Annotated in this window: 106 protein-coding genes, 1 tRNA gene and 10 pseudogenes (2 of these 117 cut by a window edge); 74 read left to right on the top strand and 43 right to left on the bottom strand. The window is 65.7% G+C overall.

Annotated elements, in window-relative coordinates; genetic code table 11:
* The 3 genes in view from zwf to PXD02_RS06325 are tightly spaced (at most 60 nt apart) and all read right to left on the bottom strand, a layout consistent with a single transcriptional unit that may run on beyond the window.
* Nucleotides 1-157: the 5' end (the start) of a glucose-6-phosphate dehydrogenase gene (gene zwf, locus PXD02_RS06335; RefSeq protein WP_275105993.1), read on the bottom strand. It extends 1,295 nt beyond the left edge of the window; 157 of the gene's 1,452 nt are visible here — the first part of the coding sequence; the start codon lies at nt 155-157; its stop codon lies beyond the left edge, outside the window.
* A 60-nt stretch (nt 158-217) separates the two neighbouring features.
* Nucleotides 218-757, bottom strand: a complete 540-nt coding sequence (locus tag PXD02_RS06330; RefSeq protein ID WP_275105992.1) for an RSP_2648 family PIN domain-containing protein — start codon at nt 755-757, stop codon at nt 218-220.
* Entirely contained in the window at nt 757-1,950 is a 1,194-nt protein-coding gene (locus PXD02_RS06325; protein WP_275105991.1) for an RSP_2647 family RNA methyltransferase, read from the bottom strand. The genes PXD02_RS06330 and PXD02_RS06325 overlap by 1 nt, the downstream gene beginning before the upstream one ends.
* 140 nt (nt 1,951-2,090) lie before the next feature.
* Between PXD02_RS06325 and edd the strand changes: the two genes are divergently transcribed.
* Nucleotides 2,091-3,893, top strand: coding sequence for a phosphogluconate dehydratase (gene edd, locus PXD02_RS06320; protein WP_275105990.1), 1,803 nt, complete (start codon nt 2,091-2,093; stop codon nt 3,891-3,893).
* 45 nt (nt 3,894-3,938) lie between these two features.
* Nucleotides 3,939-4,028 (top strand) — tRNA-Ser (locus PXD02_RS06315).
* Nucleotides 4,029-4,325: 297 nt separating this feature from the next.
* On the opposite strand, the gene PXD02_RS06310 is transcribed toward PXD02_RS06315, so the two are convergent.
* The 9 genes from PXD02_RS06310 to PXD02_RS06270 all read right to left on the bottom strand — a co-directional run bounded on the left by PXD02_RS06310 (nt 4,326) and on the right by PXD02_RS06270 (nt 14,877).
* Entirely contained in the window at nt 4,326-5,288 is a 963-nt protein-coding gene (locus PXD02_RS06310) for a hypothetical protein (protein ID WP_275105989.1), read from the bottom strand.
* 2 nt (nt 5,289-5,290) lie between these two features.
* Nucleotides 5,291-8,254: a type I restriction endonuclease subunit R gene (locus tag PXD02_RS06305; protein WP_275105988.1), complete on the bottom strand. Its 2,964-nt coding sequence runs from the start codon at nt 8,252-8,254 to the stop codon at nt 5,291-5,293.
* Nucleotides 8,251-9,429 (bottom strand): restriction endonuclease subunit S, encoded by a 1,179-nt coding sequence (locus PXD02_RS06300; RefSeq protein ID WP_275105987.1) that lies wholly within the window; start codon nt 9,427-9,429, stop codon nt 8,251-8,253. The genes PXD02_RS06305 and PXD02_RS06300 overlap by 4 nt, the downstream gene beginning before the upstream one ends.
* Nucleotides 9,422-10,921 carry a type I restriction-modification system subunit M gene (locus PXD02_RS06295; RefSeq protein ID WP_275105986.1) on the bottom strand — a complete coding sequence of 500 codons (1,500 nt, stop codon included), beginning with the start codon at nt 10,919-10,921 and terminating at the stop codon, nt 9,422-9,424. The genes PXD02_RS06300 and PXD02_RS06295 overlap by 8 nt, the downstream gene beginning before the upstream one ends.
* Nucleotides 10,918-12,429, bottom strand: a complete 1,512-nt coding sequence (locus tag PXD02_RS06290) for a type I restriction-modification system subunit M (protein WP_275105985.1) — start codon at nt 12,427-12,429, stop codon at nt 10,918-10,920. The genes PXD02_RS06295 and PXD02_RS06290 overlap by 4 nt, the downstream gene beginning before the upstream one ends.
* Nucleotides 12,426-12,623 (bottom strand): type II toxin-antitoxin system Phd/YefM family antitoxin, encoded by a 198-nt coding sequence (locus PXD02_RS06285; RefSeq protein ID WP_275105984.1) that lies wholly within the window; start codon nt 12,621-12,623, stop codon nt 12,426-12,428. The genes PXD02_RS06290 and PXD02_RS06285 overlap by 4 nt, the downstream gene beginning before the upstream one ends.
* A 90-nt stretch (nt 12,624-12,713) precedes the next feature.
* On the bottom strand, nt 12,714-13,103 hold the full coding sequence (locus PXD02_RS06280) for a hypothetical protein (protein ID WP_275105983.1): 390 nt from the start codon (nt 13,101-13,103) through the stop codon (nt 12,714-12,716).
* Complete coding sequence (locus tag PXD02_RS06275; protein WP_275105982.1) at nt 13,100-14,425, bottom strand: recombinase family protein; 1,326 nt, start codon at nt 14,423-14,425, stop codon at nt 13,100-13,102. The genes PXD02_RS06280 and PXD02_RS06275 overlap by 4 nt, the downstream gene beginning before the upstream one ends.
* Nucleotides 14,422-14,877 (bottom strand): DUF2924 domain-containing protein, encoded by a 456-nt coding sequence (locus tag PXD02_RS06270; protein WP_275105981.1) that lies wholly within the window; start codon nt 14,875-14,877, stop codon nt 14,422-14,424. The genes PXD02_RS06275 and PXD02_RS06270 overlap by 4 nt, the downstream gene beginning before the upstream one ends.
* A 388-nt stretch (nt 14,878-15,265) precedes the next feature.
* Here PXD02_RS06270 and PXD02_RS06265 point away from each other — a divergent pair, with 388 nt between their 5' ends.
* The 8 genes from PXD02_RS06265 (at nt 15,266) to PXD02_RS06230 (ending at nt 23,392) form a co-directional block, all read left to right on the top strand.
* A complete protein-coding gene (locus PXD02_RS06265; RefSeq protein ID WP_275105980.1) occupies nt 15,266-15,979 on the top strand; it encodes a hypothetical protein in 714 nt (237 codons plus the stop codon).
* A 72-nt stretch (nt 15,980-16,051) separates the two neighbouring features.
* A complete protein-coding gene (locus PXD02_RS06260) occupies nt 16,052-16,309 on the top strand; it encodes a type II toxin-antitoxin system ParD family antitoxin (protein ID WP_145110068.1) in 258 nt (85 codons plus the stop codon).
* A complete protein-coding gene (locus PXD02_RS06255; protein ID WP_275105979.1) occupies nt 16,309-16,659 on the top strand; it encodes a type II toxin-antitoxin system RelE/ParE family toxin in 351 nt (116 codons plus the stop codon). The genes PXD02_RS06260 and PXD02_RS06255 overlap by 1 nt, the downstream gene beginning before the upstream one ends.
* Before the next feature lie 395 nt (nt 16,660-17,054).
* Nucleotides 17,055-20,546 (top strand): toprim domain-containing protein, encoded by a 3,492-nt coding sequence (locus PXD02_RS06250; RefSeq protein ID WP_275105978.1) that lies wholly within the window; start codon nt 17,055-17,057, stop codon nt 20,544-20,546.
* Entirely contained in the window at nt 20,543-21,070 is a 528-nt protein-coding gene (locus PXD02_RS06245; protein WP_145110059.1) for a hypothetical protein, read from the top strand. The genes PXD02_RS06250 and PXD02_RS06245 overlap by 4 nt, the downstream gene beginning before the upstream one ends.
* Nucleotides 21,067-21,276, top strand: a complete 210-nt coding sequence (locus PXD02_RS06240) for a hypothetical protein (protein WP_473092059.1) — start codon at nt 21,067-21,069, stop codon at nt 21,274-21,276. Before PXD02_RS06245 ends, PXD02_RS06240 begins: the two co-directional genes overlap by 4 nt.
* Entirely contained in the window at nt 21,269-21,649 is a 381-nt protein-coding gene (locus tag PXD02_RS06235; protein WP_271884838.1) for a DUF6362 family protein, read from the top strand. Before PXD02_RS06240 ends, PXD02_RS06235 begins: the two co-directional genes overlap by 8 nt.
* A gap of 429 nt (nt 21,650-22,078) precedes the next feature.
* Nucleotides 22,079-23,392: a terminase gpA endonuclease subunit gene (locus tag PXD02_RS06230; protein ID WP_244961060.1), complete on the top strand. Its 1,314-nt coding sequence runs from the start codon at nt 22,079-22,081 to the stop codon at nt 23,390-23,392.
* Nucleotides 23,393-23,646: 254 nt separating this feature from the next.
* Here PXD02_RS06230 and PXD02_RS06225 read toward each other — a convergent pair whose 3' ends face one another.
* Entirely contained in the window at nt 23,647-24,396 is a 750-nt protein-coding gene (locus tag PXD02_RS06225; RefSeq protein ID WP_275105977.1) for a TetR/AcrR family transcriptional regulator, read from the bottom strand.
* 136 nt (nt 24,397-24,532) lie between these two features.
* On the opposite strand from PXD02_RS06225, the gene PXD02_RS06220 reads away from it, so the two are divergent.
* The 9 genes from PXD02_RS06220 (at nt 24,533) to gltS (ending at nt 37,240) form a co-directional block, all read left to right on the top strand.
* Nucleotides 24,533-25,600 (top strand): HlyD family secretion protein, encoded by a 1,068-nt coding sequence (locus PXD02_RS06220; protein ID WP_097031790.1) that lies wholly within the window; start codon nt 24,533-24,535, stop codon nt 25,598-25,600.
* Nucleotides 25,597-28,335, top strand: a complete 2,739-nt coding sequence (gene rbbA, locus PXD02_RS06215; protein WP_036707940.1) for a ribosome-associated ATPase/putative transporter RbbA — start codon at nt 25,597-25,599, stop codon at nt 28,333-28,335. Before PXD02_RS06220 ends, rbbA begins: the two co-directional genes overlap by 4 nt.
* A gap of 7 nt (nt 28,336-28,342) precedes the next feature.
* Nucleotides 28,343-29,455: an ABC transporter permease gene (locus PXD02_RS06210; RefSeq protein WP_035745648.1), complete on the top strand. Its 1,113-nt coding sequence runs from the start codon at nt 28,343-28,345 to the stop codon at nt 29,453-29,455.
* Between the two features lie 5 nt (nt 29,456-29,460).
* Entirely contained in the window at nt 29,461-30,540 is a 1,080-nt protein-coding gene (locus PXD02_RS06205; protein ID WP_036707944.1) for an alpha/beta hydrolase, read from the top strand.
* 318 nt (nt 30,541-30,858) lie between these two features.
* A complete protein-coding gene (locus tag PXD02_RS06200) occupies nt 30,859-32,616 on the top strand; it encodes a PHA/PHB synthase family protein (protein WP_051693716.1) in 1,758 nt (585 codons plus the stop codon).
* A 4-nt stretch (nt 32,617-32,620) separates the two neighbouring features.
* Complete coding sequence (locus PXD02_RS06195; RefSeq protein ID WP_275105976.1) at nt 32,621-34,015, top strand: bifunctional enoyl-CoA hydratase/phosphate acetyltransferase; 1,395 nt, start codon at nt 32,621-32,623, stop codon at nt 34,013-34,015.
* Nucleotides 34,012-35,181 (top strand): acetate/propionate family kinase, encoded by a 1,170-nt coding sequence (locus PXD02_RS06190; RefSeq protein WP_275105975.1) that lies wholly within the window; start codon nt 34,012-34,014, stop codon nt 35,179-35,181. The genes PXD02_RS06195 and PXD02_RS06190 overlap by 4 nt, the downstream gene beginning before the upstream one ends.
* Nucleotides 35,178-35,942: an enoyl-ACP reductase FabI gene (gene fabI / locus PXD02_RS06185; RefSeq protein ID WP_035745640.1), complete on the top strand. Its 765-nt coding sequence runs from the start codon at nt 35,178-35,180 to the stop codon at nt 35,940-35,942. The genes PXD02_RS06190 and fabI overlap by 4 nt, the downstream gene beginning before the upstream one ends.
* Nucleotides 35,943-36,034: 92 nt before the next feature.
* A complete protein-coding gene (gene gltS, locus PXD02_RS06180; RefSeq protein ID WP_036707945.1) occupies nt 36,035-37,240 on the top strand; it encodes a sodium/glutamate symporter in 1,206 nt (401 codons plus the stop codon).
* A 13-nt stretch (nt 37,241-37,253) separates the two neighbouring features.
* Here gltS and PXD02_RS06175 read toward each other — a convergent pair whose 3' ends face one another.
* Complete coding sequence (locus tag PXD02_RS06175; RefSeq protein WP_131023395.1) at nt 37,254-37,739, bottom strand: IS5 family transposase; 486 nt, start codon at nt 37,737-37,739, stop codon at nt 37,254-37,256.
* Nucleotides 37,637-37,852: a transposase gene (locus tag PXD02_RS16855; RefSeq protein ID WP_165456312.1), complete on the bottom strand. Its 216-nt coding sequence runs from the start codon at nt 37,850-37,852 to the stop codon at nt 37,637-37,639. Before PXD02_RS16855 ends, PXD02_RS06175 begins: the two co-directional genes overlap by 103 nt.
* A gap of 8 nt (nt 37,853-37,860) precedes the next feature.
* Here PXD02_RS16855 and tnpB point away from each other — a divergent pair.
* The 8 genes and pseudogenes from tnpB to PXD02_RS06135 all read left to right on the top strand — a co-directional run.
* A pseudogene (gene tnpB, locus PXD02_RS16850) lies at nt 37,861-38,211 on the top strand (IS66 family insertion sequence element accessory protein TnpB); the annotation flags it as partial.
* Between the two features lie 45 nt (nt 38,212-38,256).
* A pseudogene (locus tag PXD02_RS06165) lies at nt 38,257-38,424 on the top strand (acyl-CoA transferase); the annotation flags it as partial.
* A 186-nt stretch (nt 38,425-38,610) separates the two neighbouring features.
* A pseudogene (locus PXD02_RS06160) lies at nt 38,611-39,463 on the top strand (IS3 family transposase); the annotation flags it as partial.
* Between the two features lie 285 nt (nt 39,464-39,748).
* The gene (locus tag PXD02_RS06155; protein WP_036707957.1) at nt 39,749-40,828 is read left to right on the top strand and encodes an IS110 family RNA-guided transposase; all 1,080 of its coding nucleotides are present in this window, start codon (nt 39,749-39,751) and stop codon (nt 40,826-40,828) included.
* Between the two features lie 16 nt (nt 40,829-40,844).
* A pseudogene (locus tag PXD02_RS06150) lies at nt 40,845-41,123 on the top strand (integrase core domain-containing protein); the annotation flags it as partial.
* Nucleotides 41,124-41,143: 20 nt separating this feature from the next.
* Nucleotides 41,144-41,851 (top strand): annotated as a pseudogene (locus PXD02_RS06145) (DUF2163 domain-containing protein); the annotation flags it as partial.
* Complete coding sequence (locus PXD02_RS06140) at nt 41,848-42,282, top strand: NlpC/P60 family protein (RefSeq protein ID WP_168783748.1); 435 nt, start codon at nt 41,848-41,850, stop codon at nt 42,280-42,282. The pseudogene PXD02_RS06145 and the gene PXD02_RS06140, both read left to right, overlap by 4 nt.
* Nucleotides 42,283-42,291: 9 nt before the next feature.
* Nucleotides 42,292-44,475 (top strand): annotated as a pseudogene (locus tag PXD02_RS06135) (baseplate multidomain protein megatron); the annotation flags it as partial.
* 178 nt (nt 44,476-44,653) lie between these two features.
* On the opposite strand, the pseudogene PXD02_RS06130 reads toward PXD02_RS06135, so the two are convergent.
* Nucleotides 44,654-44,962, bottom strand: a pseudogene (locus PXD02_RS06130) (integrase core domain-containing protein); the annotation flags it as partial.
* A gap of 16 nt (nt 44,963-44,978) precedes the next feature.
* A pseudogene (locus PXD02_RS06125) lies at nt 44,979-45,698 on the bottom strand (transposase); the annotation flags it as partial.
* Here PXD02_RS06125 and PXD02_RS06120 point away from each other — a divergent pair.
* From PXD02_RS06120 to PXD02_RS06110, 3 genes and pseudogenes are all read left to right on the top strand, one after another.
* A pseudogene (locus PXD02_RS06120) lies at nt 45,696-46,379 on the top strand (GTA baseplate fiber-binding domain-containing protein); the annotation flags it as partial. The pseudogenes PXD02_RS06125 and PXD02_RS06120 sit on opposite strands and share 3 nt — an antisense overlap.
* Before the next feature lie 10 nt (nt 46,380-46,389).
* Nucleotides 46,390-47,466 (top strand): DUF2793 domain-containing protein, encoded by a 1,077-nt coding sequence (locus PXD02_RS06115; protein WP_255330494.1) that lies wholly within the window; start codon nt 46,390-46,392, stop codon nt 47,464-47,466.
* A gap of 157 nt (nt 47,467-47,623) precedes the next feature.
* Complete coding sequence (locus tag PXD02_RS06110; RefSeq protein ID WP_090735029.1) at nt 47,624-48,304, top strand: L,D-transpeptidase; 681 nt, start codon at nt 47,624-47,626, stop codon at nt 48,302-48,304.
* A gap of 36 nt (nt 48,305-48,340) precedes the next feature.
* Here PXD02_RS06110 and PXD02_RS06105 read toward each other — a convergent pair whose 3' ends face one another.
* Entirely contained in the window at nt 48,341-48,625 is a 285-nt protein-coding gene (locus PXD02_RS06105) for a hypothetical protein (protein ID WP_040610620.1), read from the bottom strand.
* A gap of 181 nt (nt 48,626-48,806) precedes the next feature.
* Here PXD02_RS06105 and PXD02_RS06100 point away from each other — a divergent pair, with 181 nt between their 5' ends.
* Nucleotides 48,807-51,161, top strand: coding sequence for a heavy metal translocating P-type ATPase (locus tag PXD02_RS06100; RefSeq protein WP_119001071.1), 2,355 nt, complete (start codon nt 48,807-48,809; stop codon nt 51,159-51,161).
* Between the two features lie 62 nt (nt 51,162-51,223).
* Nucleotides 51,224-51,736 (top strand): L,D-transpeptidase family protein, encoded by a 513-nt coding sequence (locus PXD02_RS06095; protein ID WP_040611036.1) that lies wholly within the window; start codon nt 51,224-51,226, stop codon nt 51,734-51,736.
* On the opposite strand, the gene lnt is transcribed toward PXD02_RS06095, so the two are convergent.
* The 10 genes from lnt to PXD02_RS06045 are packed head-to-tail and all read right to left on the bottom strand — an operon-like array spanning nt 51,717 to nt 59,160.
* The gene (gene lnt / locus PXD02_RS06090; protein WP_119001072.1) at nt 51,717-53,324 is read right to left on the bottom strand and encodes an apolipoprotein N-acyltransferase; all 1,608 of its coding nucleotides are present in this window, start codon (nt 53,322-53,324) and stop codon (nt 51,717-51,719) included. The genes PXD02_RS06095 and lnt overlap by 20 nt on opposite strands.
* The gene (gene lspA, locus PXD02_RS06085) at nt 53,291-53,749 is read right to left on the bottom strand and encodes a signal peptidase II (RefSeq protein WP_090735086.1); all 459 of its coding nucleotides are present in this window, start codon (nt 53,747-53,749) and stop codon (nt 53,291-53,293) included. Before lspA ends, lnt begins: the two co-directional genes overlap by 34 nt.
* A gap of 19 nt (nt 53,750-53,768) precedes the next feature.
* Nucleotides 53,769-54,551, bottom strand: a complete 783-nt coding sequence (locus PXD02_RS06080; protein ID WP_101498978.1) for a ZIP family metal transporter — start codon at nt 54,549-54,551, stop codon at nt 53,769-53,771.
* Between the two features lie 12 nt (nt 54,552-54,563).
* The gene (locus PXD02_RS06075; RefSeq protein WP_119001073.1) at nt 54,564-55,019 is read right to left on the bottom strand and encodes a DUF411 domain-containing protein; all 456 of its coding nucleotides are present in this window, start codon (nt 55,017-55,019) and stop codon (nt 54,564-54,566) included.
* Between the two features lie 3 nt (nt 55,020-55,022).
* Entirely contained in the window at nt 55,023-56,396 is a 1,374-nt protein-coding gene (locus PXD02_RS06070; protein WP_119001074.1) for a M23 family metallopeptidase, read from the bottom strand.
* Nucleotides 56,393-57,019 (bottom strand): SCO family protein, encoded by a 627-nt coding sequence (locus PXD02_RS06065; protein WP_119001075.1) that lies wholly within the window; start codon nt 57,017-57,019, stop codon nt 56,393-56,395. Before PXD02_RS06065 ends, PXD02_RS06070 begins: the two co-directional genes overlap by 4 nt.
* Nucleotides 57,019-57,486, bottom strand: coding sequence for a copper chaperone PCu(A)C (locus PXD02_RS06060; protein WP_119001076.1), 468 nt, complete (start codon nt 57,484-57,486; stop codon nt 57,019-57,021). The genes PXD02_RS06065 and PXD02_RS06060 overlap by 1 nt, the downstream gene beginning before the upstream one ends.
* Nucleotides 57,487-57,509: 23 nt before the next feature.
* Complete coding sequence (locus PXD02_RS06055; RefSeq protein ID WP_119001077.1) at nt 57,510-58,169, bottom strand: DsbA family protein; 660 nt, start codon at nt 58,167-58,169, stop codon at nt 57,510-57,512.
* The gene (locus PXD02_RS06050; protein ID WP_119001078.1) at nt 58,166-58,588 is read right to left on the bottom strand and encodes a disulfide bond formation protein B; all 423 of its coding nucleotides are present in this window, start codon (nt 58,586-58,588) and stop codon (nt 58,166-58,168) included. The genes PXD02_RS06055 and PXD02_RS06050 overlap by 4 nt, the downstream gene beginning before the upstream one ends.
* Nucleotides 58,589-58,593: 5 nt before the next feature.
* Nucleotides 58,594-59,160, bottom strand: a complete 567-nt coding sequence (locus tag PXD02_RS06045) for an SCO family protein (protein ID WP_040610613.1) — start codon at nt 59,158-59,160, stop codon at nt 58,594-58,596.
* A gap of 209 nt (nt 59,161-59,369) precedes the next feature.
* On the opposite strand from PXD02_RS06045, the gene PXD02_RS06040 reads away from it, so the two are divergent.
* The 5 genes from PXD02_RS06040 to PXD02_RS06020 all read left to right on the top strand — a co-directional run bounded on the left by PXD02_RS06040 (nt 59,370) and on the right by PXD02_RS06020 (nt 63,462).
* Nucleotides 59,370-59,798: a MerR family transcriptional regulator gene (locus tag PXD02_RS06040; RefSeq protein WP_007426244.1), complete on the top strand. Its 429-nt coding sequence runs from the start codon at nt 59,370-59,372 to the stop codon at nt 59,796-59,798.
* Between the two features lie 82 nt (nt 59,799-59,880).
* On the top strand, nt 59,881-60,483 hold the full coding sequence (locus PXD02_RS06035) for a cation efflux transmembrane domain-containing protein (protein ID WP_090735048.1): 603 nt from the start codon (nt 59,881-59,883) through the stop codon (nt 60,481-60,483).
* 88 nt (nt 60,484-60,571) lie between these two features.
* Nucleotides 60,572-61,342, top strand: a complete 771-nt coding sequence (locus tag PXD02_RS06030) for a transglutaminase-like domain-containing protein (RefSeq protein ID WP_119001079.1) — start codon at nt 60,572-60,574, stop codon at nt 61,340-61,342.
* On the top strand, nt 61,332-62,261 hold the full coding sequence (locus PXD02_RS06025) for a cation diffusion facilitator family transporter (RefSeq protein WP_090735052.1): 930 nt from the start codon (nt 61,332-61,334) through the stop codon (nt 62,259-62,261). The genes PXD02_RS06030 and PXD02_RS06025 overlap by 11 nt, the downstream gene beginning before the upstream one ends.
* Nucleotides 62,262-62,433: 172 nt before the next feature.
* Nucleotides 62,434-63,462: an IS110 family RNA-guided transposase gene (locus PXD02_RS06020; RefSeq protein WP_028720250.1), complete on the top strand. Its 1,029-nt coding sequence runs from the start codon at nt 62,434-62,436 to the stop codon at nt 63,460-63,462.
* Nucleotides 63,463-64,026: 564 nt separating this feature from the next.
* On the opposite strand, the gene PXD02_RS06015 is transcribed toward PXD02_RS06020, so the two are convergent.
* The 9 genes from PXD02_RS06015 to PXD02_RS05975 all read right to left on the bottom strand — a co-directional run bounded on the left by PXD02_RS06015 (nt 64,027) and on the right by PXD02_RS05975 (nt 74,427).
* Complete coding sequence (locus tag PXD02_RS06015) at nt 64,027-64,743, bottom strand: M48 family metallopeptidase (protein ID WP_275105974.1); 717 nt, start codon at nt 64,741-64,743, stop codon at nt 64,027-64,029.
* The gene (locus PXD02_RS06010; RefSeq protein ID WP_275105973.1) at nt 64,740-67,955 is read right to left on the bottom strand and encodes a type I restriction endonuclease subunit R; all 3,216 of its coding nucleotides are present in this window, start codon (nt 67,953-67,955) and stop codon (nt 64,740-64,742) included. The genes PXD02_RS06015 and PXD02_RS06010 overlap by 4 nt, the downstream gene beginning before the upstream one ends.
* A 142-nt stretch (nt 67,956-68,097) precedes the next feature.
* A complete protein-coding gene (locus tag PXD02_RS06005) occupies nt 68,098-68,829 on the bottom strand; it encodes a DUF3800 domain-containing protein (RefSeq protein WP_275105972.1) in 732 nt (243 codons plus the stop codon).
* A complete protein-coding gene (locus tag PXD02_RS06000; protein WP_275106366.1) occupies nt 68,822-70,084 on the bottom strand; it encodes a restriction endonuclease subunit S in 1,263 nt (420 codons plus the stop codon). The genes PXD02_RS06005 and PXD02_RS06000 overlap by 8 nt, the downstream gene beginning before the upstream one ends.
* Nucleotides 70,077-71,594 (bottom strand): type I restriction-modification system subunit M, encoded by a 1,518-nt coding sequence (locus PXD02_RS05995; RefSeq protein ID WP_275105971.1) that lies wholly within the window; start codon nt 71,592-71,594, stop codon nt 70,077-70,079. The genes PXD02_RS06000 and PXD02_RS05995 overlap by 8 nt, the downstream gene beginning before the upstream one ends.
* Nucleotides 71,594-72,184: a restriction endonuclease subunit S domain-containing protein gene (locus PXD02_RS05990; protein ID WP_275105970.1), complete on the bottom strand. Its 591-nt coding sequence runs from the start codon at nt 72,182-72,184 to the stop codon at nt 71,594-71,596. Before PXD02_RS05990 ends, PXD02_RS05995 begins: the two co-directional genes overlap by 1 nt.
* Before the next feature lie 82 nt (nt 72,185-72,266).
* Nucleotides 72,267-72,653 (bottom strand): bacteriophage-like protein, encoded by a 387-nt coding sequence (locus tag PXD02_RS05985; RefSeq protein WP_041375641.1) that lies wholly within the window; start codon nt 72,651-72,653, stop codon nt 72,267-72,269.
* On the bottom strand, nt 72,650-73,975 hold the full coding sequence (locus PXD02_RS05980) for a recombinase family protein (protein ID WP_275105969.1): 1,326 nt from the start codon (nt 73,973-73,975) through the stop codon (nt 72,650-72,652). Before PXD02_RS05980 ends, PXD02_RS05985 begins: the two co-directional genes overlap by 4 nt.
* Nucleotides 73,972-74,427, bottom strand: a complete 456-nt coding sequence (locus PXD02_RS05975; protein ID WP_275105968.1) for a DUF2924 domain-containing protein — start codon at nt 74,425-74,427, stop codon at nt 73,972-73,974. The genes PXD02_RS05980 and PXD02_RS05975 overlap by 4 nt, the downstream gene beginning before the upstream one ends.
* 389 nt (nt 74,428-74,816) lie before the next feature.
* On the opposite strand from PXD02_RS05975, the gene PXD02_RS05970 reads away from it, so the two are divergent.
* The 18 genes and pseudogenes from PXD02_RS05970 (at nt 74,817) to PXD02_RS05885 (ending at nt 90,303) form a co-directional block, all read left to right on the top strand.
* Nucleotides 74,817-77,060: a hypothetical protein gene (locus tag PXD02_RS05970; RefSeq protein ID WP_275105967.1), complete on the top strand. Its 2,244-nt coding sequence runs from the start codon at nt 74,817-74,819 to the stop codon at nt 77,058-77,060.
* Between the two features lie 78 nt (nt 77,061-77,138).
* Nucleotides 77,139-77,387 carry a hypothetical protein gene (locus tag PXD02_RS05965; RefSeq protein WP_275105966.1) on the top strand — a complete coding sequence of 83 codons (249 nt, stop codon included), beginning with the start codon at nt 77,139-77,141 and terminating at the stop codon, nt 77,385-77,387.
* A gap of 99 nt (nt 77,388-77,486) precedes the next feature.
* Nucleotides 77,487-78,209, top strand: a complete 723-nt coding sequence (locus PXD02_RS05960; RefSeq protein WP_275105965.1) for an RNA polymerase sigma factor — start codon at nt 77,487-77,489, stop codon at nt 78,207-78,209.
* 84 nt (nt 78,210-78,293) lie between these two features.
* A complete protein-coding gene (locus PXD02_RS05955; RefSeq protein ID WP_275105964.1) occupies nt 78,294-78,488 on the top strand; it encodes a hypothetical protein in 195 nt (64 codons plus the stop codon).
* A gap of 38 nt (nt 78,489-78,526) precedes the next feature.
* Entirely contained in the window at nt 78,527-78,823 is a 297-nt protein-coding gene (locus PXD02_RS05950; protein WP_275105963.1) for a hypothetical protein, read from the top strand.
* Nucleotides 78,823-79,698 (top strand): ATP-binding protein, encoded by an 876-nt coding sequence (locus PXD02_RS05945; RefSeq protein ID WP_275105962.1) that lies wholly within the window; start codon nt 78,823-78,825, stop codon nt 79,696-79,698. The genes PXD02_RS05950 and PXD02_RS05945 overlap by 1 nt, the downstream gene beginning before the upstream one ends.
* 101 nt (nt 79,699-79,799) lie before the next feature.
* The gene (locus tag PXD02_RS05940) at nt 79,800-80,423 is read left to right on the top strand and encodes a hypothetical protein (protein WP_275105961.1); all 624 of its coding nucleotides are present in this window, start codon (nt 79,800-79,802) and stop codon (nt 80,421-80,423) included.
* Nucleotides 80,424-80,437: 14 nt separating this feature from the next.
* Entirely contained in the window at nt 80,438-82,126 is a 1,689-nt protein-coding gene (locus tag PXD02_RS05935; RefSeq protein ID WP_275105960.1) for a DEAD/DEAH box helicase, read from the top strand.
* Between the two features lie 3 nt (nt 82,127-82,129).
* A complete protein-coding gene (locus tag PXD02_RS05930; protein ID WP_275105959.1) occupies nt 82,130-82,540 on the top strand; it encodes a DUF6511 domain-containing protein in 411 nt (136 codons plus the stop codon).
* On the top strand, nt 82,540-83,307 hold the full coding sequence (locus tag PXD02_RS05925; RefSeq protein ID WP_275105958.1) for a PD-(D/E)XK nuclease family protein: 768 nt from the start codon (nt 82,540-82,542) through the stop codon (nt 83,305-83,307). The genes PXD02_RS05930 and PXD02_RS05925 overlap by 1 nt, the downstream gene beginning before the upstream one ends.
* Entirely contained in the window at nt 83,304-85,625 is a 2,322-nt protein-coding gene (locus PXD02_RS05920) for an AAA family ATPase (protein ID WP_275105957.1), read from the top strand. The genes PXD02_RS05925 and PXD02_RS05920 overlap by 4 nt, the downstream gene beginning before the upstream one ends.
* Nucleotides 85,626-85,965: 340 nt before the next feature.
* Entirely contained in the window at nt 85,966-86,505 is a 540-nt protein-coding gene (locus PXD02_RS05915; protein WP_275105956.1) for a crossover junction endodeoxyribonuclease RuvC, read from the top strand.
* Nucleotides 86,502-86,702, top strand: a complete 201-nt coding sequence (locus PXD02_RS05910; RefSeq protein ID WP_275105955.1) for a hypothetical protein — start codon at nt 86,502-86,504, stop codon at nt 86,700-86,702. Before PXD02_RS05915 ends, PXD02_RS05910 begins: the two co-directional genes overlap by 4 nt.
* Nucleotides 86,695-87,075 carry a DUF6362 family protein gene (locus PXD02_RS05905; RefSeq protein ID WP_018303644.1) on the top strand — a complete coding sequence of 127 codons (381 nt, stop codon included), beginning with the start codon at nt 86,695-86,697 and terminating at the stop codon, nt 87,073-87,075. The genes PXD02_RS05910 and PXD02_RS05905 overlap by 8 nt, the downstream gene beginning before the upstream one ends.
* Before the next feature lie 416 nt (nt 87,076-87,491).
* Nucleotides 87,492-88,886 carry a site-specific DNA-methyltransferase gene (locus tag PXD02_RS05900; protein WP_275105954.1) on the top strand — a complete coding sequence of 465 codons (1,395 nt, stop codon included), beginning with the start codon at nt 87,492-87,494 and terminating at the stop codon, nt 88,884-88,886.
* Nucleotides 88,810-89,397: pseudogene (locus tag PXD02_RS05895) on the top strand (DNA cytosine methyltransferase); the annotation flags it as partial. The gene PXD02_RS05900 and the pseudogene PXD02_RS05895, both read left to right, overlap by 77 nt.
* Nucleotides 89,398-89,599: 202 nt before the next feature.
* A complete protein-coding gene (locus PXD02_RS05890) occupies nt 89,600-90,082 on the top strand; it encodes a hypothetical protein (protein WP_177208252.1) in 483 nt (160 codons plus the stop codon).
* Complete coding sequence (locus PXD02_RS05885) at nt 90,079-90,303, top strand: DUF7220 family protein (protein ID WP_028720220.1); 225 nt, start codon at nt 90,079-90,081, stop codon at nt 90,301-90,303. The genes PXD02_RS05890 and PXD02_RS05885 overlap by 4 nt, the downstream gene beginning before the upstream one ends.
* Nucleotides 90,304-90,356: 53 nt before the next feature.
* Here PXD02_RS05885 and PXD02_RS05880 read toward each other — a convergent pair whose 3' ends face one another.
* Entirely contained in the window at nt 90,357-90,929 is a 573-nt protein-coding gene (locus tag PXD02_RS05880) for a DUF3489 domain-containing protein (protein ID WP_028720221.1), read from the bottom strand.
* 95 nt (nt 90,930-91,024) lie between these two features.
* Complete coding sequence (locus PXD02_RS05875; protein WP_028720222.1) at nt 91,025-91,297, bottom strand: hypothetical protein; 273 nt, start codon at nt 91,295-91,297, stop codon at nt 91,025-91,027.
* Nucleotides 91,298-91,408: 111 nt separating this feature from the next.
* Between PXD02_RS05875 and PXD02_RS05870 the strand changes: the two genes are divergently transcribed.
* The 8 genes from PXD02_RS05870 to PXD02_RS05835 all read left to right on the top strand — a co-directional run bounded on the left by PXD02_RS05870 (nt 91,409) and on the right by PXD02_RS05835 (nt 99,143).
* The gene (locus PXD02_RS05870; protein WP_028720223.1) at nt 91,409-92,005 is read left to right on the top strand and encodes a hypothetical protein; all 597 of its coding nucleotides are present in this window, start codon (nt 91,409-91,411) and stop codon (nt 92,003-92,005) included.
* Nucleotides 91,953-93,956: a phage terminase large subunit family protein gene (locus PXD02_RS05865; RefSeq protein ID WP_083548831.1), complete on the top strand. Its 2,004-nt coding sequence runs from the start codon at nt 91,953-91,955 to the stop codon at nt 93,954-93,956. Before PXD02_RS05870 ends, PXD02_RS05865 begins: the two co-directional genes overlap by 53 nt.
* The gene (locus PXD02_RS05860; protein WP_221288083.1) at nt 93,947-94,168 is read left to right on the top strand and encodes a phage head-tail joining protein; all 222 of its coding nucleotides are present in this window, start codon (nt 93,947-93,949) and stop codon (nt 94,166-94,168) included. Before PXD02_RS05865 ends, PXD02_RS05860 begins: the two co-directional genes overlap by 10 nt.
* Nucleotides 94,168-95,736: a phage portal protein gene (locus PXD02_RS05855; protein WP_123644170.1), complete on the top strand. Its 1,569-nt coding sequence runs from the start codon at nt 94,168-94,170 to the stop codon at nt 95,734-95,736. Before PXD02_RS05860 ends, PXD02_RS05855 begins: the two co-directional genes overlap by 1 nt.
* 5 nt (nt 95,737-95,741) lie before the next feature.
* Nucleotides 95,742-97,796, top strand: a complete 2,055-nt coding sequence (locus PXD02_RS05850) for a prohead protease/major capsid protein fusion protein (protein WP_062563542.1) — start codon at nt 95,742-95,744, stop codon at nt 97,794-97,796.
* Nucleotides 97,797-97,870: 74 nt separating this feature from the next.
* Nucleotides 97,871-98,206: a DUF2190 family protein gene (locus tag PXD02_RS05845; RefSeq protein ID WP_062563543.1), complete on the top strand. Its 336-nt coding sequence runs from the start codon at nt 97,871-97,873 to the stop codon at nt 98,204-98,206.
* Nucleotides 98,206-98,517 carry a head-tail joining protein gene (locus PXD02_RS05840; RefSeq protein WP_062563544.1) on the top strand — a complete coding sequence of 104 codons (312 nt, stop codon included), beginning with the start codon at nt 98,206-98,208 and terminating at the stop codon, nt 98,515-98,517. Before PXD02_RS05845 ends, PXD02_RS05840 begins: the two co-directional genes overlap by 1 nt.
* Entirely contained in the window at nt 98,514-99,143 is a 630-nt protein-coding gene (locus PXD02_RS05835; RefSeq protein WP_062563545.1) for a DUF6441 family protein, read from the top strand. Before PXD02_RS05840 ends, PXD02_RS05835 begins: the two co-directional genes overlap by 4 nt.
* 50 nt (nt 99,144-99,193) lie before the next feature.
* Here PXD02_RS05835 and merA read toward each other — a convergent pair whose 3' ends face one another.
* The 4 genes from merA to PXD02_RS05815 are packed head-to-tail and all read right to left on the bottom strand — an operon-like array spanning nt 99,194 to nt 101,574.
* The gene (gene merA / locus PXD02_RS05830) at nt 99,194-100,618 is read right to left on the bottom strand and encodes a mercury(II) reductase (protein WP_228189482.1); all 1,425 of its coding nucleotides are present in this window, start codon (nt 100,616-100,618) and stop codon (nt 99,194-99,196) included.
* A gap of 4 nt (nt 100,619-100,622) precedes the next feature.
* Nucleotides 100,623-100,856, bottom strand: coding sequence for a mercury resistance system transport protein MerF (merF, locus tag PXD02_RS05825; protein ID WP_123644184.1), 234 nt, complete (start codon nt 100,854-100,856; stop codon nt 100,623-100,625).
* 4 nt (nt 100,857-100,860) lie between these two features.
* On the bottom strand, nt 100,861-101,166 hold the full coding sequence (locus PXD02_RS05820) for a heavy-metal-associated domain-containing protein (RefSeq protein WP_062563548.1): 306 nt from the start codon (nt 101,164-101,166) through the stop codon (nt 100,861-100,863).
* 18 nt (nt 101,167-101,184) lie between these two features.
* Complete coding sequence (locus PXD02_RS05815) at nt 101,185-101,574, bottom strand: mercuric transporter MerT family protein (protein ID WP_062563549.1); 390 nt, start codon at nt 101,572-101,574, stop codon at nt 101,185-101,187.
* A gap of 76 nt (nt 101,575-101,650) precedes the next feature.
* Here PXD02_RS05815 and PXD02_RS05810 point away from each other — a divergent pair, with 76 nt between their 5' ends.
* The 11 genes from PXD02_RS05810 to PXD02_RS05760 all read left to right on the top strand — a co-directional run.
* Nucleotides 101,651-102,076 carry a MerR family transcriptional regulator gene (locus tag PXD02_RS05810; protein WP_062563550.1) on the top strand — a complete coding sequence of 142 codons (426 nt, stop codon included), beginning with the start codon at nt 101,651-101,653 and terminating at the stop codon, nt 102,074-102,076.
* Nucleotides 102,073-102,489 (top strand): acyl-CoA transferase, encoded by a 417-nt coding sequence (locus PXD02_RS05805; protein WP_275105953.1) that lies wholly within the window; start codon nt 102,073-102,075, stop codon nt 102,487-102,489. Before PXD02_RS05810 ends, PXD02_RS05805 begins: the two co-directional genes overlap by 4 nt.
* A 24-nt stretch (nt 102,490-102,513) precedes the next feature.
* Nucleotides 102,514-103,455, top strand: a complete 942-nt coding sequence (locus PXD02_RS05800; RefSeq protein ID WP_275105952.1) for a phage tail tube protein — start codon at nt 102,514-102,516, stop codon at nt 103,453-103,455.
* A gap of 2 nt (nt 103,456-103,457) precedes the next feature.
* Nucleotides 103,458-103,895, top strand: a complete 438-nt coding sequence (locus PXD02_RS05795; protein ID WP_275105951.1) for a hypothetical protein — start codon at nt 103,458-103,460, stop codon at nt 103,893-103,895.
* 68 nt (nt 103,896-103,963) lie between these two features.
* Nucleotides 103,964-104,122 (top strand): DUF7697 family protein, encoded by a 159-nt coding sequence (locus PXD02_RS05790; RefSeq protein WP_473092058.1) that lies wholly within the window; start codon nt 103,964-103,966, stop codon nt 104,120-104,122.
* Nucleotides 104,115-106,532: a phage tail tape measure C-terminal domain-containing protein gene (locus PXD02_RS05785; protein WP_275105950.1), complete on the top strand. Its 2,418-nt coding sequence runs from the start codon at nt 104,115-104,117 to the stop codon at nt 106,530-106,532. Before PXD02_RS05790 ends, PXD02_RS05785 begins: the two co-directional genes overlap by 8 nt.
* Nucleotides 106,532-107,158 carry a DUF2460 domain-containing protein gene (locus tag PXD02_RS05780; protein ID WP_275105949.1) on the top strand — a complete coding sequence of 209 codons (627 nt, stop codon included), beginning with the start codon at nt 106,532-106,534 and terminating at the stop codon, nt 107,156-107,158. Before PXD02_RS05785 ends, PXD02_RS05780 begins: the two co-directional genes overlap by 1 nt.
* Entirely contained in the window at nt 107,155-108,039 is an 885-nt protein-coding gene (locus tag PXD02_RS05775) for a DUF2163 domain-containing protein (RefSeq protein WP_275105948.1), read from the top strand. The genes PXD02_RS05780 and PXD02_RS05775 overlap by 4 nt, the downstream gene beginning before the upstream one ends.
* A complete protein-coding gene (locus tag PXD02_RS05770) occupies nt 108,036-108,482 on the top strand; it encodes a C40 family peptidase (protein ID WP_275105947.1) in 447 nt (148 codons plus the stop codon). The genes PXD02_RS05775 and PXD02_RS05770 overlap by 4 nt, the downstream gene beginning before the upstream one ends.
* Before the next feature lie 9 nt (nt 108,483-108,491).
* Nucleotides 108,492-112,457: a baseplate multidomain protein megatron gene (locus PXD02_RS05765; RefSeq protein ID WP_275105946.1), complete on the top strand. Its 3,966-nt coding sequence runs from the start codon at nt 108,492-108,494 to the stop codon at nt 112,455-112,457.
* Nucleotides 112,458-112,465: 8 nt separating this feature from the next.
* A protein-coding gene (locus PXD02_RS05760; protein ID WP_275105945.1) for a DUF2793 domain-containing protein crosses the window boundary here: on the top strand, nt 112,466-112,781 show its 5' portion. The gene runs 761 nt beyond the window's last position; only the first 316 of its 1,077 coding nucleotides appear in the window; its start codon is at nt 112,466-112,468; the stop codon falls past the right edge of the window.

Raw genomic sequence — 112,781 nt, 5'->3', positions numbered from 1 at the left:
CGGTCCGCGCCGCGCCGATGATCCGCGCGCTGTCGGGGATCTGCCCTGCGACGAAGCGGCGGAACAATCCCGGCAGGATCTTGCGCTGAGCCAGATCGCCGGTTGCACCAAAAATCACCAGATCGAAGTCATCGACCGGAATGACGCGAGAGACCATGCTGTCCTCCTTGCGGTTGGGGATCGCCATATCTGTTGTTAGCGTTAACAGCAACTCGGATCAACCTTTCAGCGCTTTGGCCAGCCGGGGCAGGCGGCTGCGTTTCAGCATCTGGGCCACGGTCATGTCGCCGCCCATCGCCGCCGCCTTGTCGCGCGCGGCCCCGACCGCCGAGGCGACGGCGCCCGGATCGGCGGCGTGCAGGTCCAGCAGGAAGGCGTCGGGATGGATCGCCCGCAGGCCCAGCCCGGCCATCAGCCCCTGGGGAAAATCGCGCAGGTTGGCGGTGACGATCAGCGACGCATCCCCGGCAAGGGCGGTTTCCGCCACATGACGGTCGGCGGGATCGGGGAAATCCAGGTCGATGGCGCGGCTGCCGTCGTCGGGCAGTTCGGCCTGGGGAAAGCGGTCGCGCAGCAGCGCGATCTCGGCCCCCGCGACGGCGTCCTGATCGCCGCCCAGCCGGGCCGCGGCGGCGCGCCATTCCGCCAGGATCCGGGGCGACCACAGCGGCGTGTAAAGCCCCGCCCCCGCCAGATCGGTCAGGATTTCCCGCAGGACGGTCGGGAACAGGACATTGGCGTCAAGGACCGCGCGCATCAGTCCAACCGGAAGAACAGCGCCTTGAGATAGCCGGTCTCGGCCAGTTGCGGCAGCGTCGGATGATCCGGCCCGGCCTGGCCGGTATGGATCAGCACGCCCCGCCGCCCGCCGCGCCCGATGCCCCGCGCGCTGACATTGCGGAAGGCGGTCAGATCGGCCGCGTGGCTGCAACTGCACAGGACCAGATAGCCGCCGGGCGCGACCAGCGGCGCGGCCAGTTTCGCCACGCGTTCATAGGCGCGCAAGCCCGCCTCCAACGCCGGTTTCGCGGGGGCGAAGGCGGGCGGGTCGCAGACCACCAGATCGAAGCGGCGGCCTTCCGTTTCCATCTGCTCCATCGCCTTGAAGGCGTCGGATTGGACGGTATCCAGGCGGTCGGCGGCATTCATCCGCCCTGCCCCGCCCTGGGCCAGATCCAAGGCCGCCGCGCTGCCGTCGACGCAGATGGCGCGGGACGCCCCCGCCGCCAGGGCCGCCAGCCCGAAACCGCCCACATGGCTGAACACGTCCAGCACAGTCGCGCCCTGGGCCAGCCGCTGAGCGAAGGCGTGGTTGGGCCGCTGGTCGAAGAACAGCCCGGTCTTCTGCCCGCCCATCAGGTCGGCCAGATAGATCGCCCCGTTCATCGGCACCGCCACCGGTTCAGACGGGGCAGCACCGCGCAGAACCTCCATCCGTTCCTCAAGCCCTTCCAGCCCGCGCGCCCGGCCCTGCCCGTTCAGGATCACGGTCGTCACGCCCGTCACCCGGATCAGCGCATCGGCCAGGTCATCCGCCATCCGGTCCGCCCAGGCCGCGTTGGGCTGGATCACCGCCGCATCGCCGAAACGGTCGATCACCAGGCCGGGCAAGCCGTCCGCCTCGGCATGGACCAGGCGATAGAAGGGCGCGTCATACAGCCGTTCGCGCAGCGACAGGGCCCGCGCCAGCTTTGCGGCCAGCCAGGCGCCGTCGATCCGCGCATCGGGTTCGGCATCCATCACCCGGCCGACGATCTTGGAATTGGGATTGACCGTCACCAACCCCAGGGGCTTGCGCTCCGCATCCTCCAGCACGGCGAAACTGCCCGGCGCGAGGGCGCGGCTGCGGCGGTCCAGCACCGCCTCGTCGGCAAAGACCCAGGGAAAGCCGTGGCGGATCGCCTGGGGCTTGGATTTCGGGCGCAGGCGCAGCACGGGCAGGTCGGTCATCGGGACATCCTTTCGCGCCCCGGATCTGGCATGGCGCCCCGCCCGGCACAAGGCCGTCGCGCGATCCCAGCCGCCGCAACAAGCACTGTTGAACCGTTAACGCTAACAGCGTATATACTCTTTGGAAGAAGGAGCCAGCCATGACCCTGCACGCCACCATCGACCGCGTTACCGACAGGATCCGCGCCCGGTCCCGGACCACGCGGGACGCCTATCTGACCAAGATCGCCCGCGCCGCCGAGGATGGGCCGCGCCGCGCCCATCTGTCCTGCGGCAACCAGGCCCATGCCTATGCCGCCATGCCCGACAAGGACGACCTCGCCCTGTCGCGCAAGCCGAATATCGGCGTGATCACGGCCTATAACGACATGCTGTCCGCCCACCAGCCCTATGAACGCTATCCCGACCTGATCCGCCGCGCGGGCCAGGCGGCGGGCGCCACCGTCCAGGTCGCGGGCGGCGTCCCCGCCATGTGCGACGGCGTGACTCAGGGCCGCGCGGGGATGGAACTGTCGCTGTTTTCCCGCGACGTGATCGCCCTGGCGGCGGGTGTGGCGCTGTCCCACGACTGTTTCGACGCGGCGCTGTATCTGGGCGTCTGCGACAAGATCGTGCCCGGCCTGGTGATGGCGGCGGCGACCTTCGGCCATATCCCGGCGGTGTTCTTGCCCGCCGGTCCGATGCCCTCGGGCCTGCCCAACGACGAAAAATCCCGCATCCGCCAGCAATTCGCCGCAGGCGAGATCGGCCGCGACGCGCTGATGGCGGCCGAGATGGCGTCCTATCACAGCCCTGGCACCTGCACCTTCTACGGCACCGCGAACAGCAACCAGATGCTGATGGAGTTCATGGGCCTGCACCTGCCCGGCAGCAGCTTCGTGAACCCCAACACCCCCCTGCGCGACGCGCTGACCGTCGCGGGCGTCGAACGCGCCGCGGCCATCACCCGCCTGGGCAACGACTTCCTGCCCGCCGGCGAGGTTCTGGACGAAAAGGCCTTCGTCAACGGCATCGTCGGCCTGATGGCGACGGGCGGATCCACCAACCTGGTGATGCACATCCCCGCCATGGCCAAGGCCGCGGGCATCCTGATCGACATCGAGGATTTCCACGACATTTCCGAATCCGTGCCGCTGATGGCCCGCGTCTATCCCAACGGGCTGGCGGACGTGAACCATTTCCACGCGGCGGGCGGCATCGGCTACATGATCGGGCAATTGCTGGACGCGGGCCTGCTGCATCCCGACGTGAAGACCATCAACGGCACCGGCCTGGGCGGCTATACCGCCGAGCCGAAGCTGGACGGAGACCGCATCCGATGGGAGGACGGATCCCGCCAGACCCTGAACGACAAGATCCTCCGCCCCGCCCACGATCCCTTCGCGCGCAGCGGCGGGCTGAAGCAGCTTCAAGGCAATCTGGGCCGGGGCGTCATCAAGATCAGCGCCGTCGCCCCCGAACGCCACCTCATCGAGGCGAAGGCCCGCGTGTTCTTTGACCAGGAACAGGTGAAGGCGGCCTTCAAGGCGGGCGAGTTCACCGAAGACACCATCGTCGTCGTCCGCTTCCAGGGGCCGCGCGCCAACGGGATGCCCGAACTGCATTCCCTGACCCCGATCCTGGCCGTCTTGCAGGATCGCGGGCTGAAGGTCGCGCTGCTGACCGACGGCCGCATGTCCGGCGCCTCCGGCAAGGTTCCCGCCGCCATTCACATCTCGCCCGAGGCGTCGGTGGGCGGCCCCCTGGCCCGCGTGCAGGACGGCGATGTCATCCGCCTGGACGCGGCTGGCGGGAGGATCGACTGCCTTGCCCCCGACTTCGAATCCCGCCCCGCCGCGGTCTTCGACCCCGCCCCCGGCAGCCAGGGCATGGGCCGCGAACTGTTCGCCGCCTTCCGCGCCGTCGCCGGCCCCGCGACCGAGGGCGCAGGCGTTGTGGTGTGATCTTGGACTTGGCAACCTCCCTGCCAGTGTTTACCCACGCCCCACGGAGCAGTGGCCGAGCGGTCTAAGGCAGCGGTCTTGAAAACCGCCGGGCCAGAGATGGTCCCGTGGGTTCGAATCCCACCTGCTCCGCCACTTGCCGTTGCGAAAGGGTTCTCCCGATCCGGCTCCGGCCGGATTTTTCCGTTGTTTTCGAGGGTTATGCGGGTGGAGCTGAGCCCTGGCCGCTGCGCCAAGGGGCTCGGAAGCGGTCTCTCAGGGCCGATATTCTCTGGACCTGTTGCCTTCGTCATTTCGGTGACGTTTTTGCAAGCACCTGATAAAACAAGGTTTTATCAGGTGTCCCGCAAAACACTTCGATTTCAGGGGCATTTGCCGCGTGGAACAGAAATCGAACTTTGCCGGGTGGCGACAGTGAAGAACCCAGATGAGCTACTCGCGCATGACCTTGTCCATTCGCCATGCGCAGTATGAACACATGCCCGCGTCATAGTTGAAGTCGTCTGGATTGAACTCCTCTCCGCACATTGAACATGTCAGATCAGCGCCCGGGCAGAGGACGCAACCTTCTCCGTTCACCCAGCTTTCACGATGGCATTCGGGACAGGTTGTAACTGGCGGTTCTCCGCCGTCCGTCATGGCGATGTATGCGTCGCTTGCCACAGACTCGCCGATTGCAGCCTCGAAAACATCCTCACGATCCAATGCCTCGCCGCACTCCGCGCAATCGATCTCCATTGCCTCGAAGCTCTGATTGTCGGAATCAATCTGCCGAACCAGAGAGGATCCACAATTCGAGCACCTGAGTTCTGTGACCGCTTCAACGAGGGTCTCAAACTCCCAGTTCATGTTCCGGAACGATTCAGTGCATCTCACCTGCTGCTGATCAAAAACATCCCTATTCTCAAGAAGTGACTTCCAGACACCATCTCTGAAGAGGTGTGCGGGCTCTTCCTGAAGGTGCCCCACCAACAGCTGCTCGATGACTGGCATGGCCGAAGCAAGAGCTTCTTTCGCAATCGCAGGTTTTACCGTCATGAACAGATGCTCGACATCATTTCTGATCCGAGCAAGCTCCTGGAGCTTTGACCAGTCGAGATTGAGCCCCAGCTCCTTGAAACGTTCCTCGATCTGTTGTCGGTCAACCGTGTTCCGGTGTGGCTTCTTAGGCACCATGAGAACGCGGCCATCTATCTTTCGCGGAACGAGATCCTTGTAGATCAGTGAGCCGTCTGTTCCTGGCGGCGACTCGTTCCAAAGCACCTGTTTGCATAGCAGCAGGACGCCGGCGTAAAGGTTCCGGATGGCGGACAGCACACGACGCTCGTCGCCTGTCTGGTAGTCCTCAACTCCGAGCTCGATCGAAAGCACCGCGTTGTCGAGCAACTCCTTCATGTTCAGTAATACTCGCGAATGTAGCCGTATGCCTTCTCGAACAGCTCGGCGTCCTGATGCAGCTTGAAGCGGAAGAGGGTCTGGCGAAGCGCCTTCTTGACTTCGCGTTCACCCGCGTGCGTGGCCTGCCAGCCATCGAAACGGACCGCGCGCACGATCTCGTCGATATCGTCCACAACCCGCTTGACCATCACCGGCGTGTCGCCGTTCCGGGCTTCCTCGAACAACTCGGTCAACGCCGCCTTGCCCCGGTCGATATCCTCTTCTTCCGGTGTCTCGCGTTCGGTCTTCACCACGTCTTTTGCCAGCGCCAGAAGCTCCTTCAGGAAGTCGATCGACAGCAGAAGACCCTGCTGATGCCGGTTTTTCAGGTCCTCCAGGCGCTCGCCTAGCGCCTTGAACTTCGGATTGCCCGCATGCTTCCGTAGGCGGCCCGCCAGCTTGACCGAGATTTCCTTGGCCTTCTTTTCGGGGTCCGGATTGCCGAGGACGGCCTCCAGCAGCTCGGCATCCAGAACCAGCGTGTCGAGATCATCCCGCACCGCATCGACGTGGACGTTTTCGTGGATCAGCTCGATGGTCTTGGCGCCCAGCCGATGCCAAAGCAGCCGCCCTGTGCCGCTGGAGGGTTTCAGCGACTCGTAGACCTGCGCCAGCCAGCGATAGTCGGTCTCGTACTGCGTCAGCACCGGATCAGGCGACAGCGCCTCCCAGATACGCGCCAGAACGCTGAAATCGGCCGCAAAGGCGTCGCGCAGGTCGTTGTTCGGGATACATTCCTGCGCGGCGATCAGGCCCTCGTAGCCGGTCAGGCTTCGGTCTACTCCCGCGAAATAGGCGAGGCACTTCTGCAGGGCGGTCGGCAGGGCGTTGATCAACTCGGCGATGTTCGATACCGCCTTTTGCACGCCTTCCTCGTCGAACTTCAGCGCCTGCGCTACGTCGTCGAAGATGCCGAGGTAGTCGACGATCAGGCCGTGCGTCTTCTGCTCGCCATAGGGGCGGTTCGTCCGACAGATCGCCTGCAGCAGCGTGTGGTCGCGCAGCGGCTTGTCCAGATACATCGTCTGCAGGATCGGCGCGTCGAAGCCGGTCAGCAGCTTCGACGTCACGATGATGATCTTCAGCGGGTCCTTGGGATCGCGGAAGCGGTCGAGCAGCTTCTCCTCGGCATCCCGGTCGCGCTTGAAGGCCGCATATTCCGGCTCGCCGCTGTTGACCGAGATCACCACGTCGGAAACCTCGGGCGGCAGGTGGCGGTCGAGTTCCTGCTTGTAGAGCAGACAACTCTCACGGTCGAAGGTCACCACCTGCGCGCCAAAGCCGTTCGGGGCGACCTTCTCCTGGAAGTGCTTGGCGATGTCGCCGCAAATCGCGCGGATGCGTTCAGGCGCCTTGACCAGGATCGACATCTTGGCCGCCGCCTTGCCCAGCCGATCCCGGTCCTCGTCGGTCAGACCCTGCGTCAGCTCGGCATAGGCCTCCTCGATGGCCTTCTGGTCGATGTGCAGGTCCACCAGGCGCGGCTCGAAATGCAGCTCCTTCGTCGCCCCGTCGCGGATGGAGTCGTTCAGGCCATAGCGGCTCATGTAGCCGCCTTCGTCGGTATCGGCACCGAAGGCGTAGAAGGTGTTCTTGTCGGCGCGGTTGATGGGCGTGCCGGTCAGGCCGAAAAGGAACGCGTTGGGCAGCGCTTCACGCATCTTGCGGCCCAGATCGCCTTCCTGCGTGCGGTGCGCCTCGTCCACCAGCACGATGATGTTGTCGCGGTCGTTCAGCACGCCGTCCGCCTCGGCGAACTTGTGGATCGTGGTAATCACCACCTTCCGCGCATCCTTGCCCAGCAGATCGGCCAGTTCCTTGCGGCTTTCCGTGCGCACCATGTTGGCCATGTCGGCCGCATAGAAGGTGCCCGAGATCTGACTGTCCAGATCGATCCGGTCCACCACGATCAGCACCGTGGGGTTCTTCAGCGCCGGATGAAGTCGCAGCTTGCGCGCAGCGAACAGCATCAGCAGCGATTTGCCCGACCCCTGGAAGTGCCAGATCAGCCCCTTGCGCGGCTGGCCCGCCACCACGCGCGCGACGATCTTGTTCACGCCGTCCACCTGCTGATAGCGGGCGATGATCTTGATGCGGTGCTTGCCCTTCTGCGTGGCGAACGCCGTGAAGCTGTCGAGCATGTCGAGCACCATCGCCGGGCGCAGCATCGAGGTGGCGGCCTTTTCCACCGCGCCCATCGTCTGTGGCCCGTCGCCGTCGCGCCAAGGGCCCCACATGTCGACCGGCATCCGGACCGAGCCGTAGCGGAACTCCTTGCCCTCGGTCGCGACTGAGAAGACGTTGGGCACGAACAGCTCCGGGACATTCTTTTCGTAGTCTTCATGGACCTGAATGGCGGCGTCGAGCCAGCTTTGGCTGGCCCGCACCGGCGTCTTGGCCTCGATCAGGACCAGCGGAATGCCGTTGACCAGCAGCACCAGATCGGCGCGCTTTTCGGTCTTGCCCGCCCGGATGATGAACTGCTGGGTGATGACGAAGCTGTTCTTCTCGATATCGTCGAAATCTATCAGGCGGATGGTGACGTGTTCGCCATTCGCGCCGAAGGGCATGGAGCGTTCGCCCAGCAGCCACGCGGCAAGTTCCTCGTTCGCCTTCACCAGGCCGTCCGACCGCGCGCCCATGATGATGGCGCGCAGGCGGTAGAGCACGTCATCGGCCCGGCCGGGGTTGGCGGCGATGTCGGGGTTCAGGCGGATCAGGGCGTCGCGCAGGTGGGGTTCGACCAGCACCTCTTGCGGCTGGCGGGGAAGGTCGGCGGGGGCGACGTAATGCCAGCCGAGGCCCGCGATCCGGCCGCCTGTGCGTGCGAGGCCGATGGAGAGCTGCGCTGGACGGGCCGAGGCCGCGCCCGCGAGCAGGTCGCGCAGATGGGCTTCGACGGTGTTGCCTTCGGTGAAGGTCAAGCGTTCTCCTCCACGATCTTGCTTAAAATCTGGCTTGATGCGCCCCGCGCGCCCGAAATCCGTCGCGCGATTGCTTCAAGCGATGCGTGAATTTGCGACAGTGACTGCGACGCTTCCATTTGTCGCTCTACGGACATCACCGGAATCGGGCTTTCCCGCAGATCAACCAAGTGAATATGCTTCAACGCAGAGCCTGATACACGGGAGCCAATATGGCGCTTGAAGAGACTGGACTCAAAGTAGAAGCGCAAGAACCATGGCTCAAGAAGTCCCCTAACAGGCTTCACCAAAGCGACCGAAACGAAGATGCTAAACGGCCGGCTGGTTTCCACGACTCGTGAAATACCAAGTGTGCCGTCCTTTGAGATCAACACGTCGCCTTTTTCAGGGTAGGCCCGCTTGATGAACTCGGCATGATCAGTCTCCGAGACGAAACGCGTCTCCGAAAAATCGATGCCTTGCCCGCGAGTGAGGTTCTCGACCGTCAGGAATGGGACGCCACTTTCGGTGTAGCTTGGCGTGTGGTGAACGCCATCAACGATCTTGCTTGCCAGTTTGCTTAGTGGCGCGACAGCGTGGTCGCCCCGCTGCGCGGACCGCGTAAAGATATCATCTACTGCCGCTTGAAAGACGACTTGACCTGTATCTAGCTGCCTCGTGAGAGCTTCCACAAACGCCTGCGAGGCCGACAACGCCTCCACCAACCGCGCCTGCTCCTGGATCGGCGGCAGCAGGAATTCCTCCGCCGCGAGAGCCTTCCAGTTGATCGTGGGTGACAGCGACCCGACAGAGATGCTCAAGGCCCGTTCCATGAATAGGTCGCTCTGCATAAAGAAGGGCAGAAACTCGGGCAGCACCGTGCCGGGCTTGGCGCGCAGCACCATGGCATGTGCCGAACAGATGCCCTCGAAATCCGCCACCGCCACCTTGCGCTGATAGACCCGGCGCTTGCCAAAGATGATGTCACCCGGCTGGAACCGCAGCTTGGTCGATTCCACATCCGTGGGTTCGCCCCAGCGCCGGATGCGCAGGCTGTCGGGATCAAGGTGTTCCAGCCCGACATAGCGGTCCACCCCGGCCTCGGCGGGGTTGTCGACCCGGTCGTTGATCTGCGTGGCGATTTGGTCGAACCGCACGCGCGTCCACCCCGCCTTGGAAATCGGCCGCTCAAGCATCGGCATCCTCCGCAGGCGTCAGGCCATCGAGCATGTCCACCAGCGCGTCCATGCCCGTCCAAAAGTCGCCCCCATCCTCATCAAACGCCGCCCATGTCGCCGCCAGCGTGGCACCGCCCGCCACCGCCGCTTTGGGCCGCTTCACATACCGCGCAATCGACAGGTTACCGTCGGCCGCCAGCACATCGGCCCCATCCGCCACCGCGGCAAAGCCGGGATCATCGGCAAAGGAGTGATATGCCGACAGGATGCGCGCCTGATGTTCGGGGCGCAGAAAGCTTTGCGCCCGTTCGCGCGCTATCTCGGCCACCGCGTCGATGAACAGGATGCGACCCTTGCGCGCCTCGGGCTTCTGCGACCGGCAGATCACAACGCAAGCCTCCATCGGCGAGTTGTAGAACAGCCCCGGCCCCAGCCCCAGCACGCATTCGACCCGGTCGGATTCGACCAGCCTGCGCCGCATCTCGGCCTCTTCGTTGCGAAACAGCACGCCATGCGGATACAGAATCGCACAGCGCCCGGTTTTCGGGTGCATCGACGACAGGATGTGCTGGAAGAAGGCATAGTCTGCCCGCCCCTGCGGAGGGGTGCCAAGGAAATTGCGCCCCCAGGCATCCTGCTCCCACGCGCCGCGGTTCCATTTCTTAATGGAATAGGGCGGGTTGGCGAGGACGACGTCGAAGGTGCGCAGCCGATCCCCCTGCACGAAGGCGGGCGTGGCCAGCGTGTTGCCGCTGGCGATATGGAAATCGTCCACGCCATGGATGACCAGGTTCATCCGCGCGATGGCGGCGGTGATGGTGATCAGCTCCTGCCCGTAAAGGCCGGTTGTGCGGATGTCGCCCCCGCGCCGCTTCACCTCGGCCAGGCAGGAAATGAGCATGCCGCCGGTGCCGCAGGTCGGGTCATAGATGCTCTCGCCCGGCAGGGGCTCCAGCATCTGCGCCATCAGGTGAACGAGGGTGCGATTGGTGTAGAACTCCTGCGCGGTATGGCCGCTGTCGTCGGCGAATTTCTTGATCAGGTATTCGTAGCCATTGCCAAGCTCGTCCTCGGGCACGGCGGCAAGGGTGAGGTCGTGCTTGGAGAAATGCTCGATCAGGTTTTTCAGTGTGCTGTCGGGCGTCTGTGCCTTGTCGGTCCAGTTGGCGTTGCCGAAGACGCCCTGAAGGCGCTCCGGGTTCGCGGCCTCGATGGCGAGGAAGGCCGACAGCAGCGCCCGGCCGACATCGCGTGGTGCCGCGCGAACGTCATTCCAATGTGCGCCTTCGGGAATGACGAAGCGGTCGTTGGCGGTGGCGGTCGCGTAGCCTTCGTCCCCGGTTTCCTCGAGTGCTTGCTGGTAATCCCCGTCCCAGACGTCGGACAGGCGTTTGAAGAACAACAGCGGGAAGATGTATTGCTTGTAATCGCTGGCATCAATGAGGCCGCGCAGCAAGGTGGCGGCGCCCCAGAGATAGCTTTCGAGTTCGCGCTGGGTCAGCCCGCTCATTGCAGCCACCCTCCTTCGACCAGCACCTTGCGCAGGTGGTCCTCGGCCGCCCGAGCGTCGGCCAGCGCAGTCTTGAACGCCTCGACGGCTTCGGGGAGCGGCGGGATGTCCTGGCCGATGGGCGGCAGGACGTAACGCGAGATGTTCAGCGTCCAGCCTTCCTTCTTGATCTCGTCCAGCGTCGCCACCTTGGCGCGATCCTCGACATCCTCGAATGCGCGGTACCAGGCCACGATCTGGTCGCTGTGATCCTGATCGAGGAAGTTCTGCGCCCGGCCTTTGCGGAACAGGCCAGAGGCGTCGACGATCAGGACCTTGTTCTTGCGGTCTTCGGGCTTCTTGCGGCGCAGGATGACGACACATCCGGCCAACTGCGTGCCGTAGAACAGGTTCGGCGCAAGGCCGATGACCGCCTCGACCATGTCCTTTTCCAGCAGGGCCTGCCGGATCGAGCCTTCGGCCGACTTCCGGAACAGCGCGCCCTGCGGCAGAACGACGGCCATGCGGCTGTTCCCGGTGGGCGCCATCGACGCGATCATGTGCTGGACGAAGGCGTAGTCGCCATAGCTTTCGGGCGGGATGCCGTACTGGGCCCGGCCCCAGGGGTCAGCCTCCCACAGGTCACGGCCCCATTCCTTTAGCGAGAACGGCGGGTTCGCGATGACACAGTCGAACGTGGCGAGGCCGCCCGTGCTGGAGTCCGTGAAAGCCGGGTTCCGCAACGTGTCCTCACGGGCTACTTGGAAGTCCTCGATCCCGTGCAGGACGAGGTTCATCCGGGCGATTGCGGCGGTGGTCAGGTTTTTCTCCTGACCGTAGATCTTCCCGTAGAAGGTGCGCGGGTCGCCGCCCTTGCGCATCACATGCTCAATAGCCCCGAGCAGCATCCCGCCCGTGCCGCAGGCGGGGTCGTAGATGCTTTCACTTTCCTTCGGGTCGAGGATTTCGACCATCATGCGCACGACGCTGCGTGGCGTGTAGAACTCGCCTGCCTTGTTGCGGCGGGTGACATCGGCGAACTTGCCCACTAGATATTCATAGGCGTCGCCGAGCACGTCGGTGCTGACTGTGGTGTTGCCGAGCCCGATCTCCGAGAAACCCTCGATCAGATCCTTCAGCAACTCGTCGGAGAACTTCTCCTTGTTGCCCCAGTCCGCCGACCCGAAGACGCGGAACAGCGTATCCGGATTGGCCCGCTCGATCTCCTGCATGGCCCTCTGGAGGGCCGCGCCGACGTTGGCCGGGACTTCCCTGATGTCGTTCCAGTGACAGCCCTCAGGCAGCACGAAGCGATGCACTTCCGGAAACAGGGAGGGGTCCGCTTCGCCGAAGATCTCACGAGCCTCTGCCGTTTCTTCGTCCCAGACGTCGGAGATGCGCTTGAAGAAAAGCAGGGGAAGAATGTAGCCCTTCCAATCGGTGCGATCGACAGCGGAGCCGCGGAGAGTATTCGCAGCGTCCCACATCGCAGACTTTAATTGCAGACCATTGTTTAACGAATTGTTCATTCTTCACTCTGAGCGCCACCGGGGGCTTTGGGGGCTGCGTCGGCCTCGACCGCCTTCAGCCGTTCATATTCCTCGACGGCCAACACGACGACGACAGTCCGCCCGTGCTTGGCCACCGCCACCGGCTCGGCTCGGGCGAGATCGATCAACCGTCCGAAGCCGTACTTCGCGTCTTTCGCGCTCAGGGTCTGCATTCGACTCCCCGCCTATGCCTTCACCACTTTTGGCCAATTTGGCCCAATGAAGCAATAGCAGCAGTGGCGTGAGATTGTGCAGCGAGGTGATCAGGTGTCGGAGAAGATGTTCTTCTGCTCGATCCAGCTGATCGGGAACGGGTCCATAAGTCGCGCAAGCTTAACGGCATCGCCCTGTCGTCCGTCGAGAACCGCCTCAATGATGCCAGGCTCAAGCTGCGTCAGGCGCAGGATGCGCGTCATATAGGACGTCGCGATCCCCTCGCGCTCGGCCAGTTCGGCGATGGTGGCGAACTCTCCCGACTCGAGCATCCGCTTCCAGCGGAAGGCGCGGGCCAGCGCCTTGACCAGCGTGTTGTCCGCCTTGCGGTCTGGCCGGAAACCATCGGGCAGTTGCAGTTCCTTCCGCCCGCCGCGCTTCACGACGCGGAACGGCACGTGGAGCGTCACCGTCTCGGGGATCGGCGACGCGCGGGTCACGCCGCTTCTCCGACGCCCCTGGCCAGCATCTCGCGAGCGAGGCTGCTGAGTCCGTCGATGCGGAGCCCGACGTTGAGCCCGTCCGTGCCTACGTCGACACGCTCGACTAACAGCGCCACAATGCGTGCCTGTTCGGCGGGGAAGAGTTCGTCCCAAAGCGGGTCGAGCTGCTGCAGGGCCGCACGGGCGTCGGCCTCGGAGATGTCGTCGGCGTGGGCACGTGCCGCCTTCCACGTTCCCGCAACGATCTCGGGCTGGCGGAGCACGGCGCGGAGTTGGTCTATGACGGCGCGCTCGATCTCGCCAGCGGGCACGCGGCCGACCGGACACGCACCAGCACCATGCTTCAGCACGGTCTGGCTGACGTAGTAACGGTACAGCCGCCCGCCCTTGCGGGTGTGCGTTGGCGAGAAGGCGGCGCCATCGGGACCGAACAGCAGCCCCTTCAGTAGCGCGGGCGTGTCGGCGCGGGTGCGCGCGGCGCGCTTGCGCGGGCTCTCCTGCAGGATGGCGTGGACGCGGTCCCACATCTCACGGTCGATGGTGGCATCGTGCTCGCCGGGGTAGCTCTCGCCCTTGTGGACCGCCTCGCCGATGTAGGCGCGGTTGCTGAGCATCCGGTAGATGTATTTCTTGTCGATCCGGTTGCCGCGCGGCGTCCGGAGGCCCCGCGTGCCGACCTCCCGCGCCAGTTCCGTGCAGGACCCGATCTCGAGGAAGCGGGCGAAGATCCAGCGCACATGCGCGGCGCTCTCGTCGTCGATCACCAGCTTCCGGTTCTCGACCCGGTAACCGAAGGGCGGCACCCCGCCCATCCACATCCCCTTCTTCCGGCTGGCGGCGACCTTGTCGCGGATGCGCTCGGCCGTCACCTCGCGCTCGAACTGGGCGAAGCTGAGCAGGATGTTCAGCGTCAGCCGCCCCATGGAGGTGGTGGTGTTGAACGACTGCGTGACCGAGACGAACGTCACGCCGTTCCGATCGAACACCTCGACCAGCTTGGCGAAATCCGCCAACGACCGGCTCAGGCGGTCGATCTTATAGACCACCACCACGTCGACCAGCCCGTCCTCGATATCCTCCAGCAGCCGCTTCAATCCGGGGCGTTCCAGCGTGCCGCCGGAGATGCCGCCGTCGTCATACTGATCGCGAACCAGCACCCAGCCCTCGGAGCGCTGGCTGGCGATGTACGCCTCGCAGGCCTCCCGCTGGGCGTGGAGGCTGTTGAACTCCTGCTCAAGCCCTTCCTCGGAGGATTTCCGGGTGTAGACCGCGCACCGCAGCTTGCGGACGACCTTGGATTTTTCAGGCGGCTTCGTCACGTCCGCCCCCTGTGGTTCTTGAGCCCGAAGAACACCCAGCCGTTCCACCGCGTGCCGGTGATGGCGCGGGCGATGGCGGACAGCGACTTGTAGGGTCGCCCCTGCCATTCGAAGCCATCGGCAGTGACGGTGACGATCTGCTCGACGCCCTGCCATTCTCGCAGCAGCCGCGTGCCGGTGATCGGGCGGTCGCGATCAGCGCGGATGCTGCGCTTCGCCCGGTCGCCGCCGTCAAGTTCCTCGCCCAGCCGTTCCAGCCGCCGGATCGTCTCCGGCTTCAACCCGCCATAGGCGAGTTCCTGGATGCGGTAGGCGATGCGGCTTTCGAGATAGCGGCGGTTGAACGGCGGCGGCTCGCTGTCGAACAGGTCGCGCCACTGTTGCTTCAGGTCGGGCGTCGGCGTGGTCTTGAGCGCGGCCAGGCGGGCGGGGATGGGATCGGGCTTGTTCATGCAGTTCTCCGATGAGTTGGAGTTGCATGACGGCATTGGCCGGGCGGATAGTGTAGGCAACGTTCTCCAGTATCGTCAAATACTTCGCCCGTCTCCCGCATACGCAACCGAACCAGCCCAAGCGCCAGCAGGCCGCAAAGCTCAGCGCGGCGTTCTGCGGGCGTCATCGCCGAAGGGGCGAGTGGGTTGGGGCGACGAATGGGACCGGGATCGAACATCATGATCCATCGGTGTCGGATTGCGCCGCCGGCCGCGACCTCGGAACGGGTCAGCCCGCGACCGACAGGAAAGGGTGAACCCCTCCGATGTTGCAACACCGCGATGGGTTGAGGGATCAGGGCGTTCCCACTATGTTCGAACTGTCCCCAATCGATTCACGAGGCCGCCCATGTCGCTGCAATCGCTCGACCGTACCCAATGGAGTTTTGCAGAGGCGCTGGCCCATGTGCAGAATGTGACGGTCGCGCGGCGCGCGGTGGAAGCGGCAAAGCTGCCGCCCAAACCGGTGCCGGCATACCAGACCTGGAACCCGCCGCAGGATCCCAAAGTGGCCTGGAAGGCGGAGGCGGAGACCGAGTTGCTCGTCGCTCTGCGAGACGGAGATCTTCTGGCGCAGGGGCGCTTCACCGAGGAGCGGACGCATGGTTGGGGCAACGGCGGCAGTAGTAGCGGCTTTGGTCTGCATTCGGGCTACCACACCAGCATACGTCCCGAGCAGTGGCGCGAGGGCAAGTATTCATTCGGGCGACTGACCGCGCGGGATTGGGAATTCATCGACATCCGCGTGGCGCGTTTCCTCGTGAAGGCGATCTGGCCGGATTACATCCCGGAGCCGGTGCGACCCGCGCAAGGCGCAGCAGATGCAATATACACCACGCCCTATCTCGACCTGATGCAGGCCGCGATTGCACATTTCGGAATTTCATCGGGGAACCAGGGCAAGAAGGAATGCCTCATGGACTGGTTTCTCGAGCAGCAGATCGAGGGCGAGCCGGTGTCGAACAAGCTCGCCGACGCCATGGCCACGCTGATCCGACTGCCTTCTGCACAGCGCGGTGGTGCGAAGCGGGTGCTTGGACCCGATCTGCGACAGACCGGCTGACACGCGGGATTGTCGCTGGTCGACATCGGGCGGCCACTGGCATATATTGCCAATGCGCCGAGGGAGATGCCGATGCCGACTCGCAATGTCGTCCTGACCGACAGCCAGACCGACCTGATCGACCGGCTGATTGCCGATGGCCGCTACCAGAATGCTTCGGAGGCGCTGCGCGCCGGGCTTCGCCTGCTGGAGCGCGAGGAGGCCGAGATGACCGCCTTGCGCGACCGGCTCGCCGCGGGGCTCGAGGAGGCACGCTCGGGTGTGCTCTCCGAGGGCTCCGGTGAGGACGCGATCCGCAGGGCCTTTGCCGCCGCGCGCACCGCGTCCTGATGCCGAAGCCCTGGCGGCTCACGCGACACGCGGAACGCGCGCTCGTCGAGATCGCACGCTGGACGCTGGAGACCTTTGGGCCGCGCCAGGCCGAGGCTTACGAGACGGACCTCGTCGCCCGCTGCGCCGCTATTGCCGCCGGTGAGGCGTACTCGCAGGACTGCCGCCGCATGATCGACCCCGACCTGCCGGAGGATTTGCGCTTCACGCGGGCGGGACAGCATTTCATCGTGTTCTTCGAGATGCCGGACCAGGTGATCGTCGTCGACGTGCTTCACGGCCGCTCTGACCTGCCGCGCCGACTAGCGGCCCTGGGGCCTCCGAAGGATCCGGAACACCCCTGGCAGTAGCCAACACCGAGGGGTGAGCCCGCGGCGTCGGCATCCTGATCGAGGGGTGAACCGCTCACCCCATTCGCGCAGCAGAGTGGTCACCCCTCTGATCGGGCACGGCTGCCAAGGGCGCTCCGGATTAGTCATTTGACCCGTTGGGGTCCACCCATGATCTGACGTAATTTCATGATCTTGCTGGAAGGGGTCACCCCTTTCCGGCGCGATGGTTTGCGGCCGGGAGGACCGGTTCCGACGTCGCGAGGGCGCTCTGATGCGCGGCAGAACCGAGGGCAACGACGCCCTTCAACCGGTTCCGCAGCCCCCGTGTCCCCCCGTCTCCGCCAACCCCTCCGCACTGCCGCTGCGGCCCTCCGGCCAACTGGCGTGCGTGCTCCCGTTTCGCGGGGCCGGCGATGAGCGGGCGGGACTGGCGGGCCTTCGATGCCGAGCTGCGCGCCCGCGTGCCGGAGCTGGCGGTGGAGCTTCTGGGCAAGCCGACCTTCCGCGCGGGGCAGGAATGGCGCTGGGGCCGCAAGGGCAGCCTCTCGGTCGTCGTCGGGGGCGCGCGGGCGGGGATGTGGTTCGACCACGAGGAAGGTCGGGGCGGCTGGTTCTCGGATCTCGTCGGCCGCGATCTCGGCATGGCGCGCGACGATGCGACCGACTGGATCGCCGACCGGATCGGTATGGCGGCGCTGCCACGGCCGACTCGTCAGCGATCGACACCAGGCGCAATGCGCGCAAACAATCCGGGCGAGCCGCCAACGGCACCGGCCACGGCGCCGCCCGAGAGCAACCCCGATGACGATGCCGCGCCCGCGCCGAACCGCGCGGACGAGGCCGCCGAGCGCGCGGCCCGGATTTGGACCAGCGCCGGTCCCGCCCCGGCCGACCACCCCTATCTCGTCGCCAAGCAGGCAGAGCCGCTCGCCCTGCGCATGGACGTGGGCCGCCGCCTCATCGTTCCGCTGCAGGACATCGACGGCCGGATCCACAGTCTCGAGACCATCGCGCCGGACGGGGCCAAGCGTTTCCTGGCCGGCGGCGCGAAGAAGGGGCATTTCGCGGTGGTGGGTGCGGACCCCCGGCCGCTTAAGGAGCCCACAAGCCCCGTCCTGATCTGCGAGGGCTGGGCCACGGGTGCGAGCCTGCACATCGCCACGGGCCACATTGTCATTGCCGCCATGGATGCCGGCAACCTGATGCCCGTCGCCGAGGCGCTGCGGGCGCGCTTTCCGGCGGCCGACCTCGTCCTCGTCGCCGACAACGACGCGAAGCCCGACCGCGACAGCAATCCCGGTGTCGAGGCGGCCCGCAAGGTCGCGCTCGCGGTCGACGGCCGTCTTGCCGTGCCCGACAGCCCTGGCGACGCCAACGACCTTTTTTGCGCAGAGGGGCCGGACGCCGTTGCGGCGCTCGTCGCCGGTGCGGCCCGGATCCCGCCGCCACCGCCGACCTATCCGGCGCCGGTCCGGACGCCCGACGAGGCCCGCGCCAGCCTTGCCGAGGCCATCGCCGGCTTCATGGCCGCGATCCCGGACTACTGGGCCGCCGTCGAGGCGGCGCAGGAGGAGGCGACGAATCCCGACGCCGACCGCGACCCGCTGGATTTCAACATCGTGGCGCGGGCGGCGCTGCCGCCGCTCCTCGGCCTGCCGGTCGATGTGGGCCTCGGCAAGACCTCGAGCGCGCGCGCCGCCATCGCCGAGCTGATCGCCGCAGGCGGGCTTGGGCAACGCAAGGTCGTCTATGCCGTCCCACGCCACGATCTCGGCGCCGATCAGGTCACGGAGCTCAAAGCGCTCGGCCTCAGCGCCATGCTCTGGAAGGGCCGTACCGCACCCGATCCGACCGACGACAATCCCGACCGGCTGATGTGCCTCGACACGGAGGCCACCTTCGACGCGCTCGAGATCGAGCACCCGGTCGAACAGAGCTGCTGCAAGGTCAAGAACGGGGCGGAACTGCTGCTCTGCCCCTGGTTCCACGAGTGCGGCTACCAGCGCCAGAAGCCGCTGGCGCAGGCGGCGCAGGTGATCGTCTGCGCCCATGACAGCCTTTTCCACATGAAGCCGCAGGCCATCGGCGAAGTCGGGCTCCTCGTCATCGACGAGGGCTTCTGGCAGTCGGGTCTGCGCGGTCTCGACGGCAAGGCGACGCTCACGCAGGACGGGCTGGAGCCCGGCCGCACCTCGGTCACCTGCTACACCGGCAAGGGAAAGATGGATGTCGGCGCCACCGCCGACCTGGTCGCCGCGCGCGAGCGCCTCTGCAAGGCGCTGCGTGTCACCGAGCCCGGTCCGCTGCGTCTGGGCCTGCTGGAAGCCGTCGGTCTCACGCCGGACGACTGCCGCCACGCCGCGACGCTGGAACGCCGCCGGATGCGCGACGCGGGCCTCCGTCCGGGCATGTCGCCGGTCGAGCGGCGCAAGCGCATCGAGGCGGTCCTGCTGCCCGCGGGCGAGCCGTGGGCCCCGCCCGGGCGCTGCGCCACGCTCTGGCTGATCCTCGCCGAGGCACTGGACAACGGCCATGACGCGGCCGGCGCGGAGCTCGTGCACGAGATGACCGACGCCGGTTCCGTCCGCGCCCTGCGCCTGCGCTGGCGCAGCCGCATGCGGACCGGCTGGGCGGCCGCAGCGCCGATCCTGCATCTCGACGCGACGCTGCGCCCGGAACTCGTCCAAACCTACCTGCCGCGGTTGCGTCTAGGCACGCCCGTCGCCGCGCGCCAGCCCCATGTCCGCGTCCTCCAGGTCACCGGCAGCCCGACCTCGGCTCGCGCCCTGACGCCCTCGGCCGATGCGCCCGAGCGGGACCGCAAGGCCGCCGCGAGCCGTCTGCGCGATCTCCGCGCCTGGATCGAGCTCCGGGCCCGCCAGTGCCATCGCCCCGGACAGGCCATCGATCTGCTGATCGTTGGGCAGAAGGCAGCCATCGATGCGCTCAGGTCGGCCGGGCTGCCGCCGCGTGTGGAAGCGGTGCATTTCAACGCGCTGAGCGGGCTCGACCGCTGGGGCGGGATCGGCGGCATGGTGATCCTCGGCCGCACTTTGCCTGCGCCTCACACGGTCGAACTGATCGCCATGGCGCTGACCGGCCGGATGCCCGCACCGAACCCGGAGGACGCGGGCTGGTGGTATCCCATGGTCGAACGCCGCGTGCGGCTCGCTGGCGACCGGACCGCGCCGCTCGCGATGGAGGAACATGCCGATCCCATCGCCGAGGCGGTGCGCTGGAGCATCTGCGAGGGCGAGCTGATCCAGGCGATGGGCCGTGGGCGCGGTGTCAACCGCACCGCCGCCACTCCGCTCGAGATCGACCTGCTCACGGACGTGGTCCTGCCGATCACGGTGGATGCGCTGGTGCCGTGGTCCGAGCTCCGGCCGACCCGGCGCGACCTGATGGCGCTGACCGGCATCGTGCTCGAGAACGCCGCCGACATGGCGGCTTGCTTTCCGGAGCTCTGGCCAACCCGCGAGGCCGCGAAGAAGGACGGCCAGAGGAAGGGGACAAATGACTATTATAGAGACCTCTATAATAGCAGATTGTCCCCTTCCTCTGCGGAAGTGACCTACCGCCCGACAGGTGCTGGCCATCGCACCCGGACCGCTCGCGCCGATCTCACCCGCATCCCTGATCCGGAAGCCTGGCTCACCAACCGCCTCGGGCCACTCGCCAGCTTCGAGCTGACGGTGTGCAACAGCGATGCATCAGAGGCCAATGGTCCGTCAAGCGCCGTGCGTCTCGACGCCCTCGCATCCCGTCTGACCGCCAGCATGCAGGCCGTCCTCGTCGCGCGCCGCGCCGCCCTCGATGTGCTCTCGGCACGGCTGGAGGCGGCGAAGCCCGTCGCCCCGACGCGATCCGTTCACCCCAAACCCACAGAGGAGATAGACGCATGATGTTCGACCGGATGCGCCTTTACGACGCCGGCCGCTTCCATGACACGGAACTGCCCGACTGGTATCGCGAGGCCCAACGCCTCAGCCAGGCGGAACGCATCGATTGGCATTGCGCCCTCGAGCGTGTGCTCGATTGCGAATACACGCTGCTGACGGAGGACTGCACGGCCAGCGCCGGCCTCGAAATCCGCTTCTGGCCGAGCGAGATGAACGGCATCCTTGTCCTGATCGAGGACCCCCTCGGGCTCGTCGAGCAGGTCGTCATCCTGAACCCGACCGACTGGCTGCCGTTCCTCTCGAAATACCTCGCACCCCTGATCGCAACCTCGACGCAGAGCGCCGTGCTGCAGATGCAGAGCAAGATCGCCAATACCCTGATCGCTTGGGCGCGCCACGGCGAAGGCAGCCATGTCGATCGCGAGACGGGATTGAGCCGGATTGATCTCGACAACGACCGGAACCGGCGCCGGGCCGAACAGGTCCGTCAGGCCATGGCAAAAGGCGGCAAGGGGTCCGCCGCATGACCGGGATGCGGCTCATGCCGAACGGCTACGGCGGTCGGCGCCGCGATCCCGAGCAGGTCAAGCGCGAGGGCTGGCGGGAACAGGGCGTCCTCGCGGTCTCTGCCGATGACGACCGCCTCACCTGGCCCGAGCGTGAAGTGGTCCGCCAACTGGGCGAAAAGCTCTACGGCCCGCGCCCTTCCGACAGGGAGGCGCGTCATGGCTGATCGCGAATGGACCGCCGACTGCGTCGCCGATCATTTCGAAGAGGCGTTCAGCACGCTGCGCAAGCTGCCGCCGGTGAAGGCGCAGGGCTACTTCAACACTTGGCCCGACATCGTGCGGACGAGCCGCGAGATCGCGGCGATGGAGCCGCAGCCGATGCGGGTCTGGCCCTCGGCCGCCGCGATCACCCGGCTCGAGCAGACCTTCGACTGGGTGCTCTGGATCGAGGAGGCAGAGCGCAAGCTGGTCTGGTCGCGCGCGGCCCGGGTGCCGTGGAAGCAGATCAGCGGGGAACTTGGCTGCGACCGCACCACCGCCTGGCGGCGCTGGCAGCTGGCGCTGACCAAGATTGCTGCGCGGCTGAATGCGCAGTGACTCCAAGGTGTTGCAACACTTTTTCCTTCGACATCTGCAACATGATCGTGCTATTCCGAAGGCAAGATGGGGAGAGTGCGCTGGAAAGCCCGCTCTCCCCTTTGCGTTGACGGGGGCCCTCTGGACCCCGGCTTCCAGCGAGGGTCCGGCCGGGGTCCACCCCACGGCAGTTTCCGGTTCCTTCCTGGCGATATTCGTATGCTGGCGGGCGAAGCTCGGCATTTCGCCAGCGACAGGGCCAGATTTTTGGGAAGCCACCGGAGTCCAGCGTCCAGCCGCGACGCCAAGAAACCCTCGTGAATTCAAGCATCTGACCGGCCGCGCGGGGTGGATACCCCGCGGATGCCGGAGTCCAGCCGGAAGCCGGCGGACCCCATCGCGCCGGAGTCCAGCCCAGCGGATGCCGACCTATCATCGACAGGAACCTGCATGAACCTCGCCTTCGCCCCCGAGCGGATCGAGATGTGGCCGCTTGCGCGCCTCCAACCCTACGCGAAGAACGCGAAGGTGCACGGGCCCGACCAGGTCGCAAAAATCGCCGCCAGCATGGCCGAGTTCGGCTGGACCGTGCCCTGCCTCGTCGGCGATGACGGCGAACTGATAGCGGGCCATGGCCGGGTGCTGGCCGCGACGCAGCTCGGGCTGACCGAAGCGCCGGTGATCGTGCTCGGGCACCGGACGGTGCGCACGCCCTACATGCGCGAGATCATGGACCGGCTGTCGGCCGGCGACACGATGCAGCGGATCGTGTTCATGAAGGCCGCGCAGGTCGGGGCGACCGAGGCGGGCAACAACTGGATCGGCTTTGCGATCCACCAGGCACCGGGCCCGATGCTTGCGGTCCAGCCGACGGTGGAACTTGCCAAGCGCAACTCACGCCAGCGGATCGACCCGCTGATCGACGAGAGCCCCGAGCTGCGGGAGCGGGTCAAACCGGCCCGGTCGCGAGATGCGGGCAATACGATGCTGTCGAAGGAGTTCGCGGGTGGCATCCTGATCATGACCGGGGCCAATTCGGCGGTCGGGCTGCGGTCCACCCCGGCGCGGTACATCTTCCTCGACGAGGTCGATGCCTATCCCGCCTCGGCCGACGAGGAAGGCGATCCGGTCACGTTGGCCGAGGCACGGTCGCTGACCTTCGCCCATCGGCGCAAGGTGCTGCTGGTGTCGACGCCCACCATCCGGGGGCTGAGCCGGATCGAACGGGAATACGAGGTGAGCGACCAGCGCCGGTACTTCGTGCCGTGCCCGCATTGCGGCGCGATGCAATGGCTGAAGTTCGACCGGCTGCGCTGGCAGAAGGGTAAGCCGGAAACGGCGGAATATCACTGCGAGGGCTGCGACGCGGCAATCACGGAACACCACAAGACGGCGATGCTGGAAGGCGGCGAGTGGCGGGCGACCGCCACGGCCGCCGATCCGACCACGGTCGGGTATCACCTCTCGGCGCTCTATTCGCCGATCGGCTGGCTGAGCTGGGAGCGGATCGTTCGGGCATGGGACGCAGCTCAGGGGTCGGACGAGGCGATCAAGGCGTTCCGCAACACCATCCTAGGCGAGACATGGGTCGAGACCGGGAAAGCGCCCGACTGGCGGCAGCAGGAGACCAACAGCGCGCCATCCCCGCGAACAGGCACGGAAGCTGTTTCCGAGTCGGGATTTCCATTGATCGGGAAAATGGAAGCACTCGCCCATCCGCAGGGCCTTCGATGGGGGCCTCTGCAAATGTTGACCAGGTGTTGACAAGAATTTCAAAAGCAAAAACCCGACGGTTTAAGTCGGGCTCCAACATTTTGATATCGTTGATTTGTTTGGTGCGGGGGCGCGCTACCTACGAGACCGACACTCGATCCAAGCGGCCATCTGACCGACCGTATATAGCCGCCTGAAAGCACCTGAGGCGTCCGATCAATCGTGTTGAAATCTCCGCACGAAACGCGGAAATCCCAACATGACTTATACAGGATCGCAGTTGGCAAGCTGACTTGGATAGTGGTCTAGATGGGACGCCAGCCGAATACCCCATCTGAACAACCAGGCAGCATTGCGTTCATCAGGGCGGTTTGCAGCATCTGTCGCTGATCCGCCTCGGGGATAGCCAGCAAATCCGCAGGCCCGAAAATCGCACGATGGGTCACGAAACCGCTGAGAAGGCTAAGCGCGAAATGCGCCCGTCCCGGATCCGCATGGCCAAACGCCCTGCTTAGAGGCAGGGCTAGTGACGTGCCAAAGAATTGCGCAATGATCGCCCGCGCCTCGCTGCAGAGGCTGGACTGTGTCAGTAAATGAAGCGGCCTGACATCTTCTACCTTGCGCGGATCACGCAGGAAGGCCAGATCGCAGATCCGGTTGATCATGGTCGCGCCATCGAGGTCCCCTGCGGCGATGTCATCGAGGGGCGCAAGCGCCAGCAAGGCCTGACGGAATATCTCGGCCTTCGACCCGAAGGCGCGATGGACATAGGCCACATCGACCCCAGCCGCGGCGGCGATGTCGCGCAGGCTGGTGTCGGAATAGGGCATCCGCGCGAAAAGCAGCATCGCCGATGCAAGAATGCGTTCTTTCCCGGTTGCCTGCCCCGGCATGCGGTCGGTCGAGTTGGCTGAGTTGAGCGTCCTTGGCATGGGTGGCTTGTGTTCGTCCGGTGGCTTCGACGCGAAGAAACTGAAAATGCTGCCCCGGAGCAGAGGTGCGGCAAGGTGCAGCCCACACCGGGTCGTGTTGTTTAGCTGGTTTTTCAACAGCAAACAACCAGCAGCCGCTTTTGCGCGACAATACAGGTTTTTACCCTGTCATCGAGCGTTGACAACAGGGGAGCGTAGGGCGAAAACCGCATCGGGACATGCGCGAAGCATCCATCAGCACAGCAATCAGAGGCAGATCATGGCAAAGCCCGGCAGAAACACCATTATTCTGGGCGGCCTGGCCGTTGTCGCCGTGCTTGGCTGGCTGGCCTGGGACCGGCTGCAACCCGCCGGTCTGCCGGCGGGTTTTGCCAGCGCCAATGGCCGGATCGAGGCGACCGAGGTGGATATCGCGGCGCTCACCGGCGGCCGAATCGCCGAAATCACCGCTGCCGAAGGTGACATGGTCAGCGCAGGCGATGTGCTGGTGCAGATGGACGTGGTGCAGCTGAACGCACAAAAACGTCAGGCCGAAGCGCAGCTTGCCCGCGCCGAAATCGGCGTCGAGACAGCAAGGGCGCTGGTCGCTCAGGCCGAGGCACAAGAGCGCGCGGCCCGGGCCGCGGTTGATCAGGCAGGCTCGGTTGCCGATGCCGCGTCGCGCAGGCTTGAACGCTCTGAGCAGCTTGCAAAGACCAGTGCGATCTCGCAGCAGGTGCTGGATGATGACCGCGCCCGGGACGCCCAGGCCCGCGCCGGTGTGGCCTCGGCCGAAGCCAGCCATGCGGCAGCGCTGGCGGGGGTCAGCAGCGCGCAGGCGCAGGTGGTCGATGCAAGTGCGGCCGTCGAGGCGGCAAAGGCGTCGATTGATGCGATCCAGGCCTCTCTGGACGACGCCACGCTGAAAGCGCCGCGCACGGGCCGGATCCAGTATCGCATCGCACAAGAGGGCGAGATTGTCGGCTCTGGCGGGCGGATCCTCAGCCTTGTCGATCTGGGCGATGTCTATATGACGGTTTTTCTGCCGACATCGCAGGTCGGCCGGGTGCAGGTCGGATCAGAGGTGCGCCTTGTCATGGATGCGGCGCGGGAATTCGTGATCCCGGCCACGGTTTCCTATGTTGCCGATGTGGCGCAGTTCACGCCAAAGACGGTCGAGACCGCCGATGAGCGCGAAAAGCTGATGTTCCGCGTCCGTGCCCGCATCGACCCCGAGCTGCTGTCGCGGCATATCGAATATGTCAAAACCGGCCTGCCGGGCATGGCCTATCTGCGGCTTGATCCGGATGCCGCCTGGCCTGACTTTCTTTCCAATGTCGCGAAATGACCGGCTCAGTTGCCGGGGTCTCCGGCCTGACGCTGCGCTATGGCAAGGTCACGGCGCTTGACAATGTGACGCTGGAGATCCCTGAGGGGCGCATGGTCGGGCTGATCGGGCCAGACGGGGTCGGAAAGTCCAGCCTTCTGTCGCTGCTGGCCGGGGCACGTGTGATCCAGCAGGGCAAGGTCGAGGTTCTGGGCGGCGATATGCGCGATGTGGCGCATCGCAACCGCGTCTGCCCCCGCACCGCCTATATGCCGCAGGGTCTGGGCAAGAACCTCTACCCGACGCTTTCGGTCGAAGAGAACCTTGATTTCTTCGGCTCGCTTTTCGGTCATGACAAGGCCGAACGCGAGCGGCGGATTACCGATCTGCTGGCTGCGACCGGCATGACGCCGTTCCGGTCGCGCCCGGCGTCAAAGCTGTCGGGCGGCATGAAGCAAAAGCTGGGTCTGTGCTGCGCGCTGATCCATGATCCCGATTTCCTGATTCTTGACGAGCCGACCACCGGCGTCGATCCGCTGTCGCGCCGCCAGTTCTGGGATCTGATCGACCGCATCCGCGCGACACGGCCGGGGATGAGCGTGATCACCGCCACCGCCTATATGGAAGAGGCCGCGCGCTTCGACTGGCTGGTTGCGATGAATGCGGGCCGGGTGCTGGCCACCGGCACCACCAACGATCTGCTGTCGCGGACCGGGGCCGACACGCTTGATGCAGCCTTCATCGCGCTTTTGCCCGAAGAAGACCGGGGCGAAGACAGTGCCGTGGTGATCCCGCCGCGGACCACCGATGACAGCGATATCGCCATCGAGGCCGAGGGGCTGACGCAGCGCTTTGGCGATTTCGTGGCGGTCGATAATGTTTCCTTCCGCATCCCTAGGGGTGAGATTTTCGGCTTTCTGGGTTCGAACGGCTGCGGCAAGACGACGACGATGAAGATGCTCACCGGGCTTCTGGAGCCGAGTGAGGGCCGGGCAAAGCTTTTCGGCCATGAGGTCGATGCAAGCGATCTGTCGGTGCGCCGCCGGGTCGGGTTCATGTCGCAGGCCTTCTCGCTCTATTCCGAGCTGACGGTGCGTCAGAACCTTGATCTGCACGCGCGGCTTTTCGATATGGCGGCCGAGAAGATCCCCGCCAGGGTTGACGAGATGATCGCCCGGTTCGATCTGGGCGACGTGACCGACAGCCTGCCCGAGGCGTTGCCGCTGGGTATCCGCCAGCGGCTTTCGCTGGCGGTGGCGATGATCCATGCGCCCGAGATCCTGATCCTTGACGAGCCGACCTCGGGGGTGGACCCGGTGGCGCGCAACGGCTTCTGGCGCATTCTGGCGGAACTATCGCGCAAGGATGGCGTGACGATCTTTGTCTCGACCCATTTCATGAACGAGGCGGAATGGTGCGACCGCATCAGCCTGATGCATGCGGGCAAGGTGCTGGTCTCGGACACCGCCGAGGGGATCACGAAAGCCAAAGGTTGCGCCACGCTGGAAGACGCGTTCATCGCCTATCTTGAAGAGGCGATTGGCGAGACGGCACCCGCCCCCGCCGCTGCGCCCGAGGCCGCGCCCGAGGCCCCCGCAGCCGGGGTGACCCATCACGCGCAGCAATCCGGCTTCAGCCTGCGGCGACTGCTTAGCTATTCGCAGCTGGAAAGCCTGCAATTGCAGCGCGATCCGATCCGGCTGACCATGGCGTTGGTCGGCAGCCTTCTTCTGATGATCGTGGTGGGGCTGGGCATCAACATGGATGTCGAGGATCTGACCTTCGCCGCCCTTGACCGCGACCAGACCACCACCAGCCGCAATTATATCGCCGATATTGCGGGATCGCGCTATTTCATCGAACAGCCGGCCCTGACAAGTTACGACGAGATCGACGCAAGAATGCGCTCGGGCGAGCTGGCGCTGGCGATCGAGATCCCGCCCGGCTTTGCCGCCGATATCGCGGCAGGCAGGGATGTGCAGGTCGGGGCCTGGTTCGACGGCGCCAACCCCAGCCGCGCCAATACGGTGCAGGGCTATGTGCAGGGCATGCATGCCGACTGGATCACACGTCAGGCGCGTCAGCTTTACGGTGACAAGGCGAGCGGCGGCAGTTTCGAACTGGTGACCCGATACCGCTACAACCCCGACGTGCGCAGCCTGAATGCGATGGTCCCGGCGATCATCCCGCTGCTTTTGCTGATGATCCCGGCGATCCTGACCACGCTTTCGGTCGCGCGTGAACGCGAACTGGGCTCGATCATCAATTTCTACGTCACGCCGGTGACGCGGCTGGAATTTCTGCTTGGCAAACAGCTGCCCTATATCGCGCTGGCCATGCTGAATTTCTTCCTGATGATGGCCATGGCGGTCACATTCTTCGCAGTGCCCTTCAACGGCAGTTTTCTGGGCTTTACCCTTTCGGCGCTGATCTATGTCACCGCGACCACGGCGCTTGGTTTTCTGGTGTCGGTCTTCATCGCAAGTCAGGTCGCGGCGCTGTTCGCGACCGCCATGCTGACGATGATCCCGGCGGTCAGCTATTCGGGTTTGATCTACCCGGTCTCTTCGCTGTCGGGTTTTGGCCGGGTTCTGGGCGAGATCTACCCCTCGACCTGGTTTATCACCGCCGCGCGGGGGGCTTTCTCCAAGGCCTTCGGAATGGCGGAACTGGCCGGGCCGATGCTGGCCATGGGCATCGCCATTCCGGTGATTATCGGGCTGGCGGCGGCCTTCCTGGAAAAACAGGCGAAGTGAGGGGCGGATGAACCTGCGCAACACCTTCAATCTGGGCGTCAAGGAATTGCGCGGGCTCTGGCGCGATCCGGTGATGCTGGTGCTGATCGTCTATTCCTTTTCGCTCTCGATCTGGACCTCTGCGAACGTCTCGCCCGAGGCGCTGACGAATGCCGCGATCTCGATCGTGGATGAGGATCAGTCGCATCTCTCCGCCCGCATCACCTCGGCCTTTTATCCGCCCTATTTTGTCGAGCCGCAGATGACCACGACGGCCGAGATGGATCGGCGGATGGATCAGGGGCTGGATACTTTTGCGCTGAACATCCCACCGGATTTCGCGCGCGATGTGCTGGCCGGAAAAAACCCGGCGATCCAGCTGAATATCGACGCGACAAGGATGAGCCAGGCCTTCACCGGCGGCGGCTATATCCAGCAGATCGTGTCCTCCGAGGTTTCGGAATATGTGGCGGGCTACCGGGCCGAGACCGCGCTGCCGGTCGATCTGGCGCTCCGCGCGCGGTATAATCCCTCGCTGGATCCGAAGTGGTTCGGCGCGATTTCCGCCGTGATCCGGTCGATCACCATGCTGTCGCTGGTGCTGACCGGCGCGGCGCTGATCCGCGAAAAGGAACATGGCACGGTCGAGCACCTGCTGGTCATGCCCGTCACCACGACCGAGATCATGTTTTCCAAGATCTGGTCGATGGGGCTGGTGGTGCTGCTGGGGTCGATCTTTTCGCTAAGTGTTGTGGTGCAGGCGCTGATGGCGGTTCCGGTGCAGGGCTCGGTCGTGCTGTTTCTTGCGGGCGCGGTGCTGATGGTTTTCGCCATGACGGGGCTTGGAATTTTCCTTGCCACCATCGCCGGGTCGATGCCGCAATTCGCGCTTTTGCTGATGATGGCGCTTTTGCCGCTGCAGGTGCTGTCAGGCGCGATGACGCCGCGGGAATCCATGCCAGAGATCATCCAGACCATCATGCTTGCAGCCCCCAACACGCATTTCATCATCCTCTCGCAGGGCATCTTGTTCCGAGGTGCGGGGCTTGACGTGGTCTGGCCCCAGTTCGCGGCGCTGGCGGCGATCGGGGTGGCGCTGTTCTGGGTGGCACTGATACGATTCAAGAAATTCCTGCGGTAAGGCATATGTTGGGCCGCCTGCTTCTGATCCTGACGCTTGCGCTTGCAGGCTGCGCTGCGCGTCCGGGGCCGGAAGTTCTGGCCCCCGATGCCGGTGCCCTGCCCGAGGGCGCCCGCCTTGTCCGGGTGCTGACCATGACCACCCGCGCGCCCGAGGCAAATCTGCCGGGGGCCTTTGGCGACTCTCGCTCCATCCGGCCAAGCTGGCTGGAATACGAGGTCTCGGTGCCGCCTGGCCATCGGCCGGGAAAGATTGAATGGCCGGATCGCAATGGCAGCAGCGCCGACCGGAATTTCGTGATGCGCAGCCGGCAGACGCTTAGCCGTGACGCCTTTGCAAAGCGTCTCTCGCGCGAGGGGGTCGGGCTTTATGTCCACGGCTTCAACACCCGCTTTCATGAGGCCTTGTTCCGTACCGCGCAGCTTTCGGTCGATGCGCATATCGAGGAAAAGCCCGTCCTTTTTACATGGCCCTCGGCAGGCTATCCGGGCGCCTATCTGGCTGATCGTGACGCGTCTGACTTTTCCCGCGCGGCGCTTGCCGATCTGCTGCGGCTTTTGACAAAGGGTCGGTCCGCTTCCGACGCGGTGCCGGTGCTGGCTCACAGCATGGGCGCGCGGCTGACGATGGAGACGCTGGTGCAACTGCGTCTTGCCGGGCGGGACGATGTGCTGGACCGGATCGAGGTCATCCTTGCCGCCCCGGATATTGATATCGATCTTTTCCGCGCCCAGATGGTCAGCCTTGGGCCGATGAAGCATCCCATCACGGTGCTCGTCTCCTCGGACGATCTGGCGCTGAAACTGTCGTCGCGGCTTTCGGCACGTCGGATACGGCTTGGGCTTGTCGATGTGCGTGATCCGGCGGTCCAGCGCCTGGCGGTCGCGACCGGAATACGGATCGTGGATATTACCGATATTCCGACCGATGATCCCGCCCACAGCCGCTATGTCGGCCTGCTTTCCGGCGAGGCCGGGGCTGTGGTTGAAAACACCCTTTTCGGTGAGGTACGCTTGGCTGGGGCCTTTGTCTTCAATCAGGTCGGCGGTGTCTTCACTGGCATCGGTGATGTGCTGGCGGATTGAGGCCGCGGCCTTGGCCCGGCGTTGGTGCCAGCGGCATTGGCCGGGTCATGGCCTCGACGTCGCGCCGTTTTGCCGGTAATCGTCCATGATGATCAGGGCAGGGACAGGGGATTCCGTGTCCGCCGCCGGACGCCGATGCTTTGCCTGTTCAGTCCGGGGGCGGCTGTTTCGGCGGTTTGACGGCGCTTTACGACATGTCGTCGGCATCGGGCCTTGGGCGCAATGCCTATGTTCAAGAAAAATCTTGAACTCTTTGATTTCGATCAACACTCGTTGATAGTTCTGTGCTAACTTCCGCCGGTAAATTGGAGACGCGACATGGCCCTTACTCCCAAATCAGATGGCTCGGGTGCAACCGGCGATGAAAGCCTTGGCATCGAGGCTTTTCAGGCCGTTGACCGCATACGAGAGGCGCTCTCGGGACAGCTCAGCGGCGGGGTCTCGCCCGGCTCGCTGATGATGGCCTATGTCGACTGGGCCTTTCATCTGGCGCAGGCACCGGGCAAGCAGATGGAACTGGGCGTCAAGGCGGGCCGCAAATGGCAGCGTCTCATGGCGCATCTGATGGCCTCGGCGATGGATCCGCAGGCCGCGCCGGTCATCACGCCCTTGCCGGGCGACCGCCGTTTCGCCGGTGAAGCCTGGGCGAAACCGCCCTTCAGCTGGATGTCGCAGGCTTTCCTGCTGCAGCAGCAATGGCTGCATAACGTCACCCATGAGGTTCCGGGCGTGACGAAGCACCACGAGGATGTGGTGTCTTTTGCCGCGAAACAGATCCTTGATGTCTGTGCGCCTTCGAACAACCCTTTTACCAATCCCGAGGTTGTGGCACGGACCTGGGCTACCGGAGGCATGAACCTTGTGAAGGGCTGGCAGAACTGGCTGCAGGACGTCGTCCGCCAGATCCGGCAGGAGCCGCCAGAGGGTGTCGAGGCCTTTACACCGGGTCGCGATGTGGCGGTGACGCCGGGCAAGGTAATCTTCCGCAACCACCTGATCGAACTGATCCAGTATACGCCCACGACAGAAACCGTGCACCCCGAGCCGGTGCTGATCGTTCCGGCCTGGATCATGAAATACTATATCCTCGACCTCAGCCCGGAGAATTCACTGATCCGCTGGCTGGTGGCGCAGGGCCACACGGTTTTCGCCATTTCCTGGCGCAATCCGGGTGCAGAGGATCGTGATCTGACGCTGGAGGATTATCGCCGGCTGGGCGTGATGGCCGCGTTGGATGAGATCACCCGTCTAATGCCCGATCAGAAAATCCACGCCACCGGCTATTGTCTGGGTGGCACTTTGCTGTCGATCGCGGCGGCTGCCATGGCGGGGAAGGGGGACGCGCGTCTCGCCTCGCTGACGCTGCTTGCCGCGCAGGTCGATTTCGCCGAACCGGGCGAGCTTGCGTTGTTCATCGACCCAAGCCAGCTGCATCTTCTTGAAAGCATGATGTGGAACCGCGGCTATCTCTCTGCCGATCAGATGGCGGGGGCGTTTCAGCTTTTGCGCTCGAATGACCTCATCTGGTCCCGGATGGTGCGCGATTACATGATGGGCGAGCGGACGGCGATGAATGATCTCATGGCCTGGAATGCCGACAGCACCCGGATGCCCTATCGGATGCATGCCGAATATCTGCGCAGGCTTTATCTGAATAATGAGCTTTCTTCGGGACGCTTCACCGCCGGGGGCAAGACAGTTCTGTTGCAGAACATCCGGGTGCCGATCTTTGCCGTCGGGACCGAGCGCGATCATGTCGCACCCTGGAAGTCGGTCTACAAAATCCACCAGTTCACCGATTGCGAGGTGACTTTCGCGCTGACGTCGGGCGGGCATAATGCGGGGATCGTCTCTCCTCCCGGTCACCCGCGCCGCCGCTACCGGCTGGCGACCCGCGCCCATGACGACGCGCTTTTGCCGCCCGAGACCTGGGTCGAGGCCAATCCTGCAACCGAGGGTTCGTGGTGGACGCCCTGGCAGGCCTGGCTTGCCGCGCGTTCGGGTGCCCCCGCCGCGCCGCCCGCAATGGGCAACGCGCTGGCAGATGCGCCCGGCACATATGTTTTCCAGAGGTGACAAGATGACCGGCACTCTGACCAACTATCTGTTTCACCAGATGAAAATCGGCGACCGCGCCAGTCTTGTCCGCCACGTCGGTCCCAAGGATATTGAATTGTTCGCCGCTGTTTCCGGCGACGCCAACCCCGCGCATCTGGATGCCGGTTTCGCCGCCCATGGGCCGTTTGGCCATGTCGTGGTGCACGGCATGTGGACTGCGGCGCTGATTTCGGCGGTGCTGGGCACCCGCCTGCCGGGGCCGGGGACGATCTATCTCGACCAGCAGATCCGCTTTAACAAGCCGGTTTCGCCAGGCGATACCATCACCGCCGAAGTTGAAGTGGCCGAGCTGATCGAGGGCAAGAACCGTGTCCGCCTGACGACCACCGCCCGCAATCAGCGGGGCGAGGTGGTGCTTTCGGGCGAGGCGCTGGTGCTGGCCCCGGTCGAGCAGGTGACCTGGGTGCCGGGTGACCTTCCCGAGGCGGTGGTCTTGCCGAAGGGGCGCTGGCAGGGCTTTGTCGAAGAGGCCCGCGCATTGCCCCCGGTGCGGGCGGCGGTGGTGCATCCCTGTTCGAAATCCGCGATCCTTGGCGCGATCGAGGTGCGCGACGAAGGCCTGCTTGACCCGATCCTGATCGGTCCCGGCGGAAAGATTCGCGCGGCGGCCGCCGAGGCCGGGGTCTCGCTTGACGGCTTCCGGATCGAGGAGACAGAGCACAGCCATGCAGCGGCGGCGCGGGCGGTGGAACTGGCGGCCTGTGGCAACGTCCAGGTGCTGGTCAAGGGCAGCCTGCATTCCGATGAACTGCTTGCGGCGGTGGTTTCGAAAAGCGGCGGCCTGCGCACCGAACGCCGGATCAGCCATGTCTATGCGATGGATGTGCCCGCCTATCGCAAGCCGGTGATCGTCACCGATGCCGCGATCAATATCGCACCGACATTGGAGCATAAGCGCGACATCTGCCAGAATGCCGTCGATCTGATGCGGCTTCTGGGGCGCGATCAGCCGAAGGTCGCGGTGCTGGCGGCGGTCGAGACGGTGAACGCGACGATGCCCGCCACGCTGGATGCCGCCGCGCTGACGGTGATGGCGGCTCGAGGCCAGATCACGGGCGCGCTGGTTGACGGGCCGCTGGCCTTCGACAATGCGATCAGCCCCGAGGCGGTGGCGACGAAGGGCATCGTCTCGCAGGTGGCGGGCGAGGCCGATATTCTTCTGGTGCCGGATCTCGAGGCCGGGAACATGCTTGCCAAACAGCTGATCTATTTCGCGGGCGCCACGGCCGCGGGGCTGGTTCTGGGCGCACGGGTGCCAATCGTTCTGACAAGCCGGGCGGATCCTTTATCGGCCCGCATCGCCTCGGCTGCGCTGGCCAAGCTGGTCGCGGTCCGCAAAGCGGAGGGGAAGGCGTGACCCGCGATCTGATCCTGACATTCAACACCGGATCCTCGACTATCAAGCTGGGGTTTTACGCACTGGAGGCCGCCGCGCCGCGCCCGCTGGCGTCGGGCGTGATCGATTTCCGCGATGAGCCTTTCGAAGTGCGCCTGACGCGCGAGGGCAAGACCTTTTCAGGCCCGATCACAGCGGATCCCGGCGATCTGACAGCCGTGCTGAACCAGGCTTTTGCCTGGCTGGCCGGGCATTTCAATCTTTCGCGCCTTGCGGTGATCGGCCATCGGGTTGTGCATGGCGGCGATGTCTTCACAGGACCAGTCCGGATCACCGATCAGGTGATCGCGCAGATCGACGCGCTGGCGCGGCTTGCGCCGCTGCATCAGCCGCAAAGCCTTGCGCTGATCCGGGCGATGCGGGGGCTTTACCCCGATGTGCCACAGACAGCCTCTTTCGACACGGCGTTTCATGCCACCAACCCGCCCCTGATCCGCCGCTTTGCCCTGCCGCGCGCGCTTTATGATCAGGGGATCAAGCGCTATGGCTTTCATGGTCTCTCCTACCGCTATATCGCCGGGCAACTGGGCGATCTGGCCACCGATGCAAAGGTGGTCGCCGCACATCTGGGCAGCGGCGCAAGCCTTTGTGCGATCCGGGGCGGCAAGAGCATCGACAGCTCGATGGGGTTTTCGACGCTGGACGGCATCCCGATGGCGACGCGTTCGGGTGCGCTGGACCCCGGCGTGATCCTGCATCTGATGGGCGAAATGGGGCAAAGCCTGAAACAGGTCGAGACCATGCTCTATCGTGAAAGCGGCCTTCTGGGCGTGTCGGGTTTCGAGGCTGACAGCCGCGAGCTGATGGCCAGCACGCGCCCAGAGGCTGCCGAGGCGATCGACCTCTTTTGCCTGCGCATCGCGGGCGAGGTGGCACGGTTGGCGACCAGCATGGGCGGGATCGATGCGCTGGTCTTCACGGCAGGAATCGGCGAGCATCAGCCCGGTATCCGCGCCCGTGTCGCCGCGCGGCTGGCCTGGCTTGGGGCAGAGCTTGACCCCGATGCCAATGAAGCAGGGTCGCGCAGGATCAGCACCGCCGCCAGCCGGGTGCAGCTTCTTGTCATTCCGACCGATGAGGAAAGCATCATCGCCCAGGAGGCCGTCAGCGAAGAGGCAGCGACATGATTGATCTGAAAGGCAAACGCGGCCTCGTGGTTGGCGTGGCGAATGAGGCCAGCATCGCCGCCGGTTGCGCCAGGGCCTTTCGCGCGGCGGGGGCAGAGCTGGCGCTGACCTTTCTTAATGAAAAGGCCCGGCCATGGGTCGAACCCGTGGCGCAGGAAGTGGGTGCGCCGCTGTTCCTTCCTTGCGATGTGCGTGAACCCGGCCAGTTGGAAGCCGTGTTTGACCGCATTACCGCTGAATGGGGGCGGCTTGATTTTCTGCTTCATGCCATCGCCTTCGCCCCGCGCGAGGATCTGCACACCAGCGTTGTCAACGCTTCGGCCGAAGGTTTTGCGACGGCGATGGATATCTCTTGCCACTCCTTCCTGCGCATGGCGCGGCTGGCGCGGCCTTTGATGCAGGCGGGTGGTTCGCTGATCACGGTCAGCTTTTACGGCGCGGATCGGGTGGTCGAGAATTACAACCTCATGGGTCCGGTAAAGGCCGCGCTGGAGGCTTCGGTCCGCTATGCGGCGGCCGATCTGGCGGGCGAAGGGATTCGTGCCTTTTCGCTTTCAACCGGTCCGGTCAAGACCCGCGCCGCCTCGGGGATCGACCGGTTCGATGCGCTGATGGATAAGATTCGCGCCCGTACGCCTGCGGGAAAACTGGTAAGCATCGAAGAGATCGGTACGCTGGCGGCCTTTCTGGCAACCGAGGCCGCAAGTCCCATGAGCGGATCGGTGGTCTATGCCGATAACGGATTTCACACCACCGCCTGAGGCAGGCGCGGGGCCCCGCCCTTGACCGGAAGGCGGATCCGGGGCAAAGCGGAATCAACATCAGTTGACAGCATTCTGACAGGCGCCGCCGCGTGACCTTCTTTACGGTTCATCCCTTCCATTCCTTCAATCTTGCCGTGGTCTTGCTGATCGCGGGCAAGATCCTGACCCTGAACATTGATCTTCTGCGCCGCTATTCGATCCCCGAGCCGGTGGCGGGCGGCTTTCTCTGTATCGCGGTAACGGGGCTCCTCTGGGCGCTGTTCGATCTGAAGGTCTCATTCGAGGTGGGGATCCGTGATTTCCTGCTGCTGGTGTTCTTTGCCGGTATCGGGCTGAAATCCGATATCCGCACGCTGCTTGCGGGGGGCAGGCCGTTGGTGATCCTGTTGATCCTTGCGACCAGCTTCATCCTTTTGCAGAACTTCGCGGGGATGGGGCTGGCGAGGCTCTTTGGAATGGAGCCGAAGACCGGGCTGATGGTCGGCTCGGTTTCGCTGACCGGCGGCGTTGGCACCACGCTGGCCTGGGCACCGATATTCGCCGAAAAGCTGGGGATCACGAATGCGCTGGAACTGGGGGTCGCGGCCAATACTGTCGGGCTAATCGCGGCCTGTGTGATCGGCGGGCCGATTGCGGCGCTCCTGATCCGGCGGGGCGGGCTGAAGGCGGAAAACAAGCGCGATCTGGACATCGGCGTTCCGAATGAGGGGCGCGCGGTCCGGATGGATTACTTCTGCATCCTCTGGTCGATCCTGGCGCTGAATGTCACCGTGCTGATCGGGCTGGCGCTGCATGAGGCGATCACGGCGGCCGGCGTCACGCTTCCAGCCTTTGTCAGCTGCCTTGTCGCGGGGATCGTGCTGCGCAACCTTTTGCCGCTGGCCCCGAGGCGGTTAGTGCGGCGGATCTGGCCTGGGGTCGATGATGCGCTGGCGCTGATCTCGGATCTGTCACTCGGGCTTTTCCTGATCATGGCGCTGATGGGCCTGCAGGTCTGGGAGCTGAACGGCGTCCTTCTGTTCATTACCGCCGCCCTTGTGATGCAGATCCTGCTGACGGTCGGATTCACGATTTGGGTCGTGTTCCCCGCGATGGGGCGCGATTATGAGGCGGCGGTGATCTCGGCCGGGTTTGGCGGTATCACGCTCGGCTCAACCGCCACCGCCATCGCCAATATGACCGCCGTGGCGCAGCAACATGGCGCGGCGCACCGGGCCTTTGTGATCGTGCCGCTGGTCTGCGGCTTTTTCATCGATATCGTCAACGCGCTGATCATCTCGGCGCTGGTCGGCTAGGGTGTGTTGACGTTCACCGGAGTCGGATGACGGTTGCGGCGAGAGCAATGAAGGCGCTGAAACTTTCATCAGTCTTGCAGCAGCGCATGGCGATGCCTCTGTATTCCTTGAGCCTGCCGAAGAGGTTCTCGATCAGGTGCCGCCACTTGCAGGTTTCGCGGTCGAATTCGGCGGGGAAGCGGCGGTTGGACTTTGGCGGAATGACCGGCTCGATCCCTGCACCGGTTAGCGCCTCGCGCAGCCAATCGGCATCGAACGCCCGGTCGGCAAGAAGTTGGCCACACGTCAGGCCATCGATCAGCGCCCCTGTGCCGCGCAGATCATGGGCCTGTCCCGGCAGCAGCCGAAAGTCGGTCAGGTTGCCGACCGCATCGGCCAAAGCCATGATCTTGGTTGTTATCCCTCCGCGAGAGCGCCCGATGGCCTGGCTTTGCGTCCCCCTTTTGCGCCCTGTCCGTGGCGGTGAACCTTGACGATGCTGCCGTCGATCATGGCGTATCCAAAATCGGCATCTTCAGCCAGGGCTCGGAACATGCGGTAGAACGCATCGGCCTTTACCCATCGCCGGAACCGCTTGAACACTGAGTTCCACTTGCCGAAATCCGCCGGCAAGTCGCGCCATGGACAACCGGTCCGGACTATCCAGAGACCCGTTCTGCGGAGCCGCCTTTGTGTTCCGAGCGAAGCGGGCGGATCGGATCAAGCTCTTGATCTGGGATCAGACCGGGATAGTGCTGGTTCACAAGCGGCTCGAGGGCGGCAAGTTCGTCTGGCCACAGGTGCGCGACGGGGTCATGCGCCAGACGCTGATCAACGATGATCTCGACGCCTTCACCCGGATCCCGGCAATGTACGGCAATTCCATCGCGCAGCTGGAGTCGGACGTGGTCTGGGGCATCATTACCTCGAACCCGGCCATGGCCGACGGCAACGCGCTGTTCCACACCACGCACAAGAACCTCGCGGGCACCGGCGCGGCGCTGGCGGTCGATGCGGTGGGCGCGGCGCGGGCGGCGATGCCCGCCACCGCCCTGCGCGGTGAGGTGCTGCCCGAGCGCGTCCCGGCCGAAGGCCTGCTGATCCTGCGCGACGGCGAGCCAGGCGAGCCGGAGGTCACGCTCTCGCCACTACGCTACCACTACCAGCACCGCGCCGAGATCGAGGCTGTCGTTCAGTGCGCTGCGCCACGACGAGGTTCCTGCGATCCTGCAGCGGGGCGAGCGCGTGCTGTCGCGGCGCGAGGCGCAGAGCTACGGCGCAGGCGGAGGCGTCAACATAACCATCATGGCGCGTGACGCCGAGAGCTTTGGACCTGCCCCGGTTTCGTTCCGGTCTTCTGAGAGCGATGCTCTCACCAAAGGAGACAGGATATGGCAGCGACACACGGCGACGAGTTCAAGCGGGATGCGGTTCGCATCGCGCTCACCAGCGGCCTGACGAGACGTCAGGTTGCGTCTGATCTTGGGGTTGGGCTTTCGACGCTCGGCAAGTGGATACGGGCGATTTCCGATGAGGCGAAGGTGCCTGACCGGGACGCCGATCTTCTGCGCGAGAATGAACGGCTGCGGAAAGAGAACCGTATATTGCGCGAGGAGAGGGAAGTATTAAAAAAGGCGGCTCAGTTCTTCGCGGCTCAAAAGCCGTGAGGTTTCAGTTCATTGCCAGCTATCGGGGCAGCCTTTCGCGCAGCCATCTCTGTCGCATGATGGGCGTAACGGATCGCGGGTTGCGCGCGTGGCTGCGCAGGCCCCCGTCCATCCGTCAGCGGCGCGACATGGTGATCCTGGCGCATATCCGCGAACAGCATCGGCTGAGCCTGGGCAGCTACGGCAGGCCGCGGATGACCGAAGAGTTGAACGAGCTGGGCCTGCGGGTCGGACAGCGTCGGGTAGGCCGTCTGATGCGCCAGAACGGCATCCGCATCATCCGCAGCGAGCGGCGTTCAAGCGCACCACCGACAGCGATCACGCCTTCAACATCGCGCCGAACCTCTTGCAACAGGACTTTTCGGCGAGTGCCCCGAACCAGAAGTGGGCGGGCGACATCACCTACATCTGGACGCGTGAGGGCTGGGTTTATCTGGCCGTCATCATCGACCTGTTCTCGAGGCGCGTGATTGGCTGGGCTATCAGCAACAGGATGAAACAGGATCTGGCGATCAGGGCGCTGAACATGGCTGTTGCCCTGCGCCGCCCGCCACCAGGCTGTATTCATCACACGGATAGTCAGAAGATGGTTGCCAGTTCTTGGGCGGCCTGACTCTCACAGCGATAGACCGTCTGGTAAGCTGGCGCCGCAAGGCGTCCTGCGCGGTTTGACCCACACACTGATCGACCGCCGTGTCTTTCCCCGGACCTGTCGGCCGCCCAGGAACGCCTTGCGGAGAGGCTGCGCCTCGCCGCTGCTTGTGACCCGAGAAGGGCCTGACCGATCCGGTCACATGACTGTCCTGTCCATGCATCCGGTTGGGGTGGAGCTTGTGGAACTTGCAACTCAAAGGGCCCAGACATGCACGAGACAAGCAATACCGCGAACCGTATTGTCGGCGGCGTCGACACGCACAAGGACTTGCACGTGGCCGCCGTCGTTGACAACCATGACCGAATCCTCGGAACCAGCAGCTTTGCCGCGACGCGACAAGGCTATCGCCAGATGCTCGCTTGGATGCGCAGTTTGGGCCAGCTTCAGCGCGTGGGGATCGAATCCACTGGCAGCTACGGCGCGGGGCTCCTGCGCTTCCTGCAAGCCGCAGGGATCGAGGTTCTCGAGATCACCGCGCCTGATCGGCAAGACCGGCGCAGGCGCGGCAAGAACGATGATCTCGATGCCCAGAATGCCGCACATGCGGCCCTCGCTGGAGCGAGAACGGTCACCCCACGAACCCGCGACGGGATGGTTGAATCCCTGAGAGTTCTTAAGGCTTGCCGTAAGACCGCTGTCACTGCGCGGCGTGTGGCCTTGCAGATGATCCACAACACGATCGTCTGCGCGCCCGATATCCTGCGCGATCAGCTCCGCCATATGACACGGATGCAGTTGGTGCGGACACTGGCCGCCTGGCGTCCGGATCTGACAGCCTATCGTGAAGTCGAGGCCGCCTATCGCATCAGCCTCAAGTCGCTCGCCCGTCGCTATATCGAACTGCACGATGAGATTGCCGACCTCGACATGATGATCAAAGCGATTGTCGAGGACCTGGCCCCTGAACTCGTCGCCCGCAACTCCATCGGCCACAACGGCGCCGCTCAACTGCTGCTTACGGCGGGCGACAATCCGGAACGCCTCAAGTCCGAAGCCAGCTTTGCCGCTCTGTGCGGCGCCAGCCCGGTCCCTGCATCATCAGGGAAGACCGTCCGACATCGTCTGAACCGCGGGGGCGATCGCGCGGCCAACAGCGCGCTGCACATCATTGCGATCGGCCGGCTCAGGACCGATGAGAAAACCAAGACCTATGTGGCCCGGCGCATCGCCGAAGGGCATAGCAAGCTGGAAGCCATCCGCAGCTTGAAACGCTACATTGCACGCGAGGTCTTCGGTATCATCATGCGCCGACAGCAGGACATCAACCGCACTCGCATTGCCGCTTGACAAACAGAAGGGCGTCCGCGGCGCGCAATACTGCGCCCATGACTACCAGAAACTTCTCCGCAAAAACGGGTTCAAGGTATCAATGAGCCGCAAGGGCAACTGCTATGATAACTCGGCCGTCGAGAGCTTCTTCAAGTCCCTGAAGGCCGAACTGGTCTGGAGGCGCGAATGGCACACCCGACGCGACGTCGAGATCGCCCTCTTCGAATACATCAATGGCTTCTACAACCCGCGCCGCAAACACTCAGCCCTCGGCTGGAAATCACCCGTGGCCTTCGAGCAGAGGGCCGCTTAACATGAGCACCTGACCGGAACAGAAGCGGTGCAGGTCCACTTTCGGTCGATGCGCAGGACGCCGAGGGCGTGCTGACCTCTGACCGTATCACTGAGACCGACATCCTCGACGGCCGCTGGGACAATGCCGAGGTAGAGGCCTGGCGGGTAAACTGGGCCGACACCGGCCAGCGCGTATTGATGCGCCGCGGTGCCATCGGCCAGATCCGGCGTGGGCGTCTGGCCTTCGTCGCCGAGGTTCGCTCGCTTGCGCATGTGCTCGGGCAGACGGTCGGGCGGACGTTCCAGGCGACCTGCGATGCCGCGCTCGGCGATGCGCGCTGCGGCGTCGATTTGGAGGATCCAGCGTTCAAGGGCACAGGCGGCGTCCTTGATCTTCTGCGAGACCGGGCATTCACAGCTTCGGGGCTCGGCGGCTTCAATTCCGGCCGGTTCACCTTTGGCACCGTCGAATGGACTAGCGGGGCCAATACCGGGCGGCGAGCGGAGGTCATTGCACATGATGTCACGGAGGGCATCGCGGTGGTGACACTGCTGGAAGCGCCGGTGCGGTCCATCGCTGGTGATGATGCCTTCATTATTCGTGCAGGTTGCGACAAGCGTATTGAGACCTGCAGCGACAAGTTCGCCAATACCGCCAATTTCCGGGGCTTCCCGCACATCCCCGGCCAAGATGCGGTGCTGCGCTACGCCACCAAGGATGGCGGGCATGAGGGGTCCGTGCTGTGACCTCCGCCGATCCCGCCCGCGTCATCACCATTGCGCGGGCCTGGCTCGGCACGCCGTATCACGACCAAGCGAGCCTGCGCGGTGTCGGCTGCGATTGCCTCGGGCTGGCACGGGGCGTCTGGCGCGAAGTGGTGGGCCCCGAGCCGTTCCCGATCCCGCCCTACAGCCGGGACTGGGGTGAGACCGGGCCGCGCGAGGTTCTGGCCGAGGGCGCGCGGCGCATGATGGCTGAGATTGCCCCGTGCGACGCCGGACCTGGCGCGCTGGTCCTCTTCCGCATGAAGCCCCGCGCCATCGCCAAGCATGTCGGGATCCTCACCGGGCCCGCCACCTTCCTCCACGCTTATGAGCGGCTCGGCGTGATCGAGGAACCGCTTACCCCATCCTGGCGACGGCGCATTGCCTTCGCCTTCCTGTTCCCGCAACGCTGAGACCCCGACATGGCCACCCTCGTTCTCGGTGCCGCTGGCGCCGCCATTGGCGGTTCGATCGGCGGCGCAATCCTTGGCGTCAGCGCCGCGACCATCGGCGGCTTCATCGGCTCGACCATCGGCTCGGTCGTCGACAGCTGGATCATCTCGTCGCTGGCGCCCACGCAGCGCATCGAAGGCGCTCGGCTCGACACGCTGCGCATCACCTCGGCCACCGAGGGCGCGGTCATCCCGCGGCTCTACGGCCGGATGCGGATGGGCGGCAACATCATCTGGGCGACGGATTTCCGCGAGGAGACGAAGACCACCACGCAGGGCGGCGGCAAGGGCGGCGGGGGCGGCAAGGTCAAGACGACCGAGTATCTGTACTACGCGAGCTTCGCCGTCGCCTTGTGTGAAGGTCCCATCACCGGCATCGGCCGCATCTGGGCCGACGGCAAGCCGATGGACCTCTCCGGCGTCACCTGGCGCTGGTATCCGGGCGACGAGGCCCAGACCGCCGATCCCTTCATCGCGGCGAAGATGGGCGCGGCCGGCACGCCTGCCTATCGCGGCTCCGCCTATGTGGTCTTCGAGGAACTGGCGCTCTCCGCCTATGGCAACCGCCTGCCGCAGCTCTCCTTCGAGGTGTTCCGGCCGCTGGCCGATCCCGACACCGCCGAGGGGCTGACCCGCGCGGTCACCATGATCCCGGCCTCGGGCGAGTTCACCTATGCCACGCAGGCGATCCGGAAGACCGATGGCGGCGCAACGGTACCCGAGAACCTGAACGCGCTGGCCGACTCCACCGACATGGTGGAGGCGCTCGACCGGCTGCAGGCGATGGCGCCTGCGGTCGAGAGCGTCAGCCTCGTCGTGGCGTGGTTCGGCGACGATCTGCGGGCGGGATCCTGCAAGGTGCGGCCGGGCGTCGAGGTGTCCGCAAAGTCGACCACGCCCGCCAGCTGGTCGGTGAATGGCGTGAGCCGCGCCGGTGCCTTCCTCGTCAGCCGCGACGATCAGGATCGCCCGGTCTATGGCGGCACGCCGTCCGACTTCGCCGTGGTGCAGGCGATCCAGGAGATGAAGGCCCGCGGGCTGCGCGTGACATTCTATCCCTTCATCCTGATGGACGTGCCGCCCGGCAACAGTCTGCCGAACCCCTATTCGGACAACGCCGCCGAGACCGGCCAGCCCGCGTTTCCCTGGCGGGGGCGGATCACCTGTTCGCCTGCCGCTGGCTTCGCAGGGACCGTCGACAAGACCGGCACGGCCGACGCGCAGGTCGCGAGCTTCTTCGGAGCCGCGACGCCCGCGAGCTTTAGTGTCTCGGGCCAGTCGGTTTCGTGGACCGGCCCGTCCGGCGACTGGGGCCTGCGGCGCATGGTGCTGCACTACGCCCATCTCTGCGCGGCGGCGGGCGGTGTCGACGCCTTCCTGATCGGCACCGAGATGCCGGGGCTGACGACGATCCGCTCGGGGGCCAGCACCTATCCCGCCGTGCAGGCCTATCGGGATCTGCTCGCCGATGTGCGCTCGATCCTCGGGTCCGGCACCAAGATCGGCTACGCCGCCGACTGGTCGGAATACTTCGGGCACCAGCCGGGCGACGGCAGCGGCGACGTGTTCTTCCATCTCGATCCGCTCTGGGCCGACACGAACACCGACTTCATCGGCATCGACAACTACATGCCGCTCTCGGACTGGCGGGACGGGTTCACGCGCGGCCAGGAGACTGAACTGCCGCAGGCGCTTAAATGGCAGGTCGCCCGCGCCGACGAGGATTACGATGCGGCCCTCGTCGAGGCGCGACGGATCACCGTGGACACGACCCGGATCGCGTCCGAGTCCTTCCTGATGGCCGTGCCGCCCGAGGAAGCCGAACGCCGCTGCCGCCGCGCGCTGATGGAGGCGTGGGTGGGCCGCGAGACGGCGGCGTTCCGTCTGCCGCCCTCGCGGCTCGCGCTCGATCCGGCCGACGCGATCCGGCTGGAGCATGACGGGCGGCTGGTCGATCTGCGGCTCGTCTCGATCGCCGACGCCGAGGCGCGCGGCATCGAGGCGGTCCGCCAGGACCGCGCGACCTACGATCTGCCGCCCGGCGATCCCCGCGCGGCCTCGCTGACGCGGGCGGTCGTGTTCGGCACGCCGGAGGCGGTGCTGATGGACCTGCCGCAACTGACCGAGGACCAGCCCGCGCATCGGCCCCTCATTGCGGCGCACGCGGTTCCCTGGCCCGGCGAGATGGCGGTGTTCCGCAGCCCTTCCACGGATGGCTTCGAGTTGCTGACCACGTTCGGCAGTCGCGCCCGGATCGGGACACTGGTCTCGGACTTCTATGCTGGCCCCACTGAACCGCCCTGGGTTTACCGGAGAGTTTGTGGTTCAATGATTAGGCTGCTTTTTCGGCTGCGTTCAAGCTTGCGTAGAAGGCCTCCTCTGCTTCGTTCGGCGTGACGTAACCGATGGCGCTGTGCAGGCGCGTCTTGTTATACCAGTCGACCCATTTCAAGGTTTCCCATTCGACCTGACCGACGGACTTCCAGGGTCCGAGGAACTTGATGACCTCGGTCTTGAACAGACCAATGATGCTTTCCGCGAGGGCATTGTCATAGGAGTCCCCGACGCTGCCGACCGAGGTGTCGATGCCTGCCTCAGCCAGCCGTTCGGTATATCGGATCGACAGGTATTGGCTGCCTCGGACGCCCTTCTGTTTGTCAAGCGGCAATGCGAGTGCGGTTGATGTCCTGCTGTCGGCGCATGATGATACCGAAGACCTCGCGTGCAATGTAGCGTTTCAAGCTGCGGATGGCTTCCAGCTTGCTATGCCCTTCGGCGATGCGCCGGGCCACATAGGTCTTGGTTTTCTCATCGGTCCTGAGCCGGCCGATCGCAATGATGTGCAGCGCGCTGTTGGCCGCGCGATCGCCCCCGCGGTTCAGACGATGTCGGACGGTCTTCCCTGATGATGCAGGGACCGGGCTGGCGCCGCACAGAGCGGCAAAGCTGGCTTCGGACTTGAGGCGTTCCGGATTGTCGCCCGCCGTAAGCAGCAGTTGAGCGGCGCCGTTGTGGCCGATGGAGTTGCGGGCGACGAGTTCAGGGGCCAGGTCCTCGACAATCGCTTTGATCATCATGTCGAGGTCGGCAATCTCATCGTGCAGTTCGATATAGCGACGGGCGAGCGACTTGAGGCTGATGCGATAGGCGGCCTCGACTTCACGATAGGCTGTCAGATCCGGACGCCAGGCGGCCAGTGTCCGCACCAACTGCATCCGTGTCATATGGCGGAGCTGATCGCGCAGGATATCGGGCGCGCAGACGATCGTGTTGTGGATCATCTGCAAGGCCACACGCCGCGCAGTGACAGCGGTCTTACGGCAAGCCTTAAGAACTCTCAGGGATTCAACCATCCCGTCGCGGGTTCGTGGGGTGACCTGACCCTGTTCGGCGGGGCGAACGCGCTCGCGATCGAGAGTGCGCCCGGCACCTGGGAAATCGTGCAGGCGGGCGTGGCAGAGCTTCTGGCGCCGGGTCGATATCGTCTGACCGGGCTCCTGCGCGGCCAGCGCGGGACCGAGGGCGCCATGGGCAACCCGGCGCCTGCTGGCGCGCGGGTCGTGGTGCTCGACGACAGCCTCGCGTCGCTGCCGATCGCCGAGGCCGATCTTGGCATTCCGTGGAACTGGCGTATCGGCCCGGCAAGCCGGCCTGTGAGCGACGAGACCTATGTGGCGCAGACCTTTACCCCCGCGGGCGCGGGACTGCGGCCCTTCTCTGTCGCCCATGTCGAGCAGCCGTGGCGTCGCCCACGCACGCCCGGCGATCTGACCATCCGCTGGACGCGCCGGTCCCGCGCTCTTTCCGCCGACAGCTGGGGCGGGCTGGAGGTGCCGCTGGCGGAGGAACTGGAAACCTACGAGGTCGAGATCCTCGACGGCGCGGCCGTGAAGCGGGTGCTGAGCGCGGCCACCACCAGCGCCGTCTACACCGCCGCCCAGCAGAGCGCCGACTGGGGCGCGCCGCTCGCCCCCGGCGACACCGTCAACATCCGCATCTACCAGCTCTCCGCCCTCGTCGGGCGGGGCGCGCCGAAAACTGTCACGCTCACGTTCTGAAAGCCAACCCATGTCCGACGCCACCACCCATCTCCTGCTGCCCCATATCCTGGCGGCGCAGGCCCAGAAGCACGTCACCCACAACGAGGCGCTGCGGATCCTCGACGGGCTCGTTCAGCTCTCTGTTATCGATCGGGACCTGGCAGCACCCCCTGCGAGCCCCGCCGACGGCGACCGCTACATCGTCGGCTCGGGCGCGACAGGCGACTGGGCCAGCTGGGACCTAAACGTCGCACTCTGGACCGATGGCGCCTGGCTCCGCCTGCCCCCACGGACCGGCTGGCGGGCGTGGGTCGAGGACGAGGGGCTGCTGCTGGTCTATGACGGGTCAGGTTGGGTAGGAACCACGCCGGCCGCGCTGCAGAACCTTGCGCTGCTGGGACTCGGCACGACGGCCGATGCGTCGAATCCGTTCTCGGCCAAGCTGAACGCGGCGCTCTGGACCGCGAAGACCTTGGCCGAGGGCGGCACCGGCGATCTGTTCTACACCATGAACAAGGAGGCTGCGGGCGACGATCTCGGCCTGACGCTGCAGACCGGCTTCGTGACCAAGGCGCTGGTGGGGCTGTTCGGCTCGGACAGTTTCCGGCTCGCCGTCTCCGCCGACGGCAGCACCTTCTTCGACGGGCTGAGCGTCGACAACGCGAACGGCATCGTCGATCAGCCCCGGCTGCCGCGGTTCAAGGCGTACACCAACTACGACAACTATGTCGGCGTAGGAACCTGGACGAAGATCGGCCTGAACAACACCGACTATAACGATCAGGGGGCGTTCGACGCCGCGAACAACCATTTCGTGGCGCCTTCGGATGGCACCTACCTCTTCGGCGCGACGCTGCTTTACAAGATCAACGCCAGCGCCACGGCCCGCATGCGCGGGCGGCTCGTGCTGAACGGCACGACGGAAATCCGCGGCTCCCTCGGCGAAATCTCCGCCACCCATGTCTCGCTAGCCACCGCGATCTGGCTGCAGACCATGGTCCCGCTCACTGCGGGCGACACCGTCGAGTTGCAGGGGTATTTCCGGGTCGCGGACGGCTACTTCGCGGCTGACCACACCTCGTTCTGGGGCGCGAAGATCGGCTGAGCGGCAACAACGGGATTGCACACGCCCCTTTGACCTGTGCGGCGCTAGCGGAAAGAAATGCCTTGAAGCTCTAGTTGGTGGAGGTTGCATATCGAGACACGAAAGCGCTGCTCGTGCCTCGCGAGCCTGCGCAAATGCCCAGAACAAAGGCTGCCAAATGCTGACAAGACGACACTTCGTTCGATCAACCACAGCGCTGTTTTCAGCGTCGGTCTCCGGCCCACTCCTCGCCGATACCTGGCCCACCGAGGCGCAGAAGGCTGCCTGGGATGCACAGGTGACGCCTCCAAATTATGTCCCCGAAACCTCCAATCCTTGGGGTCTGCACCCGCGGTTCCTGCCGCAACGAGTCGTCGCGAAGGACGGTCTCGTACCGGGAGATATCCATGTCGATGCGGTCGCGCGATATCTCTACCATATCGAGGAGGGTGGAACCGCTATGCGTTATGGCGTGGCGATCGGGCGTGGCGACCTCTACGAACCGGGTATCTATACGATACAGCGCAAGGTCGAGTGGCCGCACTGGACCCCGACCCAGAACATGATCGAGCGGGAACCGGAGATTTATGCGCAGTTCGAGGGTGGTGTGGAACCCGGGCCCGAGAACGCGCTCGGATCGCGGGCCATGTACCTCTACGTCGGGGATCGCGACACATATTTGCGGATTCACGGTACCCCGTTTCCGCAAAGTATCGGCAGCCGAGCCAGCTCGGGTTGCGTCAGGATGGTGATGGCGCACATCAACAGTCTCTATCCACGTGTCGAGATCGGCTCGACGGCGTATCTCTATTCGGCGGAAGGCAGCCTTGCGGCACCAGAGGTTGGCGACCTGTGGTGATGCGCGCCGAGCGACGGATGCTGCCGTTCGCATTCGTCAGGCCTGCGCCTGCCGACAGATAGCCGCTCCGTTTCTTGCCCGAAGTGGCAGGAGCGTTGTCTCGACCTGACCGCGATGCTCGTACCAGTAACACCCGTCGTCAGGCAGCAGGCGGACGGTTGAGAGATCCTGACCGTCCGCCGCCAATTCGAGAACGATCTCGGGAACGCCGGACTCGGGTTCAGTGGCAGGCAACTGGCCGACCTCCTGCGAGCCGCAGCTTGCGGTCAGAAAGAGTGCGACGACAGCCATCTTCATCCGTGTCCGAGTAATACTCAGCATTGTTGTTCCTTCCGCTTATGCCACTCCTCGCGACGGTTTTCATGGGTAGTGCTAAAACCGCACGGATCACCGCACTTTCTAGCAAAAATACAAACTGAAATACCACCGTATTTTGCTCTTGAAGCTCTAGCTACTGTAGGGGCTATGTCATGGTGATGCACCCGAATCCAGAGGTCCATTCATGCCGTCCGACACCCATCACCACGATCACGATCATGCCGAAGACGACCAGGCAAACGGCGGCAACTGTTGCGGGAGCGCGGGAACGTGCGGCGACATCGAGCCGACGACGCCCGCGCCGACGGGCGGGCGCAGTTTTCAGGTGTCCGGCCTCGATTGCGCCGAGGAGGTCGCGATCCTGAACAAGGTGGTTGGCCCGAAGATCGGCGGGGCCGAGCATCTCGCGTTCGACGTGATCAATGGACGGATGACTATTCTCGACAGCGCCAAGAGTGTATCGGACGGCGAAATTGCAGAACTGGTCGCAAGCACCGGCATGACCGCCAAGCCCTGGGATGCCGAAAACGCGTCGGTCGACCAGGCGGCCCATCTTGCACGACAGCGGCTGTTTACGGCGCTCAGTGGCGGCTTCTGGGCCGCGGGATTTCTGTGGCACATCATCGAGACCGGCATGGGGGGGGCACTCGGCCTCTTCGCAGGGCACGGCGAAGCGCCGATGCCACTGGTCGAGGCAGGGCTATTCGCGGTTGCGATCCTGTTCGGTGTCTGGCTCGTGGCACCCAAGGCATGGTCGTCCGCACGGAGGCTGTCGCCCGACATGAACCTGCTGATGGTGGTCGCGGTGGCCGGTGCCATAGGGCTTGGCGAATTCTTCGAGGCGGCGACGGTTGCGTTCTTCTTCTCGCTCTCGCTCTACCTCGAAAGCTGGAGCGTCGGGCGTGCGAGGAATGCGGTCTCGGCGCTCTTGGATCTTGCACCACCGACGGCGCGCGTGATCCGCGAAGACGGAAGCGAGGCCGACGTTCCGGCGGCTCAAGTCGCCGTAGGCTCAAGCTTCATAGTACGCGGTGGCGACCGTATCCCCCTCGATGGTGAGGTGACGGACGGCGCGGGCGCGGTCGATCAGGCGCCAATCACCGGAGAGAGTGCGCTGGTCCCAAAGGAACGAGGCGACGAAGTCTATGCCGGCACGATCAACGGCGAAGGCACATTGACGGTGCGCGCCACGAAGGCCGCCTCGGACACCGTCTTGGCCAAGATCATCCGCATGGTCGGCGACGCCCATGCCCGCCGCGCGCCGGTGGAGCAATGGGTGGCGAAGTTCGCCCGCATCTACACGCCTATCGTCATGGCTCTCGCCATTGCAATTGCCCTGCTGCCGCCGCTCATTTTCGGTGGGGCCTGGGATTATTGGTTCTACAATGCACTCGTGCTGCTAGTGATCGCCTGCCCGTGTGCTCTGGTCATCTCGACACCGGTCTCCATCGTCGCCGCACTCACCGCTTCAGCGCGGGCCGGAGTGCTGATCAAGGGCGGTGCATATGTTGAGGCACCGGGCAAGACCACTGCACTGGCCATGGACAAGACCGGCACGATCACCATGGGCGAGCCCGAGGTGGCGGCGGTGCATCCGCTGGGTAGAGCATCGGCGCAGGATCTGATGACCCTCGCCGCGGGGCTCGAGGCACGTTCCTCGCATCCCTTGGCGCGCGCCATTCTCGCGCGGGCAGAAGCCGACGGCATCAAGGTGTCCGCCGCAGAAGATACCCGAACCGTTCCTGGTAGGGGACTTGAAGGACGCACTGACGGCCGGTCGATCTGGCTAGGGTCGGACCGGTTTGCCGAGGAGAAGGGTTTCGGTGACGCCATTCCGAAGGATTTGCGCGACCGCATCGAAGGGGCTGGCAGCACCCTTGTTGCCGTGGGCGACGACACCGGCGTGACCGGCATCCTGGAATTGCGCGACCGTATCCGCCCCGACGCCAAGGGCATCGTGGCACAGCTCCACGCGCAAGGCGTGAAGACCATCGTCATGCTGACGGGCGATAACGAGCGGACGGCGCGCGCCGTTGCAGCCGAGGTCGGCATCGACGAGGTCCGCGCCGAGCTTCTGCCCGAAGACAAAGTGACAGCCATCGAAGAACTGGTCGAAACGCATGACATGGTGGCCATGATCGGCGACGGGGTGAACGACGCCCCCGCCATGGCGCGGGCGCATTACGCCATCGCGATGGGTGCTGTTGGTTCGGACGCGGCAATCGAGACTGCGGATATTGCCCTGATGACCGACGACCTTGGCAAGGTGCCTTGGCTGATCGGTCATTCGCGCCGGACAATGTCGATTATCCATCAGAACATCGGTATTTCCTTGGCGACCAAGGGCGTTTTCGTTGTCGCTACCGCGTTTGGAGTGGCATCGATGTGGGGCGCTATTGCAGCCGACGTAGGAGTGTCATTGCTGGTGGTGGCCAACGCCCTGCGCCTGCTGAACAGCCAAGAGGCCAAGGCGCCTCCGTCCGGCGGTGAACAGGTTGGTCCACAGATGACAAAGGCCGCGCTTGCCCATGCACATTGATCACGCAGCATTTGCAAGGTACCGTAATATCCATATCCGACCTCACCAAAGAGGCATGAGCAGTGAAAACCATCCGATTTCCCCGCCGCGCCGTCCTGTTGGGCGGGTTCGCAGCGTTTTTGTCCGGCTGTGCCAGCAAGTTCCGCAGCTATGGCGGACCCGAGGTGACCCGTGTTCGGCTTTATAAGGGGCAGCGCTTGCTTGTTCTCGACGGAGCCGATCGCGTATTGCAAACCTATCCGGTCGGGCTGGGTTTCGCTCCTGAGGGTCACAAGCAATTCGAGGGAGACGGCCGGACCCCGGAGGGCACCTACATAGTCGATAAGCGCAACCCTGAAAGCACTTATCATCTTTCGGTTGGCATCTCTTATCCGAATGAGGCCGACATCGCTTTTGCCGAGGCGCAGGGCCGATCCCCCGGGGGCGACATCTTCATCCATGGTGGTCCACGACCCGGCATCGACCCAACGGACGTCCGCGACTGGACAGCTGGCTGCATCGCGGTCACAGATCGGCAGATCGAGGACATCTATGCAATGGTGAAGGACGGAACACCTATCCACATCTTTGCATGACGGTGTTTCTCATGCGGCGGTAGCGCGCCGTCGCATTGGTCGCCGTTGCCCAGCTCCACGAAGCCAAGATGAGCGCCAGCAGCATCCAGTCCCCGAAGCTCGCGTAGAGTGTCGGCGGTCGCGCGGAGGGCAGGCTAGCGTCGATGATGCCCGTTTCGCCGGTATCGAGCCGCGCAACGATCTCTCCGCTCGTGTCGATGACCGCAGAGATGCCCGTATTCGCGGCTCGAATGACAGGAAGGCCTTCCTCTACGGCGCGCATACGTGCGGAAGCCAGATGCTGCTCAGGTCCGATGCTGGTGCCAAACCAGGCGTCGTTGGTTGCGTTGAAGATCCAGTCTGGCTTGAACAGGTCGTCGACCACATGGCTTGGGAAGATGATCTCATAGCAGATCGCTAGGGCGACCAGCGGCACACCCGGAAGCGCAAGCGTTCGCGGGCCCGGTCCGGGCGTAAAATCGCCCAGACCCGCCGTGAGCCGCTCGATGGGCGACCAGCCGCGGAATGGCACATATTCGCCGAAGGGTACGAGATGATGTTTCGCGTATCCGGTCAGGATTCTGCCGGTCGCGCCAAAAGCCTGGACCGTGTTGAAATATCGGGTGCCATCTTCGCTCGGTACACGGTCCGGCACACCGGTGAGCAGCACCCTGCCGTCTGGTAGCGCAGCGGCAATGCGATCCCGTGCCTCCGTATCCTCATCGAGGAAACCCGGAAAGGCGGTTTCCGGCCAAAGAAGAACGTCGAAATCGCCGGGCTGGGTTGAAAGCTCAAGATAGCGCGCGAAGGTCGCCTCGCGGTTCTCGGGCGCCCATTTCTCCTCTTGTGGAATGTTGCCTTGGACGATGCGCAGGTCGACACCGGGTGGCTGTTGTGCATCCGACTGGAGGCGAAGCGTGCCGACAGCCCACATCGTCGCGATGCCCGCCAGCGCCATGAGCGAAACGGTCAATCGTTGCCGCCCGGACGCCATGACAGCCGCGCCGGGAAGTGCCGCGACGAACACGGTGAGAAAGCTTAGCCCATAGCTTCCGACCCAGGCGGCGGGTTGGCGAGGAGCGGCGTAATCGACCAAAGCGTAGCCGGCGAGGTTCCATGGAAAACCTGTCAGAACGTGACCGCGCAACCACTCGGCCACGGTCCAGGAGGTCGCGAACAGGAGGCAGGCCAAGAGACTGCCCATGGCTCCACGCCGCGCGATTTCGGCGAAAAGCGCGGCGGCAATGGCCGGGAAAATCGCGAGACCTGCGGACAATCCCGCGACGGCCGGGATCGCCATCGCCCCGAACCGCTCGGCCTCGACGTAGAAACTCTCTGCAATCCACGAAATCCCGAAACCGAACTGGCCGAGACCAAACGCCCAGCCGACGAGGAAAGCGCGCCCGAAGGAGAGATCGCGAAGCCCGACAAACAACGCGGAATAGGCAACGGGAACAAGCAGGAGAATCGAAAGAGGCGGGAAAGTCAGAACCGTCAGCGCCCCGGCGGCGAAACCAAGCGTCATCCGCGAAAGCAAACAGGGGCGCAGAGCGATGCGGTTCAGAATTTCCGTCTTCACGACTTGATCGGACGCCGCGCGCTGATCCATGGCGCGGCGAGCAAGAGCCCTACGCCACTGACGACAAATACATCGGCCATGTTGAAGGCAGGCCAATGTGTTGTGCCAATGTAGAAATCGAGAAAGTCTGTTACAGCCCGATAGCGCACACGATCGATGACATTGCCCAGCGCTCCGCCAATGATCGCGCCGTAGGCAAGTGTTTCGGCCGCATTTTCGACGCGAAACAGCATGACAGCAAGCCAAACACAGATGGCAAGAGCGAGAGCGGTGAGGCTCCACCACGGCGCGCCGCCCAGCATCCCGAAAGTCACGCCGTCATTACGAGAAAAGACGAGGTTGAATCCCGGAAACACGGAAATCCCGGCGCTAAAAGTGGCGGCATTCGCAACGACAATGGCTTTGGTGATCTGATCGATTGCGAACGCAGCAAGCGCGGCAAAGACGCCGATCACTTTGGGTAGTGACATTGCCTCACCCCAACCAGACATCGAGAAACAGCATCAGAACGAGCCCGACAGCCAGGCCGAGCGTCGCCCTGTTCTGATAGCCGCTGCGATGGGTTTCGGGGATAATCTCGTGGCTGATGACGTAGAGCATTGCGCCCGCGGCAAAGGCCAGTCCCCATGGAAGCAGCGGTTCCGACAGTGTGATGATGCCGGCCCCGAGCAGACCGCCAATCGGCTCGACCATGCCAGTCAGCGCCGCAATGCCCCAGGCGCGCAGCTTCGGATATCCCTCGCCCAGCAGCGACACCGCGACGGCCAATCCTTCGGGCGCGTTCTGCAAGCCGATGCCGATGGCGAGTGGGAGGCCACCTTCCATGCCACCGGAACCGAACCCGACCCCGACCGCGAGACCCTCGGGAAAGTTGTGGATCGTGATCGCGATGATGAACAGCCAGACCCGCCGCAATGACGCCGCTTCGGGCCCTTCGCGTCCCGTCTTGAAATGCTCGTGCGGCAGCTTTTCGTTCATCAGGGCGACAGCCCCCATGCCCAGAAGGATCGAGACGCATACGATGGCCGCAGGCATCGCGCCGTTCTCGAACATCGGCTCTGCGGCATCTAATGCCGGGATGATCAGCGAAAAGAACGAGGCTGACAGCATGACACCGGCAGCGAAGCCGAGCGACAGATCGCGCGTGGCCCGGGACGGGATGCGCCCGAACAGCACGGGAGCTGCTCCGACTGCCGTGAGCGAACCGGCGGCGAGACTTCCGAGAAAGCCGAGCATTATCGGGGACAGATTTTCCATGGGCGGGCCAGATTATCCTTCGGCGTAGCTTGAAAAGACTTCCGTCGACCCGTCCTCGCGGATGAGGAAGACATCATAGGCTTCGCGGTCATCTTCAGGCCCCATACCGGGCGAGCCATAGGGCATCCCCGGAACGGCGAGGCCTACGGTGTCCGGGCGCTCCTCGAGAAGGCGGCGGATGTCAGCGGCCGGGACATGGCCCTCGATCACGTAGCCATCAATGACCGCGGTGTGGCAGGAGACCATGCGCTGCGGCACGCCGTTGTCGAACTTGAAGCGAACCAGCGATCCACCGAACATGTCCTGGCCCGTCGGCGCAAAACCGTTTTCTTCGAGATGGTTCATCCACGAGAGGCAGCAGCCGCATCCGTTCGTCTTGCGGACGTCGATCGCCGTTGCCTCTGCGAGGGCCTGTGCCGCCGGGAAAAGGGCGAGCGTGATGGCCAGAGCTTGGGTCATGCGTTTCATGGATCAGAGCCTTTCGGTTATCGTTTCGGCAATCTCGCTGCCGAGGTTTTCATTCAGAAGCGCCCGCGCCTCGGCCAGACGCGAGAGCGCGGCGGTATCATCCGCTTCGCGCTCGGCTGCTTCGGCGAGCCGGTCGTCAGAGAGGGGGTCAGTCGGGCGCCCATCCACGAGCACCTCATAGTGCAGGTTCGGACCTGTCGCCGTGCCAGTCGCGCCGACGCGGCCGATCACGTCTCCCGCCGCAACGCGTTGGCCTTGTGCCAAGTCTTCCGGCACGGCGCTCAGATGCGCGTAGCGCGTCATGGTGTCGGAGCCGTGCAAGATTTCGACCACGCGACCATATCCGCCGCGCCAGCCGATGAAATTGACCCGCCCCGGTGCCGTCGCTTGAACCGGTGTCCCACGTGCCGCTGCGAAATCGACGCCGGTGTGCATCCGGACGTTGCCAAAGACCGGATGCGTGCGGCGTCCGAACACCGAGCTCAGGCGCGCACCCTCGACCGGCTGTGCGAAGACGCGCAGCACCTCGCCATCGACGTAGATCGTCGCCTGACCGCTGCCGTCGTCCGGCCATACGATCTCGTAAAGCGAACCGCCGATCTCCAGTGCGGCGAAGGCGAGTTCGGGCTGTCCGATCCTGTCCTCGCCGACCCGCGCCTCACGCCAGAGAAGCCTTAGTGCTTCGCCGCCGGCCATCTCGCGGCGGAAATCCACGGTCCCACCCAGCATCTGCGCAAGGTCCACGGAAAAACGGGCGGGTATGCCGGCTTCGTCGAGTGCCGCGAAGATCGAGCTGTCGATCACGGCTTTGCCGGCAAGGGTTACGATTTCCGGATCCGGAGTCACGACCTGTGTGGACAACTGCTCGCCGAAAATCACCTCGATCCGAACCCCGTCCTCGACGGCAAGTGAGACGGTGCGGGGGCTGCCGTCCATGGTCGAAGCGACAGTGACCGAGTGCCCCGGCCGCAGCCGTCGCAGATCGTATTCCGCGCCAAGCGCGAGGGCAACTTCGGCTCTGTCAGAAGCCGCAAGTCCAGCTTCGGACAGCAAGAAATCGAGCGTCTCGCCTGGTAAAATGTCGCGCGACCACGTCGACAGCGGTGGCTCGATCGCCCTTACCGGCCTGTCGGCAAACGCGACCTGCAGAAGGGGCAGCGGGCTGAGGTCGGATGCATCGTCTGCCCATGCCGCCGCGGGCAGCATCACGGGGATGTCAACGTTCTGGGGGGCTTCAGGACCTTGGGGCATCCAGCTACCTGCCTGGGCAAGTTCCGGCGGCACGGGTTCTTTCGACAAAAGATCGGAGATCGCGATAGCTGCCCCGGGAACTGTCCCCGCAATTGCGACACAAGCCGCCAAAGTTCTGAGCCTCATGTCGCCCCCTCCATTTCTTCTTCCAGCGCGCGGCGAATTTTCGGCACCGCGAATTCTCTGGGTTCGTGATAGTCGATCATGGTGACGAACCGCCCAGAGGCTGCGAACAGGAAGACGCTCGCGCTGTGGTTCATCGTGTAATCGCCGCTCTCCGTCGGCACCCTTTCGTAGGTGGCGTGGAAGCCGTCCGCGACGCGCGCTATCTGCTCCTCCGGCCCCGTCCAGCCGCGAATCGCCGGATGGAAGTAGCCGACATATTCGGCCATCGTTTCGACAGTGTCGCGCTCGGGATCGACCGTGATGAAAACCACGTTCATCTCGTCGGCCTCGTCTCCCAGATCGTCGAGCCATCCCGAAATGTCCGAGAGCGTGGTCGGGCAGACATCGGGACAGTAGGTGAAGCCGAAGAACGCCATCGTCGGTCGCCGGATCAGGGTTTCCGGCCCGACCGCGTTGCCCTCATGATCCGTCAGACGGAAATCCATCGCGGTCAGAGCCACAGGCCGCTGCCCGATAGGCTCAGGTCCACCGGGGCCATCGACCTGCCACCAACCGGCAAAGAGCATCAGGGCGACCACCCCGACACCAGCCGCGCCGTACCCCAGGATCGCCCGTCGCCGCATCAGTCCTCCGGCCCCCGCGCGGCGATGCCGAGGATCGTCACCTCGACCGTCACTTCGCCTCCGTCGTCGAAAAGCAGGGTCAGCGGAAAGGTTTCCCCTTCTGTCATCGGTTCTTGCAGCCGCATTAGCATTGCGTGCAGGCCCCCCGGTTCGAGCGCGACGCTCTCGCCCGGGGCGATCGCGATTTCCCCCGCCGGGCTCATGGAACTCACACCCTCGGCATTGGTCTTCGTCTCGTGAATTTCGGGCATCATCGCGAGCGGTGTTGTAAGGCCGATCAGCGTCACCGGCTCGTCGCCAGTGTTGCGGATCGTCATGTAAGCGGCCCCGGGACGGTTCACCCCGATGGAGGCGCGGGACCACGCGTTCTCGACGACAACATCCTCGGGTGCGGCCAGCGCGGGCACTGAGAGCCCTCCAAGGGTCAAAAGCGCCGCCAGTGTGCTGGTCAAAATATACTTTTTCATCGTTTTGATCCTGCCCTTTCCATTCAGCTTTGCGCGGCAGCGACTTCGGCAGCCACCAATCGCCGCAGTTCTGCCTCCCCGAATGGATCGAGCGGCTTGCCGTTCACGAAGAATGTGGGCGTCTGGCGAACTCCCACGGTCTCTACATCGGCACGATCCTGATTCAGGATCGCCACGACATCGGGTGCCAGCATTTGCGTGCGCGCGGCCTCGGCATCGAGTCCGGCCGTGGTGGCGATCTGAAGGATCAGGCCAGGCGCCGGGGCACCGTGTGACGCCCATCTCGGCTGTTCCCGCAGAACGGCCTCGAGCACCGGCACGTAAACGTCCTGCATGTGCGCCGCCTCGAGCACGCGGATGGCTTCCTCGGATGCCGCGCCGTGGAAGGGCGTGTAGCGGATCACGACGCGGACAGCATCCCCATGCTCGGCCATGATGTCCTTCACGATGGGATGAAAGGCGCGACAGGCCTCGCAGGCCGGATCGAAGAATTCGACGATCGTGACGGGCGCTTCCGCAGGCCCGAGGATGGGCGAGTAGGGGCGGATCATCGCGTCCGCGAGTTCCGGCGCAACAGGCTCCGCTTCGGCCACCGGGCCGGGGCGGGTTGCAAACCAGGTGGCTCCGCCGAAACCGGCGACGCCGAGGGCGAGAACGGACAGGATCAGGCCGCGTCGGTTCATGTTCGTGTGTCCTTCAATGAAAGGGCCGACAGCGCCCCGATCAGCGCGAAGGCGGCGAGCGCCATCAGCGGGATCGGGACGCCGAAGACCAGTTGGTTGTCATCGGTGCAAGAGGGGCCGGTGGCCGTGCAGGGCTGGATGCGTTCGGGAACAAGACCGACGTACAGCCCTATGTGCCAGAGGGCGATTGCGCCGCCGCCAAGCGCCAATGCGATGCCGTAGCGCCCCACGCGGCCGTCCCGCCACCAAAGGCCGAACCCGAGGACGATGGCCAAGGGGAACATGAAGGCGCGCTGGAACCAGCACAGCACACAGGGCGTCTGCCCCAGCACCTCGCCGATGAAAAGCACGGCAAGCGAGGCGACGAGCGCGATGATCCACGCCAGCCCGAGGGCTATTTCTCCGGATATGCGGTTCATTTCGGTCAGATCCTCTCTTCCAGATCGGCGAAGATCTCTTCGGCGGAGGTGCCGTAGGGCCACGAGTCGGCGAAGCCCGCGTCGGGATCGAAGAGGAACAAATGCGACGTGTGGCCCATCGTGTAACCATCCGGCGCCGCAGCCTCTTCGACGCGTTCAAAGAAGATCGGAAACGTCTCGGAGGTGGCGGCGATCTGTTCCGGCGTGCCGGTCAGACCGATGATGCCCGCATCGAACAGCGGGACGTATTCGGCGAGTGCGGCGGGCGTGTCCCGTTCGGGGTCGATGGTGATGAAAATCGGCTGGACCTTGGCGGCATCGTCGCCCAGACCGTCCATCACCGCCGCGACCTCAGATAGGGTCGTCGGGCAGACGTCGGGGCAGTTGGTAAAGCCGAAAAAAACAAGCATCCAGCGCCCCGCAAAGTCCTTCTCGGTTCGAACCATACCCTGGTGGTCCGTCAGTTCGAACTCAGCGAAGAAAGGCGGCTCGGCGTCAGTTCGGGCGCTGTCGGCACGATAGTCGGACCAGAGTAAAAGCCATACGAAGGCAAGCGCTGCCACGCCTGCCAAAACCCAAAGAAACTTCTGTGCCGATGTAAGAGACAATCCTGTTCGCCTGCCATTGATCCTTGTGTGTCTGCGCGTCTACATCCTCTAGCCACTGAAGGTTCAAGCATGAAGATGGCGCCTTGATGCGACATCACGCGCCTGTGAATCCCGCACTTGCCCGCTCACACCGCAAAACCTACAAGGACTGTATACTTTTTCTGGAGGTGAGAATGCTCACGATCGGCACTCTGTCAAAGAAGACCGGCACGAAGGTGCAGACCATCCGGTACTACGAGCAGATCGGGCTCATGCCCGAACCTGGCCGGACCGAGGGCGGACAGAGGCGCTACGACGGTTCACAACTCGATCGCCTGTCCTTCATCCGCCACTCGCGGCAACTCGGCTTCTCGCTCGATGCGATCCGCGAGCTGCTCGACCTCAGCGACCATCCCAATCGGCCCTGTGATGAAGCTGATGCCATCGCGCGTCGCCAGCTCAAACGGGTGGAGCAGCGCATGGCCCGCCTGAAGGCGCTGCGCACGGAACTGAAACGCATGGTCCACGAGTGCAGCGGCGGGCGGACAGCGGATTGCCGGGTGCTGGAGGTATTGCGGGACCATTCTGAATGTCTGACCGAGCACGACGAGATTGGGGCCTGATTGGACCATGCCAATGTCGCGGCAGGAACTTAGACCAGCCGCAGGAGTTCTTCGATCGTAAACCACGAGCCGAAAACGAGAAATGGCCGCAGAACAAGATTCAAAAGAGAGACGCACGCTCTGGATCGTTCTGGCGCTCAATATCGGTCTGGCCGTGGCTTTTTTTGCAACCGGTGCGTTCGGCGATTCCAGCGCCTTGATCGCCAACGGCCTCGACAACCTTTCCGACAGCTTCGTCTACGCTATCAGCCTGTTTGCGCTGTCCCGGTCCGGCAAATGGAAACGCGGAGCGGCGAACATCTCCGGTGGGCTGCTGATCCTGTTCGCTGCAGGCATCCTCTACGATGCATGGCGCCGCTACATCGGCGGGTCAGATCCGCTCGGGACGATCATGATCGCCATGGCCCTGATCGCCGCGGCGATCAACGCGGTCTGCGTCTGGTTGCTCGCCCGACTCCGCGAACCGGACGTCAACATCCGCGCGGCGAACACCTTCAGCTGGAACGACTTCGCCGCGAACCTCGGGATCGTCGTGGCTGGCGGTCTCGTCGCCTGGCTGGGAACGAACTGGCCGGACCTGGTCGTGGGTGTGGTCGTGGCCGGGATCGCGGCGTGGGGCGGTATCGACATCCTGCGCGATGCACACGGCGAACACCACAAAGCCGTTCATGCCGACGACCGGTAGCGATTGATCGCCTTCTGAGAAAAAGGACTTGAAGCTACAGTCGCTGGAGCATTTATGTAGATCCTCGCCAGACTCGAGGAGATGCATCTTGCCCGCCATTGACCCCTTGCTGACAGCCACGCGGCTGCTGGATTTCGAAGCCGCTCCTATTGCGGATCTGGTCGCGGGCCGCGGCTGGCAGGCTTTTGGCGAGCATGACCGGATCGGTGCCGCCTATGATTTCGTCCGAAACGAGATCGCTTTCGGCTACAATCGTGCCGACGACATCCCGCCCTCAGAAGTGCTGTCGGACGGCTACGGCCAGTGCAACACCAAGGGCACGCTGCTCATGGCGTTGCTACGTTGCCTTGGCATTCGGTGTCGCCTGCATGGCTTCACCATCCACAAGGCGCTCCAGCGCGGTGTCGTGCCCGAGTGGGTTTATCCGCTGGCCCCCGCGGAAATCCTCCACTCCTGGGTAGAGGTCGAGACCGAGAATGGATGGATCAATCTCGAAGGGTTCATCCTGGACACGCCCTTTCTGAAATCGCTGCAACGGGCGTTCATCGAGATGGAAAGCCTTTGCGGCTACGGGGCCAGCACCGACTGCTTGAGCGGCCCACCGGTCGAGTGGACCGGCGACGACACATATATCCAGAAGACCGGCATCGCCCGCGATCTCGCAACATACGCTATACCAGACGAGTTCTACCGGGGGCATCGCCAGGACTTCGGCGCCTTGCGCGACTGGCTCTATCGCCACGTCATCCGCCACTGGATGAACAGACGCGTGCGCGCAATTAGGCGGGGCAAGGTGCCGCAAATCCCCGGCCTCGCTCGCCCGAACCATCTTCATGAGGAGACGCACCGTGCCGCATGATCACGGCCATGCCCACATCGATCCCGCATCCGGTGACCGGCGCGTGTCCATCGCGATCTGGGCGAACGCCCTTCTGACCGTCGCACAGATCGCGGGCGGCGTCGTTTCGGGCAGTCTCGCGCTGATCGCGGATGCGCTGCACAACTTCTCGGACATGGCGTCGCTGGTGATCGCTTTCGCGGCGCGCAAGATCGCGCGGCGGCCCGCCGACGAACGCATGACCTTCGGATACGGCCGGATCGAGATTGTCGCTGCACTGATCAACTACACGACACTCATCCTCGTCGGCGTTTACCTGATCTACGAGGGCGGTATGCGCATGATCGATCCGCCCGAGGTTCAGGGTTGGACCGTCGTGATCCTCGGCGGCGTGGCGCTCGTGGTCGACGCTCTGACTGCGGCGCTCACCTGGTCCATGCAGAAGGGCAGCGTGAACATCCGCGCGCTCTTCCTGCACAACCTCTCGGATGCGCTCGCCTCGGTCGCCGTGATCGTCGGCGGCACGCTGATCATTCTCTACGACCTGCGCTGGGTCGATCCCGCAATCACCATCGGTATCGCGCTGTATATACTGTATCTCGCACTGACCGAGATCGGCGGCCCGATCCGGACACTGATGCTGGGCAGCCCGCCGGATATCGACAACTCGGCCGTGATTGCCGCGATGCGGGACGTGGACGGCGTTACGGATGTCCACCACGTGCATCTATGGCAGATGCAGGAACACGAGGCGGCGCTCGACTGCCACGTGGTCGTCGCCGAAGATGGATGGACAAGAATTGAGGCCATCAAGGGCGAGATCAAAGCACGACTGAGCGAGCGCTTCGGCATCGCTCATTCCAGCCTCGAATTCGAGAATGAAAGGAACGCCCACACCAACGCCAACCTCTACGGTCACGGTAGTAATGGCCATGAATGATCAGGAGCACGAATTGACGGAAGAACGATATTATCTCGCACCTTCATACACTTAAGCGCAGGGCGGGCAGTGTCAGCTTGGTGGAGATGGGGTGGATGCCGCTCTCACCCTGACGGCATCGCGATGTGCCATACTCGTGGTGTCGAAGCACAAGCTGAAGGAGAGGGCATCCATGGAAGAAGTTAGCATTATCGGGGTCGATCTGGCAAAGAACGTGTTCCAGCTGCACGGGGCGGCAGCGGATGGGGTGGTTGTTTTCCGCAAGAAGCTGTCGCGACTGCAGTTTGCGCGATTCATGACGGACCATCCCGCATGCGACGTGGCGATGGAGGCGTGTCCCAGCGCGCACCATTGGGCGCGGGAATTGTCCGCCTACGGGCACAGCGTCCGGCTCATTGCGCCGCATTACGTCAAACCGTTCATCAAGCGCCAGAAAAACGACGCCGCCGACGCGGAAGCAATCGTTGAGGCAGCGATGCGTCCGACCATGCGGTTCGTCGAACCCAAGACCGAAGCCCAACAGGCCCGGGCGGTGGCGTTTCGCGCCCGCGAGCAGATCGTGAAGCAGCGGACCGAAGCGATCAACGCCCTTCGCGCGCACCTCTATGAATTCGGGCATGTGGCGCCGGAAGGGGTCGGATATATCCCGCGGCTGGCGAAGGTGGTCGAGGATCCTGGTTCGGGCCTGCCTGACCTGGCGCGAGACATCTGCCGCATGGTTCTGGAGCAGATCGAACTGTTGACGTCCCGCCTTACCGCAGTCTCGGCAAAGCTCGCCGCCGCGTCCAGGGCGGCCGCCATGCCCCGGCAGTTACAGACCATGCCGGGTGTCGGACCGATCACTGCGCTCGCAGTCGAAACCTTCGCGCCGCCGATGGACCAGTTCCGGCGTGGCCGCGATTTTGCAGCTTGGCTCGGGTTGGTGCCGCGGCAACATTCTTCTGGCGGAAAACAGAGGCTGGGGAAAACATCGAAGATGGGGCAGCGGGACATCCGGCGACTGCTTGTCACCGGCGCGATGGCGGTGGTCCGCTGGGCGCTGCGCCGTGGCGCACCGCAAAATCCCTGGCTTGAGCGCATGCTGGAACGCAAGCCACCGATGGTCGCAGCCTTCGCGCTGGCCAACAAGATGGCGCGCGGCATTTGGGCGATGCTGACGCGCGGCGAGGACTATCGCGATCCGGTGATGGCCACCGCCTGATCGGGCGCGTCGGCAGGAACGGAACGCAGAGTTGTGAGGAAGGCATGATCCGAATGGGCAAATGATCGACATGATCCGGGTTGGGCAAACCAGGAACCTTCTCAGAGCTTCGAGCTCGCTGTTGGAGATTTGGCCCCGGTCCGCGCATCACCATCCCGGCCAGCGGCATCTATCGGGCCGCACTAACAGGCCTGACAAGAGTCCGCACTCGATCACATGTCTAATGTTCAGAAATTCCTTGCAAATGAGGGCGGCATCCACAAGAGAAGGTTGGATATCAGGCCCATCCCCTCCGCCACTTGCCCCCGCGAAAGCGTTCTCCCGATCCGGCCGCGGCCGGATTTTTCCGTTGTTTTCGAGGGTTATGCAGGAGGGGCTGAGCACCGGCCTCTGTGCCGGGAGGGCCGGAAGCGGTCTCTCCGGGCCGATATTCTCTGGACCTCATGACTGCGCGGATTTGGTGAATTTCTCGTAAGTTCTTGTAGAAGCGTAGGAAATTCAAGCCTCTGAAATTGCTTGGATTGGAGTCGCGTTTGCGTCTGCCGCGACCGGGTTCGGAAGTTCTCAGGCCATTGCCCGCTCCAGTCGTTGCTTCCGACGCTCCCAATCGGGCATCACCTTGTCGAGTAGCTCGAAGAATGCGGGGCCGTGATGAGGCTCCGCCACATGGCAGAGCTCGTGGGTGATCACATAGTCGATGGCGTCGACCGGCGCCTGCACGAGGCGGCGGTTCAGCAGCAGACGTCCGGCCGGTGACATGGACCCCCATCGCTGCCGGGTCTGGCGTACGATGAGACCTTTCGGCCTGAATGCCTCGGGATCCGGGAACAGACCGAGACAGAGTTCGATCCGTTCCGGAAACTTGATGTTGGCCCGGTCTCGATACCATGCCTCGACCAGTTCGCGTGTCACCTCCGGCCTAGTCGGCCGGTGAGTCTGCACGACGATGAAGCCGCGGATCAGCTTCACGCTTTCCTGGACATGCGGGACGACCTTCAGCCGGTACTGGCGCCCGAGGTAAAGATGCGTTTCTCCGGCGACGAACCTGCGCTCCGGCGTCCGCGGCAGGAATTGGGCAAAGTACCGTTGCTGCCTCGTCACCCATGCCGCGCGCTTCCGCAGCTTGGCTTCGATGGCGTCTAGTGTCGCGTCTTCCGGGGCCGCGATCACCACCGACGCATCCGGCTCGACGGCGATCTCCAGTGTCTTCCTCGGGCGGCGGACGATTTCGTATCGTATCTCCTGCTCACCGTACTGCAGGCAATGCAATTCCCGCGTCATGCTGCGAACCGGGCTCGGGCGAGGTCCATAATCTTCAGTTCGAGCTCGTCGAGGACCTCCACGGGCAGTTCGACGCCCTTTTCGTCGCGCAGGACGTCGAAGAAGTAGTCATCGATGGCGTTCCGCAGATTGTTCTGGGCCACCTCGTTCGACCAGATGTCCACGATCAGGTGGGACTTGATGATGTCGATGATCTGTTGAGCGATCGCTGCGGCATCGTCGCCGGCTACCAGCTCATCGCCTTCGGTCTTCAGCTGACCGTCCAGGATCCCGAAGAACGCCTGCGCATCCTCATCGCCCCGGATGCTTTCCGGAACATCGCGGCCGCGATCCTTGCGCGCGACCTTGCTCGCGAGGTCCACGACGCTGTTCAGGTATTCGCGCTCGGACAGCCGCTTCTCGCGGTAGGCGCGGATGGTCTCTTCGAGCAGCTCGGAGAACTGTTTGTAGAACGTCGGGTCCTCATCCATCTTCTCGGTGATCGCCCGCCGGGTTGCGCTGGCGATGCGGTCGGCCCTCGACGCCTCAGAGACCCCTGTCTCCTCGACGACGGCCTTCAGCGCGTCGGGATCGTTGATGTTGACCACCTCGATGATGGTTTCCGCCGGCATTGCCACGACGTGGTCATCAAGGAGCTTCTGGATCTTCGGCTCGAACTCGCGGACATCGACCGTCTCCTGGTAGCGGAGCTGGACCGAGCGCTTGAGTTCGGAGAACTGCTTCCAGTCGCGTTTCAGGGCATCGATCTTGGCCTCGTCGAAGACATCGAACAGCTTGTCGGACGAGAGCGAGATGTGCAGGCAGCGGCTGAATGCCTTGAGGCGCCCGTAGAACTCATGGCGCAGCGCCTCGTCAGCGAGGTGCTGCTCGAACTGCTCCATGTCCTTCTTGTTTCGAACCGGTTTGAACAGATCCCAGAGCTGATCGTGCAGCTGGGGCAGCTTGCGGATCTCCTCGCGGACGTCATGCACCGTTCCGGCGAGGTCAGCCGCCTCGTAGCCTTCGAAGGCGCTGTACGTCGTCAGCGCACTGTCCAGCTCGCCCAGCAGCCCCTCATAGTCGACGATGAAGCCGAACTGTTTCTCCGTTCCGCCGTCCTCGTAGAGCCGGTTCACCCGCGCAATCGCCTGCAGGAGATTGTGTTCCTTCAGGGACTTGCAGACATAAAGGACCGTGTTCCGGGGCGCGTCGAAGCCGGTGAGGAGCTTGGAGACGACGATCAGGATCTCCGGATCGCCGGAACCCTTGAAGGCATCGATGATCTGGCGATTGTACTCTTCCTCGGTCTTGTACCGCGCCATCATCTGCGACCAGAAGCGGCGGACGAGGTCCTTGGATTCCTGGTCGACCTCCTCGTTGCCCTCGTTCTCATCCGGCGGGGAGATGACGATCGCACTCGAGACATGGCCGATCTCGTCGAGAACCTCCTTGAAGCGGACGGCCGCGGCCTTCGAGGGGGCAACGAGCTGCGCCTTGAAGCCGGTCCCCTGCCAGTGCTGGCGATAGTGCTCGGAGATGTCGAACGCCTTGGCTCGGATGGCCTGGTCAGTCTTGGCCAACGCGTCCATCCGGGAGAACTTGCGCTTCAGATCACGCTTCTGGTCCTCGGTGAGCCCCTCGCTGATCTTCTCGAACCAGCGGTCAATCACGGTGCCAGAGACCTGCTGCTCCACAAGTCGTCCCTCGTAGAGCAGCGGCACGACGGCGCCGTCGGCGACCGCCTCGTCGATGGCGTAGCGGTGGATTAGCCGCCCGAAGGTCGAAAGCGTGTTCTTCTCCTTCTTCAGCAGGGGCGTGCCGGTGAAGCCGAGGTAGCAGGCCTTGGGCAGGAGGCGTCGCATCTTGGCGGCGAACTGGCTGTGGCCGCCGTAGCGCCCCGTCTGCGTCCTGTGGCTCTCGTCGACCAGCACGAAGATGTTCGGGTCGTCGTCCGCCAGCTTGCTGTTCCTCAGCGCCGTGTCGAACTTGTTGATGATCGTGGTGACCAGCGGAGCCTTGTTCTGGACGAGCTCCAGAAGGTGAGACCCGCTCGTCGCGCGGACCGGCTCCAAATCACACGACTTGAACGTGTCCTTGATCTGCTTGTCGAGATCGTCGCGGTCCGTGACGATGAGGATCCGCGGGTTTTCGATGCTTCGCTCGAGAGCGAGCGACCGCCCCAGCATCACCATGGTCAGTGACTTGCCCGAACCCTGGGTGTGCCAGATCACGCCGCCCTTGCGGGCGCCGCTAACGTCGTGCTGCTTGACCGTCTCGACTGCGCGGCGGATCCCGAAGAACTGCTGATGGCGTGCCACCTTGCGGACGCCGCCGTCGAACACGGTGAAGCGGCGGATGAGATCGAGCAGCCGCTCCGGCCGGCAAAGCGCGTACACCGTCCGGTCCTGAACCGTGACCGCGCGGTCGCCCTCGGCGGCCATCGCGTCGAAATAGGCGCGCGCGCCCGCGAAATCACCGGAGAAGATGGCGTCCTTCTCCACCGCGGTGAGCACGCGGTTGGCGAAGGGCGCGATGGCCTCGTCGGTATCCTCTTCGTCGCGCCAGGTCTGCCAGAACTTACGCGGCGTCCCGACCGTCGCGTAGCGCGCCTCGTTGCGGTTCATGGCCGTTAGCAGCTGGGCGAAATGGAAGAGCTGCGGGATGTTGTCCTCGTTCTGGTAGCCGATCAGCTGGCTGTCCGCCTTCTTCAGGCTCTCGGTCGGCCGCTTGTTCTCGATCACCAGGATCGGGATACCGTTGACGAACGCAACGATGTCGCAGCGCTTGGTCTGACTCGACGCGGTCCTCTCGACCGAGAACTCCGCAGTGACGTGGAAGACGTTGTTCTCGGGCTGCTCCCAATCGATGTAGCGGAACGAGTAGCTCTTCGAATCGCCGTCGATGGACTTCGTGATCGTCGTGCCGAGGACGAGCGTGTCGTAGATGTCCTGGTTCGTCCCGCGCAGCCCCTTCAGCCGATCTGGCGTGGGCTTTAGCCGCCGCATCGCCTCGTGCGCGTCCTCGAGGTCGAAGCCGTACTCGCGGCCCCGATGGGTAAAGCGGTTGATGCGCATCAGCTGCTCGGCGAGTACGTCGTCCAGCACGACGTTCCGCAGGCGCCCGCCGCGGAGGCGCAGCGCCTCCTCCTGCGAGAGCGGCTTAAACCCGAGGGCCACCAGCAGTTGCAGCGCTGGCACCTGGGACTGGTGTTTCTCGGCGGCGTTGAAGGTCATGGGGCGCGCTCCCGGGCCCGGATTAACTTGCGGTCAAGGGGCTCTGTGGCTATATACGGACCAAAGGATTGGGCATTTCCCGGTCGACAAAGGGGTCCTGGAGTTTCCGGGGCCCCTTTGTTTTTTCCTGTCTGACAAGCGCTTAGGGGAAGCATTTGAGCCCTCCCAGCTTGGGCTCGATGATCTCGAACGCGCGGTTCGGCTGGCCCGGGCGCAGCCGCGACAGCGCGATGGGCCGGGCCGTCAGGTCGGCCAGCTGCAAGCCCGAGGCATTCGCGGCCTTCGGGATGAAAACCGGCTGGAAGTCGAAGCGGCTGAAGTCGTGCCGGCGGTAGCCCCAATGGCTCTGGTTGCTGGCGATGCGGCGGAACTCCAGTTCAAGCTCGGCATCTTCCTTGGCGCCCCGGCTCTCGAACACGACGTGAACGGTCTTCCCGTGCTGCTCGAAGCGGTTCATCATGGCCTGCAGCCGCTCCATGCAGAAATGCAGGGCGATCTCGTAGGGGTTCCAGGGGTTCGCGTATTTCGCGCGGTGCTTTTCCTTGTCGATGACCGAAGCGAAGATCGTCATCGGCGCTGCGTCCATCAGCGCGTTGAGCTCGTCGAAGAAGCGGGTGCGCAGCGCCCGGTCGGTGCGAAGCAGGCCGAAGGGGCCGAGGCTCTTGCGGATTTCATGTTCGTGCAGGACGACCGAGTCGTGGCCCCAGATGCCGAACTTGAACCGCTGCATGGCGGGCACGATGGCGCTGACGTATTCGTCCTTGCGCATGACGCAGAAGGTCAGCGCGAAGACGGGATATTGCGGGTCGATGCTGACCATCCCGTGATCGCCGCTCTCGTCGGCATAAACGATGAAGTCGGAGAAGTCAGGCAACCGGCGCCTCCAGCTTGACCCGCCATTCGCCCGTCAGCAGCTTCTGCATGAGGCCGCGCTTCTGCAGAGCTACGGCTTCGATTTCGCGTTCGGTCAGTTCCAGGTCGGTGCGAAACACCGCAAGCTTCGCGGCGATCTCGCGTTGCGCCTCCCTTGAGGGCAGCTTGAACTCGATGCTTTCGAATTCATCGCGTTGCAGGAGACGGCGCTTTCCCTCCTTGTTCCCTTGGCTCGACCGCGCTTCCAGCAGGAACCGGACGTGATGTGTGCGAAGGAGCGCGACCATGAATTCAGGATCGACGTCGGGGCTCAGCTTGATGACCCTGTAGGCAGGACTCACGATCCCGTCGGCTGAGCCCGCGTACCGTCCGATAGCTCCGTAATATGCGGACATGGGATCGTAGACAAAATCGCCGGGCGAAATCGTCCAGTAGTTCGACAAATCCTTGCTGGCGACGCTCCGCGTGAAGTGTTCCGACTGCTTGCGGATGGCGTATTTTCCAACTGTGACGACATCGTCCGAACCCAGACCAGCGTTCTTGTCCTGCCGCTCCTCGAACACGTCGCCAAAGCTGCTTGGCGCCCAGTTCGACTGCGGCACACCCCGCCCGATTGCCCGGCTGGGGGCCAGAAGCTGCTGGGCGATGCCTTCAAGCCGCCGCGCCTTGGCGGCGCGAAGCGCGGCGAGCTTTTCGAGCGCCTCGTCCCAGGTCCGCAGGATCGCGGCGATCCTGCGCTGTTCGGGGAGGGGGGGGAAATCGATAGTCAGGCGCTTGAAGATCGGCAAACCAATGGTCTTGATCGTCGAGCCAACAGCCATGCGCTCAAAGAAGGGCTTCTGCGTCTGCATCCACGCATAAAGAAACCACGGATCGAGAACCCTCTTGGCGGAGCAGGACCAAGCGATAAAATGCTGACTGACAGCCATTTCGCTCTTCAGGACAGCAGACTTTCCGACCCCTGCATCCCGCGACAGAATCACCGTTTCCGGTGGCAGCAAGACGGCTGATGAGTGTCTGATGCCAAGGTGAGAAATCTGCTTGTCGGTTTCGGATATGTATCCTTGGTCGAGCTTGGCACTATCCGCCAATGAGACCCAAGCCACGCCGCCATTCCAATACTCCGGTCTTCCTTGATCCGGTGTGTGGCCGCTCGCGCGGTCGGCAACGTCATCCAGCCGGGCTCTTCGCCAACCCTTTGGCAAGGCACGTCCGAGATCGGGAAACGGCTTTAAGGTATCGCCGCCATCAAGCATCAACGCCGAGCTCCTTCAGGTATCCGGCCATCTTTGCCCGGACCTCGGCCAGCTCTGCCTCGATCCGCAGGATGTCCTTCTGCACAGCGGCCACGTCGATCTCTTCCTCGGGCTCGAACGTGTCGACGTAGCGGGGGATGTTGAGGTTGTAGCCGTTCTCGGCGATCTCCTCCGGGCTTGCCCGGTGCGAATACCGCTCGACTTCGGCGCGGGTGGCGTAGGTCTCCAGCACCTTCGCCACATGCGCGTCATCCATCACGTTCTGGGTCTTGCCCGGCGTGAACTCCTTGCTGGCGTCGATGAACAGCACGTCGCGCCGGTCCGCGTTCGCGCCGCCTTCCTCGCGCGAGCGGTCGAAGATCAGGATGGCGACCGGGATCCCCGTGGTGGTGAACAGGTTGGCGGGCAGGCCGACGACGGCGTCGAGCAGGTTCTCCTCGATCAGCTGCTGCCGGATGCGCCCCTCGGCCCCGCCCCGGAACAGCACGCCATGCGGCACGATCACCGCCACGCGACCGGACTGGCGCCTGGCGATCTCGATCATGTGGGTGATGAAGGCGTAGTCGCCCTTGGACCTGGGCGGCACGCCGCGCCAGAAGCGCCTGTAGGGGTCGCTTTCGGCGTTCTCGGCGCCCCATTTGTCGAGCGAGAACGGCGGATTGGCGAGCACCACGTCGAAGCGCATCAGGTGGTCGCCCTCGACCAGCGCGGGGCTGTTGAGCGTGTCGCACCACTCGATGCGGGCGGCGTCCTTGGCGTGCAGGAACATGTTCATGCGCGCCAGCGCCCAGGTCGCCCCGTTCACCTCCTGCCCGTAGAGGGCGAAGTTCTCGGATCCCACCTCCTGCGAGGCCTGGATCAGCAGCGAGCCCGACCCGCAGGCGGGATCGCAGATCGTGTTGCCGGGCTGCGGCGCCGCCAGTTTGGCGAGCAGGCGCGAGACGGCGGTGGGCGTGTAGAACTCGCCCGCCTTCTTTCCGGCGTCCGAGGCGAAGCGCGAGATCAGGTAGATGTAGCACTCGCCGATGATGTCCTCGGTCACCCGCGACGGGCGCAGGTCGAGCGCAGGCTTGGCGAAGTCCTCGAGAAGATTCTTCAGGCGGCGGTTGCGATCCTTAGGGCGGCCGAGATTGGCCTCGGAGTTGAAGTCGATGTTGCGGAAGACGCCCTCGAGCTTGGCCCGGTTCGCGTCCTCGATCTTCTCCAGCGCGATGTTGATCAGCTCGCCGATATTGGCCTCGTTCCGCTGGGCGTAGAGGTCGTAGAAGCTGGCGCCCTCTGGCAGGATGAAGCGCTCGCGCTCGAGGCGGCGGCGAATGCGGGCCACGTCGTCGCCATACTGCTTGCGGTAGGTTTCGAGATGGTCGTTCCAGAGGTCCGAAATGTACTTCAGGAACAACATGACGAGGATGTAGTCCTTGTACTGGCCGGCATCGACGGCGCCCCGGAAGGTGTCGCAGGCCGCCCAGGCGGTTTGATTGATCTGCTGTTGGGTAATCTGATCGGTCATCAGGCAATTTCCTTCTGGTCGGCGGCCTTCGCGGCCTCGCCGAGAATGGCGCTTACGAGTTCTTCGCGGCGAGCGGCGAGTTGCCGGAGCAGTTGTCCCTCCTGCCGGGCGAGGGCATCGAGTTCGACGATACGTTTCTGCGTGGGCAGGTCGGGCACGGCAATCTCGAGGTTCTCGAGGACCGCCATCGGGATCATCCTGAGGCTTGTGCCTTGTGCTTCTGCGCCGAGCCTGCGCTGCGCATCGGGCTGGTTGATGGCCCACGCCACGTATTCCGGGAGAACGCGGTCCCTGTCGGGGCGAACGATCACCAACGGGACAATGACCACGACGGGCTCCGGCAGCGAAGCGGGAATGGCCACCGCGGCGTTCGGCTCGCCACGCGATCGAAAGACGACCTCGCCGCCGCGGACGAAGTATCGGTCGGACAGCTTGTCCAGGTCGTACCTCTGGAAGTCCGGTCCTGGCGCTTCACCGTTCGTTCCGACGTCACGCAGTTGAAGCGCCGGCACGCCACCCTCCGACAGCGGATCGAGCCTGCCGCGCGCCGTGTAGCCGGAGTGAATGTCCGAGAGCTCCGCGAGCCGCATGAAAGAATCCTCTGTAAGGCGATTTACAGAGATCTATGCGAGCCCGTCCCTCGAGTCAATCCTTCAAAGCGCAGTTTTCTTCCTACAGAGAAAAATGCAGCGCCTGATGCTGCCATGTGAGCGGGAACGGCTCCAGCACCTGCGCGAGCGTCACCTCCGGCCCCTGCTTCCCGTCCAGGATCGCGTCGATGATGTCAGGCGCGAGCAGCGTGAGCCGTAGGACGCGGGTCATGTAGGAGGGCGCGATGCCCTCTCGTTCGGCCAGTTCGGCGATGGTGGCGTATTCGCCCGACTCGAGCATCCGCTTCCATCGGAACGCACGGGCCAGCGCCTTGACCAGCGTGCTGTCAGTACGCTGCGATTGCGTGGCGCCCTCGGGCAACTGCATCTCCTTCTTCCCGCCACGCTTCACGATCCGGAACGGGACGTGGAGCGTCACAGTCTCCGGGATCGGCGTGCTGCGGTTCATGCGGCCGCCTCGATGCCGCCGGCCAGCATCTCGCGCGCGAGGCTGCCGAGCCCGTCGACGCGCAGGCGGACATTCATTCCTTGCGTGCCGACTTCGACTCGCTCGACCAGCAGCGCGACGATGCGTGCCTGTTCGGCGGGGAAAAGTTCGTCCCAAAGCGGGTCGATCTGCTGCAAGGCCGCGCGGGCATCGGCCTCGGAGACGTCGTCGGCGTGGGCACGCGCCGCCTTCCACGTTCCCGCAACGATCTCGGGCTGGCGGAACACGGCGCGGATCTGATCGATGAGGGCGGCCTCGATCTCGCCCGCAGGCACACGGCCGACGGGACACGATCCGGCGCCGTGCTTTAACACCGTCTGACTGACATAGTAGCGGTAGAGCCTGTCGCCCTTGCGGGTATGCGTCGGCGAGAAGGCGGCGCCATCTGGGCCGAACAGCAGCCCCTTCAGCAGTGCGGGCGTGTCGGCGCGTGTGCGGGCGGCGCGCTTCCGGGGGCTCTCCTGCAGGATTGCATGGACACTGTCCCACGTCTCGCGGTCGATGATAGCTTCGTGCTCGCCGGGATAGCTCTCGCCCCTGTGGACCGCCTCACCGATGTAGGCGCGGTTGCTGAGCATCCGATAGATGTATTTCTTGTCGATCGGGTTGCCGCGCGGCGTGCGGATGCCGCGCGCGCCGACCTCCCGCGCCAGTTCCGTGCAGGACCCGATCTCGAGGAAGCGGGCGAAGATCCAGCGGACATGCGCGGCGGTTTCCTCGTCGACGACCAGCTTCCGGTTCTCGACGCGGTAGCCGTATGGCGGCACCCCGCCCATCCACATGCCCTTCTTCCGGCTGGCGGCGACCTTGTCGCGGATGCGCTCGGCCGTCACCTCGCGCTCGAACTGGGCGAACGAGAGCAGGATGTTCAGGGTCAGCCGCCCCATGGAGGTGGTGGTGTTGAACGACTGCGTGACCGAGACGAAGGTTACCCCGTTCCGGTCGAACACCTCGACCAGCTTGGCGAAGTCGGCGAGCGAGCGGCTGAGCCGGTCAATCTTGTAAACCACCACCACATCGACCAGACCATCCTCGATGTCCTCCAGCAGCCGCTTCAGGCCGGGCCGTTCCAGCGTGCCGCCGGAGATGCCCCCGTCGTCATACTGACCGCGGACCAGCACCCACCCTTCCGACCGCTGGCTGGCGATGTAGGCTTCGCATGCCTCGCGCTGGGCGTGGAGCGAGTTGAACTCCTGCTCCAGCCCTTCCTCGGAGGATTTCCGGGTGTAGACGGCACACCGCAGCTTGCGGACGACCTTCGATTTATCCGGCGGCTTCGTCATGTCCGCCCCCTGTGGTTCTTGAGCCCGAAGAACACCCAGCCGTTCCAGCGCGTGCCGGTGATCGCCCGCGCGATGGCGGACAGCGACTTGTAGGGCCGACCCTGCCACTCGAAGCCATCGGCGGTGACGGTGACGATCTGTTCGACACCTTGCCACTCTCGCAGCAGCCGCGTGCCGGTGATCGGGCGGTCGCGATCGGCGCGGATGCTACGCTTCTTGCTGTCGCCGCCGTCCAGTTCCTCGCCCAGCCGCTCAAGGCGCCGGATCGTCTCCGGCCTCAGCCCGCCATAGGCCAGTTCTTGGATGCGGTAGGCCAGACGGGACTCGAGGTAGCGACGGTTGAACGGTGGCGGCTCGCTGTCGAACAGGTCGCGCCACTGTTTCTTCAGGTCGGGCGTCGGCGTGGTCTTGAGCGCGGCCAGGCGCGCGGGGATGGGATCGGGCTTGTTCATGCAATTCTCCGGTGAGTTGGAGTTGCATGACGGCATTGGTCAGGCGGATAGTGTAGGCAACGTTCTCCAGTTTTGTCAGATACTTCGCCCCCATCCCGCATCCGCAACCGAACCAGCCCGAGCGCCAGCAGGCCGCACAGCTCGGCGCGGCGCTCTGCGGGCGTCATCTGGTCGGGCGGGAGCGGATTGGGGCGTTTCATGTCTCGGTAGCCGTGATCGGTGTTGCTTACCGATCAAAAGCCACCCAGCCGTCCGAGGTGGGACATCTCAGCGGAACCGGATGCGGAAATGCGAACGAGGCGAGAACATCAGGACTTGCCGATCACGGATTTGTCCATGATTATCGCAGGTTGAATCAATCAAGAGTAGTAGTTCATCGAGGTAAGTTCATGGCGCGCAAAGCATCTCCGATCGGTCCGCATGTTCACTGCCTGATCGAGGATGCCCGCGTTGATCTTGCGAGAGCGGTCCTCGCGGTAAGGGAGGGCGAGAACGAGCCCGATTTCGGCCTTCCTGCCGAGCTTCCCGACCCGGCAGATGAAGAGGCGGTGAATGAGTTTCGGCAAGGCCTGCTTCAGACCTTGTCGGAGTACGACCCGGACGAGTTGCGGCCCGCAGAGCAGCGATCCCGTCGCGTCCTTGCGTTGGCAGAAGGCAAGGGCATCGACTCCCTCACGGCCATCACGGAACAGCAACTCACCGACGAGCAATCGCTCGAATTCGATCGGCAACCCGATCCGCTCTGCAAGAGCATCTGGGCCTTCCTGAACGCCCGCCAGACATTCGAGGATGCCGAGAGTTTCCATTTCGCAAGGAAGTTCAGAGACTACGGCAAGTTGTACGATGCCTTCGAAGTGGAACTCGAAAAGGCGGTCAACCTCAACTCGGGGGTAATCGACGAGATCGCTCTCGCCGGGAAGATCACGAAGGTCCTTCAGCTCAAGACGGCCTGCACAGTCAAGGCGCTCGATCTGCCAGCCACACCCGCGCATCCCGCGTCGATCATGCTGATAGTTCGCCATGGCGGGCCGCTGTCGAGCGTCCATGACCACCGGAACGACGGGCGCCGCGGGACGATATATTATCGTCCGCCGAACGAGGCGACGCTCATCTACACACCCGCGATCCGACAGATCGAGGTCTGCGCGGATAGCTCGGTGGTTCGACAGGGCGTTGCCGGGTCGTTCGCCGAGGAAGCACTCGGCCACGACGTGTCACAGAAACCGCTGACGTGGAAGCGCTACAACCTTTCGCGCTTTCGCAGTTCTCTGCGGCTCGATCTGCCTCGTGTGTCCGGCTACGAGATCACCGCCGCCCGCGTCCTTGAGGCCGAAATCCGGCTTGGCTCCTGGAGCCGAAAGCTCCTTCTGAAGGTGGCGGCGGATGATGATATCGAGGAAGTCGCCGACCGCTACCTCAAGCCTAACAACATCTTCCGGCGCGCCGATGGCTTCAGCCGCGTGGGAATTGCCGTCACCTACAATCGCGTCGGTGACGACAAGGTGCGGACGCTCAACATCACCATTTCTGGTTCAAAGAGCTGCAATCTTCAAAGCAACAAGGATCCGGATGAGCGGAACCTCGGGTTCGCGCTGCTCGATGCTTGGGGCATTCTCAGTGCATTCAAGCAGATCGAGACCACCGACCTGCGTGGGATTTTCCCCCAGCTGGTCATGCTTCACGACCGAACTGAAGACGATGTCGGCGGAGAGCATCTGCGCGAACTCGGTCTCGATCCGGATCGCATGATTCAGGGCGGTCTTCTCGACCGGCGGGGGCGGCAGGACATCGTGCTGATCGACGATGACGACATGGGCGGCGAAGCTGCTGTCAAGCCATCCGGTATCGAGGGCATGTCGCGAATTGTCGGCGCCTTCGGCAAGGACGGAGGACTGAGGCCGACGTCGGATCTCGAGATGTACGAGATCAACCGCGAGTGGCTGCACGAAACGGTGGTCGGGCTTCTGAAACCGATGTTGAACAAATCGGCGGCGCAGGTGCTCGATCCTGACCTGTCGTTGCTGGGGTCCATGCGGATCGATGGCGCCGATGTACCGATCTACTTCGCGCGCCGCCTTCATGACCTCAAGACGATTTCTCGCCTTGATCAGCTTATGCGCGCGCGGAACGCGGCCGGCGTCGGCATCGTACTGTCTGCCAGCGCTGACGGACCCGCATATCTCGGTCCGAACCTCATCGTCCAAGTACTTTCCTGCCTGTCTCCCGGCGCTGACGATCTCCTCGTCTCCAGGGACGCGCTCGAACTCGCCTATCGGACCAACCGCTCGCTGGCGCGCGGCGGCGCGACGCCGCAGGTTCTCCGGTCGGGGACGCAATCGGCGACGTTGCATATCCCCGGCAAGGCTCCTCTGGCACTGACGGGCGCGGATCAGATCACGTTGTTCGATCGTCTGGTCGCCGCCGAGAAGACCGGCAGCCCCGATGTCCAGGTCAAGCATCTGATGGACGGGCTGGGATCGCGCAGCCCCCAGCAGGCATTCCGGAAGGAGACCTGGGACAGCATCCGCGACGTCTACATCGGCGCAGGTTCCAAACGAGGATACTGGCGCCTGCTGGTTGATGCGCCGCCGACGGAAGGCGTCGCCGAAGCCCGGGTCGAAGAGACCGTCTAACAACGGTCTAACATGCGACGGGGGACGGTCTAACAAACCGCTGATTACTGGAAGGGCTCCACATAGAGGAGCAATCCAGTGCCGACTCCCTTCCCCTCGCGCCAGGCAGCCCCGACGAACTGGTCCGGTGCCGCGACGACCAAGCCCACCACCGCCCACAAATCGGAATGGCGCTGCACGCGCTGTGAAAAGCTGCTCGGCGTCTGCCGGGACGGCCGAATGCACCTGCGCTTCGCGCGGGGGCACGAGTATCTGGTGGGCTTCCCGGTGCAGGCCACCTGCCGCGGCTGCGGCTCGCTGAACAACGCGACCGCACCCGCGCGCTGACGCGCGCATTCACCCAACCCCCTGAAATCGCAGAGACGCGCGACGTCCTGACCTGGCCACGAGAAGGCGCCGGACGCCTGGCCGCAAGGCAGGCGTCCGATGTCTATCGCGTGGCACGAGATCCGTGATCACCTCATGCATTCTTCTTCCAACCTTCACTTCCAGCGCAGTTTCGACGACGTCCGGCGTGCGCAGGCTGCCCTCACACCGTTCCGGGATCCGGCGGCCCTGCTGGACGGTCTGCATCGCAGGACCGGCGATCAGGGCCAGAAGAACCGGGCTCTCTCCGCGCTGGTCGAGGCGGCGCAGGGCGACGGGCCCGCGTCCGACTGCGCGCTGACGATGCTGTTGCTGGCGCTCTGGCCCGGGCTCGACGCCATCCGGCGCCGGTCGATCTGGCGCAGGCTCGGCACCGCCGACGAGGTCGCGTCCGATGTTCTGGCGCGCACCACTGAGGCGATCCGCGGCCTCGACCTCAGCCGCGTCAACTGGATCGCGGCCACGGTGCTGCGCAACGTCGAGCGCGACATGATCCGCGTGCGCCAGCGCGACCAGGCACGCGAACATCTCGCCAGCGGCGCCAACCCCGACGAGGTGGCGGACAGCGGCGACAGCGGGATCGGCGCGGCCGGGTACGCACGGCTGAACGGCGCCGTGCGGAAGCTGCTCGGCGATGACGCCCTGCTGGTGATCCGCGTGGCGATTGAGGGCTTCTCCCAGGCCGAGGTCGCGGTCGAACTGGGCCTGACCGAGGCCGCCGCCCGCAAGCGCTACCAGCGCGCCATGCGCCGGCTGCACGACGCTCTCGAGGAAATCCCCTGAGCCGATGTCTCGATCCGGTCCCGCCGGTGGCTTTTCCCATTCGAGCGCCCCGAGCGCCTTCCCTCCAACCGAAAGCAGACACGCATGAACCGCACTGCCGATCTGTCGCTCGAGGATTTCAGGCGTCTTCCGGGGCTCTATCGCCGCTGGGAGCTGACCGAGGTCTGCGAGCCCAACCGCAACTATCAGATCGAGGACGCCGGCGTCCACGCCGACGGGACGCCGCTCTTGGCGATCTACGTCGCCGAGCCCGCGCCCGACGTCCGCGAGGCCGCGTGATGCGCCTCCTCGATCACCTCATCTCACGGAGAAAAGCCATGCCGGACCAGCCGGACGACATCACCCGTCTTCGCAAGGCGAGCTACGCGCTCGAAGACCTCCCCGAAACCATCTCCCTCCCGCAGCGCGCCGGTGACGAGCCACGCGAGCCGCTGCCGGTCGTCGAGGCGAGCGTCGACGAGATCGCCTTCGCGATCGTGGAAGCGGAGCGTGAGAGCACGGCCGCCTACCGACGCGCCGATGCGCTGAAGCGGCTCTACAAGCTCGCTCGCGAAGCGGGTTGCGTCGGCGCAGATCGCGCCGCCACGGCGGTGCTGAAGAAGGAGGGCCAGTGATGGCTCTTCCCATCATCGGCGCCGACGAACGGCTCGCGCAGCGCAAGGGCATCAAGGGCGTCATCTTCGGCCGGTCCGGCATCGGCAAGACCAGCCTGCTCTGGACGCTGAACGCCTCCACCACGCTCTTCCTCGACCTCGAGGCCGGGGATCTGGCGGTCGAGGGGCTGGAGATCGACACGCTCCGGCCCCGCACCTGGAAGGAATGCCGCGACTTCGCGGTGTTCATCGGCGGGCCGAACCCGGCGCTGCGCGAGGACCAGCCCTACAGCCAGGCGCATTTCGACGAGGTCTGCGGGCGCTACGGCGATCCGGCGGTGATCGGGAAGTACGAGACCGTCTTCATCGACTCGATCACGGTGGCCGGGCGGCTCTGCTTCCAGTGGTGCCGTGGGCAGCCCGAAGCGTTCTCCGAGAAGACCGGCAAGCCCGACATCCGCGGCGCCTACGGTCTGCATGGCCGCGAGATGATCGGCTGGCTGACCCATCTGCAGCACACGCGCGGCAAGCATGTCTGGTTCGTGGGCATCCTCGACGAGCGGCTCGACGACTTCAACCGCAAGGTCTTCCAGCCGCAGATCGACGGCAGCAAGACCGGGCTCGAACTGCCGGGCATCGTGGATCAGGTCATCACCATGGCCGACATCCCGGACCCGGGCGGCCAGCCGCAGCGCGCCTTCGTCTGCCAGACGCTGAACCCCTGGGGCTATCCGGCCAAGGACCGTTCCGGCCGCCTCGACAGGGTCGAGGCCCCGCATCTCGGCCGGCTGATGGAGAAGATCCAGCGCCCCGCGGCGCCGGTCTCCGAACGTCTGACCTGGCCGCCGGTGACGCCCACCGATCCCGCCCCCGCGCAGGAGCCCAGCCATGGCTGAGCGCCTCTCGCCACGCCCGGTGTCCCGATCCGGTCGCCGGAGTGGCTTTTCCCCACTGACGCCGCTGCGCGTCCCATCCTCCAACTGAAAGGAGCCGCGCAATGTCCGGACCCTGGAACGACTTCAACTCCGCCCAATCCAACACCAACGTCATCCCCAAGGGCACGCTCGCCAAGGTGCGCCTGACGCTCCGCCCCGGCGGTTTCGACGACCCCTCGCAGGGCTGGACCGGAGGCTGGGCGCGCCGCGCCGCCACCGGCGCCGTCTACCTGGACGCCGAATACACGGTGCTCGAAGGGCCCTACGCCCGGCGCAAGGTCTGGTCGCTGATCGGCCTCTACAGCCCGAAGGGCCCGGACTGGGCGAACATGGGGCGCGGGTTGATCCGCGGCATCCTCAACTCGGCGCGCGGCGTGTCCGACAAGGACAACTCGCCCGAGGCGCAGGCGCGCCGCCGCATCAACGGCTTTGGCGATCTCGACGGCGTCGAGTTCGTCGCCCGCATCGACATCGGCACCGACACCAACGGCGAGGACAAGAACGAGATCCGCGCCGCGGTCACCCCCGACCATCGCGACTACGCCGCGCTGATGGGCACGGTCGCGTCGCAGTTCGCCGCCGCCCCGGCGCAGGGCCACGCCGTGCAGCAGCCCGCCACGGCCACCCAGCCCAGCCAGCCCGCGTCCGCCCCCGGCGCCGCCGGTCGGCCGAGCTGGGCGCAGTAAGGGGGAGACCGGCCATGCGCCTGCGCCCCCGCCAGAAGACCTTCGTCGAGCGCAGCGTGGCTGCGCTCGCTTCCCGCGGCAACACGCTGGGCGTGGCGCCCACCGGTGCGGGCAAGACCATCATGCTCTCGGCGGTCACCGGCGAGATGATCGGCGACGGCGCGAAGGCCTGCGTGCTGGCCCATCGCGACGAGCTGACAGCCCAGAACCGCGCCAAGTTCCAGCGCGTGGTGCCGGGCGTCGCCACATCGGTCATCGACGCCACGGAGAAGTCCTGGGGCGGCCAGGTCGCCTTCGCCATGGTGCCTACGCTGGCGCGGGCTTCGAACCTCGCGGACATGCCGCGCCTCGACCTGCTGGTCGTCGACGAGGCGCACCATGCCGTCGCCGACAGCTACCGCCGCATCATCGACCGCGTACGCGCGGCCAATCCCGACGCCCGCATCTTCGGGGTCACGGCGACGCCGAACCGGGGCGACAGGAAGGGCCTGCGCGAGGTCTTCGACAATGTCGCCGACCAGGTGCGGCTGGGCGAACTGATTTCCTCGGGCCATCTCGTGCCGCCGCGCACCTTCGTCATCGATGTGGGCGTGCAGGACGAGTTGCGCTCGGTCCGCAAGACCATGTCGGATTTCGACATGGCGGAGGTGGCGGGCATCATGGACCGCGCCCCCGTCACGGACGAAGTGATCCGGCACTGGAAGGAGAAGGCGGGCGAACGGCAGACCGTGGTGTTCTGCTCCACCGTCGCCCACGCAGAGCATGTGACCGACGCCTTCAGGGCGGCGGGCGTTTCCGCCGCGCTGATCCACGGCGATCTGGCGGCCGAGACCCGCAAGGCGATCCTCGCCGACTACGCGGCGGGCGACATCCGCGTCATCGTCAACGTGGCGGTGCTGACCGAGGGCTGGGACCATCCGCCCACTTCCTGCGTCGTGCTGCTGCGGCCGAGTTCCTACAAGTCCACGATGATCCAGATGGTCGGACGCGGCTTGCGCACCGTCGATCCCGAGGAACATCCCGGCATCGTCAAGACCGACTGCGTCGTGCTGGATTTCGGCACCTCGAGCTTGATCCACGGCACGCTGGAACAGGATGTCGATCTCGACGGCAAGACCGAAACCGGCGAGGCGCCGACCAAGACCTGTCCGGCCTGCGAGGCGGAGATCCCGCTCGCCGCCACCGAATGCCCGCTCTGCGGTGAGGCGTTCCCGCGGGAGGATCTGGATGCAGGCGAAGGCGGCGCCGCCGCGCCGCTCTCGGGCTTCCTGATGACGGAGATCGACCTGCTGAAGCGATCCAGCTTCGCGTGGGTCGACCTCTACGGCACGGACGACGCGCTGATGGCCACGGGCTTCGCAGCCTGGGGCGGCATCTTCTGGCTGGACGGGGTCTGGTACGCCATCGGCGGGGCGAAGGGCGAACGCCCCCACCTGTTGGGTGTCGGCGAACGCACCGTCTGCCTCGCGCAGGCCGACGACTGGCTGAACACCCACGAGACCGACGAGAGCGCCTTCAAGACCCGCTCCTGGCTGCGCCAGCCGCCGACCGAGAAGCAGTTGCAATACCTGCCGCCCGAGTGCCGCCACGACTTCGGCCTGACGCGCTACCGCGCCTCGGCGCTGATGACCTTCGGCTTCAACAAGCGCGCCATCCGCCAGCTGATCGACACGGCCGCCCGGCCCGAACGGAGGGCGGCATGACCCATGGCCTCCGTCATCCCCATCACGGCCGAGGACCGGCGGCGGCTCTGGCATCCGCGTGGAACGCTCTGTGCTGTCTGCCGGCAACCCACCCGTGGTTTTGGCTGGTTCGATCCGCACCGGTCGAAGCGGCCCCGGCCCTCGGTCTGGTTCTGCTCGATGCCCTGCCAGTCCTTCTGGACGCGTTTGGCGCGGGAGCGTTTCGCCATGGTTGATCTGACCGAGGAAGAGCGCGCCGCGATCACCGCCACCATGAAGCGCGTGGCGCTGCTGATGGACGAGATCGGCTGGGCCACTCCGCTCGCCGACCTGACCGAGGCGCAGGTGCGCGCGCTGATCGAGGAAGCCGTCGAGGGCTTCCGCGAGGCCATGTCCGACATCGCCCGGGCGCAGACGCCGGAGGTGCCGTTTTGATGCTGGACTACAATCACCGCCCCAGCTTCGCCGACCGGGTCAACTCTGCCGTCGATCGGGCGCTGACCGCCGATCAGGCGACACGGACGCCCCGCGACTACCTCGGCGGCTCGCGCCTCGGCCATGCCTGCGAGCGCGCCTTGCAGTTCGAGTTCACGGCGACGCCGAAGGACGAGGGCCAGGACTTCAGCGGCCAGTCGCTGCGCATCTTCGCCATCGGCCATGCGCTCGAGGATCTGGCCGTCGCCTGGCTGCGCGGCGCCGGGTTCGATCTCTACACCCGCAAGGGCAACCGCCCCGATGGCGGCCAGTTCGGCTTCTCCGTCGCGGGCGGGCGCATCCGCGGTCATGTCGACGGCATCGTCGCCGCCGGGCCCGAGGGCTTCGATCTGGCCGTTCCCGCGCTCTGGGAATGCAAGACGATGAACGCGAAGAACTGGCGCGCTTGCGTCAAGGACGGCGTGACCAAGTCGAAGCCGGTCTATGCCGCCCAGATCGCGCTCTACCAGGCCTACATGGAGGCGACGGTCCCCGGTATCTCGGCCGCGCCCGCCGTGTTCACCGCGATCAACAAGGACACCGCCGAGATGCACCACGAACTAGTGCCTTTCGATGCCGATCTCGCGCAGCGCATGTCCGACCGGGGCGTGCGGATCCTGCAGGCGACCGATGCGGGCGAGCTTCTGCCGCGCGTCGCCACCACGCCCGACTTCTTCGAATGCCGCTTCTGCCCGTGGTCCGAGCGCTGCTGGGGGCTGCCGGCATGAGCGACGACGGCATCCTGCATTTCAACCCGTGGATGGACTTCAATGACGGGCCACCGTCCGAGAACCCGTTCGGCTGCGATCCCGACCCCGAGCAGATCGCCGTCTTCCTCGACACCGTGTTCAGCTGGTGCGAGGGGCTGATCCCGCTCCGCGGCTTCGTCGACAAGGGTCAGGGCCGGGACGGCAAGCCACACAATATCTGGATCGCGGCCGACGACAGCGCACCAGGGAAACTCGCGACCTTTGCCGCCTGGGCGAACCGCGAGGGCGCCGCCGTCTATGTCATCCCCGGCACGGTCGAGGAGCAGGGCCAGGCCCGCGCCGCCGACGTGCTGCAGATGCAGGCCGTCGTCGTCGATCTGGACGCGGGTGACATCCCGGCCAAGCTGGATCACGTCACGCGCCACCTCGGCGCGCCCACACTCATCATCGAAAGCGGAGGGCGCACGCCCGAGGGCGCCGCGAAGCTCCATGTCTGGTGGAAACTGACCGAACCCGCTGAGGGCGAGGATCTGGCCACCCTCTGCCGCCTGCGCGGCGAGATTGCCGTGAAGGTCGGCGGCGACACGCATTTCCGCTCGGCGCACCAGCCGATCCGGGTGCCCGGCACCGTCTATCACAAGCACGGCCATCAACGCCTCGTGCAGATCCGCGAACGTCGCGACGTCGAGGTGGATCTTGCGGACTTCGCCGAGAAGGTCGCCGAGATGCCGCCGCTGCCCGGCGTGGGCTTCGCCAGCGACCTCACCGCACCAGCCTCGAAGCCCGGCATCGACGCGGTGCTCACCACGCCGGTGCGCGAGGGCGCGGTGGACGACTGGTCTCGGTTCCAGGGGGCCAGCGCCGCCATCGGCCATTACGTGCGCCTGGTGCACGAAGGCCGCCTCGACCCCTTCGCGGGCTGGGAGGCGATCTGCGGCTACAACGCCGCCATGCTGCGCCCGTCCTGGCCGCTCGATCGGCTGATGGCCGAGTCCGAACGGCTCTGGGCGCTGCATTTGAAGCGCAACGGTCCGCCGCTACTGCGCGCAGCCCACGTCGATGCCCCGGCCAGCCCGCTGCCGACCTTCAGCCTCGGCGCTCTGCTCGACGACACGAGCCCCATGCCCGAGGACGTCATCGGGCCGCGCGTGCTGACGCCGGGCGGGCTCCTGGTGCTGGGCGGCGCGCCCAAGGTCGGCAAGAGCGACTTCCTGATCTCCTGGCTCGTCCACATGGCGGCGGGCGTGCCCTTCCTCGGCTTCGCGCCGCCCCGGGCACTGCGCGTGTTCTATCTCCAGGCGGAGATCCAGTATCACTACCTGCGCGAGCGCATGCAGCAGATCGCGCTGCCCGCCACCGTGATCGCCGCCGCGCGCGACACCTTCATCGCCACACCGAAGCTGAAGCTGCTGCTCGACGCGGAGGGCGTCGCCCGCGTGGCCGAGGCGATCCGGGCTGCATTCGCCGACGCGCCGCCCGACATCATCGTCATCGACCCGATCCGCAATCTCTTCGACGGCGGACCTGAGGGCGGCGGCGAGAACGACAACACCGCCATGATGTTCTTCCTGAAGGACCGGGTGGAGCTTCTCCGCGATGCCGTCAATCCGGACGCGGGCGTCATCCTCGCCCATCACACCCGCAAGGCCAGCAAGCACCAGGTCAAGGACGATCCCTTCCTCGCGCTCTCCGGCGCCAGCGCGCTGCGCGGCTTCTACACCTCGGGTCTGCTGATGCACCGGCCTGACGAGGACAGCAGCGTCCGTAGGCTGGAGATCGAGCTGCGCAATGGCCCCGCGCTGCCGGGCAAGCTGATCGACAAGGTGAAAGGCGAATGGGTCGAGCTGAACCCGCTGAACGAACGCCTGGTGCGCAAGGAGGTTGGCGCCAAGCTCGATGCCGAGCGGCTGCGCAAACACGATGTCATCCTCGGCATGCTGCTGGATGAGGCGGCGAGCGAGCGCCTCTACACCGCCATGCAGTTCGCCGAGACCTTCGAGAACCGGGGCGGTCTGGGCAGCAAGCACACGATCCGTGAGCGCCTCAGCGTGCTGGCGACCAAGGGCTTCGTGAAGTTCCTGCGCGACCCCTCGGGGTTCGGCTTCCCCGTCACCCGGTCGCGGTTCGGCTACCTCTGCGTCGAGGGCATGCAGTTCGGCGCGCCCGTCGAGGAGGTCGATCCGGACACCGGCGAGGTCACCACAACCGCCCGTCCGGTCCTGCCCAGCCACTTCAAATGCCCCCAGTCCGGGCTCTGCCTTCAGGTCGAAAACCCCGCCGTCTGGGTCTACCCGGAGGGGCTGGAGGACGACCTAACTCATATGAGTGAGGCCTGACTCATATGACAGCGCCAACTGTGCACTCAATGAAATCAACGGGTTACGGGCAAATAAGAGTTAGGTCCCTAACTCATGCCCGAAGACTTCATGAAGTCTTATTCCGCAATGATTTCAGCCACTTGAACACCTCGGAACAGTTAGGTGTCAAACCCCCATACTACGTATGGGAGGGCCACCCCACAGGGTTGGCCACTCCTCCCATACGTCCGAGCCAGCCGCGCGCGCCGCCGTGACTCTCCCTTGTGCTCTCCGATCCGACGACGGCGGCCCCGTACCGCCAAGCACCAGACCGCCGTCGTCTTCCACCACCACAGGCCACCGGCAAAGGAGACCCATCATGGCTCAGCCGACTCTGATCCCGAATTGCGACGGCGCAAGGTTTGAATCGCTGCCGCTCGACGCCCCCCGCAACCGCTGCATCCTTGCGCTCGACCTCGGCACCTCGACCGGCTGGGCGATCCGCGGCCATGACGGTCTGGTCACCAGCGGCACCGTCTCGCTGCGCCCCGGCCGCTTCGATGGCGGCGGCATGCGCTACCTGCGCTTCACCAACTGGCTGACCGAGATCGACCGGCTCTCCGGTCCCGTCGCCGCGATCTGGTTCGAGGAAGTCCGCCGCCACGCGGGCACCGACGCGAGCCATATCTACGGCGGGCTCATGGCCACGCTGACCGCATGGGCGGAACTGCGCGGCGTGCCCTATGAGGGCGTTCCGGTCGGCACGATCAAGCGTCACGCCGCTGGCAAGGGCAATGCCGACAAGGTCGCCATGGTCACCGCCGTCCGCGCCCGCGGCTTCAGCCCCGCCGACGACAACGAGGCCGACGCAATCGCCATCCTGCTCTGGGCGATCGAGACGAAGGGAGGTGTCGCATGAGATGTCACCCCCACGGCTACGGCGGCCGACGCCGGGATCCCGAGCAGGTCAAGCGCGAGGGCTGGCAGGAACAGGGCGTCCTCGCGGTCTCCGCCGATGACGACCGCCTCACCTGGCCCGAGCGTGAACTGGTCCGCCAGCTGGGCGAGAGGCTCTACGGCCCGCGTCCCTCTGACAGGGAGGCGCGCCATGGCTGATCGCGAATGGACCGCCGACTGCGTCGCCGATCATTTCGAGGAGGCGTTCCGCACCCTGCGCAAGCTGCCGCCGGTGAAGGCGCAGGGCTATTTCAACACTTGGCCCGACATCGTGCGGACCAGCCGCGAGATCGCGGCGATGGAGCCGCAGCCGATGCGGGTCTGGCCCTCGGCCGCCGCAATCACCCGGCTCGAGCAGACCTTCGACTGGGTGCTCTGGATCGAGGAGGCGGAGCGCAAGCTGGTCTGGTCTCGTGCCGCCCGCGTGCCGTGGAAGCAGATCAGCGGCGAGCTGGGGTGCGACCGCACGACCGCCTGGCGTCGCTGGCAGCTGGCGCTGACCAAGATCGCTGCGCGCCTGAATGCGCAGTGACTCCAATGTGTTGCAACACTTTTTCCTTCGACATCTGCAACATGATCGTGCTATTCCGAAGGCAAGATGGGGAGAGTGCGCTGGAAAGCTCGCTCTCCCCTTTGCGTTGACGGGGCTCTTCTGGACCCCGGTATCCAGCGAGGGTCCGGCGGGGGTCCATCCCACGGCAGTTTCCGGTTCCTTCCTGGCGACATTCGTATGCTGGCGGGCGAAGCGCGGAACATCGCCAGCGACAGGGCCGGATTTTTGGGAAGCCACCCGGAAGCCGGAGCCACCCGCGCCCTGCGCAAACACCAATGAACGCTGGCCTTCCGACCGGACACCGCTGGTGGCCGCTGGACCCCGCTTGGAGTCCAGCCCGGCATCCGGAGTCCGGAAGCCACCGGCATCCACCCCACCGAGGAACCTTGTCCACCATGACGCTGAGCTTCGCCCCGGATGCGATCGAGACTTGGCCGCTGGCAAAGCTCCAGCCCTACGCGAAGAACGCGAAGGCGCATGGCGCGGACCAGGTCGCGAAGATCGCCGCCAGCATGGCCGAGTTCGGCTGGACCGTGCCCTGCCTCGTCGCAGAGGACGGAGAGCTGATCGCCGGCCACGGCCGGGTGCTGGCCGCGACACAGCTGGGTCTGACCGAAGCGCCGGTGATCGTCCTCGGGCATCTGACCGAAGCGCAGCGCCGGGCCTACCGGATCGCGGACAACAAGCTCACCGAGCTCGGCACCTGGGACGAGGCGCTGCTGTCGGCGGAACTGAATGACCTCTTGGCCGAGGATTTCGATCTGTCGCTGGTCGGGTTCTCCGACGGCGAGTTGGACAAGCTGCTGGCCTACGTCGCGGAAGACGACGGTGAAGAGGGTGGCGCCGGGGGCTCCGTACCGCCGGTGACCATTCCAGAGCCGCCGCGCAACCCGGCGTCGCGGACGGGCGATCTGTGGATCCTCGGTGACCATCGCCTCCTCTGCGGCGACAGCACCAGCGCGGCCGATGTGCGCCGCCTGATGAATGGCGAGCGCGCGATCCTGTTCGCGACCGATCCGCCCTATCTCGTCGACTACGACGGCTCGAACCATCCGACCCGCAACAAGGACTGGTCCGCGTCCTATGGAACGACCTGGGACGACAGCTCGCAGGGCGCCGAGCTTTACGACGGGTTCATCTCGGCGGCCGTCGCCGAGGCGATCACCGAGGATGCCGCCTGGTACTGCTGGCACGCCTCGCGCCGCCAGGCGATGCTCGAGGCTTGCTGGGAGAAGGCGGGGGCCTTCGTGCATCAGCAGATCATCTGGGTGAAGGACCGCGGGGTTCTCACCCGCTCGCATTACCTCTGGAAACACGAGCCCTGTTTCATGGGCTGGCGCCGCCCGAACCGGCCGCCGAAGATGGCCGAGGAAACGCTGCCGTCGACATGGGCGCTGCCCAGCTTTGCCAAGGACGAGCGCCCCGACCACCCGACGCCGAAGCCGCTCGACGCTTTCGGGATCCCGATGCGCCAGCATGTGGCGCGGGGCGGGCTTTGCTACGAGCCGTTCTCGGGCTCCGGCTCGCAGATCATGGCGGGCGAGGCCAACGGCCGCCGTGTCTTCGCGATGGAGATCAGCCCGGCCTACATCGACGTCGCCGTCGAACGCTGGCAGGCCGAAACCGGCAAGGAGGCGATCCTCGACGGCGATGGCCGGGCTTTCGCGCAGGTGAGAACGGAGCGGCTCGGCCAAGACGCCGAAGCCCCCGCCGATGTTTCGGACAGGGACGCCGCTCCGGTCACGGACACCGCTCCCGAACCCGCGCGAAAGCGCAAGACCGCCGCGTGACATGCATGACCTGGCTCTACCTTCCTCCGGAGACACTTCCGGATCCGGAGACGCATGCCTCTTCGGCCTCTCGCTCTGCTCCGGCGCAGGCGGTCTCGACCTCGGGCTCGCCATCGCCATCCCCGGATATCGTGCTGTGGGCCACGTCGAACGGGAAACCTTCGCCGCAGCCACTCTCGTGGCGCGGATGGAAGATGCGTCCCTGGATCGGGCTGTTGTCTGGGACGACGTTGGAACCTTCGACGGCCGCCCGTGGCGCGGCGCGGTGGACATCGTCACTGCGGGCTATCCGTGCCAGCCGTTCTCCGTCGCGGGCAAGCGCCGGGGCGCGGAGGACCCGCGCCACCTCTGGCCGCATGTCGCCCGCATCATCGGCGAGGTCGAGCCGCCCTTCGTGTTTCTCGAGAATGTCGCCCATCATCTCCGCCTCGGCTTCCCCGAAGTCGCCGCAGGACTGGTCGGCATGGGCTACCGCCTTGCGGCAGGCCTCTTCACGGCGGCGGAAGTCGGCGCGCCCCACAAGCGCGAGCGGCTCTTCATCCTCGCCATCCGCGAAGGGGACGAGCTGGCCGACCCCGCGCGCCTGCTCTGGCACCCGGTCGAGTGGCGGGAACCGGACGGAACTGCTGCGGCTCTGGCCGACGCCAAGGGCCAGCGCCAACGAGAACAGGCAGACAATACCGACGCCGTCGCAGAAAGCGGGCCAGCACGGCATGAACCTGGCGACCACGGCTGCGATGTGGCCCACGCCGCAGACCGACAGTTTCCGCAGCCGGGGCGGCGAACGACGAGACGAGAAGGGTCTGGACCGCATGGCGCGGGACTGGCCGACGCCGATGGCGAACGACGGCTGCAAGCCGAGCGCGGGCAACCGCAAGACGGCCGATCTGACCCATGCGGTGGGATTGTGGATGACGCCGACGGCGCGGGATCACAAGGACGGGGCGACGACACTCGCGAACACGCCGGTGAACGGCCTGCTTGGCCGCCAGGTCCTGGTGACGCCGATGGCTGGGAGCGATACCTCCGAGCCGCGCCGGACCTTGAACCCGCTGTTCGTCGAGGCACTGATGGGTTGGCCCACCGGGTGGACCGGCTTCGCCTCTGTGGCAACGGCGTGGTCCCCTTGGTTGCGGCGCATGCGCTGCGAACTCTCGCGGCTGAACTGCTGGCCGATGGATGAGGCAGCGGCATGAAGCAGACCCGCCTCATGTCGCTGGTCGAGTCCGTCGCCAACGTGATCGTCGGCTACGGCGTCGCGGTCGTGACGCAGATCCTGATCTTCCCGATCTTCGGGCTGCACACGACGCTGGCGCAGAACCTGAAGATGGGCGCCATTTTCACCGTCGTCTCGATCGCCCGTTCCTTCGCCTTGCGGCGGGTGTTCGAGGCGATCCGGATGCGGAGCGCCAAATGATCGACCGCCGCCCCGTAGGGACGGCGGTCATCAGCTTGTCGGGGTCCGGCGCGTCAGGCGGCGGGGAGTTTGTACACGCGCCCCCGATCCTCGACCTTCTCCGAGGTCACCTCGAGCCCGAGCTTCTTCTTCAGCGCCCCCGCCATCGCGCCGCGCACCGTGTGCGACTGCCAGCCCGTCGCGGCCATGATCTCCTCGATGGTCGCGCCGTCCGGTGCGCGCAGCATGGCGATCAGCGTGGCCTGCTTGGTGCCCTCGCGCGGTGTGCGCGTCTTGGGCGCGGTTTCGGCTACGGTGGGGGTGTCCGGCGCGGCCTCCTCGGTAGGCGCGTCCGTCGCGCCCGCAGGCGCGGGGTTCGCGTCCTCGGTCTCGATCCCGATGGCGGCAAGGCCCGCGTCGGTGGCAACCAGCGTGACGCCGTGGCCGTCTCCGGTCTCGCGCCACATAAGCTCGCCCTTGCGCGTGTCGGCGTCGACCTCCTGCAGGAAGTTCTTCGCGAGCATCGCGCCGACCACCTTGGCAGCGGCGCCGCCGCGCAGGCTCTCGGGCAGCGGCAGTGCGATGCGGTCCTCGCGCTGTGCGGCGGCGCTGAGGATGATGGCTTGGGTGTCAGAAAGCTTGGTCATGGGATCGTCTCCGTATTCGGGCCCGCGTCATGCGGCGCCTCCTACGACCCCGAGCCGCGCAGGGCGCGCGGCGGGAGTTCCGGCAGTGCCGGAGATCAGCGGGCGTGCTCGCCCTCGCCGAAGGCGCTGTCGGTGATGCGCTTCAGGAGGCTGGCGTAGTGTTCGAGGGTGCCGACATGGCCCCAGTTGATCTCGTCGGGGTGGGCGTTGAAGTGGTCGTCGCTCAGCGTCTGCAGCCGGGCGAGCATCTCGTCGATCTCGGCCTTCTTGCCGATGAAGGCCGCGAGCGCGGCTTCCTTATTCCGGCGCGCCTTCTCGGCGCGGAGTTCGTGGCGCGGGGTGGTGATCGGGTTCAGGCGCGTGGTCATCGTGATGGCTCCTTGGTGAGTTGCATCGTCCTTCTGAACGGACGTTCGCTCCGGTCGCGCTGCTTATCAACTCGATAAGAACATGATTTCGATAGATAATCGGAGCCGTCGATGCAGGGCATGAGCGAGCGCCAGTACGCCGCGCATGTCGGGCTGTCGCGGGGCGCGATCCAGAAGGCCAAGGCCGCCGAGCGGCTGGTCCTCTATCCCGACGGCAGCATCAACGCGGCCGCCAGCGACGCCAGACGTGCCGAGACGACCGACCCGTCCAAGACCCGCAAGCCGCCCACGCCGAAGCTGAAGCCCGTCCCCGAGGCGGCCGTGGCCGCTGTTGGCGACACGCTGCGTGAACAGGGGCTGGCAGTCCCGGCCGTCGGCGGCGGCACGACCTTCCTGCAGGCGAAGACCGCGAACGAGGTGCTGAAAGCGCAGGAGCGGCGCATCCGGCTCCAGAAGCTGAAGGGGGAGTTGATCGAGCGGGCCCGCGCGCTGGCGCTGGTGTTCCGGCTGGCGCGGGAGGAACGGGACGCGTGGGTGAACTGGCCTGCACGCGCGGCGGCGCTGATGGCGGCCGAACTGTCAGCCTCGTGCGCCGACGTGACCGGCCAGCAGATCACCGTGGAGCCAGCCGCGATGCAGAAGGTCCTGGAGAAACATGTACGCGCCCACCTCGACGAACTCGCCGAGGTCCGGCCCGACTTCCGGTGACGATGATGGCCTGATCGACTTCGACGGCGCGGGCGAGATCCTCCGCGCCTGGGGCAACGGGTTGCGGCCCGACCCGGACCTGACCGTTTCGGAATGGGCGGACCGGCACCGGATGCTCTCGGGGCGGGCTTCAGCCGAGCCCGGGCGATACCGCACGGTGCGCACGCCCTACATGCGCGAGATCATGGACCGGCTGTCGCCGGGGGATCCCACGCAGCGGATCGTGTTCATGAAGGCGGCGCAGGTCGGCGCGACCGAGGCGGGCAACAACTGGATCGGGTTCGCGATCCACCAGGCGCCGGGTCCGATGCTGGCGGTCCAGCCGACCGTGGAACTGGCCAAGCGCAACTCGCGCCAGCGCATCGACCCGCTGATCGATGAAAGCCCAGAGCTGCGGGAGCGGGTGAAGCCCGCGCGATCCCGCGATGCGGGCAACACGATGCTCTCGAAGGAGTTCGCGGGCGGCATCCTGATCATGACGGGCGCGAACTCGGCGGTCGGGCTTCGGTCCACCCCGGCGCGCTACATCTTCCTCGACGAGGTCGACGCCTATCCCGCCTCGGCCGACGAGGAAGGCGATCCGGTCACGCTCGCCGAGGCGCGCTCCCTGACCTTCGCCCACCGGCGCAAGGTGCTGCTGGTCTCGACGCCCACGATCCGGGGGCTGTCGCGCATCGAGCGCGAGTACGAGGCCAGCGACCAGCGTCGGTTCTTCGTGCCGTGCCCACAATGCGGCCACGCACAATGGCTGAAGTTCGACCGGCTGCGCTGGCAAAAGGGCCGCCCGGAGACGGCCGAGTATCACTGCGAGGGCTGCGACGCGGCAATCGCGGAACACCACAAGACGGCGATGCTGGAGGGCGGCGAATGGCGGGCGACCGCCACGGCCGCCGATCCGACCACGGTCGGGTATCACCTTTCGGCGCTCTATTCGCCGATCGGCTGGCTGAGCTGGGAGCGGATCGTGCGGTCATGGGAAGCAGCCCAAGGGTCGGACGAGGCGATCAAGGCGTTCCGCAACACGATCCTCGGCGAGACATGGGTCGAGACCGGGGAAGCGCCCGACTGGCAGCGGCTCTACGACCGGCGCGAACGCTGGAAATCCGGCACGGTGCCAGCAGGCGGGTTGTTCCTGACAGCCGGAGCCGACGTGCAGAAGGACCGGATCGAGGTCGATGTCTGGGCCTGGGGTCGCGGCTTGGAAAGCTGGCTCGTCGATCACGTCGTCATCGAGGGCGGGCCCGACCGGCACGACGCCTGGTCGGAGCTGACCGCGCTGCTGGACAGGTCCTGGCCGCATGAACGCCGCGCGCATCTCAGGATCGCGCGGCTCGCCATCGACACCGGCTACGAGGCCCCGGCGGTCTATTCCTGGTCGCGGGCGCAAGGCTTCGCGCAGGTGTCGCCGGTCAAGGGCGTCGAGGGGTTCAACCGCTCGAGCCCGGTGTCGGGGCCGACCTTTGTCGACGCGACCGAGGGCGGCAAACGCCTGCGGCGCGGGGCGCGGCTCTGGACCGTGGCGGTCTCGACCTTCAAGGCCGAAACCTACCGCTTCCTGCGGCTGGCACGCCCGACCGAGGAGGAGATGGCCGACGGGGCGGCGTTCCCGCCCGGCTCGGTGCACCTGCCGCACTGGGTCGAGAACGAATGGCTGAAGCAGTTCGTGGCCGAGCAGCTGGTGACGGTGCGCACCAAGCGCGGCTTCGCCCGGCTGGAATGGCAGAAGCTGCGCGAGCGCAACGAGGCGCTGGATTGCCGGGTCTACGCCCGCGCAGCCGCCTGGATCGCGGGCGCGGACCGCTGGCCCGACGAGAAATGGCGCGACCTCGAGGATCAGCTCGGGGCCGCCCCCACCGACACCGATCCCGCCGGGCAGATCAACCGGCCGGGACAGGCCCCGCAGGGCAAGCGCCGCTCCGACTGGCTCGGGCGGCGGGAGGGATGGTTCTGAACATGATCGACTGGACGGAAACCGAGCTTTCGGCGCTGCGCCGGGCCTATGCCAGCGGCACGACGCGCGTCAGCTATGACGGCAAGTCGGTGGATTACGGCTCGGCCGAGGATCTGCTCGCCCGCATCCGGACCATCGAGCGCGCCATCGCGGGCTTCAGCCGCCCGCTGCCCGTGGCGGGGCTCGCTGGCTTCTCGCGCGGGGATCGCTGATGTCGGCGACCTGGTTCGACCACGCCATCGCCACGGTGGCGCCGCGCATGGCGGCTCGGCGCGTGATGGCGCGTCAGGCATTCGAGACGCTGACGCGTGGCTATGACGGCGCGGCGCGCGGGCGACGGACGGACGGCTGGCGCGCGCCGGGATCCTCGGCCGACACCGAAATCGGCGTCGCCGGGGCGCTGCTGCGCGACCGCATGCGCGATCTGGTGCGCAACAACCCGCATGCGGCCAAGGCCGTGGCGGTGCTGGTCAACAACATCATCGGCGCGGGCATCATGCCCCGCGCCGCTAGCGGCGACGACAAGCTGGACCGGAAGGTCGATGCGCTCTTCGAACGCTGGACGGCGGACTGCGACGCCGATGGCCAGCTTGACTTCTATGGCCTGCAGACGCTGATCTGCCGGGAGATGGTCGAGGCGGGCGAGGTTCTGGTGCGCCGCCGCCTGCGGCGCGCGAGCGACGGCCTGCCGGTGCCGCTGCAATTGCAGGTGCTGGAAGCCGACTTCCTCGACGCCACCAAGTCCGGAGCCCTCGGCGCAGGGCGCCTCGTGCAGGGGATCGAGTTCGACCCGGTCGGGAAGCGCCGGGCTTACTGGCTGCATGCCGAGCATCCGGGCGACGCCTACGGGGCCTTGCAGAACGGGTTGCAGAGCCGCCCGGTCCCCGCGACCGAGATCGCCCATGTCTACGAGAAGCAGCGCACGCAAGCGCGCGGCGTCCCCTGGGGCGCGCCGGTGATCCGGTCGTTGCGTGATCTCGACGACTATGAAGTGGCCGAACTGGTTCGCAAGAAGACCGAGGCCTGCGTCACCGCCATCGTCTTCGGCGACGACGAGGCGCAACAGGGCATCGCGCCCTCCGTGGTCGATGCCGACGGCAACCGGGTGGAACAGTTCGAGCCGGGGCTGATCGCCTATGCCCGCGGCGGCAAGGACATCCGCTTCAACCAGCCCTCGGCGACGGGCGGCTACGGCGAATACAAGCGCGCGAGCCTGCACACGATCTCGGCAGGCTTCCGCGTGCCCTACGAGCTGCTGACGGGGGACCTGTCCCAAGTGAACTACTCCTCGATCCGGGCGGGTCTCGTGGAGTTCCGCCGCCAGATCGACGCCGTCCAATGGCAGCTGTTCATCCCGATGTTCTGCGCCCCGGTGTGGCGGTGGTTCACGGAAGCCGCATGGGCGGCGGGGCAGATCCCGTCGCCGATCGTGCCTGTGGAATGGTCGCCGCCGAAGTTCGAGGCGGTCGATCCGCAGAAGGACGCGATGGCGAACCTGCTGTCCATCCGCTCGGGCACCATGACGCTGGCCGAGGTGATCGCCCGGCAGGGCCGCAACCCCGACGCCGTGCTGGCCGAGATCGCGGCGACCAACGCCAAGCTCGACGCGCTGGGGTTGGTCCTCGACAGCGACCCTCGCCGCGTCACCAAGACCGGCAGCGCACAATCCAAAGACGGGGCCAGCGATCCGGCGAACGATCCGGCCGCCGACGAACCAGACGCCGACGACCCGACCGCCGACGCGGATACAGACCCGGCGCAGGCCGACCAACAGGACTGACCTTCATGGACACGATGATCGAACTGCCGGCCATGCGCCGGTCGGCGGAGCTTGCGCCGAACACGGCCGATGCCGACAACCGCACCGTCGAGGTGGTCTGGTCGGCCGGGGCTCGCGTCCGCCGTGCCACCTTCTTCGGCGAGCCTTATGACGAGGAACTCAGCCTCGACCCGGCCCATGTCCGGCTCGACCGGCTGAACGCGGGCGCGCCGTTCCTGAAGGTGCACGAGCTCGACACGCTCGACGCGGTGATCGGCTCGGTCGTGCCGGGCTCGGCCCGGATCGAGAACGGTCGCGGCATCGCCTTGGTCCGGATCAGCGAGCGTGCCGATGTCGAGCCGATCTGGCGCGACATCCAGGCGGGGCACATCCGCGCCGTCTCCATCGGCTACCAGGTCCACCGGTTTGATATCTCGAAGCCTGATGGCGCCCGCGAGCTCTGGCGCGCGGTGGACTGGACGCCCTTCGAGGTCTCCGCCGTCGCGGTCGGAGCCGACCCAGCAGCGGGCTTCCGCGCCCAGCACCCCCTTCACGACTGCGTCCTCCACCGCCGGGACGCCCCTTCCACCACGAAAGGACCGATCCCGATGACGGACACGACCCAGACCCCGGCGAGCGACGCCGCAACCCCCGCCAACACCCAGCCGACCGCGCCGGTCGAAACCGAGGACACCCCCATGACCGAGCCGAAACCGGCTGCGCCCGACCCGAAGGTCGCGGCCAGCGAGACGCGCAGCCAGAAGACGCAGGTAACTCCCGCGCCCGATACCGAAGTGGTCGCCACCCGCGCCCGCGAGGCCGAGCGCGACCGCGTCTCCACCATTTACGATCTGGCCGGGCGGCTGAACCTCGAGCGCGGCTTCGCCGAGGATCTGGTCAAGCGCGGCGTCAGCATCGACGAGTCCCGCCGACTGATCCTCGACCAGGTCGCCGCGAAATCCGACGAGACCCGGAACTTCCCCCATGTCTCCGTCCCGCTCGGCGGCCGAGACGAGTGCATCACCCGCCGTGACGCGGTGGCGAACGCACTGCTGCACCGCTACAGCCCAACGCTGTTCCAGCTCGAGGACGCCGCGCGCCAGTATCGCGGCATGACGCTGCTGGAGCTCGCCCGCGAAAGCCTCGGCAATGCCGGGGTCAACACGCGCGGCCTGTCGCGTGACGAGGTGGCGACGCGCGCGCTGCACTCGACCTCGGACTTCCCCGAGATCCTGTCGGCCGTCACCAACAAGACGCTGCGGCAGGCCTACGAGGCCTATCCCCGCACCTTCATGCTGTTCTGTCGCCAGGTGCTGGCGACCGACTTCAAGGCGATGCATCGCGTCCAGCTCGGCGAAGCCCCGCAGCTGCTCGAGGTCGGCGAAAGCGGCGAGTTCAAGCGCGGCACGCTGGGCGAGAGCAAGGAGAGCTACAAGGTCAAGACCTATGGCCGGGTGGTCGCCATCACCCGTCAGACGCTGATCAACGACGATCTCGACGCCTTCACCCGCATCCCGGCGATGTACGGCAACTCCATCGCCCAGCTGGAGTCGGACGTGGTCTGGGGCATCATCACCGCCAACCCGGCGATGGCCGACGGCAATGCGCTCTTCCACACCACCCACAAGAACCTGGCAGGCACCGGCGCGGCGCTCGATGTCAGCAGCGTCGGAGCGGCGCGCGCGGCGATGGCCAAGCAGACCGGCCTCGACAAGAAGACGGTGCTGAACGTCCGGCCTGCCTTCCTGATCGTGCCGGCCTCACTGGAACTGAAAGCCGAACAGCTGGTGGCCCAGAACCTCGTGCCCGCCGCGACGTCCAGCGTGGTGCCGCAGTCGATCAGGACGCTGGCGCCGATCAGCGAGCCCCGGCTCGACGCCGCCAGCGAGACCGCCTGGTATCTGGCGGCCAGCCCGAACCAGATCGACACCATCGAGTACGCCTATCTCGAGGGCCAGCAGGGCGCCTATATCGAGACGCGCAACGGCTTCGACGTCGACGGGGTCGAGATCAAGTGCCGCCTCGACTTCGGAGCCAAGGCCATCGACTGGCGCGGCCTCTACAAGAACCCGGGCGCGTAAGGCGCGCTTCCTGAACCCTGACACACGGGCGGTCCTGACGGGCCGCCCTTCGTCTTTCCACGAGGATCCCCATCATGAAAACCTACGTCCAGCCCGGCAACACCATCACCCTGACCGCGCCCTATGCCGTCGCCTCCGGCGATGGCCTGCTCGTCGGCTCCATCTTCGGCATCGCCGCGGGTGCCGCCGCCATTGGCGAGCCCGTCGAGACCGCGCTCGTCGGCGTGTTCGACATCACCAAGGTCGGCTCCCAGGCGTGGACGGTTGGCGCCAAGGTCTATTGGGACGACACCAACAAGCGCACCACGACCGTCGCGACCGACAACACCCTCATCGGCGCGGCCGTCGAGGCGGTGGCGAGCGGCGCCGGCGACACCATCGGCCGGGTGCGCCTGAACGCGACGTTCTGATGTCGGCCTTCGCCGCCGCCATCGGCGCGCTCTTCGCCGATCCGAACATCGGCCGGGACGCGGTCTACATCGCCGACGGCGGTACACCCGTGCTGGTGCGTGCCGTCGCCCGTCGCGCCGACGCGGTCACCGACTTCGGCGACGCGCGGCTCTGGTCCGAAACCACCCGGATCGACCTGCGCGTGGCCGAGGTGGCGAACCCGCGTCCCGGCGACCGCATCGAGATCGACGGCGACGCCTTCCTCATACAGGGCGAGCCGGTCCGCGACCGCGAGCGGCTGGTCTGGACCGTCGACCTGAGGCCCGCGTGAAACTGAAGCTCGACATCGATCCCGACATCGTCGCGATGATGGCGGCCGAGGTCGCGGCGGGTGAACGGGCCGTCACCGCCGCCATTCGCGAGGCCGGGACTGGGCTGAAGACGGCGTGGCGGTTGCAGATCACCGGCGCGGGGCTTGGTACACGGCTCGCCAACTCGATCCGGAGCCAGAACTTCCCGAGGTCGGGCGAGAGCCTTGAGGCTGCGGCGCTGGTCTGGTCGAAGGCGCCGGTAATCGTCGGTGCGCATGACACCGGGCCGCTGATCCGATCGAAGAACGGGTTCTGGCTGGCGATCCCGCTGCCCGCGGCGGGCAAATCCCTGCGCGGCGGCCGGATCACCCCCGGTGAATGGGAGCGGCGACGCGGCCTCCGCCTGCGTTTCGTCTATCGCCGGACGGGCCCCAGCCTGCTGGTCGCCGAGGGGCGGCTGAACACGAAAGGCCAGGCGGTGGTGTCGCGGTCGAAGACCGGGCGCGGAAAGGTCACTGCGCCGATCTTCCTGCTGGTGCCGCAGGTCAAGCTGCCGAAGCGGCTGGATCTGGCGCGGGATGCAGACCGGGCGTTGGACAGCGTGCCGGGGCTGATCGTGGCGAACTGGGTGGGGGGTAGGTTGTGATCGCATCGATGCGCAATCTTGCTCGGCAGCCACGAAACCGACGGCTCGGGTTACCCCGCGCAGCACGACAGCTTCGCGACATCCTTGTCGAAGGTCTGCGCGGCGAGCTTCAGCCCCTCTACCGTGGTCAGATAGGGGAAGATCGTCTCGCCGAGCGCCTTTGTCGTCATGCCGAACTTGAGCGCCATGGCGAGCGTCTGGACACTGTCGGCTCCCTCCGGCGCCATGATCACGCCGCCCAGGAGGCGGTCGGTCGCCCGGTCCGCGACGAGCTTGATCAGGCCGCGCGTGTCGCGGGCGGCGAGCGCGCGGGGCACGTTGTCGAGCGTCAGCACACTGGTCTTGACGTCATGACCCGCGGCGCGCGCCTGCGCCTCGGTCAGCCCGACGCCGGCGACCTGCGGATCGGTGAACACCACCCACGGCATCGCGGCGTTGTCGTAGCGCTCCGCCCCGCCCAGAACGGCGTTGCGGGACGCGAGCTTGGCGCCATAGGCGGCCATGTAGACGAACTGGTCGCGGTCGGTCACATCGCCCGCCGCGAAGATGCCGGCCTTCGTGGTCTGCATGTCGTCGCCCACCCGGATCGCGCCACGCGCGTCGGTCTCGACGCCCATCTCCGCGAGGCCCAGCCCCTCGGTGTTGGCTGCGCGTCCCGTCGTCAGGACGAGGCGGTCGGCCGTCAGATCGCGGTCTGCGCCGTCCACCGTCACCGTCAGGACCGCACGGGCCCCGTCGCGCCGTGCGGCGTCGTAGGTCGCGCCATCGACAACCGCGACGCCCTCGGCGCGCAGCGTCTCCGTCAGCGCCCGGGACACCTCCGGCTCTGTGCGCGGCAGCAGGCGCGAGCGGCAGACAATGGTGACGCGGGTGCCCATCCGCGCCATCATCTGCGCCAGCTCCACGCCGATGTAGCCGCCGCCGAGGAAGATCAGGCTTTCGGGCAACCGGTCCAGCTCCAGCAGCGACGTGCTGTCGAGCGTTGGTGCGTCCTGGATCCCAGGGATGTCGGGCACGGCGGGTCGGCCACCGGTCGCGACGATCACCTTGGGAGCCGTGATCCTGCGCCCGCCGACCTCGACCCCGCCGAGGACGAGACGCGCCGGACCCTCGTCGAGATAGGTCACACCGCCGTAGCCCGGCAGCAGATCGGCGTACTTCTTCTGGCGCAGTGTCGCGACAAGATCGTCCTTGGCCGCAATCAGCGCCGACCAGTCGGCGACCTGCGCCTCGCTGTTCAGGCCCGGGAACCGATGTGCTGTCTGCGCACCGTGCAGGGCTTCCGCGGCCCGGATCATCGTCTTGGAGGGCACACAGCCCACGTTCACGCAGGTCCCGCCGATGGTGCCATGGCCGATCAGCGCGACGCGCTTGCCTCCCTCGGCGGCGGTGATCGCGGCCGAGAACCCGGCCGATCCGGCGCCGATCACGGCAAGGTCGAAATCGCCCTTGGGCGCGCAGCAATCGTCTTTCATCAAGTCATCCATCCGTTCGAGTGGTCTGGCGCCGCTGCCGTCTCCAGACCGCGTACACGGTCAGCGCGACGAAAAAGGCGAGCGCGGGCAGCAGAACGTAGTCGAGCCAACCCAGCCAGGCCGACAGGCCCACGGCACCCAGAAGCACCACCAGCACCGGAGTGAAGCAGCAGAGCGCCGCGATGACGGTGCCGACGATCCCTGTCGCGATCAGCTTGCGGTCGGACTGCTCGGTCATCTCGTCAGCCCGCGACACGCGCCGGGTAGCCTGCATTGGCCGACGCGGTCGCGATGGCGTCGGCGCTCGTCGCGGCGGTGTCGAAGATCACCGTGGCGGTGCGGGCATCGAAGTCGATCTCGACGGCGCGCACGCCCGCGACGCCCTCCATCGCACGCTTCACGGTGACTGGGCAGAGCGCGCAGGTCATGTTGTCCACCGCGAAGGTGACGGTCTGCTCGGCGGCGACGGTCTGCGCGGCAACAGGGATGGCGGTGATCGGCACAACGGCGGTCAGGCCGAACAAGGCGAGTGCAAGGATCTTCTTCATGTGGATGTCCTTTCGGGGTCAGTAGAGAAGCGGGGCCCACCAGTCGATGGTGAGGGCTGCGAGAACGAGGATCAGGGAGGCCCAGAGAGCCGACTTGGTGATGCGCGCCGATGCTGGCCTTGCGCAGTAGGAACCGGGTTCGCAGACGGTTGGCTTGCGGAAATAGACCTGCCAGAAACCCGCCGCGATGAAGCCGAGCGCGATCACGGCGAAGATCGGCTTGTAAGGCTCCAGAGCCGTCAGGTTGCCGATCCAGGCGCCCGAGATGCCGAGAGTCAGAAGCACCAGCGGCCCGATGCAGCAGGCCGAGGCGAGAAAGGCGCCCACCACACCGCCCGCCGCGAGCCAGCCCTTTCGGGCGGGGCGATCCGCGCCCGTGCTGTCCGTTCTGTCGTCTGTCAGCGCCATGTCGCGCACCTCTCGTCTGTGATTGACGATGGGTGTAGGGTCTGTAGCAACTACAGGCTCAAGAGGAAACTTGCCCATGACCGATCACGAGCGCGAGAGCGGCTTCACACGCGGCGACCTGGCCCGGGCGACCGGCTGCAACATCGAGACGATCCGCTATTACGAGAAGACCGGCCTGCTGCCCGACCCGCCCCGCACGGACGCCGGCTACCGGGTCTATTCCGCCGCACACGCCACACGCCTCCGCTTCATCCTGCGCGCCCGCGAACTCGGGTTCTCGATGGAGGACATCCGCGGGCTGATGGGGCTCGGCGACGGCGCCGCGCCGACCTGCGCCGAGGTCAAGGAACGGACGGAGCGGCACCTTGCCGATGTCCGCGCGAGGATCGCGGATCTTCGGCGTATCGAATCCGTCCTCGCTACAACTGCATCCAGGTGTTCGGGCGCCGAAGTCCCCGATTGTCCGGTGCTCGACGCGATTTCCAACTCGGCCGACCCATGACACCTCGCGAAACCATCCTCGCCGCGCTGCACGCGCGGCTCTCAGCGCTGCCCGCGACCGCCCTGCGCGGTGAGGTGCTGCCCGAGCGTGTCCCGGCCGAGGGCCTCCTGATCCTGCGCGACGGCGAACCAGGCGAGCCCGAGGTAACGCTGTCGCCGCTGCGCTACCACTACCAGCACCGGGCCGAGATCGAGGCGGTCGTGCAGGGCTCCGACCGCGACACCGCCTTCGACACCCTCTGCGCCAGCATCGGCACAGCGCTCGTCGCCGACCGGACACTGGGCGGGCTCTGCGACTGGGTCGAGGCGGAAGCGCCACGGCCCGTCGATCTGCCGGTCGAGGGCGCGGCTAGCCTGAAGGCCGCCGTGATCCCGGTGGTCCTGCACTATTCCACGGCCGACCCGCTGGCCTGACCCCGAAAACCCGAGGAGAACACCATGGCACGAGCCCAGGGGGCGCGGGCGCTGATGGCGCTTGCGTTCGAGACGACCTATGGAACGCCGCCCGTGGGCGGCTTCACCCGCATGCCCTTCGCCAGCACCTCGCTCGGCGCGGAGCAACCGCTGCTGAACTCGGAACTGCTGGGCTACGGTCGTGATCCGCTGGCGCCGATCAAGGATGCGGTGACGGCCGACGGCGATGTCGTCGTGCCGCTCGACGCGGAGGCCTTCGGCTTCTGGCTGAAGGCGGCCTTCGGCGCGCCGACGACCACGGGCGCGGAAGCGCCGTACAGCCACGAGTTCCAGTCGGGGTCGTGGACGCTGCCCAGCATGTCGATCGAAACCGGCATGCCGGAGGTTCCGCGCTATGCGATGTATTCCGGCTGCGTGCTCGACCAGATCACCTGGCAGATGCAGCGCTCGGGCCTGCTGACCGCGACGGCGCGGCTGGTGGCGCAGGGCGAGACGGTGGGCACGACGACCGGCGCCGGGACGCCTGCCGCGCTGGAGCTGAAGCGCTTCGGTCATTTCAACGGCGCGATCACGCGCAATGGCACCGCCCTCGGCAACGTGGTCTCGGCCGACATCACCTATGCCAACAACCTCGACCGGATCGAGACGATCCGCTCGGACGGGCGCATCGACGGCGCGGACCCGTCCATTGCGGCGCTCACGGGTCGGATCGAGGTGCGCTTTGCCGACCAGACGCTGGTGACGCAGGCGATCAACGGCGAGGCTTGCGAGATGGAATTCGCCTATGTCCTGCCGTCCGGCGAGAGCTTCACCTTCACCGTGCACGCCGTCTACCTGCCGCGCCCGCGGATCGAGATCTCCGGGCCGCAGGGGGTGCAGGCGACCTTCGACTGGCAGGCCGCTCGGGACAGCGTGGTCGGCCGGATGTGCACCGCAACCCTGATCAACGACATCGAGGTGTATTGACGATGCTCACGCTCGACCTGACGAATGAACCGCGCTGGCATGATCTTGCACCCGGCGTCCGCGTGGAGCTGCGCCCGCTGACCACGGCGCTGATGGTGGCGACCCGCAGCGATCCGGTCGTCGAGGCGGTGCCCGAGGAGGCTTCCGACGAGGAGCGCGCGGTCGCCTTCGCCAAGGCGCTGGCGCGGCGGGCGGTGCTCGCCTGGGAGGGCATCGGGGACGCGGACGGCAACCCCATCGATCCGAGCCCCGAGGCCATCGACGCGCTGCTCGACATCTGGCCGATCTTCGAGGCGTTCCAGCTGACCTACGTCTCCAAGGGTCTGCTGCTGGAGCAGGAAAAAAACGCCTCCGCGCCCTCGCCGAATGGTCCTTCGGCGGGGGCGAGCGCTACTGCCAAGCCTGCCCGCAAGCCTGCCCGGACTGCCCGGCGCGGCTGAACCGTCCGGAAACGCCGGAGGGTTGGCAGGTCTGGGACCTGGTCGGCCGCCTCGGCGGACAACTCCGCGTGTTGCCCGGCGCGGTGATCGGCTGGGACATGTCGGCGGCGCTGGGGCTCGGTGACGCGCTCGGCGTGCCCCCGCTGGCCATGGCCGAACTGCTGCCCGTCATCGAAGCGGTGATGGTCGCCAAACTCAACGAACAGATGGATCATTCCAATGGCTGAGAAGCGCGTTTCTGTCCGCCTCGCCGCCGTGGGCGGACGGCAGGTGCGCGCCGAACTGGAAGGTGTTGGCGAGGCCGGCGCGCGCGGCTTCGGCCGGCTGAGCCGGGAGATGGAGGCGGCGAACACCCGGCTCGCTGGCTTCGCGCGTCGGGTTCGCGTCGCCGCCGCTGCCGCCGTGGCGGCTGCCGCAGCCGCTGGCGTGGCGATGATCCGCTCCGGGCTGCAGACGGTCGATGCGCAGGCCAAGCTCGCCCAGTCGCTCGGCACCACGGTCGCCTCGATCCAGACGCTGGAGCGCGCGGGCGAGCTGGCGGGCGTTTCCATGTCCGGCATCGAGCAGGCCACCAAGGATCTGACGCGCCGTCTCAGCCAGGCGGCCGCCGGGACCGGCCCCGCCGCCGATGCGCTCGACCGGCTCGGGCTCTCGGCGAACGAGCTTATCGCCCTGCCGCTGGATCAGCGGGTCGGCGCGATCAACGCGGCCATCGAGAGCTTCGTGCCCGTCGCCGAACGTGCGGCCGTCGCGGGTCAGCTGTTCGGCGAGGAAGGCTCGATCGCCATGTCGCGGATCGACACGGCGACGCTGCGCCAGGCGACAGAGGACGTGCTCGCTTTTGGTGTGGTCGTCTCTGAACAGGATGCCGACCAGATCGAGCGGACGAACGACGCGATCTCCCGGCTCGGGCTGATCTGGCGCGGGTTGTCGAACCAGCTGGCCGTCGCCGCGGCCCCCGCGCTGGAAGCCGTCGCCAACGCCATGGCGGCGGTTGCCAGCCGCACCGGGCCGCTCGGCATCGCCATCCGTGGCCTCTTCGACAACATCGGCCGCCTGACCACCTATGCCGCGACCTTCGCCGCCTTCCTCGCGGGACGCTGGGTCGCCGGCATGGCCGCTGCGGCGCTCTCGGTCCGGGGCCTCGCTACGGCGCTGGTCGTTCTGCGTGGGGCGCTGATCCGTACCGGTATCGGCGCGCTGATCGTCGGTGCGGGCGAGCTCGTCTACCAGTTCACCCGTCTCGTCTCCGGCGCGGGCGGCTTTGGAGAGGCGATGTCGCTCCTGAAGGACGTCGCCGTCGAGGTCTGGGAGCGGATCAGGATGGGCGCGGCGGCGGCGGGTGCGGCCGCCACGGCGATGTTCTTCGATCTGAAGGCCGACGCCGCCTCGGGCATGCAGAGCGCCATCGAGAGCGTCGTCGGTTTCGGGAACACCGCCGCGAACACGTTCGAGGGGGCCTACGAGACCATCAAGGCGATCTGGGGCCTGCTGCCCGCCGCCATCGGCGATCTGGCGTTCCAGGCCGCAAACAGCCTGGTCGACGGCGTCGAGGCGATGCTGAACGGCGTGGTCTCGCGCATCAATGGCTTCATCGGCGGCATCAACCAAGGGCTCGAAGCGCTCGGGTCGGAGCGGCGCATCACGCTGGTGCCCGACCTCGACCTCGGTGAGATCGAGAACCGGTTCGAGGGCGCGGCCAGTGCTGCCACGACAGCGGCGCAGGCAGCCTTTGATAGGGCTTTCGAGGACAACCCGCTGACCGCGCCCGACCTTGGTCTGACCGACGCGGCGAACCGGGCGCTCGAGTCCGCCAACCTCTATAGGGGCGCCGCGCGCGATCTGGCGGAAGGGGCCCGCGCCCCACTCGAAAGCTGGCAGGCCCTGCGCGATGCGGTGCGCGGCACCGACGAGGCGAGCGCCGATGCGCTGACCGAGGCCACAGGCGCGGCCGAACGGCTGGAGACGGCGCTTGGTGAAGCCGGCCGCGCCGCGACAGGTGCAGGCGCGGCGGCCGGAGCTGCCGCCGCTGCGGCAGAGCCCGCGACCGAGGCCGCCGTCACCGGCTGGCAGGCGGTCACGGCGGCGCTGTCGGACTACGCCAGCAAGGCGCGCGAGATCGGCGGCGACATCGGCCAGAGCCTCGTCGGCGCCTTCCAGTCGGCCGAGAACGCGGTGGGCCAGTTCGTGAAGACCGGCAAGCTCGACTTCCGCGATATGGTCACGTCGATGATCGCCGATCTCGCCCAGCTGGCGGCGCGGCGGTTCATTCTCGGGCCGATCGCCAACGCGCTCTCCGGCGTGTTCTCCGGGGCGGGCGGCATCTTCGCCAGCGTCCTGCATGCGGGCGGCATGGTCGGCTCGGCTGGGTCGTCCCGCATGGTCCCGGCCATGGCCTTCGCCGCAGCGCCGCGCATGCATGGCGGCGGCATGGCCGGACTTCGCCACGACGAGGTGCCCGCGATCCTGCAGCGCGGTGAGCGGGTTCTGTCGCGCCGCGAGGCCCAGAGCTACGGCGCAGGCGGCGGGGTCAACGTCACCATCATGGCCCGCGACGCCGAGAGCTTCCGGCAGTCCCGCACGCAGGTTGCGGCCGACATTGCCCGTGCGGTCTCGCTCGGGCGGAGGGGCATGTGATGGCGTTTCACGAGGTTCGGTTCCCCGACAACATCAGCCGCGGCGCGCGGGGCGGGCCCGAGCGGCGCACCCAGATCGTCGAGCTCGCCTCGGGCGACGAGGAGCGGAACGCCAGCTGGGCCAACTCGCGCCGCCGCTACGATGTCGCCTACGGCATCCGCCGCGCCGACGATCTGGCGGCGGTGGTCGCCTTCTTCGAAGCGCGCAACGGTCGGCTCCACGGTTTCCGCTTCAAGGACTGGGGCGACCACAAGTCCTGCCTGCCCTCGGGCACGCCGTCGCCCACCGACCAAGCGATCGGCACAGGCGACGGCACGACGACCGCCTTTCAGCTGGTCAAGCGCTACACCTCCGGCGCGCAGTCCTGGACACGCGCCATCACGAAGCCGGTGACCGGAACCGTGCGTATCGCGCTGTCGGATGTAGAGCAGCTCTCCGGCTGGTCGGTCGACGTCACGACGGGCCTCGTCACCTTCGCTGCGGCGCCGGGCTCTGGCGTCGCGATCACCGCGGGCTTCGAGTTCGATGTGCCGGTCCGCTTCGACGCCGATGCGCTCGACGTGACGCTCGACCTCGAGCGGCTCGGCTCGATCACCTCCATCCCGCTGCTGGAACTGCGCCGATGAAGACCCTCGACCCCGCGATGCAGGCCCATCTCGACGAGGGCACGACCACGCTCGCCTGGTGCTGGCGGATCACGCGCGCCGATGGCGTCACCTTCGGTTTCACCGACCACGACCGGACGCTCAGCTTTGACGGGACCGACTTCGAGCCCGCGAGCGGGCTCACGGCCTCCGAGGTGCGCTCCGGCTCCGACCTGTCGGTCGATGCGCAGGACGCCGAAGGCGTGCTGACCTCGGACCGGATTACCGAGACCGACATCCTCGACGGCCGCTGGGACAACGCTGAGGTCGAGGTCTGGCGCGTGAACTGGGCCGACACGGGCCAGCGCGTGCTGATGCGACGCGGCGCCATCGGCCAGATCCGGCGCGGGCGGCTCGCCTTTGTGGCCGAGGTGCGGTCGCTCGCCCATGTGCTCGGCCAGACGGTCGGGCGGACCTTCCAGGCGACCTGCGATGCCGCGCTTGGCGATGCGCGCTGCGGCGTCGAGCTGGAGGCTACCGCCTTCAAGGGAACCGGCGCCGTCATCGATCTCCTGCGCGACCGGGCCTTCACCGCCTCGGGGCTCGGCGGGTTCGAGGCGGGCTGGTTCACTTTCGGCACCATCGAATGGACCAGCGGCTCCAACGCGGGGCGTCAGGCCGAGGTGCTTGGCCACGACGCGACGGACGGCGTGGCGATCCTGACCCTGCTCGAAGCGCCGGTGCGGGGGATCGCAGAGGGCGACGCCTTCATCATCCGCGCGGGCTGCGACAAGCGCATGGAGACCTGCGGGGCGAAGTTCGCGAACACCGCCAACTTCCGGGGTTTCCCGCACATCCCCGGCCAGGATGCCGTTCTGCGCTACGCCACGAAGGATGGCGGGCACGAGGGAGGCGTGCTGTGACGCAACCCCTCGCATTGGCCGACCCCGCCCGCGTCATCGCCATCGCGCGGTCATGGCTGGGCACGCCGTACCACGACCAAGCCAGCCTGCGCGGTGTCGGCTGCGATTGCCTCGGGCTGGCCCGCGGCGTCTGGCGCGAGGTCGTCGGTCCCGAGCCGTTCCCGATCCCGCCCTACAGCCGCGATTGGGGCGAAACCGGGCCGCGCGAGGTGCTGGCCGAGGGCGCGCGGCGGATGATGATCGAGGTGCTGCCCGCCGAAATCGGTCCCGGAGCACTGCTCCTCTTCCGGATGAAGCCCCGGGCCATCGCCAAACATGTCGGGATCCTCACCACGCCCGCCGCCTTCGTCCACGCCTACGAGCGGCTCGGCGTGATCGAGGAGCCGCTCACCCAATCCTGGCGGCGGCGCATCGCCTTCGCTTTCCTGTTCCCGCAACGCTGAGATCCACACATGGCCACCCTCGTTCTCGGCGCCGTGGGCACCGCCATCGGCGGCTCGATCGGCGGCAGCATCCTCGGGCTGTCAGCCGCGACCATCGGCGGCTTTGTCGGCTCGACCATCGGCTCCGCCGTCGATGGCTGGATCGTCTCCTCGCTCGCGCCGGCGCAGCGCATCGATGGGCCGCGGCTCGACACGCTGCGCATCACCTCTGCCACCGAGGGCGCGGTTATCCCGCGGCTCTACGGCCGCATGCGGATGGGCGGCAACATCATCTGGGCGACGGATTTCCGCGAGGAGACGAAGACCACCACGCAGGGCGGCGGCAAGGGCGGCGGCGGCGGCAAGGTCAAGACGACCGAGTATCTCTACTATGCGAGTTTCGCGGTCGCGCTCTGCGAGGGCCCGATCACCGGCATCGGGCGCATCTGGGCCGACGGCAAGCCGATGGACCTCTCCGGCGTCACCTGGCGCTGGTATCCGGGCGACGAGGCACAGACGGCGGACCCGTTCATTGCGGCCAGGATGGGCGCGGCCAACACTCCCGCCTATCGCGGCACGGCCTATGTGGTGTTCGAGGAACTGGCGCTCTCGACCTATGGCAACCGCCTGCCGCAGCTCTCCTTCGAGGTGTTTCGTCCGTTGGCCGATCCCGACACCGCCGAGGGGCTGATCCGCGCCGTCACCATGATCCCGGCATCGGGCGAGTTCACCTATGCCACGCAGGCCATCCGCAAGACGGATGGTGGTGCGACGCAGGCAGAGAACCTGAACGCGCTGGCCGACTCCACCGACATGGTGGAGGCGCTGGACCGGCTGCAGGCCATGGCGCCCGCGGTCGAGGGCGTCAGCCTCGTCGTCGCCTGGTTCGGCGACGATCTGCGCGCGGGATCCTGCAAGGTGCGGCCCGGCGTCGAGGTGTCAGCCAAGTCGACCACGCCTCTGTCCTGGTCGGTCAACGGCGTCAGCCGCGCCAATGCCTTCCTCGTCAGCCGCGACGATCAGGATCGCCCGGTCTATGGCGGCACGCCGTCCGACTTCGCCGTCGTGCAGGCCATCCGGGAGATGAAGGCGCGCGGGCTGCGCGTCACCTTCTATCCGTTCATTCTGATGGACGTGCCGCCCGGCAACGCGCTGCCGAACCCGTATTCCGACAATGCTGCCGAGACCGGCCAGGCCGCATTCCCCTGGCGGGGGCGGATCACCTGTTCCCCCGCAGCGGATTATGTGGGATCGGTCGACAAGACCGCCGCCGGCGCGGCACAGGTTTCGGCGCTTTTCGGTACGGCGACGCCAGCGAGTTTCAGCGTCTCGGGCCAATCGGTCGTCTGGACCGGCCCATCGGGCGATTGGGGCCTGCGGCGGATGGTGCTGCACTATGCCCATCTCTGCGCCGCCGCAGGCGGTGTGGACGCCTTCCTGATCGGCTCGGAAATGCCGGGGCTCACCACCATCCGCTCGGGCGTATCCACCTATCCGGCCGTGCAGGCCTATCGGGATCTGGCAGCTGATGTCCGGTCCATTCTGGGCACTGGAACGAAGATTGGCTACGCTGCCGACTGGTCGGAATATTTCGGGCACCAGCCGAGCGATGGCAGCGGCGACGTGTTCTTTCACCTCGATCCGCTCTGGGCCGATCCGGAGATCGATTTTGTCGGGATCGACAACTACATGCCGCTGTCGGACTGGCGGGACGGGTTCGACCATCTCGACGCCGCCGATAGCTGGCCCGCGATCTACGATCGGGCGTATCTGCAGGCGAACATCGCGGGTGGCGAAGGCTTCGACTGGTTCTACGCCAGCGCCGCCGATCGGTCGGCTCAGGTGCGAACGCCGATCACCGATGGTGCAGCGGGAAAGCCGTGGGTCTTCCGCTACAAGGATCTGCGCGCCTGGTGGTCGAACCAGCATTACGACCGCCCGGGCGGGGTGGAGAGCGCGACGCCGACGGCATGGGTCCCGCAGTCGAAGCCGATCCGGTTCACCGAACTCGGCTGCCCCGCCATCGATCGTGGCACCAACCAGCCCAACGTCTTCTTCGATCCGAAGTCCTCCGAGAGCTTCACGCCACATTTCTCGCGGGGCTGGCGCGACGATGCGATCCAGCGCGCCTATCTCGAGGCGAGCTATCTCTGGTGGGGCGAGGCTGCGAACAATCCGGTGTCCTCAGTCTATGGCGACCGGATGGTTCATGTCCCGGAATGCGCCGCCTGGACCTGGGATGCACGGCCCTATCCGTTCTTCCCGGAACTGACCGGCGTCTGGACCGACGGTCCGAACTGGCGGCTCGGCCACTGGCTGACCGGACGCCTTGGCGCGGTCTCGCTGGCCGCCCTCGTGCGGCACCTCTGCCTGCGGGCAGGCATGCCCGAGGATCGGATTGATGTCTCCGGGCTCTGGGGCGCGGTCGAGGGATATGTCATCGGCGCACTGGAAAGCCCACGCGCCTCCATCACCACGCTGTCGCGGCATTTTGGTTTCGACGCCGTGGAGACCGAAGGGATCATTCGTTTCGTGATGCGTGGCCGGGCGTCGGTCTTGACCATCGACCCCGATCACCTCGTAGCTACCCGCGAGGGTGACGTGCTGGAACTGATCCGCAGCCAGGAAACCGAGCTGCCGCAGGCGCTGAAGTGGCAGATCGCCCGCGCCGACGAGGATTACGACACCGCGCTAGTCGAGGCGCAGCGCATCACGGTCGACACGACGCGGATCACATCGGAGAGCTTTCCGATGGCGGTGCCGCCCGAAGAGGCGGAACGCCGCTGCCGTCGTGCGCTACTCGAGGCCTGGACCGGGCGCGAAAGCGCAGCCTTCCGCCTTCCACCCTCGCGGCTGGCTCTCGATCCCGCCGACGTGATCCGGCTCGCCCATGACGGGCGGGAGATCGAGTTCCGTCTCGTCTCCGTCGCAGATGCCGAGGCGCGCAGAGTGGAGGCGATCCGCCAGGACCGCGCGACCTACGATCTGCCGCCGGGCGATCCGCGTGCCGCCTCGCTGACGCGCCCGGTCGTGTTCGGAGCGCCCGACGCGATATTGATGGACCTGCCGCAACTGAGTGAGGATCAGCCTGCGCATCGTCCCTTCGTCGCAGCCCATGCCGTTCCATGGCCCGGCGAGATGGCGGTGTTCCGCAGCGGCTCGTCCGATGGCTTCGAGCTGCTGACCACCTTCGGCGGTCGGGCACGGATCGGCGTCCTGGTTTCGGATTTCTGGCCGGGACCGACCTCACGCTTCGATCTCGGCAACGTGCTGGTGGTAGACCTGCTTTCGGGCACGCTGGAGAGCGTCACCGATCTGGCGCTGTTCGGCGGCGCCAATGCACTTGCCGTCGAGAGCGCACCAGGCATCTGGGAAATCGTGCAGGCGGGGGCGGCCGAACTGATCGCACCGGGGCGCTATCGTCTGACCCGGCTCCTGCGCGGCCAGCGCGGTACGGAAGGCGCCATGGGCAATCCGGTCCCAGCCGGGGCGCGGGTCGTGGTGCTGGACGAGAGCATTGCCTCGCTGCCGATCGCCGAGGCCGATCTCGGGCTTCCCTGGAACTGGCGCATCGGCCCGGCAAGCCGTCCGGCCAGCGACGAGACCTATCTTGCCACCACCTTCACGCCCGAGGGCGTGGGGCTCCGGCCGTTCTCGGTCGCTCATGTCGAGCAGCCATGGCGAAGACCCCGGACACCGGGCGATCTCACGATCCGCTGGACCCGCCGTTCACGATCCCTCTCGGCCGACAACTGGGGCGCCGGCGAGGTGCCGCTCGCCGAGGAGGTCGAAGCCTACGAGGTCGAGATCCTCGATGGCCCGGCCGTCAAGCGAACCTTGGCCGCCGCCAGCACCAGCGTGGTCTACACCGCCGCCCAGCAGTCCGCCGACTGGGGCGCGCCGCTCGGGTCTGGCGACACGCTGACCGTCCGCATCTTCCAGCTCTCCGCCCTGATCGGGCGGGGCATGCCCAAGACCGTCACACTGACATTCTGAGAACGCCCATGTCCGATGCCACCACCCATCTGCTTCTGCCCTACATTCGGGCGGCGCAGGCACAGAAGCATGTCACCCACAACGAGGCGCTGCGGCTGCTCGACGGACTCGTCCAGCTCTCCGTCCTCGATCGGGATCTGACGGCGCCGCCCGGCAGCCCCACCGACGGCGACCGCTACATCGTCGGCTCTGGCGCCACCGCGGCGTGGGCGGGCTGGGATCTGAACGTCGCGCTCTGGACCGACGGTGCCTGGCTTCGCCTTCCGCCGCGAACCGGCTGGCGGGCATGGGTCGAGGACGAGGGCCTGCTGCTGGTCTACGACG

It is taken from the genome of Paracoccus sp. S3-43, from assembly GCF_029027965.1.
Lineage (GTDB): Bacteria > Pseudomonadota > Alphaproteobacteria > Rhodobacterales > Rhodobacteraceae > Paracoccus.
Note: the sequence above shows the minus strand (reverse complement) of the source record. Positions and strands in the feature narration are given on the sequence as shown.

What these genes read in the sequence shown, in the direction of transcription:
- PXD02_RS05910 (WP_275105955.1), top strand. Translation starts at nt 86,502, where the DNA reads ATGAGATGTCACCCCCACGGCTACGGCGGCCGACGCCGGGATCCCGAG.
- PXD02_RS06070 (WP_119001074.1), bottom strand. Translation starts at nt 56,396, where the DNA reads ATGAGGCTCAGAACTTTGGCGGCTTGTGTCGCAATTGCGGGGACAGTT.
- PXD02_RS06290 (WP_275105985.1), bottom strand. Translation starts at nt 12,429, where the DNA reads ATGAACAATTCGTTAAACAATGGTCTGCAATTAAAGTCTGCGATGTGG.
- PXD02_RS05975 (WP_275105968.1), bottom strand. Translation starts at nt 74,427, where the DNA reads ATGAACAAGCCCGATCCCATCCCCGCGCGCCTGGCCGCGCTCAAGACC.
- PXD02_RS06060 (WP_119001076.1), bottom strand. Translation starts at nt 57,486, where the DNA reads ATGAAAAAGTATATTTTGACCAGCACACTGGCGGCGCTTTTGACCCTT.
- lnt (WP_119001072.1), bottom strand. Translation starts at nt 53,324, where the DNA reads ATGGATCAGCGCGCGGCGTCCGATCAAGTCGTGAAGACGGAAATTCTG.
- PXD02_RS05815 (WP_062563549.1), bottom strand. Translation starts at nt 101,574, where the DNA reads ATGGCGCTGACAGACGACAGAACGGACAGCACGGGCGCGGATCGCCCC.
- PXD02_RS06220 (WP_097031790.1), top strand. Translation starts at nt 24,533, where the DNA reads ATGGCAAAGCCCGGCAGAAACACCATTATTCTGGGCGGCCTGGCCGTT.
- PXD02_RS06240 (WP_473092059.1), top strand. Translation starts at nt 21,067, where the DNA reads ATGACCGGGATGCGGCTCATGCCGAACGGCTACGGCGGTCGGCGCCGC.
- PXD02_RS05890 (WP_177208252.1), top strand. Translation starts at nt 89,600, where the DNA reads ATGAACCTGGCGACCACGGCTGCGATGTGGCCCACGCCGCAGACCGAC.
- PXD02_RS05850 (WP_062563542.1), top strand. Translation starts at nt 95,742, where the DNA reads ATGGACACGATGATCGAACTGCCGGCCATGCGCCGGTCGGCGGAGCTT.
- PXD02_RS05990 (WP_275105970.1), bottom strand. Translation starts at nt 72,184, where the DNA reads ATGCGGCTCGCGGAGCTCTCGGACATTCACTCCGGCTACACGGCGCGC.
- merF (WP_123644184.1), bottom strand. Translation starts at nt 100,856, where the DNA reads ATGACCGAGCAGTCCGACCGCAAGCTGATCGCGACAGGGATCGTCGGC.
- PXD02_RS05840 (WP_062563544.1), top strand. Translation starts at nt 98,206, where the DNA reads ATGTCGGCCTTCGCCGCCGCCATCGGCGCGCTCTTCGCCGATCCGAAC.
- PXD02_RS06000 (WP_275106366.1), bottom strand. Translation starts at nt 70,084, where the DNA reads ATGCTTGATGGCGGCGATACCTTAAAGCCGTTTCCCGATCTCGGACGT.
- PXD02_RS05820 (WP_062563548.1), bottom strand. Translation starts at nt 101,166, where the DNA reads ATGAAGAAGATCCTTGCACTCGCCTTGTTCGGCCTGACCGCCGTTGTG.
- PXD02_RS06235 (WP_271884838.1), top strand. Translation starts at nt 21,269, where the DNA reads ATGGCTGATCGCGAATGGACCGCCGACTGCGTCGCCGATCATTTCGAA.
- PXD02_RS06255 (WP_275105979.1), top strand. Translation starts at nt 16,309, where the DNA reads ATGCCGAAGCCCTGGCGGCTCACGCGACACGCGGAACGCGCGCTCGTC.
- PXD02_RS05960 (WP_275105965.1), top strand. Translation starts at nt 77,487, where the DNA reads ATGTCTATCGCGTGGCACGAGATCCGTGATCACCTCATGCATTCTTCT.
- PXD02_RS06035 (WP_090735048.1), top strand. Translation starts at nt 59,881, where the DNA reads ATGGCCGCAGAACAAGATTCAAAAGAGAGACGCACGCTCTGGATCGTT.
- PXD02_RS05865 (WP_083548831.1), top strand. Translation starts at nt 91,953, where the DNA reads ATGTACGCGCCCACCTCGACGAACTCGCCGAGGTCCGGCCCGACTTCC.
- PXD02_RS05955 (WP_275105964.1), top strand. Translation starts at nt 78,294, where the DNA reads ATGAACCGCACTGCCGATCTGTCGCTCGAGGATTTCAGGCGTCTTCCG.
- PXD02_RS05885 (WP_028720220.1), top strand. Translation starts at nt 90,079, where the DNA reads ATGAAGCAGACCCGCCTCATGTCGCTGGTCGAGTCCGTCGCCAACGTG.
- PXD02_RS05845 (WP_062563543.1), top strand. Translation starts at nt 97,871, where the DNA reads ATGAAAACCTACGTCCAGCCCGGCAACACCATCACCCTGACCGCGCCC.
- PXD02_RS06105 (WP_040610620.1), bottom strand. Translation starts at nt 48,625, where the DNA reads ATGCTGAGTATTACTCGGACACGGATGAAGATGGCTGTCGTCGCACTC.
- PXD02_RS05905 (WP_018303644.1), top strand. Translation starts at nt 86,695, where the DNA reads ATGGCTGATCGCGAATGGACCGCCGACTGCGTCGCCGATCATTTCGAG.
- PXD02_RS06100 (WP_119001071.1), top strand. Translation starts at nt 48,807, where the DNA reads ATGCCGTCCGACACCCATCACCACGATCACGATCATGCCGAAGACGAC.
- PXD02_RS05980 (WP_275105969.1), bottom strand. Translation starts at nt 73,975, where the DNA reads ATGACGAAGCCGCCGGATAAATCGAAGGTCGTCCGCAAGCTGCGGTGT.
- PXD02_RS05915 (WP_275105956.1), top strand. Translation starts at nt 85,966, where the DNA reads ATGGCTCAGCCGACTCTGATCCCGAATTGCGACGGCGCAAGGTTTGAA.
- PXD02_RS05935 (WP_275105960.1), top strand. Translation starts at nt 80,438, where the DNA reads ATGCGCCTGCGCCCCCGCCAGAAGACCTTCGTCGAGCGCAGCGTGGCT.
- PXD02_RS05950 (WP_275105963.1), top strand. Translation starts at nt 78,527, where the DNA reads ATGCCGGACCAGCCGGACGACATCACCCGTCTTCGCAAGGCGAGCTAC.
- merA (WP_228189482.1), bottom strand. Translation starts at nt 100,618, where the DNA reads ATGAAAGACGATTGCTGCGCGCCCAAGGGCGATTTCGACCTTGCCGTG.
- PXD02_RS06285 (WP_275105984.1), bottom strand. Translation starts at nt 12,623, where the DNA reads ATGCAGACCCTGAGCGCGAAAGACGCGAAGTACGGCTTCGGACGGTTG.
- PXD02_RS06325 (WP_275105991.1), bottom strand. Translation starts at nt 1,950, where the DNA reads ATGACCGACCTGCCCGTGCTGCGCCTGCGCCCGAAATCCAAGCCCCAG.
- PXD02_RS05860 (WP_221288083.1), top strand. Translation starts at nt 93,947, where the DNA reads ATGGTTCTGAACATGATCGACTGGACGGAAACCGAGCTTTCGGCGCTG.
- PXD02_RS06055 (WP_119001077.1), bottom strand. Translation starts at nt 58,169, where the DNA reads ATGAACCGACGCGGCCTGATCCTGTCCGTTCTCGCCCTCGGCGTCGCC.
- PXD02_RS06310 (WP_275105989.1), bottom strand. Translation starts at nt 5,288, where the DNA reads ATGAAGGAGTTGCTCGACAACGCGGTGCTTTCGATCGAGCTCGGAGTT.
- PXD02_RS06200 (WP_051693716.1), top strand. Translation starts at nt 30,859, where the DNA reads ATGGCCCTTACTCCCAAATCAGATGGCTCGGGTGCAACCGGCGATGAA.
- PXD02_RS06210 (WP_035745648.1), top strand. Translation starts at nt 28,343, where the DNA reads ATGAACCTGCGCAACACCTTCAATCTGGGCGTCAAGGAATTGCGCGGG.
- PXD02_RS06075 (WP_119001073.1), bottom strand. Translation starts at nt 55,019, where the DNA reads ATGAAACGCATGACCCAAGCTCTGGCCATCACGCTCGCCCTTTTCCCG.
- fabI (WP_035745640.1), top strand. Translation starts at nt 35,178, where the DNA reads ATGATTGATCTGAAAGGCAAACGCGGCCTCGTGGTTGGCGTGGCGAAT.
- PXD02_RS05870 (WP_028720223.1), top strand. Translation starts at nt 91,409, where the DNA reads ATGCAGGGCATGAGCGAGCGCCAGTACGCCGCGCATGTCGGGCTGTCG.
- PXD02_RS05925 (WP_275105958.1), top strand. Translation starts at nt 82,540, where the DNA reads ATGCTGGACTACAATCACCGCCCCAGCTTCGCCGACCGGGTCAACTCT.
- PXD02_RS06245 (WP_145110059.1), top strand. Translation starts at nt 20,543, where the DNA reads ATGATGTTCGACCGGATGCGCCTTTACGACGCCGGCCGCTTCCATGAC.
- PXD02_RS06265 (WP_275105980.1), top strand. Translation starts at nt 15,266, where the DNA reads ATGTCGCTGCAATCGCTCGACCGTACCCAATGGAGTTTTGCAGAGGCG.
- PXD02_RS06155 (WP_036707957.1), top strand. Translation starts at nt 39,749, where the DNA reads ATGCACGAGACAAGCAATACCGCGAACCGTATTGTCGGCGGCGTCGAC.
- PXD02_RS05800 (WP_275105952.1), top strand. Translation starts at nt 102,514, where the DNA reads ATGGCACGAGCCCAGGGGGCGCGGGCGCTGATGGCGCTTGCGTTCGAG.
- PXD02_RS06260 (WP_145110068.1), top strand. Translation starts at nt 16,052, where the DNA reads ATGCCGACTCGCAATGTCGTCCTGACCGACAGCCAGACCGACCTGATC.
- PXD02_RS06195 (WP_275105976.1), top strand. Translation starts at nt 32,621, where the DNA reads ATGACCGGCACTCTGACCAACTATCTGTTTCACCAGATGAAAATCGGC.
- PXD02_RS06250 (WP_275105978.1), top strand. Translation starts at nt 17,055, where the DNA reads ATGAGCGGGCGGGACTGGCGGGCCTTCGATGCCGAGCTGCGCGCCCGC.
- PXD02_RS05785 (WP_275105950.1), top strand. Translation starts at nt 104,115, where the DNA reads ATGGCTGAGAAGCGCGTTTCTGTCCGCCTCGCCGCCGTGGGCGGACGG.
- PXD02_RS05780 (WP_275105949.1), top strand. Translation starts at nt 106,532, where the DNA reads ATGGCGTTTCACGAGGTTCGGTTCCCCGACAACATCAGCCGCGGCGCG.
- PXD02_RS06270 (WP_275105981.1), bottom strand. Translation starts at nt 14,877, where the DNA reads ATGAACAAGCCCGATCCCATCCCCGCCCGCCTGGCCGCGCTCAAGACC.
- PXD02_RS06230 (WP_244961060.1), top strand. Translation starts at nt 22,079, where the DNA reads ATGAACCTCGCCTTCGCCCCCGAGCGGATCGAGATGTGGCCGCTTGCG.
- PXD02_RS05900 (WP_275105954.1), top strand. Translation starts at nt 87,492, where the DNA reads ATGACGCTGAGCTTCGCCCCGGATGCGATCGAGACTTGGCCGCTGGCA.
- PXD02_RS06110 (WP_090735029.1), top strand. Translation starts at nt 47,624, where the DNA reads ATGCTGACAAGACGACACTTCGTTCGATCAACCACAGCGCTGTTTTCA.
- PXD02_RS05920 (WP_275105957.1), top strand. Translation starts at nt 83,304, where the DNA reads ATGAGCGACGACGGCATCCTGCATTTCAACCCGTGGATGGACTTCAAT.
- PXD02_RS06080 (WP_101498978.1), bottom strand. Translation starts at nt 54,551, where the DNA reads ATGGAAAATCTGTCCCCGATAATGCTCGGCTTTCTCGGAAGTCTCGCC.
- PXD02_RS06115 (WP_255330494.1), top strand. Translation starts at nt 46,390, where the DNA reads ATGTCCGACGCCACCACCCATCTCCTGCTGCCCCATATCCTGGCGGCG.
- PXD02_RS05995 (WP_275105971.1), bottom strand. Translation starts at nt 71,594, where the DNA reads ATGACCGATCAGATTACCCAACAGCAGATCAATCAAACCGCCTGGGCG.
- PXD02_RS06010 (WP_275105973.1), bottom strand. Translation starts at nt 67,955, where the DNA reads ATGACCTTCAACGCCGCCGAGAAACACCAGTCCCAGGTGCCAGCGCTG.
- PXD02_RS05855 (WP_123644170.1), top strand. Translation starts at nt 94,168, where the DNA reads ATGTCGGCGACCTGGTTCGACCACGCCATCGCCACGGTGGCGCCGCGC.
- PXD02_RS06295 (WP_275105986.1), bottom strand. Translation starts at nt 10,921, where the DNA reads ATGAGCGGGCTGACCCAGCGCGAACTCGAAAGCTATCTCTGGGGCGCC.
- edd (WP_275105990.1), top strand. Translation starts at nt 2,091, where the DNA reads ATGACCCTGCACGCCACCATCGACCGCGTTACCGACAGGATCCGCGCC.
- PXD02_RS05775 (WP_275105948.1), top strand. Translation starts at nt 107,155, where the DNA reads ATGAAGACCCTCGACCCCGCGATGCAGGCCCATCTCGACGAGGGCACG.
- PXD02_RS06020 (WP_028720250.1), top strand. Translation starts at nt 62,434, where the DNA reads ATGGAAGAAGTTAGCATTATCGGGGTCGATCTGGCAAAGAACGTGTTC.
- PXD02_RS05810 (WP_062563550.1), top strand. Translation starts at nt 101,651, where the DNA reads ATGACCGATCACGAGCGCGAGAGCGGCTTCACACGCGGCGACCTGGCC.
- PXD02_RS06300 (WP_275105987.1), bottom strand. Translation starts at nt 9,429, where the DNA reads ATGCTTGAGCGGCCGATTTCCAAGGCGGGGTGGACGCGCGTGCGGTTC.
- rbbA (WP_036707940.1), top strand. Translation starts at nt 25,597, where the DNA reads ATGACCGGCTCAGTTGCCGGGGTCTCCGGCCTGACGCTGCGCTATGGC.
- PXD02_RS05970 (WP_275105967.1), top strand. Translation starts at nt 74,817, where the DNA reads ATGGCGCGCAAAGCATCTCCGATCGGTCCGCATGTTCACTGCCTGATC.
- PXD02_RS06015 (WP_275105974.1), bottom strand. Translation starts at nt 64,743, where the DNA reads ATGACGCGGGAATTGCATTGCCTGCAGTACGGTGAGCAGGAGATACGA.
- PXD02_RS05875 (WP_028720222.1), bottom strand. Translation starts at nt 91,297, where the DNA reads ATGACCACGCGCCTGAACCCGATCACCACCCCGCGCCACGAACTCCGC.
- PXD02_RS06040 (WP_007426244.1), top strand. Translation starts at nt 59,370, where the DNA reads ATGCTCACGATCGGCACTCTGTCAAAGAAGACCGGCACGAAGGTGCAG.
- PXD02_RS05940 (WP_275105961.1), top strand. Translation starts at nt 79,800, where the DNA reads ATGTCCGGACCCTGGAACGACTTCAACTCCGCCCAATCCAACACCAAC.
- PXD02_RS05805 (WP_275105953.1), top strand. Translation starts at nt 102,073, where the DNA reads ATGACACCTCGCGAAACCATCCTCGCCGCGCTGCACGCGCGGCTCTCA.
- PXD02_RS05795 (WP_275105951.1), top strand. Translation starts at nt 103,458, where the DNA reads ATGCTCACGCTCGACCTGACGAATGAACCGCGCTGGCATGATCTTGCA.
- PXD02_RS05945 (WP_275105962.1), top strand. Translation starts at nt 78,823, where the DNA reads ATGGCTCTTCCCATCATCGGCGCCGACGAACGGCTCGCGCAGCGCAAG.
- PXD02_RS06205 (WP_036707944.1), top strand. Translation starts at nt 29,461, where the DNA reads ATGTTGGGCCGCCTGCTTCTGATCCTGACGCTTGCGCTTGCAGGCTGC.
- PXD02_RS05985 (WP_041375641.1), bottom strand. Translation starts at nt 72,653, where the DNA reads ATGAACCGCAGCACGCCGATCCCGGAGACTGTGACGCTCCACGTCCCG.
- PXD02_RS06330 (WP_275105992.1), bottom strand. Translation starts at nt 757, where the DNA reads ATGCGCGCGGTCCTTGACGCCAATGTCCTGTTCCCGACCGTCCTGCGG.
- PXD02_RS05765 (WP_275105946.1), top strand. Translation starts at nt 108,492, where the DNA reads ATGGCCACCCTCGTTCTCGGCGCCGTGGGCACCGCCATCGGCGGCTCG.
- PXD02_RS06065 (WP_119001075.1), bottom strand. Translation starts at nt 57,019, where the DNA reads ATGCGGCGACGGGCGATCCTGGGGTACGGCGCGGCTGGTGTCGGGGTG.
- PXD02_RS06050 (WP_119001078.1), bottom strand. Translation starts at nt 58,588, where the DNA reads ATGAACCGCATATCCGGAGAAATAGCCCTCGGGCTGGCGTGGATCATC.
- PXD02_RS05930 (WP_275105959.1), top strand. Translation starts at nt 82,130, where the DNA reads ATGGCCTCCGTCATCCCCATCACGGCCGAGGACCGGCGGCGGCTCTGG.
- PXD02_RS05880 (WP_028720221.1), bottom strand. Translation starts at nt 90,929, where the DNA reads ATGACCAAGCTTTCTGACACCCAAGCCATCATCCTCAGCGCCGCCGCA.